The organism is Acinetobacter sp. HZNU-JH01, assembly GCF_037996845.1.
Taxonomy (GTDB): Bacteria; Pseudomonadota; Gammaproteobacteria; order Pseudomonadales; family Moraxellaceae; genus Acinetobacter; species Acinetobacter haemolyticus.
The window spans coordinates 288358-403700 of record NZ_JBBMZX010000001.1; the positions used below are offsets into that span (position 1 = coordinate 288358).

General features: G+C 38.5%; 112 protein-coding genes and 1 pseudogene (2 of these 113 only partly in view). 31 read left to right on the forward strand and 82 right to left on the reverse strand.

The genetic code is table 11. The features are described from left to right. The 8 genes from AAC851_RS01395 to AAC851_RS01430 form a co-directional block, all read right to left on the reverse strand. Positions 1-942, reverse strand: the 5' portion of a protein-coding gene (locus AAC851_RS01395; RefSeq protein WP_340600383.1) for a zonular occludens toxin domain-containing protein. It extends 462 nt beyond the left edge of the window; only the first 942 of its 1404 coding nucleotides appear in the window; it begins with the start codon at positions 940-942; its stop codon lies beyond the left edge, outside the window. 86 nt (positions 943-1028) lie between these two features. Continuing rightward, positions 1029-1319, reverse strand: a complete 291-nt coding sequence (locus AAC851_RS01400; RefSeq protein ID WP_340600384.1) for a DUF2523 family protein — start codon at positions 1317-1319, stop codon at positions 1029-1031. 3 nt (positions 1320-1322) lie between these two features. Beyond that, the gene (locus tag AAC851_RS01405; RefSeq protein ID WP_340600385.1) at positions 1323-2924 is read right to left on the reverse strand and encodes a virulence factor TspB C-terminal domain-related protein; all 1602 of its coding nucleotides are present in this window, start codon (positions 2922-2924) and stop codon (positions 1323-1325) included. 113 nt (positions 2925-3037) lie between these two features. Then, positions 3038-3253 carry a hypothetical protein gene (locus AAC851_RS01410; RefSeq protein WP_340600386.1) on the reverse strand — a complete coding sequence of 72 codons (216 nt, stop codon included), beginning with the start codon at positions 3251-3253 and terminating at the stop codon, positions 3038-3040. Positions 3254-3795: 542 nt separating this feature from the next. Continuing rightward, positions 3796-4089: a hypothetical protein gene (locus AAC851_RS01415; RefSeq protein WP_340600387.1), complete on the reverse strand. Its 294-nt coding sequence runs from the start codon at positions 4087-4089 to the stop codon at positions 3796-3798. Then, on the reverse strand, positions 4079-5593 hold the full coding sequence (locus AAC851_RS01420) for a replication initiation factor domain-containing protein (RefSeq protein ID WP_340600388.1): 1515 nt from the start codon (positions 5591-5593) through the stop codon (positions 4079-4081). Before AAC851_RS01420 ends, AAC851_RS01415 begins: the two co-directional genes overlap by 11 nt. Further along, the gene (locus AAC851_RS01425; RefSeq protein WP_340600377.1) at positions 5593-5748 is read right to left on the reverse strand and encodes a hypothetical protein; all 156 of its coding nucleotides are present in this window, start codon (positions 5746-5748) and stop codon (positions 5593-5595) included. Before AAC851_RS01425 ends, AAC851_RS01420 begins: the two co-directional genes overlap by 1 nt. Beyond that, on the reverse strand, positions 5748-5999 hold the full coding sequence (locus AAC851_RS01430) for a hypothetical protein (RefSeq protein WP_340600378.1): 252 nt from the start codon (positions 5997-5999) through the stop codon (positions 5748-5750). The genes AAC851_RS01425 and AAC851_RS01430 overlap by 1 nt, the downstream gene beginning before the upstream one ends. Before the next feature lie 109 nt (positions 6000-6108). Here AAC851_RS01430 and AAC851_RS01435 point away from each other — a divergent pair, with 109 nt between their 5' ends. Both AAC851_RS01435 and AAC851_RS01440 read left to right on the forward strand, forming a co-directional pair. Continuing rightward, positions 6109-6315, forward strand: coding sequence for a hypothetical protein (locus AAC851_RS01435; RefSeq protein ID WP_340600379.1), 207 nt, complete (start codon positions 6109-6111; stop codon positions 6313-6315). 16 nt (positions 6316-6331) lie between these two features. After that, entirely contained in the window at positions 6332-6637 is a 306-nt protein-coding gene (locus AAC851_RS01440) for a hypothetical protein (protein ID WP_340600380.1), read from the forward strand. Positions 6638-6866: 229 nt separating this feature from the next. On the opposite strand, the gene AAC851_RS01445 is transcribed toward AAC851_RS01440, so the two are convergent. From AAC851_RS01445 to AAC851_RS01455, 3 genes are read right to left on the reverse strand one after another with little or no spacing between them, the layout of a single operon-like run. Continuing rightward, the gene (locus AAC851_RS01445; protein WP_340600376.1) at positions 6867-7184 is read right to left on the reverse strand and encodes a hypothetical protein; all 318 of its coding nucleotides are present in this window, start codon (positions 7182-7184) and stop codon (positions 6867-6869) included. Then, the gene (locus tag AAC851_RS01450; protein ID WP_340600377.1) at positions 7184-7339 is read right to left on the reverse strand and encodes a hypothetical protein; all 156 of its coding nucleotides are present in this window, start codon (positions 7337-7339) and stop codon (positions 7184-7186) included. The genes AAC851_RS01445 and AAC851_RS01450 overlap by 1 nt, the downstream gene beginning before the upstream one ends. Then, complete coding sequence (locus tag AAC851_RS01455) at positions 7339-7593, reverse strand: hypothetical protein (RefSeq protein WP_340600389.1); 255 nt, start codon at positions 7591-7593, stop codon at positions 7339-7341. The genes AAC851_RS01450 and AAC851_RS01455 overlap by 1 nt, the downstream gene beginning before the upstream one ends. A gap of 106 nt (positions 7594-7699) precedes the next feature. Here AAC851_RS01455 and AAC851_RS01460 point away from each other — a divergent pair, with 106 nt between their 5' ends. Further along, positions 7700-7894: a hypothetical protein gene (locus AAC851_RS01460; protein ID WP_340600390.1), complete on the forward strand. Its 195-nt coding sequence runs from the start codon at positions 7700-7702 to the stop codon at positions 7892-7894. Then, entirely contained in the window at positions 7894-8070 is a 177-nt protein-coding gene (locus tag AAC851_RS01465) for a hypothetical protein (RefSeq protein ID WP_340600391.1), read from the forward strand. Before AAC851_RS01460 ends, AAC851_RS01465 begins: the two co-directional genes overlap by 1 nt. Before the next feature lie 235 nt (positions 8071-8305). Here AAC851_RS01465 and AAC851_RS01470 read toward each other — a convergent pair whose 3' ends face one another. Genes AAC851_RS01470 through AAC851_RS01480 form a run of 3 tightly spaced genes read right to left on the reverse strand, consistent with a single transcriptional unit; the run spans position 8306 to position 9032 of the window. After that, positions 8306-8623, reverse strand: a complete 318-nt coding sequence (locus AAC851_RS01470; protein ID WP_340600376.1) for a hypothetical protein — start codon at positions 8621-8623, stop codon at positions 8306-8308. Then, positions 8623-8778, reverse strand: coding sequence for a hypothetical protein (locus AAC851_RS01475; protein ID WP_340600377.1), 156 nt, complete (start codon positions 8776-8778; stop codon positions 8623-8625). The genes AAC851_RS01470 and AAC851_RS01475 overlap by 1 nt, the downstream gene beginning before the upstream one ends. Beyond that, a complete protein-coding gene (locus tag AAC851_RS01480) occupies positions 8778-9032 on the reverse strand; it encodes a hypothetical protein (RefSeq protein WP_340600389.1) in 255 nt (84 codons plus the stop codon). Before AAC851_RS01480 ends, AAC851_RS01475 begins: the two co-directional genes overlap by 1 nt. Positions 9033-9138: 106 nt before the next feature. Between AAC851_RS01480 and AAC851_RS01485 the strand changes: the two genes are divergently transcribed. Continuing rightward, the gene (locus AAC851_RS01485) at positions 9139-9333 is read left to right on the forward strand and encodes a hypothetical protein (RefSeq protein ID WP_340600390.1); all 195 of its coding nucleotides are present in this window, start codon (positions 9139-9141) and stop codon (positions 9331-9333) included. Continuing rightward, a complete protein-coding gene (locus AAC851_RS01490; RefSeq protein ID WP_340600391.1) occupies positions 9333-9509 on the forward strand; it encodes a hypothetical protein in 177 nt (58 codons plus the stop codon). The genes AAC851_RS01485 and AAC851_RS01490 overlap by 1 nt, the downstream gene beginning before the upstream one ends. 226 nt (positions 9510-9735) lie before the next feature. On the opposite strand, the gene AAC851_RS01495 is transcribed toward AAC851_RS01490, so the two are convergent. The 4 genes from AAC851_RS01495 to AAC851_RS01510 all read right to left on the reverse strand — a co-directional run bounded on the left by AAC851_RS01495 (position 9736) and on the right by AAC851_RS01510 (position 13271). Beyond that, on the reverse strand, positions 9736-10857 hold the full coding sequence (locus tag AAC851_RS01495; protein WP_160127077.1) for a hypothetical protein: 1122 nt from the start codon (positions 10855-10857) through the stop codon (positions 9736-9738). A gap of 34 nt (positions 10858-10891) precedes the next feature. Beyond that, entirely contained in the window at positions 10892-11533 is a 642-nt protein-coding gene (locus AAC851_RS01500) for a hypothetical protein (protein WP_160127079.1), read from the reverse strand. Between the two features lie 101 nt (positions 11534-11634). Next, on the reverse strand, positions 11635-11943 hold the full coding sequence (locus tag AAC851_RS01505; RefSeq protein WP_109441361.1) for a helix-turn-helix domain-containing protein: 309 nt from the start codon (positions 11941-11943) through the stop codon (positions 11635-11637). Next, a complete protein-coding gene (locus tag AAC851_RS01510) occupies positions 11940-13271 on the reverse strand; it encodes a type II toxin-antitoxin system HipA family toxin (protein WP_340600392.1) in 1332 nt (443 codons plus the stop codon). The genes AAC851_RS01505 and AAC851_RS01510 overlap by 4 nt, the downstream gene beginning before the upstream one ends. A 237-nt stretch (positions 13272-13508) precedes the next feature. Between AAC851_RS01510 and AAC851_RS01515 the strand changes: the two genes are divergently transcribed. Further along, a complete protein-coding gene (locus AAC851_RS01515) occupies positions 13509-14207 on the forward strand; it encodes a DUF1826 domain-containing protein (protein WP_075315585.1) in 699 nt (232 codons plus the stop codon). Positions 14208-14262: 55 nt separating this feature from the next. Here AAC851_RS01515 and AAC851_RS01520 read toward each other — a convergent pair whose 3' ends face one another. Then, positions 14263-16455, reverse strand: a complete 2193-nt coding sequence (locus tag AAC851_RS01520; RefSeq protein ID WP_340600393.1) for a TonB-dependent siderophore receptor — start codon at positions 16453-16455, stop codon at positions 14263-14265. A 216-nt stretch (positions 16456-16671) separates the two neighbouring features. On the opposite strand from AAC851_RS01520, the gene AAC851_RS01525 reads away from it, so the two are divergent. The 5 genes from AAC851_RS01525 to AAC851_RS01545 all read left to right on the forward strand — a co-directional run bounded on the left by AAC851_RS01525 (position 16672) and on the right by AAC851_RS01545 (position 20994). Further along, positions 16672-17103, forward strand: a complete 432-nt coding sequence (locus tag AAC851_RS01525) for an SRPBCC family protein (protein WP_005090537.1) — start codon at positions 16672-16674, stop codon at positions 17101-17103. A 176-nt stretch (positions 17104-17279) separates the two neighbouring features. Beyond that, positions 17280-18161: a LysR family transcriptional regulator gene (locus tag AAC851_RS01530; RefSeq protein WP_113997301.1), complete on the forward strand. Its 882-nt coding sequence runs from the start codon at positions 17280-17282 to the stop codon at positions 18159-18161. Between the two features lie 230 nt (positions 18162-18391). Then, positions 18392-19096: a CoA transferase subunit A gene (locus tag AAC851_RS01535; protein WP_340600394.1), complete on the forward strand. Its 705-nt coding sequence runs from the start codon at positions 18392-18394 to the stop codon at positions 19094-19096. Between the two features lies 1 nt (position 19097). Continuing rightward, positions 19098-19745: a CoA transferase subunit B gene (locus AAC851_RS01540; RefSeq protein WP_113997299.1), complete on the forward strand. Its 648-nt coding sequence runs from the start codon at positions 19098-19100 to the stop codon at positions 19743-19745. A gap of 76 nt (positions 19746-19821) precedes the next feature. Beyond that, positions 19822-20994: a thiolase family protein gene (locus AAC851_RS01545; protein WP_340600395.1), complete on the forward strand. Its 1173-nt coding sequence runs from the start codon at positions 19822-19824 to the stop codon at positions 20992-20994. A 240-nt stretch (positions 20995-21234) separates the two neighbouring features. Here AAC851_RS01545 and AAC851_RS01550 read toward each other — a convergent pair whose 3' ends face one another. The 5 genes from AAC851_RS01550 to AAC851_RS01570 form a co-directional block, all read right to left on the reverse strand. Then, on the reverse strand, positions 21235-22599 hold the full coding sequence (locus AAC851_RS01550) for an MFS transporter (RefSeq protein WP_125501528.1): 1365 nt from the start codon (positions 22597-22599) through the stop codon (positions 21235-21237). Positions 22600-22694: 95 nt separating this feature from the next. Further along, positions 22695-23972 carry a DcaP family trimeric outer membrane transporter gene (locus tag AAC851_RS01555; RefSeq protein ID WP_340600396.1) on the reverse strand — a complete coding sequence of 426 codons (1278 nt, stop codon included), beginning with the start codon at positions 23970-23972 and terminating at the stop codon, positions 22695-22697. A gap of 292 nt (positions 23973-24264) precedes the next feature. Then, entirely contained in the window at positions 24265-24969 is a 705-nt protein-coding gene (locus AAC851_RS01560; RefSeq protein WP_340600397.1) for a class I SAM-dependent methyltransferase, read from the reverse strand. 65 nt (positions 24970-25034) lie between these two features. Next, a complete protein-coding gene (locus AAC851_RS01565; protein ID WP_340600398.1) occupies positions 25035-26729 on the reverse strand; it encodes an AMP-binding protein in 1695 nt (564 codons plus the stop codon). A gap of 110 nt (positions 26730-26839) precedes the next feature. Next, positions 26840-27457, reverse strand: coding sequence for a TetR/AcrR family transcriptional regulator (locus AAC851_RS01570; protein ID WP_005080687.1), 618 nt, complete (start codon positions 27455-27457; stop codon positions 26840-26842). A gap of 145 nt (positions 27458-27602) precedes the next feature. On the opposite strand from AAC851_RS01570, the gene AAC851_RS01575 reads away from it, so the two are divergent. From AAC851_RS01575 to AAC851_RS01595, 5 genes are read left to right on the forward strand one after another with little or no spacing between them, the layout of a single operon-like run. Continuing rightward, on the forward strand, positions 27603-28775 hold the full coding sequence (locus AAC851_RS01575) for an isovaleryl-CoA dehydrogenase (RefSeq protein WP_340600399.1): 1173 nt from the start codon (positions 27603-27605) through the stop codon (positions 28773-28775). 24 nt (positions 28776-28799) lie between these two features. Beyond that, positions 28800-30401 (forward strand): carboxyl transferase domain-containing protein, encoded by a 1602-nt coding sequence (locus AAC851_RS01580; RefSeq protein WP_112986508.1) that lies wholly within the window; start codon positions 28800-28802, stop codon positions 30399-30401. A gap of 9 nt (positions 30402-30410) precedes the next feature. Continuing rightward, positions 30411-31214, forward strand: coding sequence for an enoyl-CoA hydratase/isomerase family protein (locus tag AAC851_RS01585; protein ID WP_115736422.1), 804 nt, complete (start codon positions 30411-30413; stop codon positions 31212-31214). Positions 31215-31225: 11 nt separating this feature from the next. Beyond that, positions 31226-33217, forward strand: a complete 1992-nt coding sequence (locus tag AAC851_RS01590) for an acetyl/propionyl/methylcrotonyl-CoA carboxylase subunit alpha (protein WP_115736421.1) — start codon at positions 31226-31228, stop codon at positions 33215-33217. After that, positions 33214-34116: a hydroxymethylglutaryl-CoA lyase gene (locus tag AAC851_RS01595; RefSeq protein WP_005090529.1), complete on the forward strand. Its 903-nt coding sequence runs from the start codon at positions 33214-33216 to the stop codon at positions 34114-34116. The genes AAC851_RS01590 and AAC851_RS01595 overlap by 4 nt, the downstream gene beginning before the upstream one ends. A gap of 102 nt (positions 34117-34218) precedes the next feature. On the opposite strand, the gene AAC851_RS01600 is transcribed toward AAC851_RS01595, so the two are convergent. Next, positions 34219-35175, reverse strand: a complete 957-nt coding sequence (locus tag AAC851_RS01600) for a LysR family transcriptional regulator (protein WP_035375238.1) — start codon at positions 35173-35175, stop codon at positions 34219-34221. Between the two features lie 203 nt (positions 35176-35378). On the opposite strand from AAC851_RS01600, the gene AAC851_RS01605 reads away from it, so the two are divergent. After that, positions 35379-38849, forward strand: coding sequence for an indolepyruvate ferredoxin oxidoreductase family protein (locus AAC851_RS01605; RefSeq protein WP_340600400.1), 3471 nt, complete (start codon positions 35379-35381; stop codon positions 38847-38849). Between the two features lie 102 nt (positions 38850-38951). Here AAC851_RS01605 and AAC851_RS01610 read toward each other — a convergent pair whose 3' ends face one another. The 20 genes from AAC851_RS01610 to AAC851_RS01705 all read right to left on the reverse strand — a co-directional run bounded on the left by AAC851_RS01610 (position 38952) and on the right by AAC851_RS01705 (position 63677). Continuing rightward, a complete protein-coding gene (locus tag AAC851_RS01610) occupies positions 38952-39287 on the reverse strand; it encodes a DUF3325 domain-containing protein (RefSeq protein WP_075315596.1) in 336 nt (111 codons plus the stop codon). Next, positions 39284-40978, reverse strand: a complete 1695-nt coding sequence (locus AAC851_RS01615) for a PepSY-associated TM helix domain-containing protein (RefSeq protein WP_075315597.1) — start codon at positions 40976-40978, stop codon at positions 39284-39286. The genes AAC851_RS01610 and AAC851_RS01615 overlap by 4 nt, the downstream gene beginning before the upstream one ends. Before the next feature lie 4 nt (positions 40979-40982). Further along, the gene (locus AAC851_RS01620; protein ID WP_005090518.1) at positions 40983-41330 is read right to left on the reverse strand and encodes a hypothetical protein; all 348 of its coding nucleotides are present in this window, start codon (positions 41328-41330) and stop codon (positions 40983-40985) included. 168 nt (positions 41331-41498) lie between these two features. After that, positions 41499-41924, reverse strand: coding sequence for a YbaN family protein (locus AAC851_RS01625; RefSeq protein WP_125501503.1), 426 nt, complete (start codon positions 41922-41924; stop codon positions 41499-41501). A gap of 111 nt (positions 41925-42035) precedes the next feature. After that, positions 42036-42632 (reverse strand): biliverdin-producing heme oxygenase, encoded by a 597-nt coding sequence (locus tag AAC851_RS01630; RefSeq protein ID WP_340600401.1) that lies wholly within the window; start codon positions 42630-42632, stop codon positions 42036-42038. Positions 42633-42666: 34 nt separating this feature from the next. Continuing rightward, complete coding sequence (locus AAC851_RS01635) at positions 42667-43581, reverse strand: energy transducer TonB (RefSeq protein WP_340600402.1); 915 nt, start codon at positions 43579-43581, stop codon at positions 42667-42669. Between the two features lie 9 nt (positions 43582-43590). Then, the gene (locus AAC851_RS01640; RefSeq protein ID WP_340600403.1) at positions 43591-45078 is read right to left on the reverse strand and encodes a surface lipoprotein assembly modifier; all 1488 of its coding nucleotides are present in this window, start codon (positions 45076-45078) and stop codon (positions 43591-43593) included. A gap of 81 nt (positions 45079-45159) precedes the next feature. Further along, the gene (locus AAC851_RS01645; protein ID WP_017395130.1) at positions 45160-45951 is read right to left on the reverse strand and encodes a Slam-dependent surface lipoprotein; all 792 of its coding nucleotides are present in this window, start codon (positions 45949-45951) and stop codon (positions 45160-45162) included. 188 nt (positions 45952-46139) lie between these two features. Further along, positions 46140-49313 carry a TonB-dependent receptor gene (locus AAC851_RS01650; protein WP_340600404.1) on the reverse strand — a complete coding sequence of 1058 codons (3174 nt, stop codon included), beginning with the start codon at positions 49311-49313 and terminating at the stop codon, positions 46140-46142. A 128-nt stretch (positions 49314-49441) separates the two neighbouring features. Further along, complete coding sequence (locus AAC851_RS01655; RefSeq protein ID WP_125501493.1) at positions 49442-50449, reverse strand: FecR family protein; 1008 nt, start codon at positions 50447-50449, stop codon at positions 49442-49444. Beyond that, entirely contained in the window at positions 50450-50971 is a 522-nt protein-coding gene (locus AAC851_RS01660; RefSeq protein ID WP_171456297.1) for a sigma-70 family RNA polymerase sigma factor, read from the reverse strand. Positions 50972-51226: 255 nt separating this feature from the next. Next, complete coding sequence (locus tag AAC851_RS01665) at positions 51227-52057, reverse strand: SDR family NAD(P)-dependent oxidoreductase (protein ID WP_340600405.1); 831 nt, start codon at positions 52055-52057, stop codon at positions 51227-51229. A gap of 15 nt (positions 52058-52072) precedes the next feature. Beyond that, positions 52073-53146, reverse strand: a complete 1074-nt coding sequence (locus AAC851_RS01670) for an amidohydrolase family protein (protein ID WP_340600406.1) — start codon at positions 53144-53146, stop codon at positions 52073-52075. A gap of 339 nt (positions 53147-53485) precedes the next feature. Beyond that, entirely contained in the window at positions 53486-55690 is a 2205-nt protein-coding gene (locus AAC851_RS01675) for an OsmC domain/YcaO domain-containing protein (protein ID WP_340600407.1), read from the reverse strand. A gap of 304 nt (positions 55691-55994) precedes the next feature. Further along, a complete protein-coding gene (locus AAC851_RS01680; RefSeq protein WP_134252239.1) occupies positions 55995-57164 on the reverse strand; it encodes a hypothetical protein in 1170 nt (389 codons plus the stop codon). An 11-nt stretch (positions 57165-57175) separates the two neighbouring features. Continuing rightward, positions 57176-58504, reverse strand: coding sequence for a TolC family protein (locus AAC851_RS01685; RefSeq protein ID WP_213075546.1), 1329 nt, complete (start codon positions 58502-58504; stop codon positions 57176-57178). Next, complete coding sequence (locus tag AAC851_RS01690; RefSeq protein WP_340600408.1) at positions 58501-60087, reverse strand: GH3 family domain-containing protein; 1587 nt, start codon at positions 60085-60087, stop codon at positions 58501-58503. The genes AAC851_RS01685 and AAC851_RS01690 overlap by 4 nt, the downstream gene beginning before the upstream one ends. After that, entirely contained in the window at positions 60084-60905 is an 822-nt protein-coding gene (locus AAC851_RS01695) for a hypothetical protein (RefSeq protein WP_340600409.1), read from the reverse strand. Before AAC851_RS01695 ends, AAC851_RS01690 begins: the two co-directional genes overlap by 4 nt. 119 nt (positions 60906-61024) lie before the next feature. Further along, complete coding sequence (locus AAC851_RS01700; RefSeq protein ID WP_340600410.1) at positions 61025-62581, reverse strand: DHA2 family efflux MFS transporter permease subunit; 1557 nt, start codon at positions 62579-62581, stop codon at positions 61025-61027. 25 nt (positions 62582-62606) lie between these two features. Next, on the reverse strand, positions 62607-63677 hold the full coding sequence (locus AAC851_RS01705; protein WP_340600411.1) for an HlyD family secretion protein: 1071 nt from the start codon (positions 63675-63677) through the stop codon (positions 62607-62609). Positions 63678-64355: 678 nt separating this feature from the next. On the opposite strand from AAC851_RS01705, the gene AAC851_RS01710 reads away from it, so the two are divergent. After that, complete coding sequence (locus AAC851_RS01710) at positions 64356-65231, forward strand: bile acid:sodium symporter family protein (RefSeq protein ID WP_340600412.1); 876 nt, start codon at positions 64356-64358, stop codon at positions 65229-65231. A 66-nt stretch (positions 65232-65297) separates the two neighbouring features. Here AAC851_RS01710 and hchA read toward each other — a convergent pair whose 3' ends face one another. The 9 genes from hchA to AAC851_RS01755 all read right to left on the reverse strand — a co-directional run bounded on the left by hchA (position 65298) and on the right by AAC851_RS01755 (position 76483). Next, the gene (gene hchA / locus AAC851_RS01715) at positions 65298-66170 is read right to left on the reverse strand and encodes a glyoxalase III HchA (protein WP_445290547.1); all 873 of its coding nucleotides are present in this window, start codon (positions 66168-66170) and stop codon (positions 65298-65300) included. Positions 66171-66276: 106 nt separating this feature from the next. After that, a complete protein-coding gene (locus AAC851_RS01720) occupies positions 66277-67281 on the reverse strand; it encodes an NAD(P)H-quinone oxidoreductase (RefSeq protein ID WP_340600413.1) in 1005 nt (334 codons plus the stop codon). Between the two features lie 7 nt (positions 67282-67288). Further along, the gene (locus AAC851_RS01725; RefSeq protein WP_340600414.1) at positions 67289-68164 is read right to left on the reverse strand and encodes an AraC family transcriptional regulator; all 876 of its coding nucleotides are present in this window, start codon (positions 68162-68164) and stop codon (positions 67289-67291) included. 158 nt (positions 68165-68322) lie between these two features. Then, complete coding sequence (locus AAC851_RS01730; protein ID WP_075696518.1) at positions 68323-68631, reverse strand: hypothetical protein; 309 nt, start codon at positions 68629-68631, stop codon at positions 68323-68325. A gap of 31 nt (positions 68632-68662) precedes the next feature. Beyond that, positions 68663-69358: a GntR family transcriptional regulator gene (locus AAC851_RS01735; RefSeq protein ID WP_113997257.1), complete on the reverse strand. Its 696-nt coding sequence runs from the start codon at positions 69356-69358 to the stop codon at positions 68663-68665. Between the two features lie 11 nt (positions 69359-69369). Further along, the gene (gene uca / locus AAC851_RS01740) at positions 69370-72975 is read right to left on the reverse strand and encodes an urea carboxylase (RefSeq protein WP_340601028.1); all 3606 of its coding nucleotides are present in this window, start codon (positions 72973-72975) and stop codon (positions 69370-69372) included. Positions 72976-72991: 16 nt separating this feature from the next. Next, complete coding sequence (gene atzF / locus AAC851_RS01745; protein ID WP_340600415.1) at positions 72992-74818, reverse strand: allophanate hydrolase; 1827 nt, start codon at positions 74816-74818, stop codon at positions 72992-72994. 259 nt (positions 74819-75077) lie between these two features. After that, positions 75078-76187 carry an S-(hydroxymethyl)glutathione dehydrogenase/class III alcohol dehydrogenase gene (locus AAC851_RS01750; protein WP_340601029.1) on the reverse strand — a complete coding sequence of 370 codons (1110 nt, stop codon included), beginning with the start codon at positions 76185-76187 and terminating at the stop codon, positions 75078-75080. Positions 76188-76207: 20 nt separating this feature from the next. Continuing rightward, positions 76208-76483 (reverse strand): metal/formaldehyde-sensitive transcriptional repressor, encoded by a 276-nt coding sequence (locus tag AAC851_RS01755; RefSeq protein WP_075315621.1) that lies wholly within the window; start codon positions 76481-76483, stop codon positions 76208-76210. Positions 76484-76669: 186 nt separating this feature from the next. Between AAC851_RS01755 and AAC851_RS01760 the strand changes: the two genes are divergently transcribed. Further along, positions 76670-78226 (forward strand): phospholipase D family protein, encoded by a 1557-nt coding sequence (locus AAC851_RS01760; protein WP_340600416.1) that lies wholly within the window; start codon positions 76670-76672, stop codon positions 78224-78226. Between the two features lie 14 nt (positions 78227-78240). On the opposite strand, the gene AAC851_RS01765 is transcribed toward AAC851_RS01760, so the two are convergent. From AAC851_RS01765 to AAC851_RS01790, 6 genes are all read right to left on the reverse strand, one after another. Then, positions 78241-78825 carry a uracil-DNA glycosylase family protein gene (locus AAC851_RS01765; protein WP_075315622.1) on the reverse strand — a complete coding sequence of 195 codons (585 nt, stop codon included), beginning with the start codon at positions 78823-78825 and terminating at the stop codon, positions 78241-78243. A 126-nt stretch (positions 78826-78951) separates the two neighbouring features. Beyond that, a complete protein-coding gene (locus AAC851_RS01770) occupies positions 78952-79212 on the reverse strand; it encodes a hypothetical protein (RefSeq protein ID WP_005080592.1) in 261 nt (86 codons plus the stop codon). Between the two features lie 141 nt (positions 79213-79353). Next, positions 79354-80052: a histidine phosphatase family protein gene (locus tag AAC851_RS01775; RefSeq protein WP_075315623.1), complete on the reverse strand. Its 699-nt coding sequence runs from the start codon at positions 80050-80052 to the stop codon at positions 79354-79356. 167 nt (positions 80053-80219) lie between these two features. Then, on the reverse strand, positions 80220-81092 hold the full coding sequence (locus AAC851_RS01780) for an MBL fold metallo-hydrolase (protein ID WP_075315624.1): 873 nt from the start codon (positions 81090-81092) through the stop codon (positions 80220-80222). Positions 81093-81106: 14 nt separating this feature from the next. After that, complete coding sequence (locus AAC851_RS01785; RefSeq protein ID WP_005090445.1) at positions 81107-81520, reverse strand: DUF6691 family protein; 414 nt, start codon at positions 81518-81520, stop codon at positions 81107-81109. 1 nt (position 81521) lies between these two features. Then, positions 81522-81935, reverse strand: a complete 414-nt coding sequence (locus tag AAC851_RS01790; protein WP_075315625.1) for a YeeE/YedE family protein — start codon at positions 81933-81935, stop codon at positions 81522-81524. 215 nt (positions 81936-82150) lie between these two features. Between AAC851_RS01790 and AAC851_RS01795 the strand changes: the two genes are divergently transcribed. Together AAC851_RS01795 and AAC851_RS01800 are read left to right on the forward strand one after the other, a co-directional pair. Beyond that, positions 82151-82522 carry an MbcA/ParS/Xre antitoxin family protein gene (locus AAC851_RS01795; protein WP_004639219.1) on the forward strand — a complete coding sequence of 124 codons (372 nt, stop codon included), beginning with the start codon at positions 82151-82153 and terminating at the stop codon, positions 82520-82522. After that, the gene (locus tag AAC851_RS01800; protein ID WP_160127108.1) at positions 82519-83283 is read left to right on the forward strand and encodes an RES family NAD+ phosphorylase; all 765 of its coding nucleotides are present in this window, start codon (positions 82519-82521) and stop codon (positions 83281-83283) included. The genes AAC851_RS01795 and AAC851_RS01800 overlap by 4 nt, the downstream gene beginning before the upstream one ends. Positions 83284-83341: 58 nt before the next feature. On the opposite strand, the gene AAC851_RS01805 is transcribed toward AAC851_RS01800, so the two are convergent. The 6 genes from AAC851_RS01805 to AAC851_RS01830 all read right to left on the reverse strand — a co-directional run bounded on the left by AAC851_RS01805 (position 83342) and on the right by AAC851_RS01830 (position 89043). Further along, positions 83342-83818, reverse strand: a complete 477-nt coding sequence (locus AAC851_RS01805) for a DUF6438 domain-containing protein (RefSeq protein ID WP_005090442.1) — start codon at positions 83816-83818, stop codon at positions 83342-83344. Positions 83819-83944: 126 nt separating this feature from the next. After that, positions 83945-84652 (reverse strand): 2-C-methyl-D-erythritol 4-phosphate cytidylyltransferase, encoded by a 708-nt coding sequence (gene ispD / locus AAC851_RS01810; protein ID WP_017396078.1) that lies wholly within the window; start codon positions 84650-84652, stop codon positions 83945-83947. Continuing rightward, a complete protein-coding gene (gene ftsB / locus AAC851_RS01815) occupies positions 84642-85007 on the reverse strand; it encodes a cell division protein FtsB (RefSeq protein ID WP_004639223.1) in 366 nt (121 codons plus the stop codon). The genes ispD and ftsB overlap by 11 nt, the downstream gene beginning before the upstream one ends. A 129-nt stretch (positions 85008-85136) precedes the next feature. Then, positions 85137-86426, reverse strand: coding sequence for a phosphopyruvate hydratase (gene eno / locus AAC851_RS01820; RefSeq protein WP_004639224.1), 1290 nt, complete (start codon positions 86424-86426; stop codon positions 85137-85139). 91 nt (positions 86427-86517) lie between these two features. Further along, complete coding sequence (gene kdsA, locus AAC851_RS01825) at positions 86518-87375, reverse strand: 3-deoxy-8-phosphooctulonate synthase (RefSeq protein ID WP_004639225.1); 858 nt, start codon at positions 87373-87375, stop codon at positions 86518-86520. 30 nt (positions 87376-87405) lie between these two features. Continuing rightward, positions 87406-89043 (reverse strand): CTP synthase, encoded by a 1638-nt coding sequence (locus tag AAC851_RS01830; protein WP_004639226.1) that lies wholly within the window; start codon positions 89041-89043, stop codon positions 87406-87408. 368 nt (positions 89044-89411) lie between these two features. Between AAC851_RS01830 and AAC851_RS01835 the strand changes: the two genes are divergently transcribed. Further along, positions 89412-89879, forward strand: a complete 468-nt coding sequence (locus AAC851_RS01835) for a hypothetical protein (protein ID WP_005090440.1) — start codon at positions 89412-89414, stop codon at positions 89877-89879. 71 nt (positions 89880-89950) lie between these two features. Here AAC851_RS01835 and AAC851_RS01840 read toward each other — a convergent pair whose 3' ends face one another. The 4 genes from AAC851_RS01840 to AAC851_RS01855 form a co-directional block, all read right to left on the reverse strand. Beyond that, entirely contained in the window at positions 89951-91039 is a 1089-nt protein-coding gene (locus AAC851_RS01840; RefSeq protein WP_005090439.1) for a YheT family hydrolase, read from the reverse strand. 21 nt (positions 91040-91060) lie between these two features. Next, positions 91061-91777 (reverse strand): SGNH/GDSL hydrolase family protein, encoded by a 717-nt coding sequence (locus AAC851_RS01845; protein ID WP_005080569.1) that lies wholly within the window; start codon positions 91775-91777, stop codon positions 91061-91063. Between the two features lie 30 nt (positions 91778-91807). Further along, positions 91808-92224: a nuclear transport factor 2 family protein gene (locus tag AAC851_RS01850; RefSeq protein WP_005080566.1), complete on the reverse strand. Its 417-nt coding sequence runs from the start codon at positions 92222-92224 to the stop codon at positions 91808-91810. 72 nt (positions 92225-92296) lie between these two features. Further along, on the reverse strand, positions 92297-94321 hold the full coding sequence (locus AAC851_RS01855) for an NADPH-dependent 2,4-dienoyl-CoA reductase (RefSeq protein WP_005090438.1): 2025 nt from the start codon (positions 94319-94321) through the stop codon (positions 92297-92299). Between the two features lie 123 nt (positions 94322-94444). On the opposite strand from AAC851_RS01855, the gene AAC851_RS01860 reads away from it, so the two are divergent. Continuing rightward, positions 94445-95005, forward strand: coding sequence for a PadR family transcriptional regulator (locus AAC851_RS01860; RefSeq protein ID WP_004639232.1), 561 nt, complete (start codon positions 94445-94447; stop codon positions 95003-95005). Then, positions 95005-95925 (forward strand): alpha/beta fold hydrolase, encoded by a 921-nt coding sequence (locus tag AAC851_RS01865; RefSeq protein WP_075315631.1) that lies wholly within the window; start codon positions 95005-95007, stop codon positions 95923-95925. The genes AAC851_RS01860 and AAC851_RS01865 overlap by 1 nt, the downstream gene beginning before the upstream one ends. Before the next feature lie 58 nt (positions 95926-95983). On the opposite strand, the gene AAC851_RS01870 is transcribed toward AAC851_RS01865, so the two are convergent. From AAC851_RS01870 to argC, 7 genes and pseudogenes are all read right to left on the reverse strand, one after another. Beyond that, positions 95984-97027 carry a 3-deoxy-7-phosphoheptulonate synthase gene (locus AAC851_RS01870; RefSeq protein WP_005080559.1) on the reverse strand — a complete coding sequence of 348 codons (1044 nt, stop codon included), beginning with the start codon at positions 97025-97027 and terminating at the stop codon, positions 95984-95986. A gap of 391 nt (positions 97028-97418) precedes the next feature. After that, positions 97419-97781 (reverse strand): YnfA family protein, encoded by a 363-nt coding sequence (locus AAC851_RS01875; RefSeq protein ID WP_115736405.1) that lies wholly within the window; start codon positions 97779-97781, stop codon positions 97419-97421. Continuing rightward, positions 97781-100066 carry an ATP-dependent Clp protease ATP-binding subunit ClpA gene (gene clpA, locus AAC851_RS01880; RefSeq protein WP_115736404.1) on the reverse strand — a complete coding sequence of 762 codons (2286 nt, stop codon included), beginning with the start codon at positions 100064-100066 and terminating at the stop codon, positions 97781-97783. The genes AAC851_RS01875 and clpA overlap by 1 nt, the downstream gene beginning before the upstream one ends. A 99-nt stretch (positions 100067-100165) precedes the next feature. Continuing rightward, positions 100166-100270, reverse strand: a pseudogene (locus AAC851_RS01885) (ATP-dependent Clp protease adapter ClpS); the annotation flags it as partial. 421 nt (positions 100271-100691) lie between these two features. Further along, the gene (gene clpS / locus AAC851_RS01890; RefSeq protein WP_005080553.1) at positions 100692-101105 is read right to left on the reverse strand and encodes an ATP-dependent Clp protease adapter ClpS; all 414 of its coding nucleotides are present in this window, start codon (positions 101103-101105) and stop codon (positions 100692-100694) included. Positions 101106-101127: 22 nt separating this feature from the next. After that, entirely contained in the window at positions 101128-101877 is a 750-nt protein-coding gene (locus tag AAC851_RS01895) for a DUF6776 family protein (RefSeq protein WP_005080551.1), read from the reverse strand. A gap of 81 nt (positions 101878-101958) precedes the next feature. Then, positions 101959-103008, reverse strand: a complete 1050-nt coding sequence (gene argC, locus AAC851_RS01900) for an N-acetyl-gamma-glutamyl-phosphate reductase (protein WP_004639240.1) — start codon at positions 103006-103008, stop codon at positions 101959-101961. 294 nt (positions 103009-103302) lie between these two features. Here argC and AAC851_RS01905 point away from each other — a divergent pair, with 294 nt between their 5' ends. From AAC851_RS01905 to AAC851_RS01915, 3 genes are all read left to right on the forward strand, one after another. After that, the gene (locus AAC851_RS01905) at positions 103303-104832 is read left to right on the forward strand and encodes a hypothetical protein (RefSeq protein ID WP_075315636.1); all 1530 of its coding nucleotides are present in this window, start codon (positions 103303-103305) and stop codon (positions 104830-104832) included. Between the two features lie 181 nt (positions 104833-105013). Then, entirely contained in the window at positions 105014-106504 is a 1491-nt protein-coding gene (phoA, locus tag AAC851_RS01910) for an alkaline phosphatase (RefSeq protein WP_075315637.1), read from the forward strand. 86 nt (positions 106505-106590) lie between these two features. Beyond that, the gene (locus AAC851_RS01915; RefSeq protein ID WP_081377736.1) at positions 106591-107244 is read left to right on the forward strand and encodes a CDP-alcohol phosphatidyltransferase family protein; all 654 of its coding nucleotides are present in this window, start codon (positions 106591-106593) and stop codon (positions 107242-107244) included. A 19-nt stretch (positions 107245-107263) separates the two neighbouring features. Here AAC851_RS01915 and AAC851_RS01920 read toward each other — a convergent pair whose 3' ends face one another. Then, positions 107264-107956, reverse strand: coding sequence for a M48 family metallopeptidase (locus tag AAC851_RS01920; RefSeq protein WP_075315638.1), 693 nt, complete (start codon positions 107954-107956; stop codon positions 107264-107266). Next, positions 107956-108627 carry a ribose-5-phosphate isomerase RpiA gene (gene rpiA / locus AAC851_RS01925; protein ID WP_004639245.1) on the reverse strand — a complete coding sequence of 224 codons (672 nt, stop codon included), beginning with the start codon at positions 108625-108627 and terminating at the stop codon, positions 107956-107958. The genes AAC851_RS01920 and rpiA overlap by 1 nt, the downstream gene beginning before the upstream one ends. 98 nt (positions 108628-108725) lie before the next feature. Between rpiA and ilvA the strand changes: the two genes are divergently transcribed. From ilvA to AAC851_RS01940, 3 genes are all read left to right on the forward strand, one after another. Further along, a complete protein-coding gene (ilvA, locus tag AAC851_RS01930; RefSeq protein WP_340600417.1) occupies positions 108726-110270 on the forward strand; it encodes a threonine ammonia-lyase, biosynthetic in 1545 nt (514 codons plus the stop codon). A 151-nt stretch (positions 110271-110421) separates the two neighbouring features. After that, complete coding sequence (locus AAC851_RS01935) at positions 110422-111072, forward strand: potassium channel family protein (RefSeq protein ID WP_004639247.1); 651 nt, start codon at positions 110422-110424, stop codon at positions 111070-111072. A gap of 1 nt (position 111073) precedes the next feature. Continuing rightward, positions 111074-112411 carry a TrkH family potassium uptake protein gene (locus AAC851_RS01940; protein ID WP_004639248.1) on the forward strand — a complete coding sequence of 446 codons (1338 nt, stop codon included), beginning with the start codon at positions 111074-111076 and terminating at the stop codon, positions 112409-112411. A gap of 13 nt (positions 112412-112424) precedes the next feature. Here AAC851_RS01940 and AAC851_RS01945 read toward each other — a convergent pair whose 3' ends face one another. The 3 genes in view from AAC851_RS01945 to AAC851_RS01955 are tightly spaced (at most 20 nt apart) and all read right to left on the reverse strand, a layout consistent with a single transcriptional unit that may run on beyond the window. Further along, on the reverse strand, positions 112425-112934 hold the full coding sequence (locus AAC851_RS01945) for a cysteine peptidase family C39 domain-containing protein (protein ID WP_008942528.1): 510 nt from the start codon (positions 112932-112934) through the stop codon (positions 112425-112427). Then, the gene (locus tag AAC851_RS01950) at positions 112935-114104 is read right to left on the reverse strand and encodes a phospholipase A (RefSeq protein ID WP_340600418.1); all 1170 of its coding nucleotides are present in this window, start codon (positions 114102-114104) and stop codon (positions 112935-112937) included. It lies immediately after the preceding gene. Between the two features lie 20 nt (positions 114105-114124). Next, a protein-coding gene (locus AAC851_RS01955; RefSeq protein WP_340600419.1) for an insulinase family protein crosses the window boundary here: on the reverse strand, positions 114125-115343 show its end. It continues 1721 nt past the right edge of the window; 1219 of the gene's 2940 nt are visible here — the last part of the coding sequence; its start codon lies beyond the right edge, outside the window; the stop codon is at positions 114125-114127.

Consider the following 115343-nt stretch of genomic DNA (forward strand, 5'->3'; position numbering starts at 1 on the left):
TTCAGGTAAATGTAGATTCTCATAAACATTACAATCCAATTTTCCAGTGGAAATAGCATTATTATCAGGATTGGAATCATCAGAGGCGACAGGATTAACTGCTTTATCGTTGTTATTTGTCGAGACTTGTTCACTTTTAGATGCCCATGGAAAGAATTGCTGAAACAATGGCGAATTTAAAGAATCCTTTAATGCCCAGCCAAAAAATAAAATTGGCAGTAAGCACCATAGAATCAAAGAATATGGGATTTTAGCGTTTTGATCGTGTACTTCAGCAGAAATATAAAACTTATATAAATACTCAGGATACTTCCAAAAACGCCAGCTTAGCGCGTTTCTACGCGTTGCAAATCCGAATTGTTCTTGTAGTTCAGCAAATGTATAGATAGTTGCCCATTTAAGCTTAAACAAGCGCCTAAGGATCAAATGTTCATTAACTGATGCTTTTACTGAATCATTCAATTTATATGGCTTTTGGGTAACAAAAATAATTTCAATACCAAAGTGGCCATGAAGTGTAAGTGAGCGACCAATATCCAAAATATCTTCTTTGGCTTTGATCAACTTCATTTCTTGTCTTTTACGTTCCTGACGTACTAATTCCTCTTTTTCTTTAACTTTGAGATCGTCGCGTGCATTGATCGCAGCAATGTTTTTAATACATTGAGAATCATCAATTTCAAATGTCTTGAGCAAATCATCTTTTGAGAATGCTGGATGCTCATGTGCTTCATCATAGATGAGCAACGATCCATTAGGCAGGTCACGCCAATCGAACGGCTTATGCGTCGTTGACTGAATCAAAATCACACCTGGATAAGTACACCCTACAATATTGGTATATATGAGCTTATTAGGATGCTCTTTTGTGGTTTTGTCGATTATCTGCATGCAATACAGGGTTTTTCCTGTACGGATTGGCGCAGAAATAACAATACTCATTTAATCCCCCTCAGTCTTAATCAACAGATCATCAGAGGCGCGCGGGTGGCAGCAATCGCAGGCTCATACCACCAACCCCCGCGCCTCTAGCTGCTCCGCCCGACAAAGACCTTCGCTGTCTTGATATATGCAGCAATTGTCAGCGCCGAGAGTATGACGGAAATTGCTTGATCTACTTTGTATAATTGAACAAATGAAAGCACGTCCGCAGGTAAACCATAGAACGCATTTTGAATAGAATCCCTTGCCTGTGAAACAAGATCATTAATGAATATGAATGAAACGACTGAAAGACCAGCACCAACAAATAAGCGAAGAATAATACTTGCTACAAGTGTGCTGGCAAACCACATCAGTATTGGTGCTAAAGCTGGCATATATCATGACCTCACAACAATGTGAGCTGCATATAAATATGCCAGCGCAAGGACGATATAACCAAACCAAGCCGATTGTTCACATACATCTTGGAAAGACACTGATCTATTGATCGTACCGAATGGTGTCTGCCAATTGATTTGTTTGTCCTGTGGACAATAAGCAGCATTGACTAAAATCAAATTTGTTAAGAATGAACGCTCATCGAGTTGACGTGTTGGTAACTCAGAGTTACCTATACCTGTTAAATCATTGAGCTGATCGACGGTACAATTGACATACTTTTGTGAATTTTTATCATTCGGATTGTAATCTTTGTTTTCACACTTAGTCTGTGAATCCAGTGAGTCTTTTACAGAATCCAGTTTTTTATTTGTTTCGCCAATAGCTTCAGATGCAGCACGTGAATAATCACTAATATTCTTTAAATGATCATTAGCAGAATCTAACTTGGTATTTGTATCTGTTAGATTTTGATTGACCTTATCGAGCTTCTCATTGCTCTTGATTGACTCTTTTTTAATGTCATCAAGATGCTCATTAGTCTGTTTTTGACCATTAATCAGTGTTGTAAGCTTACCCGACACACCGCCAATTGCACCAAGCAATGAGTCTCTTAATGCTTTGATTGCATTGATAATTCCTGAGTCATCAAAACCCTCTCCCGGTTGACTTGGATTGTTGGGATCAGGTGGATTATTTGGATCGTTAGGATCATTATTATTCGGGTCGTTCGGATTAGGCTGATTTGGATCAGGTGAGTTTTTTACACAGATTTTTGAACCATTAAATGTGGTTTCATAATAACCATTAGGACATGATTGATCATCAGGTGGTGCTTCACAGTATGAACCACCGTTTTTGCAGTTATCAGGATCAGTAGGATCATCTGGCTTTGGCGGATTAGACGGTCCCGATTTTACACATAGAAGCTCACCATTGAACGATCCTGAAACGTATCCTTCGCCACAACCTTCAGGTGGACGTTTGCAGTATGTAGCATCATTACAAGTATTGTCAGGTTGAGGCGGTGGTGTGTCATCAGGACAAATAATTGAGCCATCTTTTTGTCGTGTACAGCCGTCATCGGGTGGTTGAAAACATGCACCGTATGGATCGGTTTTATCACACTGATTATCATCAAGATTTGTACATGATTGCAAAGGTGTTTCTGATACGTTAAACATTAAAACAGATTGACGATTATTCTCATGATTAAGAATCATCGGATTATCTTTAGTTGTCCGCTTACAAAACGTACCATCAGAATTTTGAGAACATCGTTGCTTAGGTATTGGATCACCAGCATTAATAAAGAGATATGAAGGGTAATCAGCTGGAGGGCATTTTGTTTGTTCTATAAAAACAGTAAATGAATTATTCCAAGTGTCATAACAATAACCAGCGGATGTCGTAGAAACAACAGGATTAAATTTCAGCGGTAAACGATCTTGACGAGAATAAACAGGTTCAACTAACTTACAAATAGCTTCAGGTGAAGATGCCACATATTTTTTTTGATTATAAATTGCTGAATAATTAGCGAATATATCAACAGAAACAAACGATAAAAATATAAAAACCAAATATTTAAAAAATCTCATTTTAAAACCCCTTAAATATTTGATCTATTTGAATAAACGTGAAAAAGCAACAGCTAGCACTATGAAGATTATCCATTGGAGAAGCGAGTCATCAGTCATAGTGCTAAACCTAATTACTTGCCAAACATGCCAATGATCTTACGACCAGCAAACAATGTAATAGCAATGCCTAGAACCCATTTCCAACCAGCAGAAATGGAATCATCCGCCCCTGAAGAACCCGTTGCAGCAGTTACATCAGCAGCTTCAATTGCAAATGCCCCAGTAGAAGCAGCGACCATTGCAATAGCAAGGATTGCCATTGCAACTACATTTTTTTTAATTCCCATATTTACCTCCTATCTGAAAATGGAAATTACTTTCTTTGCAACAAAAACAGCAGCAAAGACTTTCACTACAAAAATCAAAAGCTCGTCGCGTGCTTCAGGAGTAAGATTAAAAGCCCCACCCTGTATACAATTCACACCATATTGAACAGCATCAATGATCTGTATTGATTCGCAAACGTAAGCCAATTTGAATCACCTGCAGTAAAAACTTGATTAAGAAATACAAATGAATAGCAACACTTGTTAAAAAGAAGTACCAAACTATGTATTCCATAAAATTCCTATTTGGGTTTTGAAAAAATATCAGGATGTGCAATATTGCTTGCGCCATCTTCATCTAGAACATCGATATTCATTATCTATAACCCATATTAATTGTTTTATATTGTTGATCTTGTCATGTTGATCAGTACTAAGAGATTGTAAATACTGCATATATTCCTCTAGGTACTGATTCAAACTTTCAAGTCGTTTTTTATCCAAAGCCCCAACATTGCGGTTATAAGCTACCGTTCCATAACCATATGCTGACCTACGCCATGTCATTTAGCAGGTTGAGGAACTGGAGTAAGTTCTTTTAAGATCGTGACAGTTGTTTTACCGTTTGAAACCTGCTCAAGAACACAATCCGCCATAAACGGAAATTTTTGATTTTTGATCTTTTCAAAATTGGCAGACGTACCCCACTTAAAATCAGCCCCCACCTGGCCCGCAAAATTTTCACCATCCTGTAATTCAGCTTGATAAAAAACAGTCGTCGAATCAAAAGGACGACCGTTATATTCACCCTTACTAGACTTAGCACCAAGAACAACGAGTTGTGTTTTAAATTGCATGGATAAATTCCTTATATGAAGATTGATTAACAAGAGGAACGCCCACAAATAAAGGCAATTCATCTAAATGTGTTTCAATTGGTTGTTTTGAACGTATCGACTGAACAACAGCGACATGTGAGAATTTCAGACGTTTAGGGACTTCGTCCTTATCTGAAGAAAGAACTTGTATAAGCTCATCAGGTTCATAGAACTTTGCAAATTGGCGGATATATTTACCAAACTGGACTTTGGTAATCTCTAATGCTTTATTCCAACTAATTTCTGATTGTTTTTTAATAACTTCTGTCTTTTCAGGTGTAATGAAATCATTACCTAACTGGACATAAAGCCATTCAAAACAAGGATAAGCACCGAGGAAATAACGAGAAGGACGAAGTAGAACGTCAAACGGGATATAACGATCATTAGATTTGAACTCAACTTCTGCCCTAGTCCAAAGTGAGAGAGGATTGCCCTCCTTTTTGCCTTTTTCATAAATTCGACAATATTTCCCACTGGTACGATTGCCAATTGATAAGGTTCTACCCTTACCATTGATTCTTTTCCAAGAGCCAAAATGTTGAACTTCAGGTTCACGGCCACCGCACCAAAAACCGTATATGTTGTCCCATTGGTTAGCGACATCAACATTTAAAAATCGACCTTCGAAATCATCATGAGCAAGGTCAACACGAGTAATTTTAGGGCGACGGGCAGAATTGTTTAGCCACTCATGTAAACGCTTTTCCCAACCCTTACGAGCATTAGCGCAGCCTGTACCATTGATTTGTATGGTAATTCTCTTTGAAATAGTGCCGTACAAAACAAGACCAAAGTCATTTTGAAGTACGTAACCATATTTATGACGGTGCATCCCCTTTTCACGTTTAAGACCTAAACCAAAGCCAAAAATTTCATATAAATGTTGGTCTAAAAAAGTCTCAATCGCATATGTAAGAATACTTTCAGCCTCATCAGGGTTAATTGAAAAATACTCATCACCAAGTGTTTCTTGACCAAAACCAATGGACACCCAGTCAATAGAGGCAAAGCCTTCACGGTCACAAGGTACAGAATGAAGAATTGGAACGTTACCACGTTCAGTAGCAATGATTTTTGTATTATCCAGCTTACGCGGAAATGTATATTGATCTGTCTGAAGACGAATATCGGCAACTGTGCTTGTGTCAGTGGTCTCATCCACTACCGTAACCCCCATATTATAAATGGGGGTTGCTCGAGCTAAATTTGTGAGGCTTTCCTTTGTGTTTTCTTTGTTTTTGATTGTTTTTTGAACAGGTTTTTCCTCATAGCGAACTTGAGCAGCATCTACTCTGTCTGACCATGATTTTTGTTGTTCTTGGGTAATTAGATTTAATTCAAAGTATGACTTGATGAAGATACGCATCTTGTTCAAATCAGATTGAAGTGCTTTCTGAGAAATTGGCTTTTTACTCTCAAATTTAGAGATACGTTGTTCAAGTGAATCAACTAATTTCTGAGTGTGGGCATTAGCAATCATTACTCATCCTCATCTGGACGATTAAATTCATGTTCACAGCAGTCAGAACATAAATGCATGTGAATAGCAGTCTCTCGACGACCTTTACTGTAATAATGAAGCGTTTCATCTGTTGTTAAGACACCACAGATTTCACAATGAATTGGCTTTTCCATTAGCACTCACCCTCTAAATATTCTGAAATTTCAGCGTTAAATTTTTTATAAGTATCTAAATACGCATCAATCTTGGTGTAGTCATACGACCAGTCAGAAGCAACTACAGCCAACTGCTCTAAACAACGTTCTGTAGGAATAGCTGGAACACATGCTTCTACACATGCATTGCCATGTTCTGACACGATGCGAGCCACCTCATCAAAGGCTGCCTGAATAAAGGATTGTCGATCACTAAAAATTATATTCATTGTAATCACATTACATGTAATTTTATTGGAGAAACTTTACAGCATTACACGTTACAAATCAATTCGTGACAAAATAACAGAATCCTAAGTAATGCTGTAATGGTGTTTTATGAAAAAAACTGACTTATCAAAAGCTTATCGTGTTCGCGGAGAATTCATTGAGGACATTAAAAAGAAATCAATTGATTTCATAGTTGAAACAAAAGAAAGAATCGAAGAAGCCGATATAATTAATGCGTTAGTTTACAAGCACTTAGGTGAATTGAAGGCTAAAGATGTAACAAAATATATTGAAGAAATAAAAAAACCTGACTAATGCGGAGAAAGAAATAATGGATAAAATTGAGCAACTTGGATATGCGGTGGAATTCCTATTCAATGGAGAACCCAATGGATATGTGCAAAACTTTGAATTTAAGTTTAATGCTAAAAAAAGAGATTCTCAAAAAATTGGCTATACAAGATTGCAAAGTCCAACAATAAAAACAAACAAAGATTCATATATTTATGATGATATTCCTGATGCTGAAATGGTATTAAAAATATTAGAAGCAAATCGAAGCTCAGGAAGAATTTGCAAAGTTATAAAAACGACCAAAGCAGGCAAGGAAAAAATAGAAATATCCCCTGTTGAATAAATACCGTCACTGAAGTCGCATAATATCCCATTATGTTAAATAGAAGATTCAAAGAACGGCACGCTATTCACTACTAATTGTGCGTGCCGCGTTTGACTAAATTTAATTAAGATAGCTGGTACTACTTAATCAAACCCAGTCAAACGTCCTCTATGTAACATAACAAATATTATGCAAAATCAGGACACCATCATTAGAGCCTATATTCTCCAGTAACAGTGTTACCCACCTACTTTAACCGCATATTATAAATGGGGGTTGCTCGAGCTAAATTTGTGAGGCTTTCCTTTGTGTTTTCTTTGTTTTTGATTGTTTTTTGAACAGGTTTTTCCTCATAGCGAACTTGAGCAGCATCTACTCTGTCTGACCATGATTTTTGTTGTTCTTGGGTAATTAGATTTAATTCAAAGTATGACTTGATGAAGATACGCATCTTGTTCAAATCAGATTGAAGTGCTTTCTGAGAAATTGGCTTTTTACTCTCAAATTTAGAGATACGTTGTTCAAGTGAATCAACTAATTTCTGAGTGTGGGCATTAGCAATCATTACTCATCCTCATCTGGACGATTAAATTCATGTTCACAGCAGTCAGAACATAAATGCATGTGAATAGCAGTCTCTCGACGACCTTTACTGTAATAATGAAGCGTTTCATCTGTTGTTAAGACACCACAGATTTCACAATGAATTGGCTTTTCCATTAGCACTCACCCTCTAAATATTCTGAAATTTCAGTGTTAAATTTTTTATAAGTATCTAAATACGCATCAATCTTGGTGTAGTCATACGACCAGTCGGAAGCAACTACAGCCAACTGCTCTAAACAACGTTCAGTAGGAATGGCTGGAACACATGCTTCTACACATGCATTGCCATGTTCTGACACGATGCGAGCAATCTCATCGAAGGCTGCTTGTATGAATTCCTGTCGGTCTTTAAAAGTTACATTTATCATAAAAGTTACTTTTTAACTTTGTTTAAAACATTAAACAAAATTTAAAATAAACTTGTCAACCATTTAACATTGTTAAAATGAAATAAATTAACTTGGTAACTTAGTTATGAGCAAAGTATATAAATTAAGAACAGAAGAAGTTGAGGACGTTAAAGAAACCTTGATGAAATTTGTGGTGGAAAAAAAATCATTAATGAAAGAGACAGACGTAATACATGCTTTAATTAAATACCACCTAAAAAATCTCAAAGCAGACGAAGTAATGAGATACCGATCAGAAGTATTAGGGAAAGACGACTAATGGATTTACAAAATTTCAACGACGTTCAATGCAAAATTAGCTCAATGATTTTCTGGGGAGGTTTCTTTAAAGGAGCCCTCTCCGTTATCATATTCTGGGGAATGATGTATATTTATAAGTATTTTAAAAACAAAGATATAAGTGTAAAAATAGATGTAAAAAATCAAAAAGAATAACGTTTTCAATAGTCACTGAAGTCGCATAATATCCCATTATGTTAAATAGAAGATTCAAAGAACGGCACGCTATTCACTGCTGATTGTGCGTGCCGCGTTTGACTAAATTTAATTAAGATAGCTGATACTACTTAATCAAACCTAGTCAAACGTCCTCTATGTAACATAACAAATATTATGCAAAATCAGGACACCATCATTAGAGCCTATGTTCTTCAGTAACAGTGTTACCTACCTACTTTAACCGCATATTATAAATGGGGGTTGCTCGAGCTAAATTTGTGAGGCTTTCCTTTGTGTTTTCTTTGTTTTTGATTGTTTTTTGAACAGGTTTTTCCTCATAGCGAACTTGAGCAGCATCTACTCTGTCTGACCATGATTTTTGTTGTTCTTGGGTAATTAGATTTAATTCAAAGTATGACTTGATGAAGATACGCATCTTGTTCAAATCAGATTGAAGTGCTTTCTGAGAAATTGGCTTTTTACTCTCAAATTTAGAGATACGTTGTTCAAGTGAATCAACTAATTTCTGAGTGTGGGCATTAGCAATCATTACTCATCCTCATCTGGACGATTAAATTCATGTTCACAGCAGTCAGAACATAAATGCATGTGAATAGCAGTCTCTCGACGACCTTTACTGTAATAATGAAGCGTTTCATCTGTTGTTAAGACACCACAGATTTCACAATGAATTGGCTTTTCCATTAGCACTCACCCTCTAAATATTCTGAAATTTCAGTGTTAAATTTTTTATAAGTATCTAAATACGCATCAATCTTGGTGTAGTCATACGACCAGTCGGAAGCAACTACAGCCAACTGCTCTAAACAACGTTCAGTAGGAATGGCTGGAACACATGCTTCTACACATGCATTGCCATGTTCTGACACGATGCGAGCAATCTCATCGAAGGCTGCTTGTATGAATTCCTGTCGGTCTTTAAAAGTTACATTTATCATAAAAGTTACTTTTTAACTTTGTTTAAAACATTAAACAAAATTTAAAATAAACTTGTCAACCATTTAACATTGTTAAAATGAAATAAATTAACTTGGTAACTTAGTTATGAGCAAAGTATATAAATTAAGAACAGAAGAAGTTGAGGACGTTAAAGAAACCTTGATGAAATTTGTGGTGGAAAAAAAATCATTAATGAAAGAGACAGACGTAATACATGCTTTAATTAAATACCACCTAAAAAATCTCAAAGCAGACGAAGTAATGAGATACCGATCAGAAGTATTAGGGAAAGACGACTAATGGATTTACAAAATTTCAACGACGTTCAATGCAAAATTAGCTCAATGATTTTCTGGGGAGGTTTCTTTAAAGGAGCCCTCTCCGTTATCATATTCTGGGGAATGATGTATATTTATAAGTATTTTAAAAACAAAGATATAAGTGTAAAAATAGATGTAAAAAATCAAAAAGAATAACGTTTTCAATAGTCACTGAAGTCGCATAATATCCCATTATGTTAAATAGAATATCCGAGACTGTAGCCTAACAACACTGTTTGTAGCTACAGCTCAGCAACGTGAATCTCTACGATCATAATTCACGTTGCTGAGTATCCTAAGTAACATAATATAAGTTATGCAGAAATCAGACCGCTACTCGACTTACGTATCATTCGATCTTACGCAAGTCGGTGTGGCTTGTTTAAGAATTACTTGAGGTAAACTTGAATTCACCTATTATATTATGTCGACCAAATATCATCTTCTGTCCATCTACTGGTGACAATGGGATGGTTTCGTATAATAGTTTTGCAAAATTCTCCATTACTTCGACAGAATACTCCAGTAGATCTATAGACTCTTCTTCGTCATTAGATCGATCAAAATACTGATCTATAAGAGTTGTAAAATCTGAAAAATATTCAAATCTATTTCTCTCAATTGAAATTAAATCAGGATTCTTAGGTATTGGAGCTATAATTCTTGGTAACTGATTACTATCAGATAAACTAATAGAACCTAATCGTATAAAAGCTCTTTTGTTTGGCATGCTTAGTGGGCAAGCATGCATTACTAAATCTCTATATGCTCCTAATTTTTGAAGCCATCCTGTTGGAGAACATATTTCTTTAAAATATTTATCAAAATCGGTTTCTACACTCCTGTCTTTATAATATTTCTTATAAATTCTTGATGTTGTTGTCATATGTTTTTCTAATTTTAGTTCATCAGGAACTATATAATGAAAGACAAACTCGGAAATATAATCTCTTAATATACAGGCATTAAATAAGAAAATTTGGAATTTATCATATATTAACTGAGAGAAAGCATCTTCAAACTTTTGACCAATTTTCAATTCTTTTTTTATCACTCTAGCATTTAGTTGATTTCTATAAGACATTGATAATTCAAAAAAAGAATTATTTAAACTATTTATCAGATACTGTATTCTTTTTGATAAGTCGAATAAATGACCGTGTTGAATTTTGTATGATGAAAAAGAAATTTCACCCCAAGCTTGTCTTGCGTAATCATGTAACCAGTTAGTATCTTTGTAAGAAGAATTAAATCTAAACTCAGGTAAAGCAGACCCATCAAAGTGAATTGTATGATATAAAAATTCAGTACCTATCGCTTTTAAACCAAATTTTTCTAACCCAATATAAAGTTGCCCAAAAGACTTTAAAGTAATTAAAGGTGTTTTATTTGCAAAAGAATTAGGAAAAATAAATACCTGATCCTTATTTTCTGGAGAGTTAACCGCAAAAACACCTCCTAACAAGTGTACTTCTCTACGGACGTGTGGCCAATCACTATTCATCTAAAATCATCCAATATATATTGAGTTATTTAAGTTAATTAGAACTACTTTCATTAGTACGAATTATTTTCCAATAAAATTTTTTTCCTTCTTCACAAGGACTGAATTGATGATATGGCAATGAAACACCACCAACTGGAGCCATATCAATTATATTCATTTCTAACAATCCTAAACTAAACAGAAAGTGATCAACTGAGTTGATTCTTGTTGAATTACTTTCACCATAAATAGCATGAAGTCCAGTTAAAGCATGACTGTCTAACCTTTTAATTATATGGATATTATGATCAAAAATATATTTAACAGATTCCGATGAATTTCCACCTTCTATCAAATTGATATGATTTTTAGTTGCTCTAGCAACCATATGTACTTGCTCTTCTTTCTCTAAATTTTCTATTACACTTAAAATTTCTTCACCTAGATCTTCATTACTCTTTTTAGCTATCATTTTTTTAAATTTTTCGAATTCTTCAGAATTAAAATTATTTAGAAATGTAGTAACTCTTTTTGCAAATCTTTTATTCCTAAAACTATTGCAGGCTTCTGCTAAAGAAAAGATAGTTCCAACAACTGGAAGATCTTTAGCTAAGCCATCTGGAGTGACAAAAGTGTCTATTACTACTTCCAATAACTCAGCACTTGCTTTTATAGAGTCTTTATCAGTATTCATAACTTTTTACTAATCCAAATAAAATATAAGGTATATATAATTAAAGTTCAATTTATACATCTACGTGGCTTATTTAAGTGAAAACACATACTGATTTCATATCACTCTGATGATTTAATAATCTTCCTCACAATATGCTCATGTGTCGGTACAAGACCTGCTTGTAATCCGAGTGGCTTAAATACTTTATCCAGGACAGATTGAGTGAGTTTTCCTTTGTCTTGTTCTATGTCCGTTAATGTTCTGCGACTGACACCGACCAAATTTGCGTATTGTTCCTGAGACATGCCAAGTATATTTTTTCGCAAATACGCCAATAATTGCCCCAAGGTAATTTCATTCAATAAGTACTGCATATATAGATCAATAAGAACTTGCTGGCGATCTTGAGGCTGATTTTTTATATTCATAATAGTTCCCATCTTTCTAATTTAGCTTCAACATAATCGAATGAAAGTGCTGGCATCTCCATAATCTGTTTTGGGACACCTTTATCAATTAACCGTTGTTTTAGCCCAACAAGATTGTTTGCTAATGATTTTAATGTATTCATAGACAAATTTGGATCGCATAAATGTGCAAGTTTCTGGGTAATTTGCTCCCAACGATACTCTCCTCCTTCTTCATAAGGACTTCCCCATGTCGTTGATCTTGTCACGACTTCTGGATCAGCTTTCATTGGTGCAAAATCATAAATTGGAGCAAGTGAAATTTTTCCAGATTTTTTTAGAAATGAGGTATTTCGCCCATGATTATCAGAATTACCAAAAATAATATTGAGCAAATCTCTTTGTAACCATTCACAAATGAATTGTGTGGAATCAAAATTTGAATCAATCACAGTCAGCAAATCACATAGGTTGTCTATTACTTCAAAATGATTAAGATGACTTCCTGAAGCCTTATTTAATACTGAATAAACAGATTCTAGACCATGACGTTGCCAACATTGATTGCGCCATTCCACATCAAATCTTGGCAACCACAATGATGGATATTTTTCACCTTCGATCAGCTTCATTTCTGTTGTTTCAATGGTATTGAAACCTAATTCTTTTAGTTCTTGATAGTAATAGTATTCCGCTCTGAGAATATTGCAGTCGATCTCACTACGATTATTTCGAGGAAATTTAACTAAATAGTGTTGATCAGGTTGATCAAAGTTTTGTTGATAGGTGTCAATCCAAATATTTTGATCTTTTGTCGCGCGAATCAGTAACTTGGGAGCTTCACCACCCGCTCCTGTTGCACCACCACTAATCGCGCCCATTTGCTGTGCATACTCAAGAAAATCAACATTTCGATCAGCAACATCATTTTGACTAAAATAACGTAAATGCAAAGTAGAGTCAGGATTTATAGGCGGAAGAGCTTCTTTAATTCGCAAGTTTCCTACGGGCGCAATTCCACCCTTTTCCAATAAAATACTATCTTGCTCAGCATAAGTGAGTCGTTGTAAGCCTAAAAAATTGACCCAATAACGGCGTGCTGCGCCTGAAGGAACAATATCATCCAAAAAACCAAACCATGAGCTAGATTCATGGTTTATAAGTATTTGTACAGGAAGTGAGAGACTACAGGCATGTTCATCTCGCTTGTCCAGATTTTGGATTGCGTATTCCAACTCGTAGACCAATTCACTGGCGCTTGCTGAGCCCAGCTTAGGTTCTAATAGTTTAAGTTCAGCGATATCTAACCAATTCTGGTCGAGTAAAGCCTGTATTGTTAATTTTTGCATTGATATAAATGAGCAACTATTTTCTCAAAAATACTATAAAATTTGTTTTTTGTGAATATATTTGCTCAAAAATGTTTGTTACATGATTTTATGAGCATAATTTTTCTCATTTTCTATTTATTCAATACGCATTTAATTTATTCAAAATTACTTTATTCGCCCTTATCTAAGAGCACTCAAGCAACTAAAGAAGAGTGTATGATTAGGCACCTATTTACTTATGAATTTAGTGCTTAAATGAAGAATAGTTTTTCTGATTACAAGCAAATTAGCGTGGTTTCTACTTTTTCTGAGCTTATTGATTCCAATTTTCAAGGAGAAAGTAATGCAATTTGTTGGTATAGAAACTTAGTTGGTGATTTTCAAGAGATTGTAGGAAAAATTGAGATAAAAGAGAATATTACAGAGGTTTCTGTTGACGAGCTTTTAGCATTACAACTTTCAGAAAATGGTAATTTAGCAAGAGAAATTATTATTGCGGATATTCAGCAATTAACAGCTCTCGGTGCATCACCAGTGCTTAACTTGATCCAAAACTACGATCGAGATGATGAGTTTGATTTTATTTCGACAGATGTTTATTCATTTCATGTCGATCGCTCGCCTATTCCCACTGATACTTTTTTATGTACTTACCATGGTGCAGCAAGTGAGATGTTGTCAAACGATCAGGTCGAGCAAAAGATTTTGATTCCTGAAATTAGAGAAAAACTTAAGCAACTACATCATGGTCTGGAAAATGAGTTTGATAATTTTCTAGAAGAAAATTTCTTTGATTTGCATTATCAACCTAAACCAAATACAAAACCTGTGAGTTTAGGTTTAGGCCATCTATGGCGATTGGCCGTTGACCATCCATCACAACACGTTTTACCTTGTGTGCATCGTGCGCCTATCGAAAAAGAAAATGAATATAGACTGCTGTTGATCTGTTAAATCATGAACAAATCGATGAGTGTATATTATATTCACTTTCAAGATGGCCGATCAATCAGAAATTTATGCTCCAAGACAACTGTGCGGTACGTGGAGCGCCTAGGAACAAATAATCATCCCCAAAGAAGCTTCCTGCATCTCTCCAATATTTTTTATTGAATAGATTATCAACATTGAATCTCAACGTATTTTCATAACCATATGCATTGAAATTGTAGGCAGTACCAGCATTAAAAACTGTGTAGCTTGGAACTTTTACGCTGCCTATTTTATTAGCATATTTACTTGAACTGTATTGCATACCAGCCAGTAGTCTTAAGCCTTCCACTTGTGGCAATTGATACGATAAATAACTTGCAAAACGTACTTTCGGAACATTTTGGGTTTGATGACCTTGATATTCAGAGACACTGATCTCTTTTAAGCGTGAACGCGTCAGTGCCAAAGTTGAGGTTATATCGAAATTTTCAGTTATCTTACCTTGCAGGCCTAGTTCTAAGCCTATGTTATGTTGTTTGCCATCAGTTAAGTAATAATTATTAGCATTGGTATATTGATGGTCTTGCTCTAGATTAAATATTGCTGCTGTAAGCAACATAGATGGTAATTGATGTTTGATACCCACTTCATATTGGGTGGATTTGATTGGGGCAAGTGTTTCAAATGCATTCCCGACAATTCCTTTTTCTTCATTACCGAATGCATACCACGGCGCTTGTCCACCATCACTTAGACCTTTGCTAAATGATGTATAAACTTGCGTATTTTCCCAAGGTTGATACATCACTGCAAATTGTGGCAAGAATCGATTTAAATCTGTATCACGAATCTTATTCGCCGCTGCATCATAAGCCTTTTCATCTAAAGAAAGGATTTTTCCTCCCATGAGTACAGACCATGAGTCATTAAAACGGATTTGGTCTAGTAGATTTAATGCGGTTTGCTGACTATCAAGGGATTTATATCGATTGCCTAAGGCTACATCTGTAGGTGCATAGTTCACTGTATTGTTGTAGATATTACCCGTACCAACGAGTTCATTGATTGCATCATATTGTGCACGTCGTTTATAGGTATGAGATAACTCGATATTTAAGTTATGTTGCCATGTACCTGTTTGGAATTTTCCATTTAAGCCTGTTTTAAACTGATTTGTTAAATAACTATCATCTGGACTACGGAAATCATAAATATCGTAGTTACCGTTTTGATCAAAGGTATTGCCTAAACCTGTAAATTCACAAATCTCACTATAACAACCCCATGGGAATGCTGAATAGTCATCAACGACCACACGGCTTTGCGAAGCAGATAAGTTTGCTGTCCAATCATCATTGAGACGATGCGTATATTTTAAACTCGTATTCAGACTTTCATTAGTAACGGGTTTACTCCAACTTTGATAACCCAGTAGACGATCCCATTCCACATTATTCGGTACAGTTTGCCCATCTAATAATTGATAGCCTGGTACCGAGCGCTGACGTTGGCGCTGTGATTCAATATCAAACTCAAGTTTTGAATCATCAGAAATCTGCCAGTCCAAAGCAACTGAACCAAAAAGACGCTTCCCATTGGTATGCTCTACATATGGATGAATCTCTTCGTGAGCTAAATTGATTCGATAGCCAAATTGTTGATTTTCACCCAGCATATCACCGATATCCGTTGCGACACGATAACCACCCTGACTATCTGTTTCTAGCGTAACTGAACGAATGTCTTTTGGTCGTTTAGTCACATAGTTAACAACTCCGCCGGGTGTAGACATACCACTTTGAATCGCGCTAATACCTTTTAAGATTTCTACTTGTTCTTTATTTTCTAGCGCTACGTTTTGTTCGCCTCTCAACACGTTACCATTGAGTAGATAACTTGATCCTAGATTGAGCGCAAAACCACGCATCACAAAGTTTGAATAATAGCCGATAGGTGCGTAGCCCTCGCCGACCGCCGCATCATTTTTTACAATATCTTTTAGCGTTTTTGCGTGTTGATCTGCAATAAGGTCGGCATTAATAAGATTGATTGATGCAGGGATTTTGGCAATGGTTTGTTCAGCAAAACCAGATAAATTTACGCTGTTCTGGTGGTTGGCATTTTGCTCAGCTGTAACTGTAATTGTTGGGAGACGTTGTATCTCATTTTCTTGTTCCGCATATGCTATTGTTGAACTAAATCCGAGGTAAGAAAATGAACCTACGGCTAATAATGCGCTTTGTAAACGAGAAAATGGAAAAGTTTTCACAGTATTGCTTAACCCCAAAAAAATAATTTTATAGCTTCAACTTTGTGGCATGAGTATTCACAATTTTATTGGATTGAACAAGTATATTCGCTTACATATATCTGAATTTTTAGCTACTCGGATAATCCGACAAACAAAATGACCAGTTCAGCCAAACCGTGTTAGTATTTAAAAATGACAATTCATCATGTCAAATTAAAAAAGAAAGGAATTGCTATGCTAAAAATGCAACAAGTCAATATCACTCAAGAGTTCAATGCACCTGTCGAGAAGGTATTTGCGATTCTCAGTGAACATGAAAATTTAAATAAACTTTTCGCTCCAGCAAAAGTGACTCGTTTGAGCGATGGTCAAGATGCACGTAATGGGGTTGGCTCAGCACGTAAGCTATCTATTCCACTGACGCCTTCATTTGTCGAAACAAATTTGGTGTATAAAGAAAATGAACTCATTGAATACGCAATTACCAGTGGTATCGCACCGATCAAAGCGCATCGAGGTGTGATGAAGTTTACTGATCTGGGAAATAATCGTAGTCGTTTGGACTATACGATTAGCTTTAAGGGTCGTGTGCCATTTATTGGTCCGATCGTTAAATTCGCATTACAAAATGGTGTAAGCCGTGGACTTAAAAAACTAAAAGTATAAGTTTTAGAGAAACTCCGTATTCTCTAATTTTAATCTTAACTCCCATAATTTCTGATTGTGGGAGTTTTTGTTTGCTGTATAGATCAACTTTTCTTTGAAAATTAATGTCTAAAATAACATTTAGCTGATTTTTACGATAAATTAGAGCTATTCAACAACTTCACTCAGGGAAAGAGATGACACTTAAGCAGTTAAAGGCATTTTTGGCACTTGCGCGTACTTTAAATTATGCCAATGCTTCGCTAGAGCTTCATTTGAGCCAATCTGCTTTAAGTCTAAGTATCAAAAGTTTAGAGGAAGAACTCGGCGGTAAACTTTTTAATCGCAACACGCGCCGTGTTGAATTGACTCAAGAAGGTAAATCCCTCATTCCCTACGCAAAAAAACTACTGGCGAATTGGGATGAAATGGAAAATGACGTTAAACAACGTTTTAAATTAAATCGCGGTACGCTGAGTATCGCCTCGATGCCTTTCTTTACACATGCGATCTTGCCCGATGTGATTCATTCTTTTTTATCTGAGCATCCAAACCTCAATTTCTCGATCCACGATATTCCAAATGAAACCATTATTGAAAAAGTTCAAGATGGTATCTTTGAGTTAGGTATTTGTTTTGAACCAGAACTGACCGAAGGCTTAGAGTTTGTTCCTTTGTTTGATGAAGATTTTCTGGCCTTACTTCCTAAAAATCATCCCTTAGCAGACAAAGCACGTATTACGTGGCAACAATTGTTTGCCAATCCTTTTATTACCCTACAAAAGCCATCAATTGTTCGTCACCTAGTTGAGCAAAATTGTTTACGCAACAATATGACTTTGGATTTAAAAATCGAATGCCATCAGATTTCTTCATTATCCAGTTTTGTTGCGCATGGTATTGGGGTAAGCGCGATTCCTCGTCATTTTGCCAAGCATATTGATTTAACAGAAAATGTATTACTTGAACTTGAAGATGGAACCATCCACAAAACGGTTGGTATTGTCTATAAAAAGAATTTTGAAATATCACATATTTCGGCACAATTTATTGAGTCATTGATAAGGTATAAATTTTAAATAACTCATTATTGAAATTGGTTTTATATTTCCCACTCTCAAATAAATATTTTTATTGCAAATATTTTCAAATGTTTAGCTTTATTAATTATTCTTTGTTTGCGAATAAAATTTATCCAAAAAAATCAATTTATTAATTTAACTCATTAATCCTTGAGAAAAATCAACTTCTATACGCTTAGTCCTAATGCTAAAACTAAATCACTAAGGGACAATAGGACAATAATAGAATGAATAAGGTATATGCCAGCGCTGAAGCTGCAATCAAAGATGTGGTTACTGATCACCAAACCTTTGCCGTGGGCGGTTTTGGGTTATGTGGAATTCCTGAACAGCTCATTGTGGCGGTTAAAGAAAGCGGTGTAACGGGTCTGACTTGTATTTCGAATAATGCAGGTGTGGATGATTTTGGCCTAGGTATTTTATTGCATACCAAACAGATCAAAAAAATGATCTCATCTTATGTTGGTGAAAATAAAGAATTCGAACGTCAATATCTAAATGGCGAGCTTGAAGTTGAATTAACTCCACAAGGAACATTAGCGGAAAAGTTACGCGCTGGTGGTGCTGGTATTCCAGCTTTTTATACGAAAACTGGTGTGGGAACTCTGATTGCTGAAGGCAAAGAAGAACGCAGTTTCCATGGTAAAAAATACATTTTAGAAGAATCACTTACTGCTGATGTTTCTCTTATTAAAGCTTACAAGGCAGATAAAGCAGGAAATTTAATATTCCGTAAGACGGCGCAGAACTTTAATCCTGAATGTGCAATGGCTGGAAAAATTACCATCGCTGAGGTGGAGCAAATCGTTGAGATTGGTGAATTAGATCCAGATGAAATCCATTTACCAGGGATTTATGTGAATCGCATTATTTTAAATGCATCACCTGAAAAACGTATCGAACAAAAAACTTTAAGCACGGAGGCAGTTTAAAATGGCTTGGTCACGTAATGAAATGGCACAACGTGCTGCACAAGAACTCGAAGATGGCTTCTATGTCAACTTAGGTATTGGTTTACCTACCCTCGTTGCCAACTATATTCCAGAAAATATGAATGTATGGTTGCAATCTGAAAATGGATTGCTTGGTATCGGTGCATTTCCTACTGAAGAAACCTTAGATGCAGATTTGATCAATGCTGGAAAGCAAACGATTACTGCACGTGCGGGTGCGGCATTTTTCTCAAGTTCAGAATCTTTCGCAATGATCCGTGGCGGTCATGTCAATATTGCGATATTAGGCGCGATGGAAGTTTCTGAGCAAGGCGACTTAGCCAATTGGATGATTCCAGGTAAGAAAGTCAAAGGTATGGGCGGTGCAATGGACTTGGTTGCAGGTGTTCAAAAAGTTGTGGTTCTGATGGAACACTGTGCGAAAGACGGTACGCCAAAGATTGTGAAAAACTGTAGCTTACCCCTTACTGGTCAAGCCGTTGTCCATCGTGTGATTACAGATTTAGGTGTCATGGATATTACGTCTGAAGGTGTTGAACTGATTGAACTCGCAAAAGATGTGACACTCGAGCAAATTCGTGCGGTAACAGGTGTGCCATTAATTTTTGATAAATCTTTAGTGGCATAAATGAGATGAGATATTCTGCTCTAGTCTGTTGAGCTGGTGCAGTTTTATGACAACATACATTTAAAGAGATATAAAAATGAGTTCTATTGTTATTGTGTCAGGTAGTCGTACCGCGATGGGCGGTTTTCAAGGTAGTCTTTCTAGTTTAACCGCCCCAGAATTAGGTGCTGCTGTAATCCGTGAATCTATCCAACGTGCGGGTATTGCTCCAGAGCAAGTCAATGAAGTGATTTTTGGCTGTGTGTTAAGTGCAGGCATTGGTCAAGGCCCTGCTCGTCAAGCAATGCGTAAAGCGGGTATTCCAGATCATGTTGGCGCTGTGACCATCAATAAACTTTGTGGTTCTGCGATGAAAGCAGTTCTGATGGCATCAGATGCATTGAAAGCTGGTAGTGCAAATATTGTGGTTACGGGTGGTATGGAATCTATGACCAATGCACCATATATCTTACCTAAAGCACGTGGTGGCTACCGTATGGGACATGGTGAAATCAAAGACCATATGTTCTTGGATGGTTTAGAAGATGCTGAAACGGGTCGTTTAATGGGTTCGTTTGCGCAGGATATGGCAAATACCAAAGGCTTCACCCGTGAGCAAATGGATAACTTTGCGATTTCTTCACTAAAAAAAGCTCAAACAGCAATTACAGAAGGATATTTCAAAGATGAAATCGTCCCTGTTGAAGTTAAAACACGTAAAGGTGTTGAAGTAATTGATCAAGATGAGCAACCACTCAACGCAAATCTCGATAAAATCCCGACACTACGCCCTGCTTTTAGCAAAGAAGGTACGATTACGGCAGCCAATTCAAGTTCGATTTCGGATGGTGCCGCCGCTTTGGTACTTTCTACAGAAGATTATGCACAAACAAATGATTTAAACGTGTTGGCTAAGATTGTAGCCACTTCGAGCCATTCTCAGCATCCAAGTGAGTTTACGATTGCGCCGATCAGTGCGATTCAAAAAGTACTTGATCGTGCCGGCTGGTCAGTTGAGGATGTTGATGCATGGGAAATCAATGAAGCTTTCGCGATGGTGGCTATGGCACCGATTCATGAGTTAGGTATCGATGAAGCCAAAGTCAATATTCACGGTGGCGCATGTGCTTTAGGTCATCCGATTGGTGCGACAGGCTCTCGTATTATTCTTTCATTGATCTATGCATTAAAACGTCTAGGCAAGAAGAAAGGCGTTGCTGCATTGTGTATTGGTGGTGGTGAAGCAACTGCTGTTGCAATCGAAATTTAAGTTTCAAAAAATCAAAAATGCATCTCAGATAAGAGGTGCATTTTTTTATCTGTTTAAAATTGAAATCTTTTAAAATATTTATCTTTAAAACTTATAAGATTTTTGATCGTCTCTGTGACAAATCAATTACTCAAGAATGAATTATGATTTAGTGGGAAATAATGTGTACTTAAAGAAAAAAGCACATCCAATTAATAGATGTGCCTTTAATGATTGAAAGGTAATCAACAAGAAACTAAATTAAGCATTGCCTGATTCAGTTAAATTGGTTTTAACTTCTTCTACCTGTTGTTCTTCATCAAATTTATGACGTTTCAAACTTAATATTGCACAGATTGCGATCATAGCTGGAATAGAAATCATCACAAAATTCATGGTATGCGGTAAGTTCAAGGTCAATAACAACCCTGTCAAAATCGGCCCAACGATTGCACCAATTCGACCTACACCAGAAGCACAGCCGATTCCAGTCGAGCGAACACTCAATGGATAGTATTGCGCAACATAGCTATAAAGAAGGATTGAAGTACCAATGGTCGCCGCGCCTGCAACAGTTACTAAACCATATAACACATAAGCTGGAGAGTTAAATCCTAAGCCGATCAGTGCCACTACACCAGCCATGAGCATTCCCATGATGACTGGTTTTAAATGGAATTTATCCGAGAGAATACCACCACCGATTGAACCGATCATTGCACCAACATTCAAAGCGAACAAGAATAAGATACTCTTGCCGAGTGAATATCCTGCTGCAAGCATAAGTTTTGGTAACCAACTACTTAATGCGTATACCATCAGTAGGCACATAAAGAACAATACCCAGAACATTAGTGTGTTGAATGCGCGACCTTGTTGGAATAACCCTTTAACCGAGCTACCAGTTGGAATATTTTCCTCATTTAGCGTTAAACGCGTATTGCTGCTGATGGCTTGTTGAGGTGAGATTTTTTGTACAATGCTTTGTGCTTGCTCAGTTTTACCTGTTTTAACTAAAAAGGTTAAAGATTCAGGCAAAAATTTCCACATGACTGGTAATAAAAGTAATGGTATGCCAGCAATCAAGAACATGATTTGCCAACCTTGACTTTCAACCAAATAGCTTCCTATCAGTGCTGACAAGATTCCACCGATTGCGTAACCACTAAACATCGTGCCGACTAAGGTACTGCGAATACGTTTAGGGGCATATTCTGAGGTAAGTGCGACGAGGTTCGGCATTACCCCACCAATGCCTAGACCCGCCAAGAATCGTAAAATACCGAATTCAAAAGGATTAGATGCAAACGCACCTAAAAAAGTAAACCCACTAAAAAAAGTCACACAAATTAAAATTACATTTTTACGTCCAATTTTGTCTGCCAATGCGCCAAACAGCATGGCACCGAACATCATGCCGCATAAGGCGGTACTGGCGAGCATACCCGCTTGAACAGAAGTAAGTGACCACTCCTGCATCAGTAAGGGTAAAACCACACCATAAATGACCAGATCGTAACCATCAAAAATAATAATCAATAAACACCAAAGTAAAATACTCCAGTGAAAAGGCGTAAACTTTGCTTCGTCAATTACTGCATTTACATTAACTGTAGATGTTGTCATTCTGCATCTCCTCAATGAGATAAATTCCTAATCATTATTTAAAACGACATAATGCACCTTAAAGAAAAATATTATTATTCAAGGCTTTATTGGTATTAAAAGTCATAACTCGCCATCATGTTGATGCGGTTATCCGTCCCTGTGCGACCATCAAAGGTTTCACGTTCACCGTAGACATATTCCATACCCAGCGTGATAGGCTTGTACGGGTTGTACATGCCATTAATCCAGCCTTGCCATAATTCTTTATTTTGATTTGAGCTGTCTCTATTTAGGCGAGCGAAGCTATTGTCACTTTTGGCTTTCATATAGCCGTAGCCTAAGGTTGAACGGAACTGCGAGGTGAATTGATGTGTGATCCCTGTAGAGATGGAATCAAACTCATTGCTATGTATATTGTTTTGATCATCAATGGCATAACTGCTATTGCTCCACATCAGGAAGCGTCCATCGCCTTTGATATGGTTATAATCTGCTTTTAGAAAGGTTGTTGGCGTTAACTGATATTTTCCACCGATACCCACACCCCATGCCCAAGTATCATCATTGCTGGTTTTTTTCTCTGCCACAAAACTACGCCCAGACAGCATCGAACCATTTTCGAATTTATGATTTACACGTCCAACAAAGGCAGGTAAACGCATTTTATTTTCAGGATCAGAGCTTGCTGTGTATTTAGGATCTTCAACGGATAATGCAAAGCTGGTATTGGCCGTAATATTGTCACTATAACGAACCAAGGGTGAGCGTTGTAATGCTCCACCCACATAGGTCGCCGCATCAATCGTTTCTGGATAATATTCAGGTGCAATGAAAGTAGACCATGTTTGACCCAGTAGCCATTTGTCAAAGGTTAAATAGGCATGACGGATACGGAATTGATCGCGTGAAGCGCCACCAAAGAAATCCATTTCTAGTTTCCCACCTACATCGCCTGCTGCTGTTGGTGTGGTGAAATTGAGTCCTATGCGTGAGACATTGGCAGTTGAATGTAAACGATCTTTTTGTTGTGCTGCTTCCGCTGTATCCTTGAGTGGTACACCACTGATATTGTTGTACATCGTGGATGCGCCTTTCGCTTGATAAGACGCATCGGCACGGATATAACCATATAAACTGACTTCTGCACCAGATTTTAGTTTAGGTGTCAGTGTTTGCGTGGTTACTGGAGTGGCTGCTGTGTTTAGATTGTTTGCTGGCTGTGCCGATGCAGGTTGCTGTACATAATGTTGCAACATTGCCCTTAACTCTTGTACTTCTTGGCGAAGCTGTGCAATTTCGGCACTCTCCGAAGCTGCATGAGCAGATGACATGACTGCCACAATGGACAGCGTTAGCACGCTTTTTTGCACCGTTAGTATGAACTTTTTCATTAAAATAAGTTTCCTTCTTTTTTGATCTTAAATACCGTTTTAAGATCGCTATTTGTTTGCGTTATATCCTTTGCAGTTAATTGCACTGCATCGCATTTTTTGTTTTAAAGCATTAACACATTGATTTATTTGGTTTTCACCTCCTTTAAAATACTGATATTGATAAACTCACTCTTTTTTTTAGGACAAAAAGATCTAGCAGCGGCTATAAAAGCCACTGTTAACCATTTGGTAAAAAATAAGTTTAAATGAGTCCTTTAATATTTATTTCATCATAGATGCAAGACCTTGTTTAGGACGCTTGTGCAGAAAACGTTTGACGCCTCTTTTTCTGCGCGATCAATCCTTGATACATTAAAATTTGGCTATAGGAATGCACTTCCATAAAACCTGTGCTGTGAAGTAATTGCCGATAATCATCAAATGAAACAGTGAAAAAATCGCATTCCATTCGTTCTAACATTTTCTGACATTGCACTTCAGTCAAACCTTGTGCCAAGCAGACATAACGTAAAGCTTGAAATTGCTGAGGGTCTGTACAGGTCATCAAATCATAGGTCAGTAAGATTCCATTTTCTTTTAAATGATCATGGATCTCTGTAAAAAAAGTAGGCTTGTTTTCATCAGCAATAAAATGCGCCACCAAAATTGTTAGAGCTGCATCAAAATAAATTTGATCTGGTAAATTTGAAGTGTCACCATGAACAAATTTAACCTGTGTGGAATTACTCAATTGTTTAACTCTCGCCTGTGCTTTCTCAAGCATGGCTAAGGAAGGATCAAGCGCTGTAAATTTCCAGTGCGGATGCCTGTTTAAAAGATATTCCAGCTCATAACCCGTCCCACATCCCACAATCAGGATATGAGCATCCACTTTCAATCTAGACTGTAATATCGCATCTACTTGTTGATGAATGATTTCATATCCTGGTATTAATTTACGGATATGTTGATCATATTCTTCAACGACTCTTGGACTGCTGAAATCTTTTGCCATGCGCCCCGATCCTTTACCTGCGCAACTTTAAAATGCTGCTTTTTCTATTTGATGTAAAACATCATTTAGTCGAATACGTTTCCAGTTAAGTTCAGTTCAGCGCGCATGATTTCCTGTAACTTAAACTTCTGCGCTTTGCCAGAGGCTGTCATCGGAAATTCATTAAAGAATTTGACATAACGTGGCACTTTATTATGTGAAATGTGCTCTTTACAGAAACTACGAATGCTGTCCTCATTGGTCTGTTGATGTTCATGCAAAATAATGCAGGCGCATAGCTCCTCACCATAACGTGTATCAGGTAGACCAATTACTTGCACATCACAAATGGCTGGATGAGTGTATAAGAAGTCTTCTATTTCTTTTGGAAACAGATTTTCACCACCGCGAATCACCACATCTTTGATACGACCTTTGATTTTGACAAAGCCCTCTGCATCCATCTCAGCAATATCACCAGTATGCATCCAGCCAGCGTTATCAATCACTTCACGAGTTTTTTCTTCCTCGCCCCAATATCCAGCCATCACGGAGTAACCTCGAACACATAGTTCACCTAATGTGCCTTGAGGAACAATTTGCCCTTCGAGATCAACAATTTTAATTTCTACATGAGGATGAACATGTCCAACCGTACTGACGCGTTTATCAATGGTATCGCTCACTGAGCTTTGTACACTTACAGGTGATGTTTCAGTCATGCCATAACAAATCGTGATTTCTGACATATGCATGCGATCAATCACACGCTGCATAATTTCACGTGGGCATGGGCTCCCCGCCATAATCCCTGTACGTAAACTAGATAGGTCAAATTCATTAAATTGTTCATGCTCTAAAGTGGCGATGAACATGGTTGGTACGCCGTATGCTGCCGTACAACGCTCGTTGTGAATTGTCTTTAGTGTTTCTAATGGATTAAAAACAGCTGATGGATACACCATGGTAGAACCATGCGTGATACAGGCTAGATTTCCCATGACCATACCGAAACAGTGGAATAAAGGTACTGATATACACACTTTATCTTGTGGCGTTAAACGAATACCCTCACCGACAAAATAACCATTATTTAAAATATTATGATGGGTGAGCATCGTGCCTTTAGGATTACCGGTCGTACCTGATGTAAATTGGATATTAATGGTTTCATCAAACTGCAACTGTTGCGTTGCTAACTGTAATTGATCGAGTTGTTGTTGTGTTGGGGGGACGACCAGATCACTGAAACGATGAATACCTGTATGCTGTTTTTCATCAATTTTGATCACAAACTTTAAGAAAGGCAGACGTTCTGAATGGATTTGTTTATTGGTACAGAAATCAATTTCAGGAGCTATGCGTGTCAGAAGCTCTTGATAATCTGTGGTTTTAAACTGCGATGCGATAATCAATCCTTTGCAAGAAACTTTATTTAACACATATTCGAGTTCATGGCTTTTATAGGCGGGATTTAGATTGACTAAAATAATCCCTGCTTTAAATGCTGCAAACTGAGTGACTGTCCATTCGACACAGTTCGGTGACCAAATACCGAGTCGATCGCCTTTTTTCAAACCAAGCTGAAGCAAGCTACAAGCAAAAGAATTTACTTCATCTTGCAACTCTTTGTAGCTTAATCGTCTATTCTGATGTGAACTTACGATTGCTTCTCGCTCAGCGTATTGCTGGCATGCTTGGTCGAATTTTTCTCCAATCGTCATCCCAATTAAAGGCTGCGAACTTGGTCCAGAGGCGTAGCTTAACCGTACGTGTTGCATTGAATCATTCTCCTTGATTCTTTCTAATTCTCATCTTAACTGGTCTAATTGTTGTTACTGCAACTACTCTTCAAACCGCCTATTCCATGATGTTAATCGCCGTACACGTGCTATTTTTTCCGTACTGCATCCACACAAAAATCAGCTATCTGTTTTGAAAAATAGTCTTTGTGTTGCTGGTCGAACTTCGTATTTTGAGCAGGGTCTAAAGGCTCAACTACAACGTAAGTCATTGCACCAACTACACAGAGTGCTGTGGTATTTAGATCTTCCAGATCGAACTCACCACTTGCCTTTCCATCTGCGAGTATTTTAATCACACTCTGTTTAATCAATTGCTTCACACGAAAACGCTCATGTTCTACCAATGAATCAACTGGCTCAAACATGAGTGAATATGCAAGCTGAGGACTGTTTAACGCCCGTTTTACAAATGTTGCTACTGCTTTGTGCAACTTATGTTCTGCTGGCAAATCACTGTCTGTAATCGCATCAATCACCAAAAGCTCGGTATTGATTGCTTCTGATAAGACTTCGATCAGCACCTGACTCTTATTGTCAAAGTAGCGATAAACCAACCCACTCGAAACGCCAGCTTGCTCTGCAATCGTTTGAATTTGTGCGTCTTTAAACCCTCCTTCCGAGATTAACTTTCTGGCAGAACTTAAAATCGATTTACGATTTTGTTCCATCCGTTCTTGCATTAAAGATGATCGTTTGTAGCTCATAAATTTTATTCTCTAACAAATAAAGTGAATTGTAAATCATTTTATGAATCTCTATTCACTTTTTTAAAAAATCATTGTATGGTAATTCACAAGCACCTACAACAATGCTTATGGAACAACAAATATAACCAATGGGATGTATACAATGAACCTACGTAGCTTGAATTTTGGTCTGGATGAAACGCTCGTTGCACTTCAAGACTCAGTTGCCGCATTTTGTGCAAAGGAAATTGCACCAATTGCTCAGCAAGTTGATCAAGACAATAAATTCCCTGCTCATCTTTGGAAAAAGTTTGGCGATATGGGCTTACTAGGCTTAACAGTCTCAGAAGAATACGGTGGCACTAATCTCGGCTATCTTGCTCATATCATCGCGATGCAAGAAATTTCGCGTGCTTCAGCGGCGATCGCTCTTTCTTACGGCGCACATTCTAACTTATGTATCAACCAAATTAACCGCAACGGGAATGAGCAACAAAAGCAGAAATATCTGCCTAAATTAATCTCTGGTGAATACGTCGGTGCCCTTGCGATGTCTGAACCGAATGCGGGTTCTGATGTGGTCAGTATGAAACTGCGTGCTGAGCAGAAAGGCGATCATTTTGTTTTAAATGGTTCAAAAATGTGGATTACCAATGGTGGTGATGCGGATGTCTTAGTGGTATACGCAAAAACTGATCCACAAGCAGGTGCAAAAGGCATGACTGCTTTTTTAATTGAAAAAGACATGAAAGGTTTTAGTCATGGTCATCACCTAGACAAACTTGGTATGCGCGGCTCAAATACTTATCCATTGTTTTTTGACAATGTGGAAGTACCTGTTGAAAACGTGTTGGGTGGTGTCGGTAATGGCGCTAAAGTCCTGATGAGTGGTTTGGACTATGAGCGTGCAGTTTTAAGCGCAGGTCCACTTGGCATTATGGATGCCTGTATGGATGTCGTGATTCCGTATTTACATCAACGTGAACAATTCGGACAAGCTTTAGGTGAGTTCCAATTAATGCAAGGCAAACTTGCTGATATGTATTCAACTTGGCTGGCGTGTAAGGCGCTTGTATATGCCGTTGGTACAGCGTGTGATAAAGCAGATCACGACCGTAGCTTGCGTAAAGATGCTGCCAGTGCCATTTTATATGCAGCTGAAAAAGCGACATGGATGGCAGGTGAAGCGATTCAAACTTTAGGTGGCAATGGTTATATCAATGAGTTCCCTGCAGGTCGTTTATGGCGTGATGCAAAACTTTATGAAATTGGTGCAGGCACATCTGAAATTCGTCGTATGTTGATCGGACGTGAATTGTTTAATGAAACCAAATAATAACGATAAACCAGGATGCATCATATGAATCAATTACAAAGCAAAATTAATGTGCGAAGTGAAGACTTCAAAACAAACCAACAAGCTATGCAGACTTTGGTCAATGATTTAACACAAGTTGCCCAAAATATTGCATTAGGTGGCGGAGAAAACGCACGTCAAAAGCATTTAGCGCGTGGAAAATTGCTTCCACGTGAACGTATAGATCAACTGATTGACGTTGGCACAGCTTTTTTAGAAATCGGACAACTTGCTGCGTATAAAGTTTATGAAGATGATATTCCTGCTGCGGGTGTGATTGCGGGTATTGGACAGGTTAATGGTGTGACATGCATGATCGTTGCCAATGATGCAACGGTTAAAGGTGGTACTTATTATCCACTTACGGTTAAAAAGCATTTACGTGCTCAAGAAATTGCTGAACAAAACCACTTACCTTGTATTTATCTTGTAGATTCAGGTGGTGCATATTTACCTATGCAGGATCAGGTCTTCCCTGATCGTGATCACTTCGGGCGTATCTTCTACAATCAAGCACGTATGTCGAGCCAAGGTATTGCCCAAATTGCGGTCGTCATGGGTAGCTGTACCGCTGGTGGTGCTTATGTCCCTGCGATGTCAGATGAAACCATCATCGTGCGTAATCAAGGCACGATTTTCTTGGGTGGCCCCCCTCTGGTTAAAGCAGCAACAGGTGAAGTTGTAAGTAGCGAAGATTTGGGTGGTGGTGATGTACATACGCGTCTCTCAGGTGTTGCTGATCACCTCGCTGAAAATGATGAACATGCGATTGCGATTGCACGCAATATTGTTGCCAATTTGAATAAAAAACCAAACGAACTCAACAAACAGATTGATGAACCATTGTTTGATGCGAAAGAGTTGTATGGTGTAGTCCCTACCGATGCGCGCAAGCCATTTGATGTACGAGAAGTGATTGCACGTATCGTCGATGGTTCTCGTTTTGATGAGTTTAAAGCTCGTTTTGGTTCAACCTTGATCACAGGGTTTGCATCACTTTATGGGATGCCTGTCGGAATTATTGCCAATAATGGCATTCTATTTTCAGAGTCAGCTCAAAAAGGTGCACACTTTATTGAGTTATGTACCCAACGCAATATTCCGTTGTTATTTATTCAAAATATCACGGGCTTTATGGTCGGTCGCCAATACGAAAATGAAGGTATTGCCAAGCACGGTGCCAAACTGGTGATGGCGGTTGCAACTGCAAATGTACCAAAACTTACACTCATCATTGGCGGTTCTTTTGGTGCAGGTAACTACGGTATGTGTGGACGTGCTTATTCTCCACGTTTCTTATGGACTTGGCCAAACTCACGTATTTCAGTCATGGGTGGTGAGCAAGCAGCCAGCGTACTTTCGACGTTGAAGCGTGATCAGATCGAGCAAAAAGGCGCAGAATGGTCAGCACAAGAAGAAGATGAATTTAAACAACCGATTCGTGATCAGTATGAACGTCAAGGACATCCTTACTACGCTTCTGCTCGTTTGTGGGATGATGGTGTGATTGATCCAGCACAAACGCGTCAAGTACTAGGATTAAGTCTTGCTGCTGCAATGAATGCACCGATTCAACCGACTAAATTTGGCGTGTTCCGCATGTAAGAGGTGTTTATGAGCTATCAATTTTTACAACTGGAACAACATGATCAGGTGGCATATGTGTGGCTGAATCGCCCTGAGCTACACAATGCTTTCAATACAACGCTGATTGAAGAATTACATACTTGCTTTAAGCAACTTGCTACCCGTGATGATATTCGAGTTGTGGTTTTAGCTGGTCGTGGTAAAAGCTTTTCAGCAGGTGCAGATCTAAATTGGATGAAACAAGCGGGTCAAGCTTCTACAGAAGAAAATGAAGCCGATGCTTTAAAACTCGCACAGATGCTTGAAGCATTGGCAACCTTAAATCAGCCAACGATTGCACGTGTTCATGGCATTGCTTTTGGTGGTGGTATGGGTTTGGCATCTGCATGTGATATTTGCATTGCCAGTACCGATGCCAAATTTGCAACCTCTGAAGTTCGACTAGGTCTTGCCCCTTCTACGATTAGTCCATATGTGATTCGTGCGATTGGCGCTAGACAAGCTTCACGCTATTTTTTAACTGCTGAACGTATCTCAGCGCATGAAGCAAAACAAATCGGCTTGGCACATGAAATTGCGGATGCAGAAGATTTAGATAAAAAAGTTCAAGAGATTATTGATGCTTTACTGCTGGGTGGACCACATGCCCAAGCAGCATCTAAGCAACTGATTCAAATGGTCAGCAATCAAAGTATGAATAATGAATTACTTCGACAAACTGCTCAACACATCGCACAAGTCCGTCAAGGCAGTGAGGCAAAAGAAGGCTTAACTGCTTTCTTAAGTAAGCAAGCCCCTGCGTGGACTTCAAATTCCAATAACAACAATTAAGGATGATCAACATGTTTGAAAAGATTTTAATTGCGAACCGTGGTGAGATTGCTTGCCGTGTGATTCGTACTGCTAAAAAATTAGGTATTGCAACGGTTGCGGTTTATTCAGATGCAGACGCTCATGCCCAACACGTTAAACTTGCTGATGAAGCGATTTATATTGGTCAATCTCCTGCAACACAAAGTTATTTACAAGCTGATCGTATTATTCAAGCGGCGATTGATACGGGAAGCCAAGCGATTCATCCTGGTTATGGTTTTCTTTCGGAAAACGATCAATTTGCCTTAGCTTGCCAACAGCATAATATTTGCTTCATTGGTCCTCCAGTCGATGCCATTTTAGCGATGGGCTTGAAAGCTACCTCTAAAGCTTTGATGGAAAAAGCAGGTGTACCTCTAACACCGGGCTATCACGGTACCAATCAAGATGCTGAATTTTTAAAACAACAAGCAGATCGTATTGGCTATCCTGTATTGATCAAAGCCAGTGCTGGCGGTGGTGGTAAAGGCATGAGTCTAGTGGAACGTAGCGAAGATTTTCTACATTCTCTTGCATCGTGTAAACGTGAAGCCAAATCGAGTTTTGGTAATGATGATGTACTGATTGAACGTTATGTGATTCAACCACGTCATATCGAAGTACAGGTATTTGGCGACACACATGGCAACTATGTACATTTATTTGAACGGGATTGTTCTGTTCAACGTCGTCATCAAAAAGTACTTGAGGAAGCCCCTGCTCCGCAAATGCCAAGCGAAAAGCTCGATGCGATGCGTCAAGCTGCAATCGATGCTGCGCGTGCGGTAAATTATGTCGGTGCAGGTACGGTTGAGTTTATTGTTGAACAAGACGGTACGGCGTATTTCATGGAAATGAACACACGCTTACAAGTCGAACATCCTGTGACTGAAATGATTACTGGAGAGGACTTAGTAGAATGGCAATTACGAGTTGCCTATGGTGAGCCATTACCAAAACTGCAACATGAATTAAAAATTCATGGGCACGCCCTCGAAGCACGTATTTATGCCGAAGAACCAGAAAAAGGCTTTTTACCTGCGATTGGTAAAATTGACTATCTACGCTACCCAACACAAAACCAATATGTGCGTGTAGACAGTGGCATTGTTGAAGGTGATGAAATTACCACTTTCTATGACCCAATGATTGCCAAATTGATCGTATGGGGTAAAAACCGTGAAGCTGCTTTGATTCAAATGCAACACGCGCTTAGTCAATTCCATGTCGATGGTTTAGGCAATAACATTGCCTTTTTGGAAAAGATTGTACGTTGTGATTCGTTCAAACAAGCAAAGTTGGACACGAATCTAATCCAACGTGAAGAACAATTTTTGTTTAGTCCAGCGAATATAAAACCTGAGTTTGTTGTTGCGACTGCATTTATTGAATTTCTAAGCCAAATGCAAAATAACCAATCAACACAAAAACAACTGTGGCTAGCACAACCCTTATGGCGTAGTAATGTCACATATCAACACAGCATTAAATTGAATTATTTAAACCAAAATATTCAAATTAAGTTTTCTGCTGCTGAACAAGGATTTAATGCAGAATTTAACGGTCAAAACTATCACATTACAGGTCAATTGGCTGATCAGCACAGTGCAAATATTCAAATTGGTGGAATTCAGCAAAAACTTGCCTTTAACCGAGGTGTGCAAGGCATTACCCTGTTCAACGCTGGACAAAGTTATAAGTTTAGCTACTTACATCAGGATTATAATCAAACTGATGGTCAATCTGAGCAAGGACATCTCAAAGCACCGATGCCAGGTGTGGTGACACAATTACTTGTAGGCGCAAATCACACCGTGAAGAAAGATGATGTGCTTTTGACGCTTGAAGCGATGAAAATGGAATATACCATTCGTGCTCCAAAAGATGGTGTCATTTTAGATGCCTATTTCCAAGTGGGTGATCAAGTCAAAGCTGGCGATGAACTTGTGGACTTCCAAGCTGCTGAGGAGGAAGTTGCATGAGTGACTATGTAAAGATTGTAGAAGTTGGACCTCGTGATGGTTTGCAAAACGAGAAACAAGCTTTAAGCATTGAGCAGCGATTGAGTTTTATCAATGATTTAATTGATGCAGGTTTAAAGTCTATTGAAGTGGGTTCATGTGTATCAGCCAAATGGGTACCACAAATGGCGCAGAGCGATGAGTTATTTAAATTGTTGCCACAACGCAATGATTTAAATTTGAGCTTGCTCACGCCTAATCTTAAAGGCTTCGAAGCCGCTCTAGCAGTTGGATGTAAAGAGGTTGCGGTCTTTACCGCAGCTTCTGAGAGTTTTACTCGAAAGAATATCAACTGCTCGATCGATGAAAGCTTAGAACGATTCTCTGAAATTTTCAAAGCGGCGCAAGCAAACAATGTTCGTGTACGTGGTTATGTCTCTTGTATGGTGGACTGTCCTTACGAAGGTGCAATCGATCCCAAACAAGTCGTGAATGTCGTCAAACGGCTGCATGACATGGGATGTTATGAGATTTCATTGGGTGAAACCATTGGGACAGCAACACCAGATCGAGTGCAGAAAGTTTGGCAAGCATGCTTAGCAGAACTGGATAGCAAGATTTTGGCAGGACACTTTCATAATACTTATGGCATGGCAATCGCCAATATCTATCAATCTTTACAGCAAGGTATTCGAGTCTTTGATTCTTCGCTTGCTGGACTGGGTGGTTGTCCTTATGCCAAAGGCTCATCAGGGAATGTTGCAACTGAGGACTTGTATTATTTACTGTCTCACATTGGATATGAAACAGGCATTCATCTCGAAAAATTGATGTTGGCTAGCCAAAATATCAATCAGACATTGAACCGAAAAAACTTATCAAATTATGCAAATACTTATCTTCAGCAGTCATGTGCATAAATAAATTCACTGATCCCAAATGCTCCGCAAATTTAGTTTGAAGGAGCATTTAAAATTATTATTGTGGATGATTTATTACAGTTATTTTGTTTTTTAAAAGTCCTATTCACGATGGGTTAATTGATAAAAATAAGAAGTATCCTGTTCTATTTTTGGTGCGATATATTGCTCTACCCAATTTAACCATGCACGTGTTTTCGCATCGATAAAGTGCCGTGAAGGCAATAAGGTATAAACACCAATATCCGGAGAGCGCCAAGCTGGCAAAATGTGACATAAGTGTCCAGCCCGAACCGCATCAATCACAGCAAACATAGGCAATAGTGCAATTCCCATATCTTGTTGCACCATATCTAACAAGAGTTCAGGTGTATCTGCGATTAACTGTCCTGAAATATCAATTTGATAGGAACAGCTATTTTCACCGACGAGGTGCCATTGTGGTGTGATGGATGGATTCACCAAACGCAAACACGCGTGATCATGTAACTCATCTGGTGACTGAGGAATGCCATGTTTTTGTAAATAAGCGGGTGAAGCACATAAAACAGAAAAAATGCTACCGATTCGACGAGCAACAAATCTTGAATCAGTCAAAGACTCTGTTAAATACAAACTAACATCAATCCCTTTGGCTAAAAGATCTGGCGCATTTTGCGATGTGCGATATTCAACCGTGAGATCTGGATAAGTTTGGCAGAATTCAGCCATTACAGGTGCAACATAATAATGTCCAAAACTGGCCATACTCTGGATACGTAATCGACCTTTGGGTTTTGCAGCAGTCCCTGTTGCCTCTGCTTCGGCCTCTTCTATGATTGAAAGTACTTGACGACAGCGTTCCGCATAGGTTGCACCAATATCGGTCAATGCATGCTGTCGAGTTGAACGTTGCAACAACTTTACACCCAAACGCGTTTCTAATTCGCTAATCAGACGTGACACCTGTGCTGTGGTCAAATCCATCTGTTCTGCTGCTGCCGTAAAACTTCCACTGTCAATCACTTTCAGGAAAGCATGCATGGCATGTAACAGTCCACCCTCGTGATTTTTGCGCATAACGTAAATATCTTTTCCTAAATTACGCATTGTTGCACCAGTTTAGATCATCCACAATGGTAAATATGTACATACATTGAGCCAGCCCTCTGTTTTAGACGCTAAGCCCATTTTAATTTTTTGTATGTCAATTGCTCCAAACTTCAACTCGGATGTTGAGAAAAGAAAGTCGCACGAACGACCACAATACTAAGGAGACATAAATGAATATAGCGACAAAATTTACTCCAAGAATGATCGCTACAAAGGATGTATCACTTGACGATAAATATATAAGTGATGACGGTACTGCATATATGACGGGAATACAGGCATTGGTTCGTTTACCACTCGCCCAAACACGTCGGGATACTTTACAAGGTTATCAAACTGCAGGTTTTATTTCAGGTTATCGCGGTTCACCTGTAGGTAATTACGATAGTTTCCTTTGGCAAATCGATGGATTGCTTAAAGACCATCATGTAGTCTTTCAACCCGGAGTAAATGAAGACCTAGCTGCAACCGCCATTTGGGGTACACAACAGGCTAACCTTGCTGGACAAGGTAAATATGATGGTGTGACCTCTTGGTGGTATGGCAAAGGTCCTGGTGTCGATCGTTCTGGTGATGTACTTCGCCATGCCAATCTCGCAGGTACAGCCGAGCATGGCGGTGTTGTTGCCTTATTTGGTGATGATCATTCCTGTAAATCTTCGACAGTTCCACATCAATCAGAACATGTCATGATTGGCTGCGGGATTCCAATTTTCTATCCAACATCGGTGCAACATATTTTAGATCTTGGCGTACATGCCGTTGCCATGTCTCGTTTTGCAGGTGTTTGGACCTCAATGAAATTGGTCAGTGAAATTGTTGAAACATCGGCGTCAGTCAAGGTCAGCCTAGACCGTGTAACCCCCATTATTCCAGAAGATGTCGAATTTCCTGAGGGTGGTGTCAATATCCGTTGGCCAGATCATGGTATCCAACAAGAAGAACGACTGTATAAATATCGCCTACCTGCTGTTTTGGCCTATGCACGCGCCAATAAATTGAACCGTGTGACTTTGCCATGTGAAAATGCTCGGATTGGTATCGCTGCTAGTGGCAAAGCCTATTTAGATACCATTGAGGCATTACGTATTTTAGGAATTGAAGGTGAAACAGCAGAACAACTCGGATTACGTGTTTATCAAGTTGAATTGATTTGGCCGTTAGAACCTCAAGGTATCCGTGAATTTGCACAAGGCTTACAAGAGCTGATCGTGGTCGAAGAAAAACGACCGATCCTTGAAGCACAGATCAAAGATGAGCTCTATTCCCTCCCAGATGATCAACGTCCTCGAGTCATTGGTAAAGCCTGTGATGGAAAAGGTGAATGGAGTACCTCAGTTGAAGAAGCACCACTCATTGGACATTATGAATTCCAGCCTGAACCGATTGCTAAAATGCTTGCAACTCGATTCTTAGGCCTTGATTTACCAGAAGCGTTAAGAACACAAATTCAAAATAAAGCAGACTTATTACTTAAAGCAGAACAAGCGTCTCACAGTGTAACTGATCTCGCAGAGCGCAAACCTTATTTCTGTAGCGGTTGCCCACACAACACCTCAACCGTCCTTCCTGAAGGAAGTCGTGCGCTTGGTGGTATTGGTTGTCACTATATTGCGGTTTCACTTGATCGCGGCACAGAAACCTTCTCTCAGATGGGCGGTGAAGGTGTGAGTTGGGTTGGTGCATCTCCTTTCACCAATGAAAAACATATATTTGCAAATCTTGGTGATGGGACCTATTTCCATTCAGGTTATCTTGCCATTCGCCAAGCGATCGCCGCTAAAGTGAATATTACTTACAAAATCCTTTATAACGATGCGGTTGCCATGACAGGTGGACAACATGTCGATGGTCACTTGAGTGTCGCTCAATTAACCCGCCAGTTAGCAGCGGAAGGGATAAAAAAACAAGTCATTGTGACGGATGAACCTGAACTGATTCATGCAGAAGAAGGAATTGCAGCAAATGTAGAAATTCATCATCGAAATGAATTGGATGCGATTCAACGTCAATTGCGCGAAACGTCAGGGGTTACTGCTTTAATTTACGTACAAACTTGTGCCAGCGAAAAACGTCGTCGCCGTAAACGTGATGCCTATCCTGATCCAGCAGAACGTATCTATATCAATACCGATATATGTGAAAGCTGTGGTGATTGTTCTAAAAAATCGAATTGTTTATCCATTGAAACTGTAGAAACTGCATTAGGACCAAAACGCCAGATTAATCAAAGCACGTGTAACAAAGATTTTTCTTGTGTTGACGGTTTCTGTCCAAGTTTTGTCACGGTACATACCCGCGACATGAAACGTCCTGAAAAATTTGAAGGTATTGCTGCAGGTTGGCCTGAAACACCAATCATTCCAGTACTTGATGATGTACCAAATCGTATTATGGTAGGTGGTGTTGGTGGTACAGGTGTGGTGACGATTGGTGCCCTACTCGGTATGGCAGCACATCTTGAAGGTAAAGCAACACGTGTGATGGATATGGCCGGACTGGCTCAAAAAGGCGGTACGGTTTATTCCTATATCCAAGTCGCAAATTCAGATGAGCATATTTCTTCAACCAAGATTCCAGCGGGTCAATGTGATCTTTTAATCGGTGCAGATGCCGTGGTGGCCGGTAGTAGTGCTGCACTTTCTCGCTTAAAAGAAAATGCGGTGGTGATTGTGAATGAAGATGCTTCACCGACATCAGACTTTATAGACTCTCGTGACTGGTATGCGCCTATCAGTGACTTAGTTGATCGTCTACGTGGTCGTACCCGCAAAGGCACACTAGTATCACTATCTGCGACACGTATCGCAACTTTAGTACTGGGTGATGCAATCTTTACCAATCAACTATTACTTGGTATGGCATGGCAATCAGGTCGTATACCGCTATTACGTCAAAGCATTGAAAAAGCGATTCAACTCAATGGCACTGCCGTAGAAAAGAATCTCGAAGCTTTCCGAATTGGGTGCCATCTTGCGAGTGATCCAAGTTTAGCGCCACGATTGCTTGCAGCCATTCAAAAAACTAAAAAGCCTGAAACATTGGCTGAATTAATCGAGGATCGTTCAGCACGTTTGGTTGACTATTGGAATGAAGCCTATGCGATGAAGTATCGTCGTTTAGTTGAACAAGCATCGAAAACATTACCAGAGGAATTGACCGTGACGATTGCGACACAACTGTATCGTGTGATGGCTTATAAAGATGAATATGAAGTCGCTCGTCTTTTAACCGGTAAAAAATTCAAAGAGTCGATTGAAACCCATTTTGGTAAAGGCTTACGCTTAACTTACCATCTTGCTCCACCGACTTTAGGTGCTGATCAAAATATTAGTAAGCGTGCTTTCGGATATTGGATTCGTTTTCCAATGATGTTGCTGGCTCGTTTGCAGTTGCTTCGGGAAACCTTCCTCGATCCATTTGCACGTCATGAAGAACGCAGACGTGAACAAGCTTGGCGTGATCGTTATATCACATTTGTTGAAGCATTAATTGCATCACCTGAACAGTATGACTTAACTGTCGCTGAGGAAATTGCTCAGTTACCAGTAGAAGTACGTGGCTTTGGTCATATCAAAGCACAAGCCATGCAAACAGCGATGCAACGTTGGGATGAGTTATCTTTAGCACTAAAAAAATAAGGAAATAGCAATAAAGTTGATATGACGACTTTATAAAAGAAAATTCAAAGCGTTAAGAGTTTAGCTCTTAACGCTTTGTTTATGAAAATGCAGAATTACATACTATATCAAGTGTATAACCAATAAAATCAGAAATAGCACTGCAACTACAGCATTCACTTTTAATATCTTTTTAGGCGAATAGGTCAATAACAATCCGACCGCCAAAGCTGCAAAGCTAATGCACCCTAACCATTCTGAAAGTCCAATTGAAATGCCTTTAAAGTATGCAGTGAATCCCGCAGATACAATCAGCAAGCCCCAACCTACAATTTGAAATAAACGACAATTTCGTTGACTGACTGGGCTTGAGAAAATCTCACGTTGGTGCTTCGCCATCGTACAAGCCAGACTCGACAATCCAACCACACAAACACACCATAGTAGCAAAGCAGTCATTCTATAGACTCCTGTGCATTCTTGTTTTTAGGCTGCGCTTTTTTCTTGATCGGTAAGCCTTGATAACGTTTTAGCTTGTAGTAAGCGTAAATAAAGATCAGTCCTAAAGTGATCGATACCAGATCAAAACTTGCAATCATCCATTGACCAAGATAGATACTTTTCCAGAGTGGCATACCTCCAGTTAAGACATTGAGTATTGGAATCAATAAAAACATGACCGCAGCCAAAGCGAGTTGATCCAACCATGCAGGACGATGTTGACGAATTGCGGCATGGACTAAACACAACAACCAAGTGATAAAAAATACCTTAATTTCAATGGGTGAACGTTCAATAATTTGAGCTGGAATCAGTCGATTGGCAAAGAAATATGAAGCACAAGCAATTGGTAATCCTGTAATCGCTGCAATATTTAATACTTCAACTACACGATGCCCGACAGGTTTGTAGCCCAACTTTTGAACATCTGGTGCGCGTTTAACCACCCATAGAATAAGTCCAGATGCGATCATCATCGTACCTAACACACCTGATAAAAATAACAACCAACGTAAAACTGAATCTACGCCATGTGCCATATGAAGCCATGTCACTAAGGTATAAATCGCTTTTGGAGTTGAATTGACAGGCTTCGCCTCATCTATTTCTCGACCAGTTACCGCATTGAATTTTAATGACGGGATACTTTCTCGATCCATTAACGTTGTGGTACGTGTAGCGTTATATTGTATTTCGGCTTCTACCGTATTGGGTTTATTGACCCTGATCGAAGAGATGGGATTGTTTAACCAACTGTGTTGAACAGATTGTGTCAGCGCAGTTAAATTAACCATTTCCGCAGCCTCAACAGGCTTATTTTCTTGCACTGATTCAACACGACCACCGCCACGATTTCCTCGTCCTGTCAGCAACCCTTTTTGTTTTTGTTCTTCCAGTAAACGGGCTTGTTCAGGTGTTTGAGCAACAGGTTGATTGAGAATCTGATAGAAACTGCGCACATCGCCATAATGTGTATTCATCGCCCAAGGCATAAACAAATGCATCAGCAGCAATAAACCACTAAAAGTAATCATGATGTGAAAAGGTAAAGCAAAAACCGCCGTCGCATTATGCGCATCCAGCCAAGAACGTTGCCCTTTGGCAGGTCGGAAAGTAAAGAAATCTTTGAAAATCTTTTTATGCGTGATAATCCCGCTAATGATAGCGACAAACATCAGTAGTGTTGCGATACCGACAATCCAGCGTCCCCAAATACGCGGCATGCCATATAGCTCAAAATGGAAACGATAGAGAAAAGCTCCACCTCTAGTTTCTCTCGCCTTAATCTCTTGGCCTGTTTGAGTATCTAAGTAAATCTCTCCACCACGTCGTCGTTCTTCACCGGCTTGGCGGATATTCAGCATAATGGCGGGTTGTCTTTCATTGGCAAAACGAATATTCCAACTCTCGGCATTTTGACCTTTCTGATTCAAATATGCCAAGGCATGGCTAAGTTGTTGTTGCTGTGAAACTGTATTCACAGATTGGTGTAGCTCTGGTTTCATCCAAACAGTAATTTCATTTTGGAAGAAGCTCAACGTTCCTGTTAAAAATACTGCATATAACAACCAACCTAACAGTAAACTCGCCCAAGTATGCAGCCAAGACATCGATTGGCGTGGTCCCTCATTTTTACCATCAACACGCATGATGTCATCCTTGTAACGATAAATAGATCAGTGTCATCAATACACTCGGCAGTACTACAGAGAGCCAGACTTTAAGCGTTGAATTGACCATAAAGACCCAAATGAACAAAGCACAATGAATGATAAAAGCCAGCATGGTGACGCTTAAGACCGCATTTGCTTTTAAAGGTTCAGTCGGAAATAAAAATACAATCAGCATTGCTGTGATCGCTGAAAAGTAATAACCACCAAAAATTGCTAAGACAAAGCGAGATAAGACCATCAAACGATATTTAATTAACGCTGATCGTTGAATAGTCTTTTTGGAGATGGTCTTAGTGGCGACGAAGGGAATTGATGCTTCAATAGTCATAACGATACCAATAGTGGTGACGACTATTCAGGATCATCCCCACCTTAATCTATGATTAAAAAATTGCTTGGAGCATACACAAAACTAATAAAAATAACAATAATGATAATTATTATCACAAGTAAATGATTCAATTTTATGCATTCAGTATGTACAGATCGACATAAACTATTTGCTCCACATCCAGATCAAGACTACAGCCATACATGCAATGAGAGGATATACCACCCAAGGATGCGGAATGGTCCAGATCATAAGACCTGCAGCGACACTCATACTCACCGTTGACATATATTTTGCTTTTTTAGGTATGCGACGATTTTCCCTCCATTCTTTTATAATAGGACCGACAAAGCGATGATTTAATAACCATTGATGAAGCTTTTCTGATCCCCTCGCCGCAAAGAAGACCGCCAATAAAATAAAATCGACGGTTGGTAAACCGGGAATAAAAATCCCGAGCACTCCCAAAGCAATGCATAACCAAGCGAGACATATAAATAACATGCGCCACCAAATCGAACGTGCGACTTTATTTTCTGGTGATGGTGCGGAGGTTAGTTCCATATTTAACTTATTCTCTGTGTGATCCATATGTTTCATACTCAGTTAGGCATAGTTTGATGAGTTAAGTGCTTTAAGAATTTTCTAATCTTTGCTGTGTATTTCCCCAATCTGGATAAATAAAAATTGCTTCTCAAAGATTTAGTGCATTTCATCCAATCGATTGAGTGCATCACCAAAATAACCAAAAGCATCTAAAGCGCCTTGGATCACACGGTCTTGTTGAGATTGATCAAAGCCTGCTTCATCTAAAGCCTGTACAAAGCGTTTCCATACTTTGGCACGTCCTTCGGGATAGGCAGCAAGATTTCGAGCAGCAAAAGTTTCAGAAAAACCTAAATGCTTTTGTGCTTCTTTAAATAAAAAGGCTGCACCTAAAGTTGAACCCTCCGAAACGTAGATCCAACCTAATGCTTCAGGTATTTCGACATTTTTACTTTGTAAAGGTTCACCTTTTGGTACTAGTCCCAAGTCTTGCAAATCTGCCAGTGCTTGTTGCGAACGTCCACGAATCCCTAAATCCGGAATGAGTTCCGCCACGCCTTGCTTTTCGAAAAGATGTTCAATCTCTTTCTGAAAGTAGTATTGTGACAAGGTGAATTGTGTATATCGCTCTTTACTCGAAAATACCGCTGCTTCAGCCATCAATTTGTGCATACGTTCATGTTCAGTTGCGGTTTCATGTTTTAAACGTTGGGACAATTGATTAGCAATCATCTGTTCTGTTGCTGCATTCATTTTCTTTCTCCTAAAAATAGATAGCATGGATGGTTCAACGATTCCGACTGAGTTTAAGTTGGACTGGGAAGTCCACGACCACGGCCACTGCTCGACCGTTCACTTGATAAGGTTTAAATTTTGATTTAAGTGCAGCTTGTATGACACGTTGATCCAAGCTGCTGATGCCTGAGCTTTGTTGTAGTTGAATATCTGTCGCCTGACCGTTTTCATTAATACGTATACGAAGTTCAACAGTACGATCTTGTTGTTTTAGTTCACGATCCTCATAGCTTAGTTTTGCAAAACTTAATACATCTACACGACTCACTTGTAATGGTTCATTTGGGGCGACTTGGCTATCTGGAGCACGTGCAAGTTCCTGTTGTGTCGCGGGTGTCATCACTCCACCAGCGTTGGAATGGCTCTCTCCTTGTGGTTTTGATACATTTGGGTTTTGCTCCAATGTGAGCTGTTGTTCGATCTGTTTTGTTTTTATCGTTAGATCTTTATTCAGGGATGGCCCTGAATCTTCAGATATTTGAGTTGGGGTAGCTTGCTCATTTTTATGATTATGTTTTGGCTGGCTATCTGATATCACACGATCAGCATGTGTGCTGCTCAGTGTGCGAGTATTTGCGGCGGGTTTGGATGATACAGTTGCATTTGAACTCTCTGATACGCTTCGTTTTTGCTTCTCTGACTTGATTGCAACAGCACTTTGTCCAGACGATCGTGGTGATGATTGTTCGGCACTGGACAATGAAACGAAATGCACTTTTAATGCATTCACTTTAGGTGCGCTATCCAATGTATACGGTTCTATCAGATGGCTGAGCAACCACAATGCTGCAATATGCAAAAGCATGACCGTACCTACAACGCCCCATTTCCCGAAATGATGAGGATGCAATTCAGAGAAACGAGGAGATTGTTGTTTATAACTCGGAGATAGATTTTTTAATTTCATCAGCCTCTCCTAGAAACGGTGTTCGAGTTTCAGGCTGACATTGTGCTTGTCATAAGTGTACAACCAATCCACATTGCTATCATTGTGGTTATAACGATACGTTAAATTCGGTGTTACGCCATAAAATTTGAAGCGTGGCATTTGCACAACAAACGTATAATTTTGTTCAAAATCATGTCGTCTTGCTTCATAAACCTTTGCGTATTTATCAAATTGTCGCCAACGATAAGTACTTAATAATGTTGTATGAATTCCAATACTCCATGGTTTACTTATACCTAGACGAATTCCTTGTTGCTGGTAAGCCGCGATATATTGTTCTTGTGTCGAACGATCAAGGACATCCAGTCCACCAAAGAATGTCCATTGTTCTAGTAAAATTTTCCAAAAAGTCGCCAGTACCGAACGCTCTTGCCCATTGAGTGTTTTATAGGTGTGATAATCAAAATCTTTAATTTCTGCTTCAAGTTTGAGTGCTTTATCGCCTGAAATAAATCGCATCCATTCAATCCGCCCGCCCCAAGCATCGTATAAACTCTCGTTGCCATAACGTTTGTGTTCAAATAGTGGACTGAAATTAATTTGGTTTTTTAAATCGTAATAGCTATAACCTGCATTTACGTTGAGGGTGGATTCGTTATAATTGCTTTGGTTATCGTAGGACTGTCCATAAGCTAGAGCACGTAGTGCAACACCATGATTTTCTTTGATGGAAAAACGTTTGATCAGGCTTGCGTCATAATCTATACCATTTGCTGAAACTGCTTTTGGACTTCCTCGTGTAATTTGAGCTGGGATAATGTTGCCATCTTTATCCATGCCATACAGCGTCCAAGTTTTGCTTTGTTCTGATGAACTGTTTAGATTGCTCGCATAAGTCGGACCTATAGCAATAGAACCTTGCCATGCATCTCGTTGAGCAAACGCTTTGACGAAAAGCTGAACCGTTTTTTGTACTTCTGGTGGAATGACACTGTGATCACTTTGTTCTAATTTATTTTGAATCGTTATAAAAAGGTGTGCTGCCTCTTTGTTCTTCTGTTGTTCAAACAGCACACGCGCTAACTCGAGTTCACAAATCAGATTGTTCGGTTGTTTGTTTAAACTGCTTTGGAATTTTTGTTCAGCCAGTTTTAGTTGTCCCTGAGCACGTGCCAATGCACCTTCAGCGAAATTAGTTAAAGCCTGATCATACTCAGGATAGCTTTGATAATGCACTAAATAAATTTGAACATTTACCCAGTGTTTTTGCATAACCGCTAGATATAGCGCTTTGGCTAGATCATCTTGGTTCTTCTCTACGACATAGACTTTTCCATTGATTTGGAGTTCAGGTAACTTTTCAGTGCTCCGAATCGTACCTTGTGCTTGAAGTGAACGCTGTTGTTGTAATAACTGCTGATCTAGGCTCTGATTTAGGCGAAGTTGAGTCTCATCATCCGCATAGAGTGATGTATTTCCCCATAAAGCCAAGCAACACAGCAATGTTCGTTTCATATCAACCGCAAACCAAAATGTAAAATCATCAATGCATAAAAAACAAAAGGAACCTACAGATGTAGATTCCTCTCGCCACGATTAGTTTTTCGCACCGCCAAATGCAGTGTTATAAGATGCGTTATTAAACTCGGCGATACCTGCCAAAGCCGCAGCATTTGCACCAAAGAAATGTCCTTGGACAATACCTGTATTATTTAACCCAGCTGTACCATTGGCGCTTGCTGCACCAGCAAACTCAGCAGTACCTGGATTAAATGTCACACCATTCAATGTTAAGTTTGAAACCGCTGTACCTGTTCCATTTAAAGAACCTTCAAGCGTCCCTGTACCAAAATTCGCAGTGAAATTACCAGTTAACAGATTCGTCGCAGATCCATTAATCCCTGCAACGGTATAAGTTGCAGTACCTGCTGTTGGTACGGTGGTATTGCTATTGTCACCCGCATAATAAACCGTATGGCTCGCACTCGCTGCTGTATCGCCAGCCTTCCACCACTCACCAAAATATACTTCCTGCGTACCCACCTGACCAAAATTAAAGTTACCTAAAGCACTATGTGAAGGTGGCATAGCCGATACAGGAATGTGCGAAATATTGAAGCTCTTGCTACCCACCGTGACATTGGTATTACTGGTACCTTGTGCAGCAAATGCTTGTGCCAAGCCTTTTAATGAACTAAAACCTGTAAATGCATTGTATGGTGCGCCTGCCGCTTCTATAGATATGGCTGCTACACCGTCTGGATGGCTAGCATTTGCAGCCGCGCTGATTCTGATGTTTGCTTCATTGCTAGAAGCACCATCAATAGCTGCATGAGAAAATACAGCAGAACATGCGACTAGACCGATGAACAGTTGAGAGATTTTCATTTATTGTTACTCCATTTATTTGAAGATAAGTTATTGTTTCAATAAGGATAACGTTATCGCTATCATGTCGTTGTATGAGCAGTTGAATCTATAAAACTGCTTTTTAGTTATGTAAATAATAATCATTCAAATCTATTATTTACGCCTATCTAATCCCAACTCACCAAAAGCAGGAATTAAATTCTGAGTTAAAACTTAGTGGTCCAACTGATTTTAAGGGTACGACCAGGTGCGGCCATCGCACTCCGAGTAAGCGGATCGATATAAAATTGGTTTGAAAGATTATTTCCTACAAACTCTACGGTGTTATAGGTATCTACTTGATAACGTGCATAAGCATCAAAAATCCATGTATCGTCCCACGCCAAAGGAACATTGAGGTAATAGCCTTTATTGACGCTATCATCATTGTTTTTACGCAGCGGGCTTTCATAAGCTTTATAGAAAGTTGCACGTGCCCCAAGTTCAAGCGCTTCATCAAAGAAACGTGCGCCGAACAATGCATGTGCGCTGAGTTCTGGTGTAGACATTGTCACCAGATAACCATTTGGAAAGCCGTCATCGACGCAGCGTTGGTAAGCATCACGGAATTGAATGCCATGATCTGTTTGTACAGTGCCACTATTGATCATCCTGTCAATTGCACTATTGCTATCACAGACTTCATTTTTGAGGTTATAAGCCAAACTTAAGTCCATGAAGAAAGCACCATTGTCAAAACGGCTTTGCAGTTCTAAACCTGCAAGTTTTTGCTCATCCATGTTGGTAAAAATCAGATTTTGATTTCGCTCAATCACGTTTTTGGTCTTGTTGTAGTAATACGCCAGCTTAAAGTCAGCATTGCGTGCTGAACTGAACCAGTCACGCATATCATAGACATAACCCACTTCATAGTTAAAAGCATGTTCAGGTTTAACAGCTTGATAAGGCATCATTGCTGAAAAACCGACAGTGCTTTCAAATAAACTCGGCAAACGATATTCTTCAGCATATCGTGCATAGAGTCGGTTATTTTCGGTCAGTTGAATCGCTGCACTTAACTGAGGCGCCCAACCGCTATCTTTAACTTTGTTTACAGATTCAATTGGAACTTGTTCAATTACAGCGGGCTTAAAGCCATTTCCGATTACTACATATTTCTGATCTAAAGCGTTCAGTTGATCCAAAATGTTGTCAGCCAAAGCCAAATGACCATTTGGATCTGCTTTCCATGTCAACGTATTGATTTGTGACCAAATTCGGCTATATAAATTTGTCTCTGATGCAGGTACAGTCTCTAAGCGACCATCCCAATCAGGATTGCTCGTTGCATAGCGTTGCGATAGTAGGTTGATCATGCGCTGCTGCTGAGCATCATAACTTTCAGGCATAGTTCGATATTCAAAACTATATTCTTTGAGTCTATTTTTCTTGGTAAATAATGGATTTAGCGTAGGATCAACCCCATCGCGTATCGATTTATTTAAGAAGTCATCAAAAGCCCAATAAGAGCGGTAACGCATACCCGCATCGAAGCTTAACCAAGACAAGGGACGATAATTAAAATTAAAATCAAAAGTTTTCTCTTCACGTCGTCCAGCACGCGGTAAAGCTTGGTATAAGGAATAGCTTGAACCATGATCACCATAGACATCATCAGATGTCAGCTTTTCTTTTAAGAAACTTCCACCCAGCGTCAAATCGAGTTGATCAGTTAAATGTGCTTTATTGCTCACTGTAATGCCCTTACGGGTATTATCTGAATGACTGACTGCGGTATTAATAATTTTGTTATCACGAAAGTCTATCGTGGTTGGCCAGCCACCACGAGTATAAGTCTGACTTTCAGTATCGGTTTGCCAAACATTGGCATAAAAATCGACCCACTGATTGCTTTCAGGTTTAAATTTGTATTCCAAACTGTAAGCTTTTGAACGGATATCACTAAGCGGCCATTGAGGTACACCCAAATCAGGCGTTATTCCCCATTGAATACGAGATGGCATGATTTCGCCAAATTTATTTTTAGTATCTCGATAAGTGAGTTTTAAGGTTTGGAAATCTGTAGGTCGATAGGTTCCTTTGAAAAGCCAAGATTCCATCTGGCTAGATGTATTTGGGACTTCATCACCCGGTTTGTAAGCATGTGCAAAATATGGAATAAAATCGAAATTGTCATTATTGGGTTCAGCACGCTTGTAATAACCCGCACCGTGTGTTCCTGAAAAATAATTGCCACGTTCACGAACAGCATAAACAGCCAATAAATCGAATTGATCTTGTTTCATTGCCAGTGCGAGTCGACCAGCCAAATCATCGCCAGAGAAATTAGAGTTATCTTTTCGGGTTCTATTTTTCTTGTAAATATCAGGATCATATCGGGCGCGATCTATTTCAATCCATGGTGTTGTCTCACTATAATCACGACCTACTTTACTCATGTCGGGTAGCGATGGATCTATTGAATTGGTTGAGCCTTCTACTTTTAATTCAGCACCAAAGGTTTTTCCTGCGCGAACAATATCATCAGCTTCAAGTGTTTTAACTAACACCCCACCACCCACAGATGTTGTGGCATTACGTTCTAGTGAAGGTCCTTTGATGACCTCGATCCCAGCAATCAAGTTCGGATCAATATAGTTCCGATTGTTAACACCGTTATACCCTCGCCAAACAGCGACCGATTGCTCTGTTCCATCAATCGTTAATGGTACTCTACCAACACCTTGCACACCGCGAACACTTGGATCAAGTGCTCCGCTATTCCTAGCATCACCACTATACACCCCGACCATACCTTGTAATACATCAGCAGGATTTGTACCTTTAAAACGCTCTACATATTCTTTACCTGCATACACGGAAGAATGATTTGCGTCATAAACCTTGTTATAACCTTGTGTATCACGATCTTCTTGACCGTAGACAACGATGGGAGCTAAACGAGCTGAGGCTTCGTTCATTGAATCGCGCTGATCACTCATAGGAGAAACTGAAGCAGCTTGATTGGCTGTTAATGGTGGTGCTTTTTTTGTAAGTGTATAGCCTTGCCCAACTTTCACAGCATAAAATTCTGTGTTCATGAGAATATGTTGAAAGCCTTGCTCTATGGAGTAACTTCCTTTTAAGCCAGTACTATTTTTGCCTTTTAATAGATGTGCATCGATTGCAATCGAAGTGCCCGATTGTTCTGCAAATTGATTTAACACATTTGCCAATGTTCCTGCTGAAATATTATAAGATTTGGCATTTGTCGTTGCTGCATATGCAGAATGTAACGGTAGGGCTATACTCCCGATTCCCACGGTATAGATTGCAAGCGCAAGCTTTGATAGTTGAAACAGACTGTTTCTCTGTTGCTGGCCATTTCCCAAGTTTTCCATTACACACCCCAGTAAATAGAAATAAGAATCATTCAATATAAACAATTAAAATGATCCAAATTTATTGCTTCTATTTACTATGACGAACAAGTAAGGAAAAAGTGGAACCAAATAATTCAAAAAATTTGCTAAGTCGTCACAAAAATCACATAAGGCGTAATTTGATATATTTTTAATTGAGGAAAAACTGCGCCGATCAGTTTAAGTGCGTCTTGTGTTTGGTCTAGTGGTAATACAGCATTGACTTGTATCTTGCTCAGTGCTGAATCATTAAAAATAATTTTTCCTTTGTAGTTCTGATCCAAGGCTTTCAGCACCTGATTCAGTGGTAGATCTTCAACCATCAGTTGATGTTTATTCCACTTTTGCTGCTCATTATAGCGATTTAGTATTGAAATTGGCGTTAAACCATTTTGATCTATTCCAATCGCTTGTCCTGCTTCCACTATTGCTTGATTGACTTTATTTACAGGTGTTTTCTTAGATGGTTTGGCTCGCACTTGAACTTTTGAATGTAGCATTTTTAATGCTGTTATCTCTGGTTGATACGCAACACTAAAAGCTGTTCCAAGTGCCTGTATTTGTCCATGAGATGTTTTGACAATAAAAGGTCGATGCTGATCTTTAGCAACATCAACAAAAATTTCTCCTTGCACCAGCTCAACCACTCTTTGGTTCGTCTTAAAATCAATATTGACCGCACTTTTACCGCGAAGAATGATTTGTGAACCATCTTGTAATGTTTGAGTCGTCCACTGACTAGAATTACTGCGAATATCCGCAGCAATATAACCTAGCGATGTATCTGATAAATATAATGTACCAATACCTAAAGTACATAGAAAGATCGCAAATGTTGTACCCGTTCGAATGTTTTTATAAACCTTTCCTGATCCCAGCCCTGCTTTGAGTGCTGATTTTGCAATTTTTTTATGGTGATTATGAGATAACTTGTGAATCGAACCGAGACAGCGTTCAATATCATTTGCGATTTTTTGATGTTGCTGACTATTTTCTTTCCATTGTTTGAATTGCACTTCTGCATTACGACGAGTCACCTCATCATCCGCACTTAATTGCACAATCCACTGTGCAGCCTCTTCAACCAATTGTTGGTTATTATGATTGTTTGTCATTTACACCAATGCATCCCTATCCATTCGATTTTGATAGCACTGTACTAAACAATTGGCTAAATATTTCTGGATCATCTTGGTTGAAACACCAATTCGTTCAGCCGCTTCCTTATGCGTATAACCCTCTAAATAATGCAAGATAAAAGCCTGCTGTGCTTTTTCAGAAACCGCTTCTAACGCTTTACATAATTGATGGATCGCCTGAATGATTTGCACCTGTTCTTCTGGAGATACAACTGCATCAAGCATGTATTCCATTTCACTCAAACCATCTAGATATGCTTGTTCAATTCTTTTCCTTCGTACTTGATCGATCAATAAATTTTTGGCAATCGAAGTCAAATAAGCTTTTGGTTCTTTGACGCCCAGTAGCTCATCACGTGTCTGCAAGATTTTAATAAATGTATCATGGACTAGATCAGCAGCTTGCTCAGAACTTCCAATTTTCTTTCGCAGCCAATGATGAAGCCACCCGCTATGGTTTCTGTATAATTCATCAACGAGTATCGGGTTTTTGTTCACAATCATTGACTCAAAAACAAAGTATTTACAAATGATAATAATTATCATTTGTAAAATCAAGAAAGAATAAGAATAAAGTTTTTAGCAATCTAGGCTTTTTTATTTTTGAGCTTTAACTGGAAAACATAAGGATAGATTTTTTTAGAGGACAAACAAACTCAAAATTTATTTAATGATAATAGTTTTACTGATAACTGTAGTTCAAAAAAGCCCTAAATTCACATTTAGGGTTTCGTTAAATAAATTAAAAAATCACTATTTTCTCTTTTTAGTGAACAAATTCAATGCTTGCGCATAATGTGATGGTGCTACACGCTGAATTAGATCTAGGATTTTGGCATCATTGCCAATTAAAACTCGGCGCTGATCTTTTTTGACCGCATTTAAAATCACTTTTGCTGCTTCTTCTGGTGGGGTTTTTAGTACCTTGTTAAAAGCTTTACTTGCTTTTGCGGGATTCAATCCTAAGGCCCGAATACTGTCACTCATACGTGCACTATTTGCGATATTGGTCCGAATACCACCCGGATGGACGCAAGTTGCACTTACGCCGTTGGCTTGTAAGTCAAGCTCTTGACGAAGCGATTCGGTAAATCCACGTACAGCAAACTTAGTCGCATTGTATGCACTTTGCGTAGGTTGGGCAGTCAAACCAAATAGACTAGAGATATTGATGATATGCCCTTCACCACTTTGCTTTAAATAGGGTAAAAATGCTTTGGTACCATGTACAACACCCCAAAAATTAATATCAAATACCCATTCCATTTCCTCATAACTCATTCCTTCAACCGTGCTTGCCAATGCTACGCCTGCATTATTAAAAATGAGGTTAATTTTTCCATGTTCTTGGGCGGTATTCGTAGCCCATTCCTCTACAGCAGTGCGATCAACCACATTTAAGGTACTAAGCGTGACTTTAACTGGATAGGATTTAACAAGTTCCAATGTTTCAGCTAAGCCTTGCTCGTTGACATCACTCAGGGCTAAATGTGCACCTTGTTGTGCCAATAAGATAGCGAGTTGTTGACCGATTCCAGAACCTGCACCTGTAATCGCGGCAACTTTTTGATTAAAATTTTTCATAGCGTGGCTCTTTGTTTAGTTGATGTCTAATTGATAAAAATGGATTGCGTTTTGTCTAAAAATCGCTTGCAAAGCTTCAGAACCATAAGGCTCAATCATTTTGATATAAGCCTGTATTAAGTCGGTTAACCGCGCATTAGGTTTATCCATTGGATAGTTTGAAGCAAACATGATGCGTCCTGTACCAAAGACATGGATCGCATGCTGTATCAATGGGGTCAATAATTGAACCATTTCAGCAACAGTTGCCGTCCGATTTTCTTTATAAAATGTATGTCCCAATACTGGCATCATAAGCCCTGATATTTTTGCATGCACATTCGGCTGCTTCGCTAAAGCACTTAGGTCGTTTTGCCATTGCTGAAATATTGCATCACGTTGCGCAGCAGTTTTCCCTGTCTTCTTCCCTACTGCACCAAATAAACCAACAGGTGTTGCAAGATGATCTACCACGATCCTTGTTTCTGGAAACTGCTTGGCCAAGGCAGTGATCTCATTTAATTGAGTTGAATAGCCCCAAGCATCAAAAGACAGATTCATTTTGGCGAGTTGCTCAAATCCCTTTAAGAATTTTTTAGACTGATATAAATGAGGTGTTTCAGACCAGCGATAGATGCCGTCATCTTCATACCAAGAAGACATTTTTCGAATTCCTCTAAACAAAGGACTTGCATCTCGATGTGCTTTTAAAATATCGACGAATTTGCGGTGACTTGGATCTGCCGTGGCAACAATTGCAGCAAGCTTTAAATCATATTTTGCAAAATCTAACTGGCTTAGCCATCTCGTTTCTTCAACAACGCCAAACCCTTTATGATGATGCCAATTGGCTTCGACATGAACAACGCTTTCAACCTGTATCCCATCTAAATCTTGATGATAATGCATCGGTAAATAAGGGCTTAATACATGTTGCGTATGCCCTAGAGTGTCCAATAACGCTTTTGGTTTTACTAAGCGAAGAATCTTATCCATAAGGAATGGATATTTCCCCAATGCCTTAACCAATACCGCTGCTGAATGCGGAGTATGGTAAGGATCCCACTGATGTATATGTGGGTCAATAATAGAAAAATCGAGTTGGTTCATTGTTCCACTCTATAAAGTTGTAATATCGTTCCTTTAGGATTAATCTTTTTCAATGATCAGTTCAAAAGCCATGTTGAGATCTTATAAAACCGATAAGCTATTTATATGTTTCATTGGTTACTCGATACCAAAACATGTTTTATTGTGTTTTCTAGCTTACAAATAATCTAAATATGCATGAAATGATTTTTTATAATCATAAATTATGAATACTATTCATAATAAAATATAACTTTAATTTATTTAACTGATTTTAATGAAAAAATACACTTGACCTCCACGATATGAGCGCTTCAAATCAAGTGTATTCAGCATGAATTTAAAAATTCATGCTATTAATTATTTATGTAAACCGACTGCTTTTGCACGAGCAGCATGCAACTTCTTGTAGCTCTCAATCAAACGCAAATGACGATCCAAACCTTCGAGTTTCATACTGGTCAGCGTTAAACCATAGAAACGAACAGTGCCTTCGACAGAACCCACGACAGCATCCATGCGCTCATCACCAAACATACGACGGAAGTTCTTTTCGTAATCTTCCAACTCCATCTCGTCATCAAGAACAACTTCCAACACGACGTTCATACATTGATAGAACAAACCACGTTCTACCGTGTTGGTGTTGTATTGAAGGAATTGCTCAACTAAATTTTTTGCTTCTTCAAATTGCTTCAGAGCAATATAAATAAGAAGTTTTAATTCAAGCAGCGTCAATTGTCCCCAAACCGTATTGTCATCAAATTCAATGCCAATTAAGGTCGTGATTTCTGTGTAATCATCCAGTTCGCATTCTTCTAAACGCTCAACCAGTGCTTCAAGACGCTCGTCATCTAAACAATGAATATTTAGAATATCTTCACGGAATGCCAATGCTTTATTGGTATTGTCCCAAATCAAATCTTCAACTAAATAAATTTCAGAATAATCGGGTACGAGGATACGACAAGCTGTCGCACCTAAATGTTCATAGACAGCCATGTAGACTTCTTTGCCCATTTCTTCAAGAATGCCAAACAGTTCTGCGGCTTCATCTGCATTTGAGTTTTCACCGTCATTGGTGAAATCCCATTCTACAAAATCATAATCAGATTTTGCGCTGAAGAAACGCCAAGAGACTAAGCCACTTGAATCAATAAAGTGTTCCACAAAATTATTCGGTTCTGTCACTGCTTCACTTTGGAAGGTTGGTTGTGGTAAGTCATTGAGACCTTCAAAACTACGACCTTGCAATAACTCTGTTAAACTACGCTCTAAAGCCACTTCAAAACTTGGATGCGCACCAAATGAAGCAAACACACCGCCTGTGCGTGGGTTCATCAAAGTGACACACATCACTGGGAATTGACCGCCCAAAGAAGCATCTTTAACCAATACTGGAAAACCTTGCTCTTCTAAGCCTTGGATACCTGCAACAATACTTGGATACTTAGCCAAAACTTCTTCAGGAACATCAGGTAGTGCAATTTCACCTTCGATAATTTCACGTTTTACAGCACGTTCGAAAATTTCAGATAAGCACTGAACTTGGGCTTCTTCTAATGTATTCCCTGCACTCATACCATTACTGAGATACAAGTTTTCGATCAAGTTTGATGGGAAGTAAACTGTTTCACCATCAGACTGACGAACAAAAGGAAGTGAACAAATCCCACGTTCAATATTCCCAGAGTTAGTATCGTATAAATGCGTACCTAGTAACTCTTTTTCAGGGTCGTAAATCTCAAGACAATATTCATCCAAGATTTCTTTTGGTAATTCGCCATTTGGCCCTGGTTTAAACCATTTCTCGTCTGGGTAATGCACAAATTCTGCGTTGGCAATTTCTTCACCCCAAAATTGATCGTTATAGAAGAAATTACAATTAAGACGTTCAATAAACTCGCCTAATGCAGATGCTAGTGCGCTTTCTTTGGTTGAGCCTTTACCATTGGTAAAACACATCGGTGACTGAGCATCACGGATATGCAGTGACCAAACATTTGGCACAATATTACGCCATGATGCAATTTCAATTTTCATGCCTAGACCAGCCAAGATTGCTGACATATTGGCAATGGTTTCTTCTAAAGGTAAATCTTTACCTTGAATATAAGTAGTACTTTCAGATGTAAGATTTGGCATCAATAAAGCTTGAGCATCTGCATCTATACTTTCCACTTCTTCGATGACAAATTCAGGACCCGTTTGAATGACTTTCTTTACGGTACAACGGTCAATAGAACGTAAAATCCCCTGACGATCTTTTTCAGAAATATCAGCTGGAAGTTCAACCTGAATTTTAAAAATCTGTTTATAGCGGTTTTCTGGATCAACAATATTGTTTTGGGATAATCGAATATTATCGGTTGGAATATCACGTGCCGCGCAATACACTTTGACAAAATAAGCTGCACATAGTGCCGACGATGCCAAGAAGTAGTCAAATGGCCCCGGTGCAGATCCATCCCCTTTATAACGAATCGGTTGATCTGCGATTACCGTAAAGTCATCGAATTTGGCTTCTTGTCGAAGGTTGTCGAGGTAATTTACCTTGATTTCCATGCTGGCACCTAAGTTAGTCTGATGTGTTTATTTGACACAAAAGATTGAAAATATTGATAAATAAGCCGAATTGTAGCGTTAAATTGACTTAATAATGCGTAGTTGCGAGAGATTGTCGAGATGACATGCACTCTGCAACTCGTAATGATGGGCGTTATTATAGAAGTATTTTATGAAATTGATAACTTTTGTCTGTATTTTGAAGTGATTTAACTTGAATCTGCCCAGAAATACAGCAGCTTCAAACATTCATTTCTGAAAAGACTGCTCAATACTCAATATTTTGCAGTCCGTTCAATTCATGCTAGATCCGTCCCACCTCAAGATATGGGATTAAGTTGTTATCAAAATTGGGACGAGGATCACCTTGGAAGCTAATAAAGCCATGCATTCCAGTTAAACGCTCTCCTTTATAAAATTGATTGAGCTGATAACGGGGATCTTGATGTGACAAGGTAAAACTTACAGCACCGATTCCGAGTTGCTTGGAACGCTGATAAGCATCGGTGAGCATACGATGATGCAAAGACAAAGCGTTTGGATGACACAATAAACTATGTAATACATGGTATTTCACTGAGTCACCACGTTTTGGCAAAATTAAACTTTTGCTAAAAGCCGTACATAAATTATAAATCGGACGAAACAATCCAATCATGCGACTGTAATTCAATATTTTGGTTTGTTTAAGACCATGTTGATCCCAAAGCCCAAACATTCCTACGATTTTATCATTATGAAAATAAAGCAAAAAATCCGAAAGATTTAAACCAGAAAAATAACAATTCCCTTCAGCCAATTCTTCAAAATTATATGCAGGAATAAAATTATAATAATCTGACATTTCCGTCACAAAAGCATTCATTGCAGCAATATGTTCAATCCCAGCAGTACATGACCAAATCTCATCAGCAGTTTCATTATTTAACGTTTGAGCCTTTATATATTTTTTTAGTTTACTCAATCTGCCTAAACTCGTTAATGTTAAAGTCTCAATCAGTCCTTCATCATAATAATCAGGCATGCCTGTTTTAGGTGTTTGAATAGCCGCACGCGCAGCATGATTATCATCAAAAATAATCATTTGACTAAAATTAGGATCATGCATATTTTTTTCGACATGAGCGCCTAGCATTTTCACTAGAGATTTTCCGCGATATTGATGATCCACCCGCAAATCACTCGCATATCGAAAATTTTGTATCTCACGATTAACATAACATGGTCGATAACCATTGCTATAACAAGCCACTTTTTTCTGATTTTCTTTATCCTCAATCAGTACATGCAATTTGTGCTTATACAAAATATCTGAGGCTTTGAAATAGCTTGGTTCGCGTTGAAAACTAATCTGGATACCGCGTGTTGTCATCGGTACAGCGATCAAGGCTCTTAAGGCCTGATCATCTTCCTGTGTTGCTTCCCTTGTAACAAGTTGACTTTCAAAATGCTGGCTGGCTGGGCTTGTATTCATTGTTATTTCCCTTATTTCGGATGTTGCGTTGTGATCAATTGATTTAACTCACCCATTTGATCTAATAACTGATAAACAAAAACGATCTCATCTTGTTCATTTACTGTTTTTTGTGTTTTCACATCCAGTAATTTTTGTTCAGTATTGAGTAAATCAAAAGTCGTTTTTGTGCCCAATTCAAATTCCTTCCGGGTATATAACAATGCGATTTCTGCTGCATCGATAGCATTTTGAAGCGCATTTTTATTTTGCCGAACACTTAAAAGTTGGGCATAAGTCGTTTGTACACGTTGATTTAAGTCCAGCTCTAAACTTCTAATCTTCTGATGACTCAAATCTACATCCGTCTGGGCTTTGCGTACATTCGCACGATTTAATCCATCATCAAATAAAGGGACATTTAACTGTACCCCAACCATATAGTTATTACTTTCAGAGCCGATATAACTGGCCTCTTCTTGCTTACCTGCACGACTGGTTAACATCACAGTCGGCCATAACTCCCTTTTGCTAAGCGCAAATTGTTGTTCAGCTGCTTGCTTCTCATATTTAGCTTGGATCAGTGCAGGGTGATTTTTTGTTTTAGCTAAGATCTCATCTAAACTCAACGTAATCATGGGTAGCTGATCAACTTTAGACAAATGTTCTGGGTAAATACCCGTAATCTGATAAAATTGCGCCTCACTGATACTGAGATTTGATTGTGCCTGAGTCACATCGGCTTGTCCTTGCGCAACTTGTGCCAAGACTTGAGCTAAATCTGCACGTGTGATCATACCAACATCAAACCGACGTTGTGATTCGAATAGCGAACGCTGCAAGTTTGTGAGTGTTTTCTTTCTCAAGTCTAAAATGGCTTTTTTCTTCAATACATCGGTATAAACCATCACTGTATTTAAGATCGTTTCTGATCGACGGTCTGAAAAAGCCTGATGCTGAGCAGCGACTTGACTTTTAGCAACATCGACACCTAAACGATGCCGACCTGAAGTATAAATCGGGTAATCTAATTGAAGTTGTAGGCTACGCCCTCGCCGATTACCTTCAGTGGGAAATAACACTGTTTCAGGTGTTTCGATTCTTTCATAGTCCAACTGACCAACTAAATTGATTTTTAGACCATCTCGTTGCTTCGCTTGCTCTAACATAGCAGTGGAACGATTTACATCTAAGCGACTCAGTTCTAGACGACTTTCATGCTTTAAACTGGCACTCAATGCTTGATCTAAGGTCATGGCATTGAGTGAACTCGTTATAGTCAAAATACTAGAAAGCATTAAATATTGATATCGAGCAATTCGATGCCCCAATTGCATCATCCTATTCATCCCTTGTTTCATAGCTGCGCTAAACTATTCAAGCTAATCTTTTTCAAAGGTTCAGGCTTAATATTGCCTTCAATAATACCGTCATACATCACAAGTTTTTTGTAAGCATCCCAACCATTTTCTGCTTTTCGAATTTGCGGTTGATCCAGTTGCCCTAGATTACGAGCAAGTTCATAATGGAAATTCTGACGTAAGATCTGGTCAATATATTCATGATCAATCTGATGATGAATATCCCCCTCAAACAAAACACAATAAAAAGGTTTTGTTTGTTGTTGTGTATCAATCGCCAGTAAAGAGATTGCTTTCGATTGCGTTTGATTAAGATGAGATAAAAGTTGTTGGGCGGTTTCAGGTGCTAGTTTTTCACCCACGAGATCAACACCAAAACGACGACCCAAAAACTCAAAACATGGGACTTGTTCTAAAAAGCCTGTAACACGAATGCAATCATCGAGACAATATCTTAATAAGCCATTACCAGAACTTATGATTGGGCTCACAATATCACCTTGTTTGAGCTTCCATGAAGGTACAATTTGACCACGTTGCTCCCCCTCTAAATATTCGAACTCATAAAAATGACTTTGATAAGCAAGTGGGTATTGATCTTGATAAGGTATCGTTACAACACCTTCAGTTGCCCATAAACCTTTACCTTCAAATTGTACAAAAGGTAATCTTGCTTTTAATACGTCCGCCCATGCTTTTGAACCTGCTGTATCCCAGCTAGAAACTAAACTTAAGCGTGGCCATAGTTTTTGAAAATCAATCTGCCCATCAACGATGCTCATGCTCAAACACTCAGCACTATATGGACAGTGTGGAGCTTGAACTTGTTGTAAGGAGGATGCTCGATTCCCCCATGTCCCTGTCGCTAAAACATCTTTCACTTCTTGTTGCATATTTTGCAAACGATCAAGTAGCTGTAAAGCGAAGGTTGGGCTCCACACCGAGATCATTGCCAGATTGCGATTTGCAACGAGATAACAAATTGTAGCAAACAAAGCATCATCCGCATTTGAAGCAAACGCAACATTGCTTGGAACCGCTTGCGTAAATTTAGATAAAATCCGTTTCCCAAATCCTAGCAATGCACTGTCATCATTTAAGTTTTTATCTTTTAAAATCTCTCTTTGGCTTTCAGGTAACCACGAAACGGACCAATAATGTGTTCCTGATTGGAGTTGTGGACATTTTCGATATAAGCTCGCCAACCACGTTGCAATCGCTTGATCCAACTCATCCAAAAATTGTTGAGTGTATGGAATAAATTTTATCTGTTCACTAGAGCCACTCGTCGGTTGAAAACGAATTAATTTACTATTTGAAAGTGCACGTTTTTCTTCTCGATATAGGTGGATATCTTCTCGCCATGCGCTATAACGAGTTGGCATAAAGGCATTTACGAACTGCTCATAATTCACAACTCGATTTTCAATCGCTAAAGTTGAAGATTGTAAAATAGCGCTGAGAATTTTACGTTGGGTAACCTCAAGTTGATTGGCGTTTTTTTTAAACTTTCTATCGGTCGCATTACACCACTGCTTCAAAATAAAATGTGATCCTGAGCTAAGCCATTGTTCGTATCTCATTTTGAAACTCCAGTTTGAATTTTTTGCTTTGTGATGATTGCTTCACATCTTCCTTTACTCATTGGTTTTGAAATTAATTTTACAGGAAACCGAGCAATATCTTTCCATGCTAAACGCCCGATACAAGGTAATTCAGTCCCTGCTGTCCATGTAGGATTAAGCTGCTCAAAAAACTCAATTTTTGGATTTTTTGTTCTCATTTCATCAGTAATCGGTGCAACTTCACCTTTTAAAGGTTGATAATCCTCACCAAAATTTAATAATCCTACTTTTTTGTCATAATATTCACTAAAGAAGTTCTCACAATAATGTTCAACCACTGCTGCTAAATGTTGATTATCGTCTTTTATATTCGGGTAATATACGTAATAATTATTCGCTAATAATAAATAGGTTTTATATCCTTTGGAGATCAATAACCAATATAGTTCATTAAATGGATATTTAACTCTAAGTTTCATCATGAATTTTAACATCGCACTTTGTAAAGTACGTGTTCCCCAATATTCCCTCAGGATAACCGTATCTCCACTGAATAAAACGGTATAATCTTTCCCTTCAAAATAAAAGTGTTGAACAGCAACTGTTGAAAAACCAACTATTTGATCAGTTTTTGAATTAAAAATTAATATTGCACCACTTTTCTTTTTAAAGTCTTCAACAAAGATTGAAAATTTAGTATTCTCATAATATTGCTCGTAAATTGAATACATGGTTTTTAGCTGAGCAAGATCAATTTTCTCTTTTTCAACGTATTGCCCATAAGTTGCTTCTTTGTTGTTTAACTTAGAAATAAGCTTATATGTTGTCTTAATCATAAGATATAACCTTTAAACCTATATAAGTATTCTCGTCCCCAAGACAACTCGATACTTATATAAATATTATTTTTATGTGAAATATATTTTACCTTTTATAGGAAAAATCACCCTCAAATCTAACTTTTTAAACTTTCATTTTCTTCCCCCCTATCCATGAAAAATGTAAGAAAGGCAGCAATAAACATAATGATCGCAAGCATACGCAATAAATCATTAAAACTTGATGTCAATGCTTGATAATGAATGTCACGATAAATAATACTGAGTGCAATTTGTTGAGCATTTGCCCCCACTTCTTGATATTGCGCGGTGAGTTGTTCTAAACGCTCTACAAAAACCCAATTCTGTGGCGTCATATATTGATTTAATTCCGTGACGTGTAATGCTGTTAGCCAATCTAGGGATGAGTTGATTAATGCAAGCCCCACGGCCCCACCAATATTCCGCATCAGGTTATAAATCCCACTGGCATCAGCAATTTTATTCAATGGCAATGTACTCATCGCGAGATGTGAAACCACAATCAAACAAATCATCAGGCCGATACCACGATATATTTGCGGCCAAAACATAAAGTCATAATCACTGTGAATACTTAAATGTGAGTTTAGCCATACACCAAATCCCGCCATAATCATCCCAACGAAAACAGTTTTTCTGGTATCGAAATTTGGAATCAACCATGCTAAAAATGGAGCAAAACAGAACATCACCACACCTGTGACCATCATGATATGTCCAATTTGGCTGCTATTCATTTCTCGTACTTGACCAAGAAAAACGGGGATCATGTATCCCAAACCGTATAACGCCATACCGATCACAAAAGTGATAATGGCACTTAGGGTAAAATTCTTATTTTTAAAAACACTCAAGTCCAACAATGGCTTAGGTTGTGTGAAGCTTCGATAGAAAAATATCACCCCCCCTGCAATACAAATCAAAAATGCAGTGCGGACACCTGTATCAACTAACCATTCGTGTCTGGCGCCTTCATCGAGGAAATATTCCAAACCGCCCAAAAACATTGCCATAGCAATAAGGCTGATCCAGTCCATTTTTTTCAGTAAGCTATGATCTGCGCGATCAATGTCTGGTCCTGAAAAAATGATCGTTGCAATGATGATTCCAGGAATGATATTGATCAGAAACATCCAGTGCCATGAAAAACTATTTGTTAACCAACCACCAACGGTTGGGCCAATCGCAGGTCCTAAAGTGCTGATCATGCCAAACAAAACCAAAGGCAATGCACGTCTAGCTTCAGGAAATAGTAAATAAAGCGCTGTCATTGAGGTTGGGATCATACCGCCCCCCATAAACCCTTGTATGGCACGAAATACAAGTAAACTTTCAAGATTCCATGCCATTGCACAAAGTAAGGAACTAATCGTGAATCCAACTGCACAAATCGTGTAATAAATCCTTGTCGATAAAACTCTCGAGATAATGCTAGACATCGGAATCGCAATAATTTCAGCAATCAAATACACCGTTTGAACCCAAGTGACTTCATAACGGCTTGCGCTCATTCCTGCTTGAACTTCATTCAAAGAACTCGCAACAATTTGAATGTCTAAAATCGCCATAAAATTGCCAAAAATCATGGCTATAAAAATGACCCACGCGACTTTAGTTGGGAATTTCCATTCCTCATTTAGACGCTTATCCATGTTTAAGTCCCTAAAATCGCAATGCTTAAGTTTTTAAATTAACCGTGGCTTTAACAGACATACCTGGCTTGATAAGCTCAATATGGGGACTTGGATCAATTGCAATTCGAACAGGAATTCGTTGAACAACTTTATTAAAGTTCCCTGTTGCATTGTCGGGGGGCATAAGCGAAAAGGTTGCTCCTGATGCAGGAGAAAAGCTTTCAATTTTTCCTGTATAAGTTAGGCTTGGATAAGCATCTAACTTTAAGGAAACCGTTTGCCCGATATGCATTTTTTGGATTTGTGTTTCTTTAAAGTTTGCTTGCACATATAAACTATTATCAGGAATAATCGCCATTAAGCGAGTTTGTGGACTTACACGAGAGCCCTTTTGTATTGCCAAACTGCCCACTTTGCCAGTGACAGGGCTTATAATCTTTGCTGATGCTAAATCTATTTGATAAAGGTCTAAACTCGCCTTCGCATTTTGAATATCTGCAAGCAATTGCGCTCGACTGGCTTTTAAACTACCAAATTGTGCTTCTGCAGCATTTACCCCTGCCAATGCACGGCTAAGCTGAGCTTGTGCTGATAAATATTGGGATTGAATACTTTCAAAATTCTGTCGCGTAATCACACCATCTTTTAACAAGTCTTGATAACGTAAAAAATCTTTTTTTAGACGTGATAAATCTGCTTGAGCAGCAAGTACCCCACTATTTGCTTCATGAATAGAAGATTGTGCTGATTTTTCATTTTGCTCTTGGACGACAAGTGCCGCTTCTTTTAAGGTGACCAAGGATTTTGCTTGGTTAAATCTTGCTTGATAATCACGCTGATCGAGTATCGCTAAAGTGTCACCTTTTTTGACATATTGATTATCATCAATTGCCAGTTCCACAACTTCACCCGTAACTTTTGGCATCACCCAAGTGAGATCAGCCTGAACATAGGCATTGTCTGTAGATTGATAAAATCGAAATACAAAAAAGTAATACATCACCCCAATTAATAAGAATAGCGAAAGTAAAGAAAAAACGATCCAAGTGACTTTTTGCTTTTTTTGCACTTTGGTCTCTATTTCCTCAGCCTCCACACGTGCTACGACGTCCATATTTCATTCCAAAATTTGTAATATAAATTCTTTTATTTCGTCTTAAAGATTTCTGTAACTTTCACTTATTTAAGACAAATGAATGGTTACGCATATCAAATTGGCGAGAATTATCAATCTCGATGTAATTTGCTGTCATTGACCATAATTTCAGCACACTTGTGCATTTAGGTCAATTAATTTACCAGTGTTTAAATGAAAACAATAATTATTAACTATATCAATTAAAATCTCTATTCTATTGAAAATTTCACTTTATCTATATGATAAAAATAAATATTATTATTCATACTGACCTCTAATCTGAGGGTCAAATACCGCCTTATTCACATTTTTTATTTCTTTTGTCAGACAGAACTGTCAACATCACGAATGGTTGTAAAAATGTAACCAAACCTTATATATGAATGTTAAGTTTAAAATTATTGCATTAAATTTTTATAAATTTGTCGTAAAGTAGACAAAATCCGATAGAAAAATGCGTAGTATTAATAAGTGAAATGATTTAGGAAAAATAACTAAATTCACATGCATATAATATTGGTTCTTTAAATATGTTGTTTCTTCGTGTCTGCTTTCCCAAGAGCAGTAAGAAATCAAAGGATTCGATTTCTTATTGGGCACGATGAAACAACATCTATTCATGCAAATAATATTTATTAAAAGGAAGAAACAAATATGGATTCAGGGTTGATCACACTTTTTTTACCCATTGCTTTAGCAATAGTTATGGCTGGACTGGGTTTAGAATTAACATTAAAAGATTTCACTCGGATTAGTAAACAACCAAAAGTCATTTTTATCGCTTTATTTTGTCAGTTGGTTCTATTGGTAGGGATTGCCTTTTTAATCTGTAAAATCTTAGCTTTACCACCATTATTGGCTGTTGGCTTAATGCTACTTGCGGCTTCCCCTGGCGGAACAACTGCAAACTTATTCAGTTATTTATACAAAGGTGATATTGCACTCAATATTAGTCTAACTGCAATTAATGCCGTACTTGCAGCTGTCTTTCTTCCCTTTATTGTTAACTTTTCTATTCTTCACTTTATGAATGAAGGACAGCAAGTTGGTTTACAGTTTTCAAAAGTGATGCAGGTATTTTTAATTATTTTGGTGCCTGTGGGTATCGGGATGTTAATTCGTCATTACGCACCTCATTTTGCTGAAAAGCTTAACCGTCCAGTCCGTATCTTTGCTGTGATCTTTCTCGTGATCATTATTCTAGGTGCAATTATTACTGAGCGCGAAAATCTGATGAATTACATTGGACAAATTGGCTTGGCAACTGCACTTTTCTGTGCAATTAGTTTAATGGTAGGTTATTTCGTTCCACGTATGCTTGGTATCAGTTCATATCAAGCACGTGCATGTGCATTTGAAATCGGGATTCATAATAGTACATTGGCGATGACCATTGCACTCACAGTTATGGCAAGTACCACCATCGCAATGCCTGCTGCTGTGTATTCAATCTTTATGTATATCTTTGCGACGATTTTTGGAATTTGGGTAACGAAATTCGGACCGAAAGAAACAATAAGCCAAGCTTAAAAGCAAAGACCTTCAAATCACTATAGTTGCGATTTGAAGGTCTTTCATTATTAAAATAAATAATGCTTAAAGGCTTGAGTCTGCCAATAAATTTTCAGCTGCTAGTTTTCCTAAATTATTAGAGGCCAATGGACTATCACCTGTTAGAAGTTTTCTATCCTTATGCACTTGCCCTGTGATCCCTTTATTTAAAATTTCTACACCAAGCTTTTCCAGATTTTCACCAACCAACCACGGCAACTGCCCCGGCATGTATCCAATATCAATATTGGCACCTTTATCTAAAGAATCAGGGAATACACAAACTTGATAACCTTTAAAAATGTAGTCATTTGGATTTTCATCTACAGCAGCTGCCAATAAAGAAGCTGGGCCATGACATAAAGTAATCACATATTTGTCATTATCCACTGCCCATTTTAATAAAGCCTTAATTTCTTTACTCTCAGGAATTTTAGCCAAAACCCCATGCCCACCTGGAATGAAAATACCAGCATATGGTGAATCAGCACTTAAAGCTTGATCTAAAATGTCAGCTAATTTAAGTGGAGATTTCAGTTGTTTCTCGTACTTATGATAAGTATCCAAAACCACTTGCTCTTCTTTTGGCATTGCCCACATTTCAAGTTTTACTGGATTACCTGAAAGCGTTGCAACATCAAAGGCAAAACCAGCATTATCCAAATGGAACATCGGTAACAACATTTCTACTGGATGATTCCCTGTAGAAAAGAATTTCTCATTTTGCATCAGAATATAGCGTTCATCCGTTGCAATCATGAGGATCTTTTTATCGCCTTGATATGGATTTGGGTATGTAGTTCCGTCATAGTCAGTTTTAGGAGCAGTATACTGACTTAGAGAATAAGGTGATGGAAAAAAAGCATTATCTTCAGCTAAATCTGGAGTTGGGTTACGATCATCTGTATTTGTTGTCATGTTCAAATTCCTCGTAGGATATGTTTGATTTACATATTGCTTTTCCAAGTGATCATTCTCAAGCTTGATGTATAAATAGGCATAGATTGAATACGATTAGGCAAAATTACGATTTAATTTCGAGTACCACTTTTCCAATATGTTCACTGCTTTCCAGACATTGGTGTGCTGCAGCAACCTCTTCAAAAGCAAAAGTCTTATAAATAATCGGTTTACATTGACCTGTTTCGATTAGTGGCCAAACCAACTGCTCCAATTCTTGGGTAATTTTTGCTTTTTCATCATTGGTTCGTGCGCGCATCGTTGAGCCAGTCACCACAGCGCGTTTTAGCATGAGTTCTTGAATATCAAAACCATCTACTTTTCGACCGCCCATAAATCCGATAATTACCAGTCGCCCATCTCTTTTTAGCAATCTCAGATTCTGATTAAAGTAAGCAGCACCAATAATATCCAAGATCACATCAACACCATGCTGATCTGTGCGTGACAAAATTTCTTGTTCAAAATCTTGCTTTTTATAATTAATAACCGTCGAAATTGAGCTTAATTTTTCTGCTTTTTCGTCGCTTCCCACTGTGGAAAAAGTTTGAATACCCATCGCATGACACAAGCTCAACGCTGTAGAACCAATTCCACTAGCTCCTCCATGAATTAACACGGTTTCATTCTTTTTTAACTGTCCGATCTGAAATAGATTTGCCCATACTGTGAAATAAGTTTCTGGAATAGCCGCAGCTTCAATAAAACTCAGATTTTTTGGGATTGCTAAGGTTTGATTTGCCGGGACAGCACAGTATTCTGCATACCCTCCGCCGTTGGTTAGCGCACAAACTTTATCACCGACTTTAAATTTTTCTACTTTTGAACCGATTTGCGAAATGATGCCAGCAACTTCCAATCCTGGAATTTGCGTTACACCTTTCGGCATCGGATACAACCCTTGTCTTTGCAAAATATCAGGGCGATTGATGCCTGTGGCATAGACTTCAATTAGTATTTCATCTTCTTTAATCTCAGGTTTCTTACCTTGTACAACTTTTAGAACTTCAGGACCACCAGCTTGAGTAATTTCGATATATTTCATTTGTTCGCTACTATTTTGATTCATGACTTACTCATTCCTTATCTATATTTACTTCAGTCTGATTAGGAGAAAAACCAAACTGCTTTTTAAACTCTCGACTAAATTGAGATGAGCTTTGATAACCAACAGCATAAGCTGCTTGAGCAACGCTTTGGTTTTCGTTTTGCAACATTTGTTTTGCCTTATGCAACCGCGTGACTTTGAGATACTGCAAAGGTGAATGTAATGTGACTTGTTTGAATGCTTTATGAAAGGCAGAAATGCTCATATTGGCTTGCTCAGCAAGCATTTCCACTGTTAATTTCTCTGTAAAATGATGTTGAATATATTCACAAATCTTATAAATCTGTCGTAAATTGCCTTGAACTACTAATCCTGTTAAAGCATCTGCACCCGAATGTTGAATAACTCGATACAATAACTCTCGTTTAATTTGTTCACCTAAAATCAAGCTATCTTGTTCAGAACTTAAAGTTTTTAATAATCGTATCAATACATTCAAAATGGTTTCATCATATTGAATTACACTCATACCTGTAGTGAGTGGTTTAAATTTATCATTTTCAAAATATGTTTTTGCCAACAACTCATTTACCGTATCCGCCTCTAGTTTCATGCTCACCGCAATCATAGGCAATTCAGGACTTGCAACCGTATCACAATCAAATGGCATAGACACAGAGACAATAAGGCATTCGCCTTGCTGAAATGCATAGGTTTCAGTTCCGATATAACCACGTTTACTGCCTTGTAAAACAAAAACTAAGGTCGGTTCTTGCAATACGGCTAATGGTGGTGTGTTGCGATCTACACGCATCAAAGTGATGCCATCTATCGCGGTCGCAAAGAAGCCTTCTTTTGCAACAAGTTTTAAAAACAGTGAGCTAAGTATTTGATCATTCATCATGTGTCATCTGATGATTTGAAATATGATTTTATTATTAAATAGAAAATTCAGGAAAGATGTTAGTTTTATGCAGGATTAGGCATAGGAAAAAGAGTTTTGTGAAGTTCATTTAAACATGTGATATAGATTTATAAAAATGAGCTAGCAAAAACTAAATATTATTTATTATCAGAAAAAACAATAGCTAAGAAAAATAATAGTGTTATAAAAGCACCCACGCCTAAACTAACCATAATTATTTCTAGATTCATAAACTCCATCAATATACCATGTTTTCCCCATGCACCATCAAAGCCATGATTTTCAGATTTCCTACCTAATCCTCCAATGATACAAAACCCTATACTAGAAATAAAAAAAATACTTAAGGAAGCCTTCCATAGTTTAAAAAGTTTGAGAAATGAAATTAAACTCATTCCAAGTATAGTCACAATTGAAGCTACAACGGCATAATGCCAGTTATCCATAAAAATCCTTATTGCTCACCATACTCTAATCTTAATAAAACTGACTTGAATCCAACATCTGTAAAGTAATTTTTTTCACTTCATCACGACTTTGCATAATATGTGCTTCAATCGCCTGAATGGCTTCATCTACTTTACGATTAAAAATATAACCCAGTATTTTTTGATGCTCCTGATAAGTCGCTTCAACGCGATAATCTTTTGAGAAGTCTAAACGACGGATAATACGAATTCGTTCACTCAAATCACGATGAATTCGCGCCATTTCATTATTTCCAGAGGCACGAACCAATGCGCAATGGAAATCTTCATCTTGTTGTGACAGTTGTTTAATGTCTTTTAGATATTGTTGTGGTTCAATCAACCATAAATCTTTTAAAACGGATAATTCAACCGAGTTTTGATGATCTAACTGACAAAGTTTACGAATGGAATCTTTTTCTAATACGATCCTCACATCATAAAGTTCTTCATAATAACGAAAATTGAGCGGTCGGATTTGCCAACCGCTACGAAAACTCACATCAACATAACCTTCTTGTTGCAAACGATATAGTGCTTGTCGGATTGGGGTGCGACTTACATCATAAGCTTTTGCAACTTCAGATTCAGTGAAACGTTCACCTGGCATCAGTTTGAAATCAAAGATATCATTCTTGATGCGTTGGTAAACTAGCTCAGACAAATTGTCTGAGCTTTTTGTTGTTTTTATTTTGGTTTCTTTCATGCAACCTTGCCTTATTCCATATAAACCAGTGGTTCACCACTATGTACGGTTTGCCCTGCTCTACAAATAATAGCTTTTATAATGCCATCTTCTTCTGCATAAACAGGAAGTTCCATTTTCATTGCTTCAATAATAGCAACAGTTTCGCCTTTTTTAACCTCTTGACCATGTTCAACAAAAATTTTCCAGATATTACCTGTCATCGATGCATTCAATGATGCTAAATGACTGTAATCAGCATGGTTATTTTCTTGAATCTGTTCTTCAGGTTGAGCTGCAAACTCCTCTTTCCAGCGATCCACTTCAGTTGTGAATGCTTGTTGTTGCTTAACTTTAAACTCGGCAATACTTTCAGCTTCATTCTCCAAGAATTTTACATAATCCGCATAATCGAATTCAGTTTCCTCAATCTGGATTTCTGCACGTCCATTTTCAAAGTCAGCACGCCATTGATTGAGTTCTTCTTCTGTCACTTCAAAATATTTGATTTGATCAAAGAATTGTAAGAACCATTGCTTATCACCAAATTGTTTGTTTTTCTTAAACTTATTCCAAATTGGTAAAGTACGCCCAATCAATTGATAACCGCCCGGTGAATCCATGCCGTAGATACACATGTACATTCCACCAATCCCAACAGTTCCCTCTGCGGTAAAGGTACGAGCTGGATTATATTTAGAACTCAGTAAACGATGACGTGGATCAATCGGTACGGCACAAGGTGCAGTTAAATACACATCACCCAAGCCAAGAATTAAGTAGTTTGCATCAAAAATAATATCTTTCACTTCATTTCGATCTGCCAAACCATTAATACGTTGGATAAAATCAACGTTGTTTGGCAACCACGGTGCTTTAGAGCAAACACTTTCTTGATAGCGTTCTACAGCTCCTAAAGTCGCACTGTCTTCAAATGCCATCGGCAAATGTACGATACGAGATGGGATTTTTAATTGGCTCAAATCGCCCATCTCTTCTTCGAGTTGAAGTAATTGAGCAATCAATTGTGATTGTGGAATTACTAAGCCATCGTATTTAATCTGTAGTGAACGAACACCCGGTGACAGTTCCAATACGCCTGCAATTTTTGCATTACGGATCATTTGAATCAGTTGATGCACACGTAACCGTAAAGCCAAATCTAGAACATTTTCGCCATACTCTAAGAGAATATAACTATCACCTGCTTGGCGATACACTGTTTTTGGCGACAATTCAGTTGGTTCACGTTGTGCCAAAATCGTACTGACTACCTCTTGAATTGGCTCAATCGTTTCTACAACTTTGCTTGCTTCCGCAAAGTTTTGGATATTTTCAATTTGCTGACGTTCAAGCTCATTGGCTTGTTCAACCGTAATTGGATAAAAACGAATTTTATCATCGGCTTTGAGCTGACCCACTTTCCAAAGTTCAGCTTTTGCAATGGTCACAGGACAAACAAAACCACCTAAACTTGGACCATCTTTCGCCAAAATCACAGGGAAATCGCCTGTGAAGTTAATTGCACCGATTGCATATTCACAGTCATGGACATTGGATGGATGTAGACCGGCTTCACCACCATTTTCTCTTGCCCAGCTTGGCGTTGGTCCTGACAAACGCACACCTAAACGATTCGAGTTAAAGTGTACTGTCCACTCTGATGCAAAAAATTCTTCTACATATTCAGGTTTAAAGAAATCTGGTGCGCCATGCGGGCCATATAACACCGCAATTTCCCATTCATTACTATATTCAGGAATCAATTCAGCCGATAACGCTTGAGGTTCATCATGTGCAAGTGGCAATTCTGCACTCGCAAATGCTGGATCAACCATTTTAATCATGTCACCAACACGTAAGGTACGACCTGCATGACCACCAAAATTACCAAGCGCAAAAGTAGAACGACTGCCTAAATATACAGGGACATCCAAACCATTTCGAACCGCTAAATATGTGCGGCAACCTGATTCTACTTGACCGATTTTTAGAATTTGTCCTGCTTTAACTTCTACAGGCTTCCAAAAATCAATTTCCTGATCATCTAACAACGCAGTACAGCTTGCTCCCGCCAAAGCAATAATCGTATTTGTGTGAAACTTTAATGTTGGTCCAACTAAGGTAAACTCGAAACCTGCGGCTTTAGCATCATTCCCAACAATACGATTGGCGAGCTGAAATGCATAGTCATCCATTGGGCCAGATGGCGGTACACCAATATCCCAATAGCCTGTACGACCCGGATAATCTTGAATTGAACTCAACGTCCCTGCTTGAACCACTTCAATGACATTTGGTGTGTAGTTGAAATCATCCAACATTCTTGTCCAAATTTGCATAGATTCAAAACGCTGATCTGAAACGATGGCACGTGCATAATCCAAGTTTGTACTGATACCGTTCAAGCGTGTTTCAGCCAATACATTCTTTAATTTTTCAATAGCACAGGCACGATCGTCAGCATGCACAATAATTTTGGCAATCATCGGGTCGAAGTATTGAGAAATCTCTGTGCCAGTTTTCACCCAAGTATCAACCCGAATCCCCTCTGGAAATGCAACTTCTGTCAGTACACCGGGACTAGGCTGGAAATTTTTAACGGGATCTTCAGCATAAACACGAACCTCAATCGCTGCGCCTTTAGGCTGAATATTGCTGAGATATTTCCAATCAAGTTCATCACCAGCAGCCACTTTGAGCATACATTCAATTAAGTCTAAACCTGTAACCATCTCAGTGACTGGATGCTCAACCTGTAAGCGTGTATTCACTTCTAAAAAATAAAACTCATCTCGATTGGCATCGTAAATAAACTCTACTGTTCCTGCACTACGATAATTAACGGATTTACCCAGTTCTACCGCTGCTTGATGTAGTTTTTTTCGTGTCGCTTCAGGTAAATTTGCCGCAGGCGTTTCCTCTATCACTTTCTGGTTACGACGTTGCAAAGAGCAATCACGCTCACCAAAGGCAACGACTTGCCCTTTTCCATCACCAAAAATTTGTACTTCAACATGACGCGCTTTATCAATAAAGCATTCAATAAATACGCCTGCATCCTTGAAAAACTGTTCGCCCAAACGTTTTACACTTTCGTAAGCGTCGGTCAAGGCTTGTGGCGAATCACAACGAGTCAAACCAATACCACCACCGCCAGCAGTACTTTTCAACATAATTGGATAGCCAATACGATCTGCGGCAATCAGTGCTTCTTCTAAGCTATCCAACAATCCAGTTCCCGGTGTCATTGGTACATTGGCAGCAGCAGCTAATTCACGAGCACGATGCTTTAGACCAAATTCTAGAATTTGCTCAGCCGTTGGTCCCATGAAAGCAATATTATTTTCTTCGCAAGCACGAGCAAAATCTGCACTTTCAGAAAGAAAGCCATAACCTGGAAAGATTGCCTCCGCGCCAGTTTGTTTAGCTGCCTGAATTAATTTTTCAATACTCAAATAAGTATCGGCTGGTTTTAAACCATCTAATGCAATTGCTATATCAGCATCTTCAACATGTTGCGCATAACGATCACTATCCGAATACACAGCAACACTGGTTACACCTAATCTTTTAAGTGTGCGAATCGCTCGAACAGCAATTTCACCACGGTTTGCAATAAGTACAGTTTTAAACATGATGATTTCCCCCCAATTAATTCGCTGTGTTTGCTGCTTGGCTGTTACGATGCTGGATATAGGCTCTCCATCCACCAAAATGACTAATATTCTCTGCATCATCTATGCCATAAGGCTCACAGATAAAACCTTTCACCCAGCGCCCATCTTCTAGTTCGACATTACCCATGCCTAAAGGTGTCGGAATTTCAGCCACAAATTCACCAAATCGAGCAGTTGGGACATCCCACAATTCAACAATGATGCTTTGACCATCTTGCTGACGTGCTAAGCCGGGTTTCGGTGGAACGGTGCCATTCAAAGCATAAAGCGCATAGTTTTTAGAGGTCGTTGTGGTTTCGATATGTACGGCATCACGTGTGGTGAGCTGAAAATTTAATGGCATACCTGTTAGATGAGCACCAACGACTGCAACACGAATATGATGTTGCGAAATAGGTGTAGCAGAACTTAAAGGCAGAGCTTTATCCAATGCTCCTAATTTCAGTGAAAGATAGTTTTGCCAAGCTTTGCCAAAATGAACCAATGCCGCATCATGCCAAGCAGGTGCAATTAGAGTGATCCCAAATGGTAAATGGTCAGCCCTAAATCCTGCTGGTAAAGCTAAAGCACTCAAATCTGCCAAGTTGGTAAAGTTAGTGTAGGTTCCTAAATGAGCGTTATATTCAATCGGATTTTGTTCAAGCTGCTCAATGGTATAAATTGTAGGTGCGGTTGGAACAATTAAGGCATCAAAGTCAGCCAGTCTTTGTTGGATTTTTCGAGCTAAATCTTGTTTTAAATATTCTGCATTGTAGGCATCCACCGCTGAATATTTTTCGCCGTTTTTAATAATTTCTAATACCGTTGGATCAAATGCATCAGGATTGGTTTTCAGTAAATATTCAACGGCTGCGGTACGTTCTGCCACCCATGAACCTTGATATAGTTGCACCGCCAGTTGCTCAAAGTCTGAAAAATCAATTTTAGTGATTTCAGCATTTAATGACTCAAGTAATTGGATTGTTTGCTGAAACGCTTTTTCAGCCTGTTCATCTCCAAAGAAATTTAGTTTTTCTGGAATGGAAAATTTTAATTTGCTAGAGAAATGCGCTGGCACATTCTTTGGATGCTTACGTGAATAACTATCTAATAGATCATAGGCTTCTAAAATATTTGCAACCAAGTCTGCATCTACAACAGTTAAAGCAAAGATCGAAATACAATCTAGACTTTTACATGCTGGCAATAACCCTCGATTTGAAAACCGTCCTTTGGTTGGTTTTAGCCCAACAATATTGTTAAATGCCGCTGGTACACGTCCAGAACCTGCGGTATCTGTGCCTAATGCAAATGGGACAAATCCACGAGCAACCACACTTGCTGAACCAGAACTTGAGCCGCCACTGACATATTTAGAATTAAATGCATTTGCGACAGCACCATATGGAGAGCGAGTTCCTACTAAACCTGTTGCAAACTGATCAAGGTTGGTTTTACCAACTACGATTGCTCCCGCTTGTTTTAACAAACGTACTGTTTCAGCATCTTCTGCTGCAACAGTCGTTAAAGCTTTACAAGCTGCGGTAGTTACAAACCCAGCAACATCAATATTATCTTTAACTGCAAATGGAACACCGTAGAGTGGAAATTGTTTTGCTAAACTCTCAGCTTCTTTAGTTAATTCATTGAGAAATTGAATTTGCTGTTCAATCTGTTCTACCGTCGCAATTGAAATCCACGCATTGTCTTGAGGATCAATTGATGCAACTAAATCTTTTAAAGTATCAAGTTGGATCTCATTTTTCGAATAAGCTATTTGCCACTCTGAAATTGTCCAACCTAAAGTTTTTATCTCATGCATTTTATGAATCCCATCTTGTATACAAGTTTGGATAAATAAATGCAGAAAGTGTGCCAATTAATTTTTTATATAAAATTCAGTATATTGTCTTAAATATGAGTATTATTAAAATTTAGAGATAAGCTAATGGTGCTAAAAAAGCTTTGTTTTAATGCAGATGCTCCATAATTCAGCACAGTCTGATAGTAATGATATAAATCAATTCACATTGAATGATTTGATGATGTAGCTTATACACCATCAAATCTAAACTTAAAAATTAAAAATGAATCACCGTACGGATCGATTTGCCTTCATGCATGAGATCAAACGCATCATTGATATCTTCAAGTGGCATAGTATGGGTTACAAATGGTTCAAGCTGAATCTCACCGTTCATCGCATCTTCTACCATTTTTGGTAATTGTGAACGACCTTTTACACCACCAAAAGCAGTACCCATCCATTTACGCCCTGTCACTAGCTGGAATGGACGCGTTGAGATCTCTTGACCGGCACTGGCAACGCCAATAATCACTGATTGCCCCCAACCACGATGTGCACATTCCAAGGCTGAACGCATAACATTGACATTACCAATACATTCAAAAGAATGGTCAACGCCCCAACCTGTCATTTCAACAATCACTTGTTGAATCGGCTGATCATAATCTTTTGGATTTAAGAAGTCAGTTGCACCAAACTGCTTTGCCAGTTCAAACTTATCAGGATTGGTATCAATCACAATAATACGTCCAGCTTTGGCTTGACGCGCACCTTGTACCGCAGCAAGACCAATTCCACCAAGTCCAAAAATAGCAACGCTATCGCCCTCTTGTACCTTCGCGGTATTATGTACTGCACCAATACCTGTGGTCACCCCACAACCTAATAAACAGACTTGTTCATGATTTGCTTCTGGATTGATTTTTGCCAACGACACTTCAGCCACAACCGTATATTCACTGAAAGTTGAACATCCCATATAGTGATAAATCGGTTGACCATTATAGGAGAAGCGAGTGGTTCCATCAGGCATCACACCTTTACCTTGGGTTGCACGGACGGCAACACAGAGATTGGTTTTACCTGATTTACAGAACAAACATTCTTTACACTCTGCTGTATATAAAGGGATGACGTGATCACCCACTTCAACACTTGTAACACCTTCACCAACTTGAACTACTACGCCTGCACCTTCATGTCCCAATACTGCTGGAAAAACCCCCTCAGGATCATCACCTGATAAAGTAAAGGCATCGGTATGACATACACCAGTATGGGTAATTTTAATAAGCACTTCACCTGCTTTTGGCGGTTCAACATCTAACTCTACAATTTGTAATGGTTGACCAGCGGCAAAAGCCACAGCTGCACGAGATTTAATCACAATATTGCTCCTTAATTTTACTTTAAATAAGATTTAAGAATTTTACTGACTTGAATAAGCTCTTGACTGCGTTGCAACTCAGAAGAGTCACCAACAACCAATGTATCTTTTAAATGGATTTCGAGGAGTTCAGTCATCAAACCGTTTAATGCACCACGGACTGCACAGATTTGTTGCAAAATATCAGCACACTCTGTGTCATTTTTCAAAGCACGTTCCACACTCTGAACTTGACCTTGAATTCGTTTTACACGTGTGAGAATCTTTTTTTTATCCTCTAATTGTTTAGGCATAATGTCGACCACATTAAATCTAAAAAAATATACTATACACCAGTATAGTACATAGGTTCAATATTGATACTTTTATATAGAATAATTTTAAATCGTTACATTAAGACCTTAGAAATAAAAAGGTTTTAGAGATATATAAAATCAACAACATATAAATTACAGATGGATTCAATCTTGACAAATAAAATGATAGAAAATTCATACCATTTCAAAGTCATAACACTTGCCATTGTCTTAGGGCTGAGCGGTTGCACTTTACCAACCAATCAAAATAATGAGTGGAGTAATTATCCCTTGCAGACTAAAACAAAATGGGTAAACGACCCACAATCTGAGCTCAACATTGAACAAGGCCTAACGGCTGTTTTAGCTTTAGATGACGCATTTCTAAGCATTGCCTCTCGTATGCACTTAATTCGAAATGCAAAACATCAACTGGACCTCCAATATTATATTTGGAATGACGATATTATCGGCAACTTGATGTTGTATGAGTTACTCAAAGCAGCAGACCGAGGGGTGAAAATCCGCTTATTAATCGACGATCAAAATGGAACAAAACTTGATAAAACACTTGAAGCACTTTCTCAACATCCGAATTTAGAAATTCGTATTTTTAATCCATATAAATTCAGACATCTTCGTTTTATTGACTATATCTTTAGGCTCAATCAGATCAACCATCGTATGCACAATAAACTTACTATTACGGATTCATCGATTGCTGTTACTGGCGGTCGAAACATTAGTAGTGAGTATTTTGAAGCAAGTGATCAATTTCAGTTTAGTGATATGGATATCTTATTCTATGGATCTTCTGTAGATCATGCCGTGGAAATATTTAATGAATTTTGGAATAGTGATTTGAGTTATTCGACCGAACAACTCATTGGTAAAGGAACAAACCAACAACTCGAACAAATCAAACAGCACTATCAGGCATTAGATGAAAAAAATACATTAACAGAGAGTAAATTAGAGTCTGCTCAAGATTATTTGAAAATTCGACTTCAAAATTATCCTATTCAATGGGCCAAAGCACATTTCGTTGCGGATCACCCAAATAAAGCATCAGGAAAAGCAAAGGAACAAGATCTTTTGTATTCTCAAGTCTTAAAAATTATGGGGAAACCAGAACAACATATGGAGTTAGTCTCTGCGTATTTTGTACCTACCAAACGTGGGACAGAATACTTAAATCAACTCTCAAATAACGGCATCAAGGTTCGTGTATTAACCAATAGTTTAGTTGCTAATGATGTCGCCGTGGTTCATTCCTTTTATAGTCAATATCGAAAATCACTGTTGCAAAATGGTGTGCAACTTTATGAGTTCAAACCAAATATTGAACGTAAGAAAAGGACTTGGTATGAAGTCGCTACAGGTAGTGTCATTCCAGTCAAAGGTAAAAACCGATCAAGCTTACATGCAAAATTTTTTGATGTAGATGGTAAAGTTTTTATTGGCTCCTTTAACTTTGATCCACGATCGGCTCACTTAAATACTGAAGTAGGATTAGTTGTTGAATCTGATCATTTACAAAATCAAATCACCACACTTCTTGATGAACATATGCTACAAGTTGCCTATCAGCTCAAACTTGATACGGATGGCAATATTATCTGGTATGAACATAAAGAAAATGGCGAGATAATAAAGCATCACCATGATCCTGAAAGCACTAAGTTTCAGCGTTTTACTATGAACTTTGTGTCATATTTTCCAGTGGAATGGATGATGTAAATCAATATTGATAACTAGACTAATCCTATTTCCGTGAAGAACTGACGATAAGCATTTGCTTTTTTCTCTAGTGCTAGCGGATATGCCCGTGATGATGAAGGCAAACGATATAAACTTAATTCCCGATCCATATAATTGACTTGTACAGATTGCCCAATCATCGGTTTAGTGACTTGTTCAGGGAAATGCTGCATTAGCGTGTCAGTTGCCTTATCACCTGTCGTCATGATGGTGTGACACAGTGGAATTTGCTCTAGCAATTTTGATAAATCTGTGAGCGTGACGATTTCTAAAAATTTATCTGATGCATTACCTTGCAAGCGCTTCACTTGATAAGCAGTGTCAAATATTCCGACCCCAATTTGAGTTAAAAAGTCTCGAATGATTTGTTCTTTAAAGTTTTTATTGGGCAAATCTAAAAAGTAATCTTTATCCTCAAAGAAAATCAAACCAAATATCCGCCACATATCATTCTGATAATTCGGATAGTAAAAATCCATCTTCCATCGGCTTTGTGGCGGTGGAAAACTTCCAAGCATCAAAAGCTTTGCCTTTGATGGCAAAAATGGAACTAAAGGATGTGTCTCGATATCAATCATTTATACAAAACCAAAATTTAAGATATGTTACGTTGTCTTCGCTGATGGCTTTGATTTGATCTAATTATTAGCGTTCAGCTAAAAAAGAAAGCCCACTTATAGGGCTTTCTCATCTGTTATTTGAGCTTAAGTATTGAACTCTTGCATCGTCATTTCACCCAAATAACCAATTGATATAGCAAATAAGTTTTCCGGCTCAGAAGAAGGATCATTTTTCTTTAACCATTCAAGACCAATAACACCCAACTCATTCAATTTTGACTTAGAAACTGGTGGCAGAAGCTTCTCTAAAGGTAATTGGATACTAAAATTCCGTGTGTTGCTACCACTGCTTTTATCATTAAATGTATAGCCAATTAAATACCAATGATATTTTTGTTCAGACATTTCTTATTCTCAAGTTTAAATAGTTGAGATATTTTTATACCATAAAAAAAACAAATTCCTAGCCGAAAAACTTCTCATCTGTATATTTTTTGTCATATAAATGAAGGACACACAATTTTTTGCCCTTCATATAAAACATCCCTATAACCATGTTAACAAAGCTGGGTTCTTGGATTTGATAAATTGGTGCTCATTTACACTTAATAGTAGAAGTTCACCATTTACGAGTTTTAATGTAGTCACACTTGTATTTGCAATAGACCAACTCAAAGCGAAAGTTCGCTGTACACTTAACTCAAGTAATTTACCAATAATGACAGAAATAACCCCTCCAGAAGTGAATACAACAGCCTCTTGAGCTGGATTATTTGTGAGTTCTATACACAGATTTTTAAGTGCTGCTTCCACTCGAGTTTTAAATGTTGGCCAAGATTCATCATATTCATGATGAAATGCTTCATTTGTCCATCGAGCAATTGCCTCATCAAAGATCTGTGCTAAGTACGCCCTTGGATCTACTTCTTTAAAAGCGTCTTGCTTTAACAATTCTGGTTTTGCAAATCTTGGTTCATATAAAGAAAATACTTGTTGATGATTGAACTCGTTCCACAAGCCATCAACTTCATAACTGGCCTGAGGAAAACATTCTTTTAAAGAAATTTGTGTTGTTTGTTGATGACGCTTCATACTGCCCGAAATAATATAGGGTTGTTCAGTAAAAATATTTTTGAAATATTGACCTAAAAGTTGGGCCTGAGCTTCTCCATTCTTTGAAAGCTCATCGTAATTACTTTTACCAAATGAAGCTTGACCATGTCTGACTAAATAGATGGTGGTCATCAAACTACCCTAGTTTCTATACAGATTAAAAGAAATGTATTTTTATCATAGTCATTGAATTAATTTCAAAATTAAATCTTTTTAAATTGGTAAAACCTAAGTAAATTTTATAATTTACTTAGGCTATTTCAAATCAAAAAATAACTAAATCGACTGAAGCATCGAAATTAATGACTAAAATAATTAAATGGTAATTTTAAGTAACGGACACCATTTGCTTCTGGTGCAGGAAATCGACCAGCATCCATATTGATTTGTATAGAAGGTAATATAAGTTTTGGCATAGACAAAGTTGCATCACGCGCCTGCCTCATTTGGACAAAATCCTGCTTCGCTGTGAGTTTGTTTATATGAATATTTGTCTCTCTCTGCGTATGAATACTTGTTTCACAAATATAGTCATTTCTTCCTTTAGGTTTATAATCGTGACACAGAAAAACTCTCGTTTTATCTGGCAATTCATATAGCTTTTGGACCGAATCAAACAAAATATCTGCACTACCTTTCGGAAAATCACAACGAGCCGATCCATAATCTGGCATGAACAATGTATCACCAACAAAGACAGAATCACCAATCACGTAACTCAAACAAGCTGGGGTATGTCCTGGCGTAGGGATATTGTAAGCATCCAATTTGCCAATCATAAAATGTTCATGATCTTTAAAAAGATAATCAAAAGTTTGGTGTGAATTAAATGTCTTTACATCAAGATTGTATATAGAGATAAAGGTCTCTTGCACAATACTAATTTTTTCACTCATCGCAATCTTGCCACCTAAACGCTCTTTGAGATACTGAGATGCGGTCAAATGATCTGCATGGACATGTGTTTCTAGTATCCACTCTACTCGGAAATGATTTTTTTGAATATACTCAATAATTTCATCAGCATGTGTCGTTTTTGTTGAGGCAGAAGCTGGATCATAATCCAATACACTATCAATCACAGCACACACATTGGTCTCTGCATCACTAACTACATAGCTAAACGTATTTGTGTTTTCATCAAAAAAAGCTTTAACTTGAGGATGTTGCATTTAATCACTCCTATTTATTGTCGTTTAGCCCAAACATAATGCAAATATATGCCCAACAACATTGCTCCGATAAAATACCAAGCTTCTGAATAACCTAAACCTATTAATGTAATTGCTGGCGCTGGACATACTCCTGCAATGCCCCACCCCATACCAAACAACAATGCACCAATAATTAAATTTTTATCAATCTGGGAGTTTGTTGGTAGATTAATTTTTTCACCAAATAATGTTCTAGGATTTCGAATCGCCTTTTGAAATGGAATGATTGCAACCAGAATAGCACCAACCATTACAAACATTAAGCTAATATCCCAGTCACCAAAAATATCAAGAAATCCCAATACTTTTTCAGGATTAGACATTCCAGAAATCATTAAGCCAATAGCAAATAAGCTGCCAAATATAAAAGCAAACAAATTTTTCATATTACAGCCCCATTAAATGACGAATGATATATACGGTTGCTATACCTGCGGACATGAATGTAACTGTTGCAACAATTGACCTTATTGATAATCGACTGATCCCACAAATACCATGACCACTCGTACAACCAGAACCTAAACGTGTACCAAAACCAACCAAAAGCCCTGCTACAATTAACCCCAATGGTGATGATTTGATGATAATTTCAGGCTGAAGAAATAGTTGATAAACAAATGGAGTGAGCAATAATCCCAATAGAAACCATAATGCTGGACTATAAAAAAAAGCTTTAGGGTGCAGTAGCTGTGCCAGTAATCCGCTGATTCCAGCAATCCGCCCATTGACATACAAATAGCCAATAACAGAAATTCCAAGTATTCCGCCACCGATCAAAGCCATCAAGATGCTATGCATATTCCACCTCAAACAATATATGTTTTTATAATATATTATTACCAATAATAATATAAGGTGTTTTTCTATATTTCATGTAATTCTTATTTTAGATTACATCAATTTCATTTAAAAATTGATTTGGAAGCATCAAAAAGGAATTACTTCAAGTAGCACGTTGTGCATTTTGCACAATTGTATTAAAATAAGTGCATATACAACATGAGGGTTTGATCATGAGTGCATTATTAAAACAACCCGCAGATAAAAAAGTAGTTCTTGCAAAAGCAGTACTCAGTGCCGCTGAGCAACTTGATTTAAAGCAAGTACAACTTGCCGCCATTTTAGGTGTACATCGCACAGCGATTAGTCGATTGAAAAATAATCCTGAATTAGATCCCGCATCTAAACAAGGTGAGTTAGCATTGCTTCTTATTCGTTTATCACGCGCATTGTATGCACTAACTGGCGGAGACACGGATTGGATGCGTCATTTTTTGAACACACCAAATCGTGTTACAGGTGGTATTCCTGTTGAACAAATTGAAAGTATAAGTGGACTGGTTTCAGTTCTTCAATTTGTCGATGCGATTCGAGGTAAAGTATGACTGCCATTGAGCAAAATTTATGGCAAAGTTGTGAAGGAAACAAACAAGTCTCACCTTTATCAGGTACTTTATATCGTCTAGTTGAAAGCCAAGAACAAATTGCAACTAGGCAGTTGGTTGATACTTTAGAAGAACAAGCATTGCTCGAGGATATGTTAGAGTTAGTTAAACCACCATATCCTCCAAAGTCAGAGCATTTACATTACCTACTCAAAACACCATTTCGTTATCCACCGTTAAAATGGGGATCACGTTTCGGCCGTACTTTTGAACCCAGTATTTTTTATGGTGGGTGTAGTGTCAATGTGACATTGGCTGAATCAGCTTATTATCGCTTTGTATTCTGGCACTCAATGGATGGTGCACCAAAGAAAAAAACGATACGCACTGAGCATACTCTATTTTCAGTAGGCTATCACTGCCATAAGGGTATTCGTTTACAATCCCCTCCTTTTGACCAATATCTGGATCTAATTGCTCATCCTACAAATTATAGTTATGCACAACTATTAGGTACAGCAATGCGGAATGAAGGAATTGAGATCTTTGAGTATCCGTCAGCTCGAGCAAGTGATCATGCTACCTGTGTCGGATTATTCACCGCAGAGCATTTCAACCAGAATAGCCCTTTAGATCGAGAACAATGGTTCTGTGACATAGGTGCTGAAGAAGTTATATTTAAAGCAGTAGAAGGATCTGATATCGTTCGCTTTGAATTATCGCAGTTTTTACAACAAGGTATTTTTCCAATGCCTGCATAAAAGCACATAATAGAAAAAGGCCCCGAAATATCGGGGCACATATAAAGCTTAGCGTTGATTAACTTACTAAATCTTCAATTCCGATCAATTTAGGTAATTTCTCAATCAGTTTATTTAACTCAGCATTTGCTGGTGAAATGCACCCCATATAGTGACTTAAGTTCGTCACTGTACCATCTGGACTTTTCCAAGAAAAATATGCATTCGGCTGGTCTGTTGCAGTTTCTTCACATCCCGTAGTTTTAACATTCGCACCTGTTTCAGGACGGTAAGTTTTTAACTCTTGTTGTAATTTTTTATAAACAGAAGGATCAACTGTAAGATCTTGAGTTCCTGTTACTTTGGTATATTGCTTACCATCAAAGTGGACTGAACCATTAGGAGAAACTTCAACAGAATAAATAGGACAAGTACCGAAACATGGACTAGATGAATAGCGAATAGTTTCTTGTGCTGTTGTCTGTGGCTGTTGAGGAGTAGATGCACAACCAACCAGTGAGAAAGTAAAAAGTCCAGCAATTAATAATTTTTTCATTTATTGACCCATTATCAAGAATGTTGTTCAAATTTAACAAATTGTGAATTAATTGTCATTTATCTGTGTAGATAAATAATAAAATTCACATATTCTACTTAGGCTATTTCCAGTTCAAGAAAGCACCTAAATATTTGAGTTCTCTGCTTGAGATTTTAGAATAAGACGCGCAAGCTCTAAATCATCTTTATAAGTAATCTTAATGTTATCTGATCGACCTTGTACAACATGTACAGGCTGATTGATATATTCTAAAGCACTTGCCTCATCGGTAATAATCACTTGATTTGCCAAAGCTACTTCAATTGCATATTGTAAATCTTTGAGTTTTGCCATTTGTGGTGTTTGTGCTTGCCATAAGAACTCACGATTTACTGTTTTTTCTATTTGATTCTTAGTTTGAACTTGCTTTAAGGTGTCTCGAACAGGAATGGCTAAAATCGAGTTTGTATCAGTTTCAATTGCTGAACGTACAAGCTCTTGTAAACATATAGATGTGACGCATGGTCGCGCAGCATCATGTACAAGCACCCAATCATCTTCATCAGCAATATCGGATAAATATATGAGAGCATTCAATACTGAATGAACACGCTCTGAACCGCCCAAGCAAAAATGCATTTTGTCTTGACGTTGAAAGGATAATGTCTTGGCAAAAGTATCTTGCTCACCGATAGCGAGAACACAACCTGCTAAATCTAATGTATGAAGCCGGTTTACCGTGTGTTGAAGCACCGTTTGATTTTCGATAAATTGATATTGTTTTAATTCAGTTTTTGAAAAACGACTGCCAGAACCTGCTGCTGGTACAACCGCCCATAGCTTAGTTCTCATTGGTTGCTGTGTCTACTTTCGCATTTGGATCGATATATATTGGTTTATACTGGGTACTAATCGTACTCATTTGCACAAATGTTTCGTTAGGTTTAATCAAACCCAAATCTAAACGTGCATGTTCTTCAATCGCTTCACTTCCATTTTTTAAATCAAAAACTTCAGCCGCTAGAATACGATTGCGCTCTTTTAACTCAGTATTAATCTCTGCTTGTTGTTGGATCTGTTGAGTTAATGCTTGATGAGGGACATAGCCTCCCTCACCTAGCCAAAATCGATACTGTAAACTTGCGATCAAAACAACCGCCAGTAATAAAATCAACTTACTTGAAGTAGATTGAAAAACATCTAACATTGAAAACTCCCTACATCCTTCTTTTTAAAGGAAGATCTGTCACGAATTTTATCGGATTATTAATTCGTGAAGTTTCTCTCTTTTGTAAAGAAAGTTCATCAGGAGAATTCAACATAGATACACGTTACCTTAGTTTAGACCTTTAAATTCAGCCTTACCACGGTAAGCCGCTTTGGTTAATTCTTCAATACGAAGCAATTGGTTATATTTTGCTACACGGTCAGAACGACAAAGTGAACCCGTCTTGATTTGACCAGCTGCAGTACCCACTGCCAAGTCAGCAATTGTTGAATCTTCAGTTTCACCAGAACGGTGAGAAATTACTGTCGAGTAACCATTTGCTTTTGCAAGATAGATTGCATCTAAAGTTTCAGTCAACGTACCGATTTGGTTGTATTTGATCAAAATAGAGTTACCTACTTTCTCATCAATACCACGTTGTAAAATCTTAGGGTTTGTAACGAACAAATCATCACCAACCAATTGGATCTTATCACCAAGGATTGATGTTAAGTAACTCCAACCTTCCCAGTCAGATTCATCTAAACCATCTTCAATTGAGATAATTGGATACTGGTTTACAAGACCTGCAAGATAATCCGCAAACTGGTTGCTTGTAAATGCACGATTGCCTTCGCCTTCTAAAACGTATTGACCGTTTTTGTAGAATTCTGAAGATGCACAGTCCAATGCAAGCATCATGTCTGAACCAGCTTTGTAACCTGTTTGTTCAATTGCTTGAAGGATTACAGTAATCGCTTCTTCATTAGAACGTAAGTTAGGCGCAAAACCACCTTCATCACCAACTGCTGTATTTAAACCTTGTTTCTTTAAAACTGATTTTAAAGAATGGAATACTTCAGCACCAGCACGTAACGCTTCAGAGAATGAAGTGAAGCCAACAGGCTCAATCATAAACTCTTGAATATCAACAGTGTTGTCCGCATGTTCGCCACCGTTGAGGATGTTCATCATCGGTACAGGCATGGTTAAAATTGTTTGACCACGAAGATCCGCGATGTATTGGAAAAGAGGAAGTTTCTTTTCTTCAGCAGCAGCACGTGCAGCGGCCAATGAAACAGCCAAAGTTGCGTTAGCACCTAATTTTTCTTTGTTTTCAGTACCATCAAGCGCGATCATTGTGTTATCAATGTCTTTTTGCTCAAAAACTGACTTACCCAACAAAGCATCACGAATCAATGTGTTAACGTTGTTAACTGCTGTACGTACACCTTTACCTAAGTAACGTGATTTATCACCGTCACGAAGTTCTAAAGCTTCACGAGAACCAGTTGAAGCACCAGATGGTGCACATGCACGACCAACAACCCCAGATTCTAAAATTACGTCTGCTTCGATGGTTGGGTTACCACGAGAGTCCAAAATTTCGCGTGCACGAATATCAACGATTTGGCTCATGAACAATTCCTCTGTTGAATGAATATTAAATTAAACCTTGATTTACATTGAGAACCCCCTTGTTAGAGGAACTCAAAGGGGAAAAACCGGCTTAATGTGTATCTAACTTTTTGAATCCTTTAACCAAAGTATCCAATTCTTTTAATTGCGCCAAGAATGGCTCAAGTTGTGATAAACGCAAAGCACATGGTCCATCACATTTCGCTTTTTCAGGATCAGGATGTGCTTCTAAAAACAAACCAGCTAAACCTGTTGCCATACCTGCACGTGCTAAAGTCGTAATTTGAGCACGGCGACCACCTGCAGAATCAGCTCGACCACCAGGTGTCTGCAATGCATGTGTTACATCGAAGAATACTGGAACATTCATTTCTTTCATGATGTCAAAGCCAAGCATATCTACAACTAAGTTGTTATAACCAAATGCCGAACCACGTTCACAAAGAATGAGTTTGTCATTTCCAGCTTCTAAGCACTTATGCAAAATATGACGCATTTCATGAGGTGCAAGGAACTGTGCTTTCTTGATATTGATAATGGCTTGAGTTTTTGCCATTGCTTCAACAAGATCAGTCTGACGACTTAAAAATGCGGGTAGCTGAATAATATCTGCAACTTCAGCGACAGGTGCTGCCTGATATGGCTCGTGAACATCTGTGATAATCGGAACATTAAATTGTTTTTTAATGTCAGCAAGCCACTCAATGCCTTTTTCTAAACCAGGTCCACGAAAAGAGTTCAAGCTCGAACGATTTGCTTTATCAAAACTCGCTTTGAACACATATGGAATATCTAGGCGTTTGCAAATATCAATATAAGTTTCAGCAATTTCAAATGCTAAATCTTTGGACTCTAGTACGTTCATTCCGCCAAATAATACAAATGGCAAATGATTTGCCATTTGTATATCGCCTAAACGTACAACCTCTTGTGCTTTTAATTGTGACATTTAAACTTTCCCAGTTTATTTAAGCCTACATTACTTACTATTTTGATGCTGTTTTTTCGCAGCATCGATAAAGCTAGCAAATAATGGATGTCCATCACGTGGTGAACTTGTAAATTCTGGATGGAATTGTACAGCAATAAACCAAGGATGTTCAGGAATTTCTACAGTTTCAACTAAATGTTGCGCTGAAGAGTAACCAGAAATCTTCATCCCTGCTTCTTCAATCGCATCAATAAAACGGTTATTCATCTCATAGCGATGGCGATGGCGCTCAGTAATTTCTGCTTTACCATATACTTCACGAGTCTTAGTGCCTTCAACCAATTCAGATTTTTGTGCACCTAGACGCATGGTGCCGCCTAAATCAGATTCAAGACTACGTTGCTGTAATTCGCCACGCTCATCTAACCATTCAGTAATTAAACCGATGAGAGGATACTTAGTTGAACGATTAAACTCTGTTGAACTTGCCTCTGGCATAGCAGCAACATGACGAGCGAACTCGATAACTGCCAACTGCATTCCTAAACAAATACCCAAGAAAGGAATATTGTTCTCACGTGCATATTGAATTGCTTTCATTTTGCCTTCAGTACCACGCTCACCAAAGCCGCCTGGAACCAGAATCGCATCAGCAGCATTTAAAACACTGATGTCTTGCTGCTCAAGATCTTCAGCATTGACATAATCAATCTGAACTTTAACGCGATTTTGAATACCTGCATGTAAAAGCGCTTCGTTTACAGATTTATATGCATCTGGTAACTCAACATACTTACCGACCATTGCAACACGGACTGTGTATTCAGGATTGAGTAATGCTTCTACTACATTGTCCCAATCTTCTAGATTTGCTTCAGGAAGATCATTAAAGCCGAAACGTTCGCAGATCAAATCATCCACGTTTTGCTCATAGAAAGTACGTGGAATTTGGTAAATTGTTTTTGCATCTTTACATACAACAACTGCACGTGCCTCTACATTCGTAAACAATGCAATTTTACGCTTTGTATCAACATCAACATCGTATTCAGTACGACAGATCAAGATATCTGGTTGAATACCGATTGAAAGAAGTTCTTTAACTGAGTGCTGAGTAGGCTTAGTTTTAAGCTCAGCAGCAGATTTAATATATGGCAATAAGGTCAAGTGCATAAGCATGGTACGCTTATGACCAAGCTCAACCATTAACTGACGTACTGATTCCATAAATGGAAGTGATTCGATATCACCTACAGTACCGCCAATTTCTACAATGGCAACATCATAGCCTTCGCCAGCACGCAATACGCGTTCTTTGATGTTGTCTGTGATATGTGGAATAACTTGAACCGTACCACCTAAATAATCACCACGACGCTCTTTATTCAAAACATCCTGATAAACACGACCACTTGTAAAGTTATTCAACTTGGTCATTTTTGCACGACGTAGGAAACGTTCGTAATATCCCAAATCTAAGTCAGTTTCAGCACCATCCTCTGTGACAAAAACTTCACCATGCTGAAATGGGCTCATGGTGCCTGGATCGACATTGATATATGGATCCATTTTTACCATAGTGACTTTCAAGCCACGAGCTTCCAAAAGTGCAGCAACAGAAGCAGCAGAAATACCTTTACCTAGTGATGAAACCACACCACCAGTGACAAAAATAAAATGGGTCATTGAGTTTCTCGTACAATCGAGCCGAAATCGGCCTACAATGTTGGGCAATTTTACTGTACTCTGCCCCTATAAAGCAAAGTCAAACCGCATCAATTCAAAGAACTATAAACAACTGACTATTCTATCAGCATTTTCGATAAAAATTTACGGGATTTGTGGAGATTTAATACATAAATTGCTTTGGTTATTCCTAAATTTGGTTTCTGTCTTCAAAAATTATGCATATACGTGGTTCGAACCCACCAACTAATAAGCTTATCAGTGCAAGCATTTATAAAATATCAACAAACTCAGCTAGTATCAGTGATATTTTCAGATAATTTTGCTGTTATAATCGCAACGTCTTTATTTAATATGTTGTTTTAGCAATGGCAAATAAAAAACTTTTAATTTGTGCAGCAATCGCCACAGGTCTTTTATTGACAGCTTGTGTGAAAAAAGAAGAACCTAAAAATGAAGAGCAACAGTCTGAGCAATCGACTGAAACACAAATCACTGAACAGCAACCTGAGTCAGTAGAAACCAATCAACAGTTTGAAACACTAGAAAGTGTGGACACTGAAGAAGCTCCTGCACCTTCAGTTGAGACGATGCGAGAGGAAACAGAGAATACAACGACCGAAATTCGTCGTGAAACTCGTCCTGCTCAACCTCAAAACAATAGCACACCGACTGAAACCTCACGTACTGAATCATCAGCTAGACCTGCTCAAACTGAACCAAGTGCCCCTAGAACTGAGCAGCCTAAAGCGCCAAAACCTAGCGGTCCTAGCCAGTCTGAAGAAGATGCTGTTGCTGCTGCAATTGCTGCTGCGACCCCAGCTCTTAACAACTAATATGTTGTATAGCGTTAAAACCAAATGTTATGCGCCGCTTTAATTGCGGCGCATATTTTTTGTGCAGCTGATTATGAATAGTTTTTGAAAAAATCAGCCATTAAACGTGAAGCCCAAGATTTAACACTTAGACTTTCATAAAAGCCACAGTGACTTCCCTTCTTCGTCGTAATAACAACAATATTTTCCATTTGTTTAATTGTATCTTTATAAGGTTCCAAATTTTTAATGGAACATACAGGATCATCTTCAGCATTCAAAATCATCAATGGAATTTTGATATTCTGAAATACATAAATCGGATTAATGGCCTTGCAATAACTCTGATAATCCTGATACCCAGCCATTTCAAAATATGCTTTCTCAAACTCTTCTAGACTTGTTGTCGCCAACACTTTCTCTAGTGATGGAACTCGACTCCAAATATTCTTATATGGCTCAATAAAGTGTTTGAATAATTTTTTTGTCATTACCTTACTATAAAAAGGATGGACATTTTTAAATCCTATTTCAGTGTCATAGCCTGGGCACATCGCAAAAGCAGCTTTAAAAGGCGTATTTTCTGCTTGCTCGCCAAGATGACGTACTAACAAGCCAGTACCAGCAGAGGAACCAACCGCATACAAATCTGACTTTGGAAATAGTTTTTGGATATGATCCAACTGCTCTTTAAGATCACTGGTTGAACCAAACAAAGAAATCTGTGGAACTGGCATTGGTAAACCTGCATGACCTCGACGCAGACACAACGCGATTCGCCAACCCGTATATTCGTGTAAATCCTTAACCAATTCACGCATACTCTCAGGTGTACCTGTAATCGTATGCATCATAACAACTGTTGGCGTGTCTTTAGGAAGATTAAAACCATACCATGCAATTGCAGTAATACCACCATCATGCATAGTGAGTTGATCAATTCGATCATATTCAAGCTTGACTGTTTTCTTTCTAATCACGTCAAAATATAAAAGGTGAACATGTGTATTGCTCAACCAAGGTGTTGGGCGATATTTTCGTTTTAATTGAGGTAATTTTTCTAAAACATCTTTAATTTTCCCTTGCGGGTGATAGTACATTTTTGGAAGTTCTGCACCTAATGCAAAATCAAATAATTCCGAACCTAGAACTTTAAGTTTATTTAGAGTGGATATGCCCATAATTTCATTCCTCCCTCTATGTTAGGGGTTAAACGATTGCCGCACTATATCTGCGACTTGTTTCCCCCAAATTGCATAAATTTCACGACTTGGATGAAAACCATCTGCTGCCATTGATATGTTTAATGCCTGAAAAACCTCGATGTCATATGAAATAAATCTAAATTGTTGTTGTGAAGCTAACCATTGTTGTAAGGTGTTATTCATCTGTTCTGCGTATCTTCCAAACAACCATGCTAAAGGTTGAGGTAATGCTGGAAAATGCTGCATCGGTGGTACTCCTGATACAATAACCAATTTTGGCCGAAAACGGTTTTGTATTTGAGTAAATAATTGTTTTTGTTGTTTTATCCATGTACCTAGAGATGTCAATTTAGTGATATCATTAACACCTATTGACGTTACAATTACATCATAATCACGCTCATCTATCTCAACTATTGCTTCACACACTTGTTGGGTTGTAAGCCCCGTTCTAGCATGCAATCTCCATTTCAATGTATAGTCATTTTTGAGCTCAGAAATAATCGCACCTGATAATGCTTCTTCCTGCCTCTCTACGCCAACACCTGCTGCCGCTGAATCACCCAATATAAGTAAAGACAGTGGTTTTCCCTCGCCCACAAGCCCATCTCTATCACCCTGTGGTTCAGGTAATAATGGCGTTCGTTTACGTACGATCATGCCTTGAGTAATCAAAACAGGTAATAAAACAATAGTTGATAAGTTTAGCCACATTTTAATAGTCTCAATATTACTTAGGCTATTTTATTTTGATGAATTTGATTGATACTGAGCAAATCTTGCACCCATCTGTTCAGCCAATACAGCTAAACCACTCATTGGTCGAATCATTACTTCAAAGTCAATGATTTTACCTTGTGCGTTAAACCGAATCATATCAATACCTTTAAGCGATTTCCCACTTACATCGGCACTAAATTCCAACACTACATTTGCACCATCTTCCGTATAAAATTCACGGTGATAAGTAAAGTTTTCAAAAACCTGTATCACATTGGTCAAAATAAAGAAAACCACTTGTTTCCCCTCATAAGGCTTATAAGCAACAGGAGAACGAAACACGACATCTTCAGCCAATAAATCATTTAAATTTGCGAGGTCACCAGTGTTAATCATCTGATGCCATTTTTCTAAAGCTCGCTTGGTTGTATCAATTGTCATTGTTTTTTCCTTATCATTAGACTCATAAAATTAGAGACATTCCTAACAAAAGAGAATGTCTCATTGTTTTATTTATAGCACTGCCGCGAGTTCAGCACCTTGGCGAATTGCACGTTTGGCATCCAACTCACCTGCTTCTTTTGCCCCACCAATCAAATGCACATTTTTACCATCAGCTTTGAGTTGATCGTACATCGCTGTATACGATTCCTGACCAGCACAAATCACGACATTATCGACTTCAAGTACGATTTGATGATCATTCACAGTTATATGCAAACCTTGATCATCCACTTTGTCATAGCTTGCCCCTGCTACCATTTTGACGTCACGATGTTTTAGACCTGTTCTATGAATCCAACCTGTGGTTTTACCCAATCCTGAACCAACAGCAGCTGTTTTACGCTGCAATAGATAAATCTCACGTTCAGATTTCTCTAATTCAGGTTGCTTTAAACCACCAACATTTTCATATGAGGTATCAATTCCCCACTCTGCATAGAATTTTTCTGGATTTAAGCTTCCACTTTCACCTTCATGACTTAAATATTCAGCCGTATCAAATCCAATACCGCCTGCGCCAATGATTGCTACACGCTTACCCACAGGTACACGCTCTTTCAATACTTGCAAATAACTTAAGACTTTTGGATGGTTGATCCCTTCAAACTGTAGTTGACGAGGCGTGACACCCGTAGCCACGACGATCTCATCATAATCAGCTTGACTCAATTCCTCATAGGTCACGGTGTGATTGAGGACTAGTTCGATATTTGGCTGCAACTCGATTTGGCGTTTAAAATAACGCAAGGTTTCATAAAACTCTTCTTTCCCAGGAATGGTTTTGGCAATATTAAATTGTCCACCAATTTGATCACCTGAATCAAAAACCTTTACTTTATGACCACGACTCGCAGCATAAACTGCAAAACTCAATCCAGCTGGTCCAGCACCAATTACTGCGATATTTTTTTCAACATTCGCTTCTTTAAATATAAGCTCTGTTTCATAACATGCGCGTGGATTAACCAGACAAGTAGCCACTGTCATAGAAAAAATATGATCTAAACACGCTTGGTTACACCCAATACAAGTATTAATCTCATCACTACGACCCTGACTCGCTTTAAGAACAAACTCTGCATCTGCCAACATCGGACGTGCCATAGAAATCATATCTGCATGACCAGAAGCCAATACGTATTCTGCCATTTCAGGCGTATTAATCCGATTCGATGTAATTAATGGAATAGAAACAGAACCTTTTAATTTTTCTGTGACCCATGTAAATGCTGCGCGTGGCACTTTAGTTGCGATCGTTGGAATACGAGCTTCATGCCAGCCTATGCCTGTATTAATAATTGTTGCACCAGCTTGTTCTATTGCTTTCGCAAGCTGTATCACTTCTTCTAGACTTGAACCGCCCTCAACTAAATCCAACATTGAAAGACGATAAATGATAATAAAATTTTCCCCGACCAAATCTCGCGTACGCTTCACAATCTCAATTGGAAAACGAATACGATTTTCGTAGCTACCACCCCATTCATCATCACGATGATTGGTACGTGCTGCAATGAACTCATTGATCAAGTAACCTTCTGAGCCCATAATTTCAACACCATCGTACCCAGCATATTGGGCCAGTTTTGCACAATTAGCAAAATCATCAATAGTCTGCTGGACTTCAGCAGAACTTAACGCTTTTGGCTTAACTGGATTGATAGGCGCTTGAATTGCTGATGGTGCAACATTATTTGCTTGATACGAATAACGACCCGTATGAAGAATCTGCATTGCAATCTTACCACCAGCATCATGCACTGCTTGAGTAACAACTTTATGCTTTTCTGCCTCTTCGATACTATCCAATTTAGTGCCATGTGCAAAAACAACACCATCATCATTAGGAGAAACACCTCCAGTAACGATTAAACCAACGTCACCTCTAGCACGCTCTGCATAAAAAGCCGCCATGCGCTCGTAACCTTGCGGTGCTTCTTCTAAACCAATGTGCATAGACCCCATAAGCACACGGTTTTTTAAAGTGGTAAAACCTAAATCTAATGGCTCTAATAAATGTGGATAAGCCGACATGTGTTCTCCTCTGGCGAGCAATCTGCTAGCTAATGCAACTTGTTGCATAGATTTATAAACAAGATTTGATTTTTATGCAACATATTGCATAATTCTGATGAGTCATTTTTATATTGGATCAACATGTCACTCGCCCACGTTTTATTGACGAGCCTACTAGAAAAACCAAGTACAGGTTTCGAGTTAGCTCGTCGTTTTGATCGCTCAATGGGCTTCTTTTGGAATGCGACGCATCAGCAAATCTATAGAGAACTCAATGGTATGCTGAAAAAAGGATGGATATCGACAATAGAAGAACAAGCGGCAAATAGCCGAAAAAAAACCTATCAAATCGAACAGTCTGGACGGATACAACTTGCCTCGTGGATAGAAGAGCAAAGTGAACCAGCCCAGCTTCGAGATGACCTTATGGTCAGATTAAGAGCCGAAGCTCAACTCGGTGGTAATAAAATTTTGCCAGAATTGGAACGACATTTAATATTACATAAGGAAAAATTAAGCCTTTATCAAGCAATTCATGATAAAGATTTTAAAAACAATGAACCTACTAATCGTGTTCTGTTTATTCATAAAATGATCCTAGAACTCGGTATCATTAAAGAAAATGAATGGATAAAATGGTTAGAACAAATGATTCCTCAACTGAAAAAGTTTGAAGAACAAAACGAAATTGGAGAAAAATAATGCCGTTTTATACCATGCCTGATCAAGAAAAATTATTTGTTCGACGTGTAGGTGAAGGTGAACCCGTACTCGTCTTATCGGGACTCGGTATGCAAAGTTGGCAGTGGCTTCCTTTTTTATTTGCTAGTCGTAAACAATATGAATTTATTATCCCTGATTGGCGTGGTTTTGGCGGCTCTAAGGATTGTGCAATTCCTCACTTAGATGCCATTTCAAGTCATTGGAATGATATTGATACGCTGATTAAACTATTAAAATTGGATCAATTCATTTTGATGGGCTATTCAATGGGTGCAACAACTGCAATGCACGGAATGAAACATGGCCAATTATCGCAAAAACTTAAAGCCTATCTTCATATTGATCAAACACCTAAAATTTCTGTAGATGAATCTTGGCAATACGGTTTATTTGGAGAAAAACAACCTCAATTTAAAAAGCTTCTCAAGCAAATTCAGACGCTATTATTAGACTATAGACACGCCTTAAAACTCGAAGATTTGCCTAATGATATTCGATTTAAACTAGTGAGTTTATGGGGGGCATTTATTGAGCTCCAAAGTAACAACAAATACAGCCCAAAGGTGTTTAAGCTCGCACTACACCGTCCTTTTTTACAAAAGTATTTACTACCTATACAGCGTCTAGACTATTTACTTTGGTATGTTGAAAACTATTTAAATCATAACGAAGATTACAGAGATGCGATTAGCCAAATAGACTGCCCAACTACTTTTTTTATAGGTCGCGAATCGACACTCTATCCTGAAACTGGACAAACTTTAATTGCTGAAAGTCTAATGAATGCAAATACTGTATATTTTGAACGTTCAGGACATACACCTTTGATTACAGAACCAAGAAAATTCACTCAAGAGATAAGTCTATTTCTTTCAGCACATTCAAGTCATGCGGCATAATGAATGATAAATAAAATTACTAGCCAATCTCTTTGAATTGGCTAGTAATATTTCAACATCACTTTTTTGATCTCATTTGTTCTGCAACATCTAATAAAGCTTGTTCAGTTTTATCCCAACCTAAACAACCATCAGTCACCGATTGTCCATATGTCATATCGCAAGAAATCTTTTGATTCCCATCAACCAAGTGACTTTCAATCATCACACCACGAACTTTGGACTCAGCACGTTCTGCAATGATTTGCTTTAATACATTCGGTTGTTGTAATGGATCCTTACCACTATTTCCATGACTACAATCAATCACCAATGCTGGTAAATGCTTATGCTTAAAATGCATTGCTTGAATTGATGCTAAGTCATAATTTGTGCCTTGGTTAGAACCGCGTAAAATTAAATGCGGTAATGGATTACCATTACTATGAAGAATTGCAGGTAATCCCTGTTGTGTCATTCCTAAAAACTGATGACCATTTAAAGCAGATTGAATTGCATCTAAAGCAATCTGAATCGAACCATCCGTACCATTTTTGAAGCCAATGCTATATGGCATATGACTCGCAATTTCACGGTGGATTTGTGATTCGCTAGTACGTGCGCCAATTGCGCCCCAGGCCAATAAATCATCGAAGTAACCTGTAGCCATAGGGCTTAATATTTCGCTTGCAATAGGTAATCCTTTTTCAATGAGCTGTAAATAAAGCTCACGAGATTTTTCTAAACCTAATTGTAAATCTGATGATCCATCTAAATTTGGGTCATATAAGAAACCTTTCCAACCTACTGTTGTGCGAGGCTTCTCAATATATGCTCGCATCACGAGAAATATCTGATCTTTCACTTGTTCTTGTAGTTGTTGTAAGCGATCAGCGTACTCTAATACAGCAATAGGATCATGAATCGAACAAGGCCCTGTAATTACCATTAAACGAGGATCATGACCTGATAAAATATTTTGAATCGTTTGACGATGTTTTGAAATCTGCTGCGCCAAAGTAGCGGACAAGGGATACTGCGCTTTGAGCTGTGTAGGTAAGCTGAGCATTGATTCTTTTGTATGCGTTTGTGGTTGTGTCAAAGCAGTATTTAAAGCATTCATTTTCATTTCCTTTGGACTGCTAAACAGTCCGAATATTTATTTGAGCAAGTGTGATCTAAGCGACGTTGATTTCTTCGCAAAGTAAAACCAAGAAGTCTTGCTAAAATATGAAACGTTAAATGTATACATGATGATTCTCCTAAGGTAATGATTGTTAAAGCATAAAAAAACCTGATCGGTGTTGCCGATCAGGTATTAACTGGTTGGGCAACCCTTTTTGCTGCCCGAAACGCATCAGGCAACTATCAATAGTGCCAAAAGTAAAAGTATGCGTTTGTGTTCAAAGTATGCTTTAACATATTTATTTCAAATATCAAAAAATATCTCTTAAATCTAAATTACGCACTATTTCACCATTTGACAAGTGTTTTTAGCAAATATTTTGTAGTTTCTAGCGTACAAGACCATCTGGTTGCAAGATAATAAGTGATGCTCCACATAAAACCACAACTACCCCCAAGAGATCCCAACGGGTCAGCACGACTTGATCGACATAGCGCAACCATATTAACGCTGTAAATATATAAATACCGCCATAGGCTGCATAAATACGACCAGATGCTACTGGATGCAGTGTCAGTAGCCAGACAAAAAGAGCTAGACTCAATGCTGTAGGTATCCACAACCAATGAGATTTGCCCTGATTCAAAATTAAATAAGGGAAATAACAACCTAAAATTTCAGCAATTGCTGTAATGAAAAATAACCCAAATACCTTAAGTACTTGGGTTATTGAGTAAGTGAATTCAAACATTAAGCAGGTTCAGCACTCGGGTTGATATGATCTTCAAATACTTCCAACTTCAAGCCAACCTCTTTGCCATCTTCCATTTTCACAGAAACCGCAACGTTGCCCCCATGCTCGGCTAGCTCACCAAACAGAATCATTTCAGCAAGCGGTTTTTTCAAGTGTTCCTGAATCAAACGTTGCATAGGACGAGCACCCATGAGACGGTCATAACCATTGGTTGACAACCAGTCACGTGCAGTTTGATCTACCTCTAATACGACTTGTTTTTCATCTAACTGGGCTTGCAACTCAGTTAAGAATTTATCTACAACTGATTCGATAACAGTGGTTGGAAGAGATTTAAACTGAATCACACCATCCAAACGATTACGGAATTCAGGCGAGAATGCACGTTTCATTGCATCCTGATTGTCAGCACTATGATCTTGCTCAGTAAAGCCAATACTTGCACGAGAAATACTTTCTGCACCGATATTGGTTGTAAGCACAATAATCACATTTCTAAAATCAGATTTACGACCATTATTGTCCGTCAATGCACCATGATCCATCACTTGTAATAACAAGTTGAAGACATCAGGATGTGCTTTTTCAATCTCATCAAGTAACAATACACAATGTGGATTCTTATGGATCGCGTCAGTGAGCAAGCCACCTTGATCATAACCAACATAACCTGGAGGCGCACCAATCAAACGAGAAACTGCATGACGCTCCATGTATTCAGACATATCAAAACGCACAAACTCGACACCTAACAATTTAGCTAACTGTTTGGTCACTTCAGTCTTACCGACACCTGTAGGACCTGCGAACACAAAACTGCCTACCGGTTTGTCTGGCGCTTTTAAACCTGCACGGGATAGCTTAATCGCTGATGCTAGTGCTGTAATTGCTTCATCTTGACCAAATACAACACGCTTTAAATCACGCTCTAAGTTTTCAAGTACAGTCTTATCATCTTTAGATACAGTTTTCGGTGGAATACGTGCAATTTTTGACACAATATCTTCAATGTTTTCAACAGAAATCATTGAACCATCCACTTCTGCTTTTAAGCGACGTTGAGCACCCGCTTCATCAATCACATCAATTGCCTTATCTGGCAAAAAGCGATCATTAATGAATTTAGCAGAAAGCTCTACCGCTGCAACAAGCGCCTTATCTTCATACTCAACATGATGGAAGTCTTCAAATTTTCCTTTTAGACCACGCAAAATTTCAATCGTTTCATTAATGCTTGGTTCATTTACATCAACCTTTTGAAAACGACGTGATAAAGCATGATCTTTTTCGAATACCTGACGATACTCTTGGAATGTGGTTGATCCAATACAACGTAAACTACCATTCGCCAAAGCTGGTTTAATTAAATTCGATGCATCCATGGTACTGCCCATACTAGAGCCTGCACCAATAATCATATGAATTTCATCAATGAACAAAATGGCATTTGGATTTTTTTTCAAGGCATTCAACAGTTGTTTTAAACGCTTTTCAAAATCACCACGATATTTAGTACCAGCAACTAACGCACCAATATCCAAACTATACACTTCAGCATTTGCAAGTGGTTTCGGCGCCTTACCATTGACAATTAACCAAGCTAGACCTTCGGCTATCGATGTTTTACCAACACCAGGATCACCGACTAAAAGCGGATTATTCTTACGGCGGCGACATAGGATTTGTGCCGCACGCTCAATCTCTTTCTCGCGTCCAATTAAAGGATCTGTTTTACCTTTTTGCGCTTCGACATTTAAGTTAAGCGTATATTGCTCCAATGGCCCAGCACTCGCTGAAGCACCATTTTCACCTTCAATGTCTTCTACTTCTTCTTCGACCTGAATCTCATCTTTACGTGTACCATGAGACAAGTATTGAGTTAGCGTCAAACGGTTAATTTGATGACGTTTAAGCAAATAAACAGCAAAAGAATCTCTTTCTGAATACATTGCTACGAGAACATCTGCACCTTCAACTGTTCGATCTCCACCACTCGATTGAACATGGAAGATCGCACGCTGCAAAATTCGATCAAAACTCTCTGTTGGATGAGGCGCTTGTTCACTATTGTCACCAAGCTTTGGGGTATGTTGCTCTACATATTCCTCTAGTTCTTTACGTAGCGTAACGATATCAGCACCACATGCTTTTAGAGCATTCACGGCTGAATCGTTATCAAGTAATGCAAGCAACAAATGTTCTACTGTCAGAAACTCATGTCTCTTTTGACGAGCCATGCTAACAGCCAAACGTAGCGATACTTCTAATTGACGACTGAGCATGTAACCCCCTTATATTTTGGGCCTATCAAAAAAAGACGAATCTTAAACTGAAAAGCCGATTATGGACTGATCCACTTGAGTATCAATAACCGTTATCTAATACACGTTTATGAATCTCTTCGCTTCATAATCTACTGTTAGCATTAGTTGAGCATATTGGTCAAGATTCAAAACAAAGTATTGTTGTAAAATTTCAATTACAAAGAGAATATAAACCATCTAATTGTTCAAAAATAAGACAAATCAATCAAAATATAGATTCTATCAAATTGTCTTGTTAACTCGGCACTTGGACACTCCGCCATCCTTATCAGTTAGCAAGCTCCACAAAAACTGTGCTTCTTTTAAGTCTATCATTCATAACTTATGAGCCACATATCATGGTGCAAAGTCCTGCGCATGAGGCAAAAGCGTTGTTCTTAACCCTTTCACTCACAACACAGTTGCTCGCCTTGCGCATGAGGAATATATTCCGCAAGAGCGTTGCTTTTCTTAACCCTTTCACTCGCAACACAGTTGCTCGCCTTGCGCATGAGGAATATATTCCGCAAGAGCGTTGCTTTTCTTAACCCTTTCACTCGCAACACAGTTGCTCGCCTTGCGCAGCTAAAAAGCGTTGCTTTTCTTAACGCTGCTCAGGTTCGATTTGGCACAGTAATGGATGACCTTGTGATCGTGCATAATTATTCACCTGATTTGCCTTGGTTTCGGCAATATCACGAGGATAGATCCCTGCCGTACCCTTACCTTCATAGTGAACCGTCAGCATCACCTGACTTGCCTGATCAAAGTCCATGCCGAAATAACTTTGCAGGACTTCTATCACAAAGTCCATTGGTGTATAGTCATCATTCATTAGAACAACCGCATATAACGGCGGTCGTTTTAATTCTGGTGGTGCAGTTTGTACAACCACCTCACCCTCATGCTCCTCGTGCGAATCACTTAAACGAGGATTTAAGTGCCAATCAACATAACCCGATTGTTGAAACGAGTTTTTTACTTCACTTAAATTCATTTGACGTTTATATCTTCGCATATTGAACACTTAATCTTTAAATTTACTGAGCATTTGCTTCAGCTTGAGGAATTTCTGATACAAAAGCAGAATTTAATTCTACAGGTTGACCACGTTGCCAGCTAAACCGTTTAATTACTGGTGTTCCAGATCCACTTAAACGAACTTCAATAAATTGAGGTGTAAATCCTTTTGGCATCGTCCAGCGTCCAGTCAAACGTTCAAAGTCTTCAAAGTTAAAACTTTTATCTTCTAAAGGTACATCTAGAATTTCAGTATTTCGGATCAAACGTAATTCAACAGTACCACTAGCACGGCGTTTATTCGGGCTCACTTGCACCAAATCAATTTGATATTCAAAAGCATTTTCAGGTAACGATTTAATGGCAAGATTCTGTATCGTTAAGCTGACACCACCTCGTTGTTTCAATATTTCACGATAAATCGCATTCATCCCTTGAAACTGGGTTTTCTCCGCATTGGCTTGATTGATCGCTTTAAACAAGTCATCCGCATTACTTACAGCCATATCTCGCTCTTGAATAGCTGTATTCAAACTTCTATTCATCGAGTCCAAGGCCGTCTTTTGCTTTTGGACAACTTCAACGAGCTGCTCAGCATCTGCATCATAACCAACAACGGTTAATCCTTGACGATGGCCAACAGTATAGCCAACCATGAAACTACCACCAATTAAAATTGCAGCAGCAATTAACAAAGGTAAATTTGATTTTAAGAATTTGTTTTTCTCAACGGAACTGTCTGGTGAATTCGTCGGTTCAACGTTTTCCATCTTCATCTCTATCGTTATGATCTACATCAAAGCACACATTTAAATCCAAATTTAAATGTGTGTGAAGTAAAAAAGCGTTTTTTATGGTAATAAACCAATGCCTTCTAAACCAGTTGCTTCATCAAAGCCAAACATTAAGTTCATATTTTGAACAGCTTGACCAGCAGCACCTTTCACTAGATTATCTTGTGCAACCAAGATAATGAGTTTACTTGGTTGAGGACGGTATAATGCAATTCTAAGCTCATTTGCACCACGGACGCTACGAGTCTCTGGAGAACTATTTGCTGGCATAACATCAACAAATCTTTCGTCCTTATAGAAATCTTCATACAACACTTGTAGATCTTTTTGCTGGCCTTGCTCAGTTAAATCAACATAAATCGTGCTTAACATACCACGAATCATAGGTACTAAATGAGGCACAAACACCAGTTGATCAAACTGACTTTTTTGTCCCGATATATTTTCCAATGCCTCAACAATTTCTGGATGATGACGATGTCCTGCAACACCATAAGCTTTGAAATTATCAGCATTTTCAGTATAAATCATACCAAGACTAGCTTTACGTCCTGCACCTGACACACCCGATTTAGCATCGACAATAATACTTTGTGTGTTAATCAAACCCGACTGATCTTTTATCAGTGGTGCGAGTCCAAGTTGTACAGTTGTTGGATAACACCCAGGATTACCGATCACTTCAGCTTGTTTAATTTTCTCACGATTGAGTTCAGTTAAACCATACGCTGAAGACTGAAGAACCTCTGGACAAGTATGTTGCATACCATACCATTTCTCGAACTGCTCAAGATTTTGCAAACGAAAATCAGCCGCGAGATCAATTACTTTAGTACCTGCTGCAATTAGCTCTTCAGCATGTTGCATAGCGACACCATGCGGTGTAGCAAAGAAAATTACATCACATTTTTTTAACTGATCTAAGTCAAGATCTGAAAACTCTAAATCAGTATGTCCACGTAAACTTGGGAACATATCTGCAACACGCTTTCCGGCTTCTGTACGTGAAGTAAGAATACTGACTTGAACTTGTGAATGTCTTAATAATAGACGTAATAGCTCAACCCCTGTGTATCCAGTCCCACCAACAATACCAACAGAAATCACGTGTCACACCTTTAGCTTTAATTGAGGTAAGCAAATAGTATGGCAGTTTGCCTTGTTTTACACAATCTACAAGCCACTAACTTATAAGAAATTAATGATCAATTATAGAATTAACAGCAATCTATTCGCATATCACCCCGAAATCATATATAAGAATTAAAAGCTTTTTTATTTTATTCGAATAGATTTTACCATTGGTCAAGAAATACTATTGAATCAAGGACAGATTCGCATAGAATAAAACCGCGTAGAAATAATAATTTTCATGGATGCAAATTTTTTTGGAGAGCTGGAATGCCTTCTTTGATGTTAGAACAAAGATTACATCATCATATTTGTTTAGGCTTGAGTGTCATTCTACTCGGCACCACTTTAGTTGGTTGTGGTAGCGGTGAAAGTAAAGCGAATAAAGAATCTCAACCAGAAGAGGTTATTGTTCCTAAGCCAAAAGATTTCAACATTAAAGTGCCGATTGAGATGCGTAATGTCGTGCTAAAGGTGTTTGATAATTCTGATAACAAATTAGTGCTTGAGCAAAATGTCATTACCACTACAAATTTAAAAGTGACTCTACCTTATATTCTAGACAGAAACCGCTTATATCGTGTTGAGATCTCTACAACTCCTAGTTCTATTGTATATAACTTCCTCACGAGTAAATACGAAAGCATGAACTTTACTTGGCGAGCTTTGGTAAAGGTTGATGTAAGCAATCTAACTCAAGCAATTTTTATCAATCCAAGTTCTGAAGCGATATATCAAAGAGCATTGGTACGTTCAGGACAATTGCCTACTGATGAAAACCAATATCCTATGCTCATCACAGCAAATCAACTTGATCTTGCGACAGGTGATGTAGATGCCGCACTATTAAGTGCCTTTAAAAATCTTGATATCCCAAATGTAGAAGCAACTACTCTTTTTCACGTATTTTCACCTCAAGATGCTCATTTAAAAACTGCTTTATACGCAAACACCTATCTGAGTTTTGGTTATTTACGTCAGTGGGCCAACACATACCCGGACAATAGCTTTGTCGAATTTGCTCATAATCTGGCTATTGATTTAAGAGATGGTTACCTGGATGGAAAAACGCTTCGTGGTGATCCAGCAGCTTTAACTTCACTGGTCGCAACCACACCTGACAACATTGATCCCGTCAAAAACACAATTATTGGTATTGGAACCACTCAAAAAAATGCGCGTGAGCAATATGCAGCTTCATTAAAACAGGCAGTGCTTGAGCTTGCTGACTCTTTTAACCAAAGCAGCACTAATCCCAAAAACTACAGCAACTTACAACAACGCACTTATGCTGGTGTCATGCCAATTGCTGATCCATCCACCCCCTCAAGTGTTCGCTTGAATGGTGCTGGTGATTATCGTCGTGCTGTCGGTTTTGCAGATACCAGTGCAACATGTAATGGCTCAATCTACCCTTGTAAACAAGGTTTAATCGGTATCAATCTGATTAATCACTCTTTACCAACGATTGAATATCTCATTGGTCATTACCAAGACAGTACCCAAAATTGTCAGCTTAATGTTCGAGCCGATGGCTGGATTGAACTTATAAAAGATAATCAAAAGTTTCGATCCAAGTTAGATGGTGACAGCACAGATAATTTATTACGAGTGAATAAAGCTGATCACGAGTATCTACTAAATAGCAGCTCCCCTGAGCCTAAGCAAGGCGAACTTCAATATGAATTTGTGCAATTACACCTTAAAGAAAATCAAGTATTAAGTGCCAGTGCAGGTTTGGATAGTCGAAAAGCACCAGACCAATTACAAAGTACACAGTTACAATGTAATTTCAGCTAATCATACTTAAATCAGGCAATTGAAACATCATTTTTGATTGCCTGATTTAGATTAAGAAATCAAATCTTCATTCATTGTTAGAAATATTAATTTTTATTGTCATTAAACCGTCATCAAATGTTAACCAAAATTTCATATCTATTAATTAGTTTACTTATCAACTAATTTTTAGAGAAAAACATTGAAACTAAAACCATTACTTTTACCTATATTAATCACCTCCCTATCATTTACCGCATGTGGCGGAGATGACAATAATTACTCATCATCAAATCAACCTTTAGAAAAACCAAAGCCACCCGTAACAACACCTCAATTTGATGGTGAACTTCTTGAAGCTGGTGCAAATGGTAATGTTAGTGAATTTGGCGGAGCAACTCGCTTAAAAAAAGAACGTACTCAAGCAATGCGAGAGTCTCTGAGTGACAAAACCGTCAAGCATGTAATTCTATTTATTGGTGATGGTACGAGCGATTCTGAAATCACCGCAGCACGAAACTATGCAGAAGGCGCGGCTGGTTATTTTAAAGGCTTAGACGTCTTACCTTTCACTGGAAGCTATACGACTTATTCATTAAATAAAGATGGCGAAGTTGATTACGTGACCGACTCCGCAGCATCCGCAACTGCATGGGCTTCTGGAATTAAAACTTATAACAATGCCTTAGGCCTAGATATTCGCGGAAACCATCATGCAACACTATTAGAGCTAGCAAAAAAAGCTGGATTTGCAACAGGTAATGTAACCACCACAGAACTTCAAGATGCAACCCCTGCGGCTTTAGTCTCGCATATCAGCGCACGTAAGTGTTATGGACCAAATGAAACCACTAAACGCTGTCCTGAAAGTGCATTGGAAAATGGTGGATTAGGTTCGATCACAGAACAGCTTTTAACAACACGTGCTGACGTTACTTTAGGTGGCGGCAAGAAAACATTCTATGAAGTTGCAAAAGCAGGTCCTTTCAAAGATAAGACCTTACTTGAACGCGCAAAATTAGAAAATTATCGTATTGTTGAAGACCTAAACTCGTTAAAAGCAGTTGATAGTGCCAATCAAAACCAGCCTTTACTCGGCTTATTCGCCGATGGTAACCTTCCCGTGATCTGGAGTGGTCCAGTAACACAATTAAATGGACATAAAAAAGGTGCTGAAAGCTGCCGAGATAATAGTGCCTTTTCTGTTCAAACACCACGCTTGGCACAAATGACAGAAAAAGCGATCGAGCTATTAAGCAACAATGAAAAGGGCTTCTTTTTACAGGTTGAAAGCGGCTCTATTGATAAACGAAATCATGCAGCCGATCCGTGTGGACAAATTGGTGAAACTGTACAGCTTGATGAAGCCATTCAAGTTGCTCTTAAATTTGCAAAAGAACACGGCGAGACATTGATTGTTGTAACAGGTGATCATGCACATACAAGCCAAATTATACCAATAAATGGAGATAGTCCTGGACAAACTGCAGCATTGAAAACCAAAGATGGGGTTGCAATGGCAATCAATTACGGCACCGCTCCAGAGGGTTCAAGTCAACACCATACCGGTGCACAAGTTCGTATTGCGGCTTATGGGCCACGTGCTGCGAACGTATCTGGTTTACTAGATCAAACCGATTTATTCTTTATTATCCGTGATGCGTTAGGCATTCAACAAAACGTCTCAAGATAAACAGTACCAATTAAGGCGACCACAATATTTGTGGTCGTTTTTATCTATGGAAATTGAGTCATGCACATAAATAACCACTAATGTGAATGCTATACTCTTTCCAACATAATGATTCAAGCTTAAATTTGATGCCAATCGCAAAGAAAATTCCTAAACTTCTTATTTATTTAAGACTCATCCTTGGCATACTCATTGTTATTATTACCCTAACGCAAATCAAATTTTATCCCATCTACACTGTAATCTTCCTGACATTAGGACTTCTCAGTGACATTTTTGATGGCATCATCGCTCGACATTTGGGCATCTCGGATCAGAATCTACGTAGATTAGACTCAAATATTGACCAAATTTTCTTTATCTGTGCGATCAGTGCAATTTATTTACAGCAACCAGAATTCTTTAAACAACATATTTTTCCAATCATTATTTTAATTATCTTTGAAGCATTCACTTATATCATCAGCTACTTTAAATTTAAGAAAGAAATTGCAACTCATACGATAGGGGCAAAAATATGGACATTATTTTTATTTGCCTTGCTGGTCCAAATCACACTTACAGGACAATCGCAACTTTTATTTAACGCAGTTATTTGGCTAGGAATTCTGACACGCATTGAAATTATCGCAATCATTCTCACACTCAAGCAGTGGCAGAATGATGTACCTAGTCTCAAACAAGCTCTTCGTTTAAGACAAGGATTAGAAATTCAACGCAATCGTTTTTTTAATGGTTAAATAAACCAATCAGACGCTATTATTTTTGATAGTACCAACTCGGTAATTGAACCTGCTTCAACTGTTTACGATGTTCGATGTAATTTCTATCATGTTTCGCAACTTCAGCCCAAAAAGCTTCACTATGATCAAAATGTTTCGTATGTGCCAATTCATGCACACAAACAGAGCGAACAATCGGCTCAGGCATCAAAACCAAAGCTGCATTTAACATGATGTCATGTTTAGAGGTACAACTTCCCCACCTTGTCTTTGGTTTTCGGACTGTACACACTTGGTAAGGCAAGCCGATTTCTCGGCTGATTTGATTTAAATATTCAGGTAAAAATTGTTTTGCATAAGCCAATACCGCTGCTTGTAGTGCTTTTTCAGACTCAATCTCTCGGATAAATAACGTCTGTAATTCCCAATTAAATATAAAGATGTGGCGTTGTTTTTGTTTCACAATGGACAATGGTTGAGTATGGGCGAATAGTACCAATTGCTCAGGAATAGTGGATGTTTGAAGCAGTTGCTGTTGTTGCTTCGCCCATGTAGCCAAAAGCCAGGGTTCGGATTGATTTAAAAATTGTTGAATCTGACGTTTAGTACAAAACAGCGGTACCGTCAAACGAATGCCAGTTGGCTCGACACGCAAACGCAAATTTCTCGCCCTTGCATGTCGAACTACTTTGACTTCTGGTAATGGTGTTTCTACAGAAACAGATACCATTACTGCGCTACACGCTCTTCAATTCCATTATTGGTTGCAACAATTGCGATCGTTGCTGCATTGAGTGCGAAAATACCATTGGTTACAACACCTGGAATGTTATTTAACGTTTTCTCTAACTCAATTGGATTGAGGATATTTAAATTATAAACATCCAAAATCACATTCCCATTATCAGTCACAACACCTTCACGATATACAGGATCACCGCCTAAAGCGACAATTTTACGTGCGACAGCTGAACGTGCCATCGGGATCACTTCAACAGGTAACGGAAAATCACGTCCTAATTGCTCAACCCATTTCGAATCATCAACTATACAAACAAATTTTTTGGCAATAGAGGCAACAATTTTCTCACGTGTCAACGCAGCACCACCACCTTTGATCATATGCATATGACGATCTATCTCATCAGCTCCATCTACATAAGCATCTAGGCCGCCTACAGAGTTCATATCAACAACTTCGATGCCCAATTCTTTAAGGCGTTCTGCTGTTGCATTTGAACTCGCAACTGCTGCTTCTAATTGCAATTCAGGTAACAAATCAATTAAAAAGTTAACCGTACTTCCAGTTCCTACGCCCAAAATGCCGCCTTTAGGCAAATGTTTTAAAGCTGCTTTAGCCGCAGCTTGTTTTTTTTCATCTTGGGTTGCATATAGACTCATGACTTCACTCAACTATTTTGACATTTGCTGTAAGAAAACAGCGCAAATGCACAGGGGTTTGCTACAATGATCCCCTATTTTAAACTGTTATAGGGAAGATGAACATGCTGTCTCGTGTGGTACGACAAATTTTACAAGCAACGGTTTATGATGTTGCGATTGAAACACCGCTAGAAGCAGCTCCACGAATTAGTCAAAAAATTAATAATAATATTCGATTTAAACGTGAAGATTTACAGCCTGTTTTCTCCTTCAAACTTCGCGGTGCTTATAACCGTATTAGCCAGCTTCCAAAAGACCAACTTGAGCGTGGAGTAATCTGTGCTTCAGCAGGAAATCATGCTCAAGGTGTTGCTTTATCTGGAAAAAAATTAGGTATCCATGCCATCATTGTCATGCCAAGCACAACACCCGACATTAAGGTACAAGCTGTTAAAAATTTAGGCGGTCAAGTTGTACTATATGGTGACAGCTTTGATGTTGCTAATAAATATGCTAAACAACGTGCAGAAGCCGAAGGCCTAGTTTTTATTCCACCTTATGATGATGAACTCGTCATTGCAGGTCAAGGCACCATTGCCAATGAAATCTTACGTCAATGGCGTGATGTCGAATATGTTTTTGTTGCTGTCGGCGGTGGCGGTTTAATTGCAGGTGTAGCTGCCTATCTAGGTGAAGTTGCACCACACGTCAAAGTGATCGGTGTTGAGTATGAAGAGTCAGCTTGTTTAAAAGCTGCACTCGCGGCCAATGAACGTGTGATTTTACCGCATGTTGGATTATTTGCAGATGGCACAGCAGTTGCACAAATTGGTGAGCTTCCTTTTGAAATGGTACAACTGCGTAAATCAGACAATTCAGGTCCGATTGTTGATCCAACAATTGTTACGGTAAATACCGATGAAATCTGTGCTGCAATCAAAGATACCTATGATGAAAATCGTAGTATCGTTGAACCTTCTGGTGCAATGGCTTTGGCAGGTATAAAAAAATACGTTGCCGAACATCAAATCAGCGATAAAAACATGGTCTCAATTGTTTGTGGTGCAAACATGAACTTTGATCGCCTCCGTTATATTGCTGAACGTACTGAATTAGGTGAACGTAAAGAAGCAATCTATGCTGTCACCATCCCTGAACAAAAAGGTGCATTCCTTAATTTCTGCCGTTCATTACAGGGTCGCAATATTACTGAATTTAATTATCGTGCAAGTGATAGTAATCAAGCACAGGTGTTTGTTGGTATTAGCCTAAAAGGCGGTGAAACTGAGCGTCACGAAATTCATGAGATGTTAAAGCAGCAATATGAAGTAGATGATCTTTCAGATGATGAAGTTGCTAAACTACATATTCGATACCTAATTGGGGGTCATGCCAATATTGAAAACGAACGTTTATTCCGTGTGGAATTTCCTGAACGACCAGGTGCACTATTAACCTTCCTTGAGCGATTAGGCCCAACGCATAACATTACGTTATTCCACTATCGTAATCACGGCGCCGCCGAAGGCCGAGTGCTTGTTGGTTTACAAGCCACTGATGCGAAGCAAAATCCGGATGGACTTATTGAGACGCTTGAACAAATCACTTATCCATATGCTGAAATTAGCGACAACATTGGATATAAGCGTTTCTTAAAGTAAAAATCACAGTCAAGAAAACCGACAGTTGTCGGTTTTCTTTTTATGTGTACTAGACAAATGTTTTCGAGCAACACAAAATCATTACAAAGAGAATTTTTATCCATTTTAAAATAGATAAAAAGACATTCTAATCATTTAGTTAAGGACCGTTATGGCACAATTTGCAGTCATTGGTTTAGGCAGTTTTGGTGCAACTGTTGCACTTGAACTTACTAAGCTAAATCATGATGTTATCGGCATAGACACCCAAAAACGTAATGTCGAAAACCTTGCAGACAAAATTACTCATGCGGTTATCGCAGATGCTACTGATGAACATGTACTAGATGAGTTGAATGTACAAAACTGTGATGCTGTTGTTGTTGCAATCGGTGAAGACATTGAAGCCAGCATTTTATGCGTGCTCAGTTTAAAAAATCTAGGAATAGATAAAATTTGGGTCAAAGCAAAAACCAAAGCACACCATACTATTTTATCTCATCTCAATATTAATAAAATTATTCATCCTGAAGAAGATATGGGTGTTCGTGTTGCTCAGGCACTGAACTATCCAATGGTAAGTCGATATATGGCATTGGATGATGACCACTTTATTATTAAAGTTCCAATCAAAGAAAAATTACATGGTATTAATTTATCCGGCTTGATGCAGCTAGCACCTCACGTCAAACTTCTATTGGTTAAACGCAATAAAGATATCTTCTATGAAACAGACACCACCTTTACATTAAATAAAGGAGATGTACTTATCTTAGAAGGATTACTTGTAAATCTTAAAAAACTCTCTGAGTGTTTCCAATAAAATGACAACGAAAACACAGACACAAAAGATTTTTAATCTAAGTCCTCCGTCTCTTCTTGCCATCGGATTTCTTAGCTTTATCGTAATTGGAACTTTGTTACTTAAGCTTCCTATTTCGCATACTGGACAAATTTCTTGGATGGATGCCATTTTCACTGCGACCTCTGCCGTGACGATTACAGGCTTGTCTGTGGTTAATATTGGAGAGTCTTATACACATTTTGGACAATTTATTATTCTGCTGATGATCCAGTCGGGTGGATTGGGTTTTATGACCTTTGCGATATTAGCAGCACTCAGTTTGTCTCCAAAAGTGGGCTTAAAGCAACAGATGATGGCACAAGAAAGCTTGGGACAAACAAGCTTATCGAAAGTCACTTTTATTGCTAAAGGTGTTGTGGCTTATACCATTTTCTTTGAGTTGATTGGCGCTATCATATTATCAACCAGCTTTATTCCTCTTTATGGGATACCCAAAGGACTCTACTATTCTGTTTTTTATAGTATCTCCGCTTTTAACAATGCTGGATTTTCTCTATTTGACAATGGACTGAGCAATTTTTATGGCAATTACTTTATTTGTCTCACCATTAGTCTTTTGTACATCTTAGGTGGAATCGGTTTTTTAGTTTTAATGGATATTAAACAGAATAAAAAATGGAGAAAACTTAGTCCAAACACCAAACTTGTTGTAAGTACCATCGTTATTATCAATATATTTGCCTTCATCATGATTTGGCTCTTAGAATCGCGTAATCCGATGACATTAGGGTCAATGAGTCTTGGTGAACAAGCCGTCAATTCATGGTTTCAAGCCACGGTACCTCGTTCCTCGGGTTTCAATACAATTGACACAGGTTCAATGAATAACAGTACAACACTTCTCACCATGTTACTCATGTTTATTGGTGGTGGCTCACTGAGTACTGCAGGCGGAATCAAAGTTGGAACCTTTGTCATTTTGGTGCTGTGTGTGGTTGCATTTCTGCGACGTAATGACGAAATCCGCATTTTTAATCACGCCATTTCGCAAGAAACGACCTATAAAGCCCTCGCTGTTGCGGCCATAACTGGAATGCTCATATTTCTTGGTGGCTTTATTATATTGATATTAGAACCTGAACTTGATGTACTGGACTTGATGTTCGAAGTGTTATCAGCCGCCTGTACCGTAGGACTGTCGAGAGGTGCGACTGGAGAATTACATGATGGCAGCCTACTTGTCCTGTGCCTGTTGATGTTTACGGGTCGGCTAGGACCACTCACACTAGCTTATTTAATCGCCACTCCAAAAAAGAGTCGTTTAAAACACCCTACTGCAAATATTCAGATTGGGTGATGAGGATTGTCATTTAAGCGTGTTCAACAACAACGACTTGCCTACAAATACCATCAGCTTGGCGTTGTTGTTCAAATTCGTTTTTGGTCATTACATCAAAATGATCACAGAAACTAATTTGTTGTTCATCAATAGAATAAATTAAGGACTGATTACCAACGCCTTGAAAAGTATCATAGAATACGATGACAAATTTCCCATGATCAAAGGCTTGCTGAATATCGAAATAAGACAAAGCAGCTTGAACTGGAATGTTTAAACGCTCAGCATCAAAGTAACTTTGTCTTTCATTATCATCAATATTTGGATCAGGGTCGGTATAAAATGAGACCTTAAAACCTATTTTTTTTAATGCTACAGCTAAAGCAATAGTAAATGTACCTTCTTGCTGATCATGGCGACACAAACGAATTAGATCAGCAATATCAATATGGGTATCATATTGTTTTACAATCAACCAAACTGCAAATACACCACAATTTGCCTCTAGCTCCAGCAAAGGTTTAGGAATATTTAAGCCCATTTAATACCAATTCATCAGAGACACACCCAAACCGACATAAGTTGCTTTGTGATTATAGTCAATCAAACTTTCACCATAACCATCAAACAATTGGAAGTGTCCACGCAACTTGCCTGTAATAGGAAATGCCCAATCAAACTGAACTGCGCCATTCGAGCGATCTCCGCCTTTTAATGAATGTCGTAACATTAAAGAAAATTCATTATCACCCTTACGGTAAAATGCGGTTAAATCGCCACGACCAATATAATCCTTAATATCAGGGTTATTATCATCTTTGGCATCTTCTTCTACCCGATACCAAGGACGCAGCATAAGTGCGAAATTATCTTTTTCAAAACCAAGATTAAAAATCACTCGGTTCCAACTACGAGATAATGGATCTGAACGACCATTTGATTGGTGGTTCAACGTGACACCAAGCAAACGCGCATTCAAACCTAAAATTTCATAATTGGTTCTAAACATCAAACTTGCTTCAGGTTCATAATTGGTCTCACGAAATGGTCGTGATTCTTCTGAATTATAAACTTGCCAGCGTGAAGATTGCGTATAGCCCAACCATAGATCACCATTATTCCCAAAGATATTTTCCCAAGCTTTGGTCTTTAATGAAAGCTGAAACTTGGCTTCGGATGACGTTAGATTTTGCTTCTCATCTACCGTATTTACAGGATTTGGACTGCTTGGAAATTCATTTTTATTACTGGTCCAAAATACAGGTAACAAATAGACTGGTTGATAGGCACGGATATTCCAAGCACCTAATTTACTTTCTTCTGAAAGCTCCCAGCGGCGGTCTAATAACGACACGTTTGGATCAAACTTTGGCGCTGGTCCTAATATGTGAAAATCACTGAATTTCTGTACAACTTTGTCTTTTAGTGACTCTGCTTGCGGACTTTCTTTACGCTCTACCACAGGCGCAGATGCAGCCAAAACAGGTTCTGGTGCTGGTTGCTCCACTGACTCGATAATGGTGGGTGCTTTAAAAAGACGGTCATAACATGCTAAACGGTCTGCGTTGGATGCTAAAGCGACACAGGCTTCAGCAGTGGCTGGGCTTGCAGGTGCTGTCGCTTGTGCATTTGCCAATGACGTAGTGAGTGAACTGAGTATCGCAATAACACTCAGCCCAAGATGACTACGTTCAAATGATTTGAACGTCATAGATGTCTCCAACTTTTCTTTTAATTAACCTGTTGAATATTAAAACCAAGTTGTTGTAAAGCCTCACGCTTTGCAAATGGAGCAACAACAGCTTTAACTGGTTTCTGTTCGAGTAAATATTGTTTCGCAACACGTTGCAAATCAGCCAAGGTTACATTTAACAAGCGTTCACGTAGTAATTTTCGGAATTTTGGTGTGCGTGCATGCAAATAAGCATAACAAGCAGTAATCGCCTCACCAGCTGGCGAACCTGGCTTATCCATGCTTGCAACAAGACCTAAAATCGCTTCCTCTAGTTGATACGGATACTGTTCGCTGTTTAGTAACCATTGAATACTCGCTTCAAAATCTTTAAAAGTTTCTTCTAAGCGAGGATCTCTATAGCTGTAAAAACGGAATGAACACGCATTTCCATCATAGCTTGCTCCACCACCATATGCGCCACCTTTTTCACGAATCGCACTATGTAAGAAACCGTTACGTAGATAAGCTGCTAGCACCATTAATGGTGCAGCATCAGGATGTGAAACATCCACAGCTTGATAGGCAGATGCACAAAACTGTACATTTGCTTGGATTAACCATGCCTCATCAACATTGCTATCTACTCGTTCGATCTGAGTCAGTGTTGCAGGTGTAGGATCAAGCTCTAACTTATCCCAGACGTTTTGGATTTCTTCAACTAACCGATCAGACTGATGTTCTTCACAAACCAATAAGAATTGTTTCGGTGCTTGCAATAACATACGGTGTATTGCCTGTAACTCAACAATGAGTGCCTGATAAGCCTCATCATCTTTGTCAATCTTGCTCACAAGCTCACTGAGCCAATTTAAAGCACCTAGACCAGTATTATGATAATCACGGCGAGCCAATGCACTCATTTGACGTGAAGCTGTTTGCATCGCATAGCTATGTCCAGAACCCGATAAACGCGACTGCCAACGAGTTTTACGTTGCTGTAATAACTCGATAATCCGATCTTTCTCATCAAAGCGAAGCTTTTCAAAAGCCAATTTCAATAACTGAATTGCATCAAGTTTTTGTGTAAGTGATTTAGTTGTAAGCGTCAACCAAGCACTAATACGATCCTTATCATCAACCTTGCTTCGTAAAGATGCACCCATGCCCAAGCCACCGCTTACAGCTGTTTGGATCTGTTGTAACTCAAGATAATTGTATTCACCTGCACCAACCTCACCCATCAAGATAGACAGTAAATTGAAGTATGGAGATTGA

Excerpts from the sequence above, each read along its gene's own strand:
- AAC851_RS01590 (WP_115736421.1), top strand. The coding sequence starts at position 31,226 with ATGTTTGAAAAGATTTTAATTGCGAACCGTGGTGAGATTGCTTGCCGT.
- AAC851_RS01425 (WP_340600377.1), bottom strand. The coding sequence starts at position 5,748 with ATGGAAAAGCCAATTCATTGTGAAATCTGTGGTGTCTTAACAACAGAT.
- AAC851_RS01525 (WP_005090537.1), top strand. The coding sequence starts at position 16,672 with ATGCTAAAAATGCAACAAGTCAATATCACTCAAGAGTTCAATGCACCT.
- AAC851_RS01795 (WP_004639219.1), top strand. The coding sequence starts at position 82,151 with ATGAGTGCATTATTAAAACAACCCGCAGATAAAAAAGTAGTTCTTGCA.
- AAC851_RS01410 (WP_340600386.1), bottom strand. The coding sequence starts at position 3,253 with ATGGGAATTAAAAAAAATGTAGTTGCAATGGCAATCCTTGCTATTGCA.
- AAC851_RS01640 (WP_340600403.1), bottom strand. The coding sequence starts at position 45,078 with ATGAAACGAACATTGCTGTGTTGCTTGGCTTTATGGGGAAATACATCA.
- AAC851_RS01800 (WP_160127108.1), top strand. The coding sequence starts at position 82,519 with ATGACTGCCATTGAGCAAAATTTATGGCAAAGTTGTGAAGGAAACAAA.
- AAC851_RS01510 (WP_340600392.1), bottom strand. The coding sequence starts at position 13,271 with ATGCAAAAATTAACAATACAGGCTTTACTCGACCAGAATTGGTTAGAT.
- clpA (WP_115736404.1), bottom strand. The coding sequence starts at position 100,066 with ATGCTCAGTCGTCAATTAGAAGTATCGCTACGTTTGGCTGTTAGCATG.
- AAC851_RS01765 (WP_075315622.1), bottom strand. The coding sequence starts at position 78,825 with ATGATTGATATCGAGACACATCCTTTAGTTCCATTTTTGCCATCAAAG.
- AAC851_RS01730 (WP_075696518.1), bottom strand. The coding sequence starts at position 68,631 with ATGGATAACTGGCATTATGCCGTTGTAGCTTCAATTGTGACTATACTT.
- AAC851_RS01780 (WP_075315624.1), bottom strand. The coding sequence starts at position 81,092 with ATGCAACATCCTCAAGTTAAAGCTTTTTTTGATGAAAACACAAATACG.
- AAC851_RS01650 (WP_340600404.1), bottom strand. The coding sequence starts at position 49,313 with ATGGAAAACTTGGGAAATGGCCAGCAACAGAGAAACAGTCTGTTTCAA.
- AAC851_RS01630 (WP_340600401.1), bottom strand. The coding sequence starts at position 42,632 with ATGAATGCAGCAACAGAACAGATGATTGCTAATCAATTGTCCCAACGT.
- AAC851_RS01485 (WP_340600390.1), top strand. The coding sequence starts at position 9,139 with ATGAGCAAAGTATATAAATTAAGAACAGAAGAAGTTGAGGACGTTAAA.
- AAC851_RS01845 (WP_005080569.1), bottom strand. The coding sequence starts at position 91,777 with ATGTGGCTAAACTTATCAACTATTGTTTTATTACCTGTTTTGATTACT.
- AAC851_RS01735 (WP_113997257.1), bottom strand. The coding sequence starts at position 69,358 with ATGAAAGAAACCAAAATAAAAACAACAAAAAGCTCAGACAATTTGTCT.
- AAC851_RS01580 (WP_112986508.1), top strand. The coding sequence starts at position 28,800 with ATGAATCAATTACAAAGCAAAATTAATGTGCGAAGTGAAGACTTCAAA.
- AAC851_RS01760 (WP_340600416.1), top strand. The coding sequence starts at position 76,670 with ATGATAGAAAATTCATACCATTTCAAAGTCATAACACTTGCCATTGTC.
- AAC851_RS01505 (WP_109441361.1), bottom strand. The coding sequence starts at position 11,943 with ATGAATATAAAAAATCAGCCTCAAGATCGCCAGCAAGTTCTTATTGAT.
- ispD (WP_017396078.1), bottom strand. The coding sequence starts at position 84,652 with ATGAGAACTAAGCTATGGGCGGTTGTACCAGCAGCAGGTTCTGGCAGT.
- AAC851_RS01605 (WP_340600400.1), top strand. The coding sequence starts at position 35,379 with ATGAATATAGCGACAAAATTTACTCCAAGAATGATCGCTACAAAGGAT.
- clpS (WP_005080553.1), bottom strand. The coding sequence starts at position 101,105 with ATGCGAAGATATAAACGTCAAATGAATTTAAGTGAAGTAAAAAACTCG.
- AAC851_RS01530 (WP_113997301.1), top strand. The coding sequence starts at position 17,280 with ATGACACTTAAGCAGTTAAAGGCATTTTTGGCACTTGCGCGTACTTTA.
- AAC851_RS01405 (WP_340600385.1), bottom strand. The coding sequence starts at position 2,924 with ATGAGATTTTTTAAATATTTGGTTTTTATATTTTTATCGTTTGTTTCT.
- AAC851_RS01950 (WP_340600418.1), bottom strand. The coding sequence starts at position 114,104 with ATGACGTTCAAATCATTTGAACGTAGTCATCTTGGGCTGAGTGTTATT.
- AAC851_RS01535 (WP_340600394.1), top strand. The coding sequence starts at position 18,392 with ATGAATAAGGTATATGCCAGCGCTGAAGCTGCAATCAAAGATGTGGTT.
- AAC851_RS01400 (WP_340600384.1), bottom strand. The coding sequence starts at position 1,319 with ATGCCAGCTTTAGCACCAATACTGATGTGGTTTGCCAGCACACTTGTA.
- AAC851_RS01675 (WP_340600407.1), bottom strand. The coding sequence starts at position 55,690 with ATGGAAATCAAGGTAAATTACCTCGACAACCTTCGACAAGAAGCCAAA.
- AAC851_RS01850 (WP_005080566.1), bottom strand. The coding sequence starts at position 92,224 with ATGACAATTGATACAACCAAGCGAGCTTTAGAAAAATGGCATCAGATG.
- AAC851_RS01430 (WP_340600378.1), bottom strand. The coding sequence starts at position 5,999 with ATGAATATAATTTTTAGTGATCGACAATCCTTTATTCAGGCAGCCTTT.
- AAC851_RS01440 (WP_340600380.1), top strand. The coding sequence starts at position 6,332 with ATGGATAAAATTGAGCAACTTGGATATGCGGTGGAATTCCTATTCAAT.
- AAC851_RS01655 (WP_125501493.1), bottom strand. The coding sequence starts at position 50,449 with ATGACAAACAATCATAATAACCAACAATTGGTTGAAGAGGCTGCACAG.
- AAC851_RS01870 (WP_005080559.1), bottom strand. The coding sequence starts at position 97,027 with ATGAATGCTTTAAATACTGCTTTGACACAACCACAAACGCATACAAAA.
- AAC851_RS01855 (WP_005090438.1), bottom strand. The coding sequence starts at position 94,321 with ATGTCGGCTTATCCACATTTATTAGAGCCATTAGATTTAGGTTTTACC.
- kdsA (WP_004639225.1), bottom strand. The coding sequence starts at position 87,375 with ATGTCACAATTAAAAGCACAAGAGGTTGTACGTTTAGGCGATATACAA.
- AAC851_RS01540 (WP_113997299.1), top strand. The coding sequence starts at position 19,098 with ATGGCTTGGTCACGTAATGAAATGGCACAACGTGCTGCACAAGAACTC.
- AAC851_RS01560 (WP_340600397.1), bottom strand. The coding sequence starts at position 24,969 with ATGGCAAAAGATTTCAGCAGTCCAAGAGTCGTTGAAGAATATGATCAA.
- AAC851_RS01465 (WP_340600391.1), top strand. The coding sequence starts at position 7,894 with ATGGATTTACAAAATTTCAACGACGTTCAATGCAAAATTAGCTCAATG.
- AAC851_RS01710 (WP_340600412.1), top strand. The coding sequence starts at position 64,356 with ATGGATTCAGGGTTGATCACACTTTTTTTACCCATTGCTTTAGCAATA.
- AAC851_RS01595 (WP_005090529.1), top strand. The coding sequence starts at position 33,214 with ATGAGTGACTATGTAAAGATTGTAGAAGTTGGACCTCGTGATGGTTTG.
- AAC851_RS01550 (WP_125501528.1), bottom strand. The coding sequence starts at position 22,599 with ATGACAACATCTACAGTTAATGTAAATGCAGTAATTGACGAAGCAAAG.
- AAC851_RS01645 (WP_017395130.1), bottom strand. The coding sequence starts at position 45,951 with ATGAAAATCTCTCAACTGTTCATCGGTCTAGTCGCATGTTCTGCTGTA.
- AAC851_RS01700 (WP_340600410.1), bottom strand. The coding sequence starts at position 62,581 with ATGGATAAGCGTCTAAATGAGGAATGGAAATTCCCAACTAAAGTCGCG.
- AAC851_RS01725 (WP_340600414.1), bottom strand. The coding sequence starts at position 68,164 with ATGATGAATGATCAAATACTTAGCTCACTGTTTTTAAAACTTGTTGCA.
- AAC851_RS01420 (WP_340600388.1), bottom strand. The coding sequence starts at position 5,593 with ATGATTGCTAATGCCCACACTCAGAAATTAGTTGATTCACTTGAACAA.
- AAC851_RS01545 (WP_340600395.1), top strand. The coding sequence starts at position 19,822 with ATGAGTTCTATTGTTATTGTGTCAGGTAGTCGTACCGCGATGGGCGGT.
- AAC851_RS01940 (WP_004639248.1), top strand. The coding sequence starts at position 111,074 with ATGACAACGAAAACACAGACACAAAAGATTTTTAATCTAAGTCCTCCG.
- AAC851_RS01490 (WP_340600391.1), top strand. The coding sequence starts at position 9,333 with ATGGATTTACAAAATTTCAACGACGTTCAATGCAAAATTAGCTCAATG.
- AAC851_RS01775 (WP_075315623.1), bottom strand. The coding sequence starts at position 80,052 with ATGACCACCATCTATTTAGTCAGACATGGTCAAGCTTCATTTGGTAAA.
- AAC851_RS01665 (WP_340600405.1), bottom strand. The coding sequence starts at position 52,057 with ATGAAAAATTTTAATCAAAAAGTTGCCGCGATTACAGGTGCAGGTTCT.
- AAC851_RS01515 (WP_075315585.1), top strand. The coding sequence starts at position 13,509 with ATGAAGAATAGTTTTTCTGATTACAAGCAAATTAGCGTGGTTTCTACT.
- AAC851_RS01585 (WP_115736422.1), top strand. The coding sequence starts at position 30,411 with ATGAGCTATCAATTTTTACAACTGGAACAACATGATCAGGTGGCATAT.
- AAC851_RS01480 (WP_340600389.1), bottom strand. The coding sequence starts at position 9,032 with ATGATAAATGTAACTTTTAAAGACCGACAGGAATTCATACAAGCAGCC.
- AAC851_RS01705 (WP_340600411.1), bottom strand. The coding sequence starts at position 63,677 with ATGGACGTCGTAGCACGTGTGGAGGCTGAGGAAATAGAGACCAAAGTG.
- AAC851_RS01690 (WP_340600408.1), bottom strand. The coding sequence starts at position 60,087 with ATGAGATACGAACAATGGCTTAGCTCAGGATCACATTTTATTTTGAAG.
- AAC851_RS01435 (WP_340600379.1), top strand. The coding sequence starts at position 6,109 with ATGAAAAAAACTGACTTATCAAAAGCTTATCGTGTTCGCGGAGAATTC.
- AAC851_RS01455 (WP_340600389.1), bottom strand. The coding sequence starts at position 7,593 with ATGATAAATGTAACTTTTAAAGACCGACAGGAATTCATACAAGCAGCC.
- AAC851_RS01670 (WP_340600406.1), bottom strand. The coding sequence starts at position 53,146 with ATGAACCAACTCGATTTTTCTATTATTGACCCACATATACATCAGTGG.
- AAC851_RS01755 (WP_075315621.1), bottom strand. The coding sequence starts at position 76,483 with ATGCCTAAACAATTAGAGGATAAAAAAAAGATTCTCACACGTGTAAAA.
- AAC851_RS01555 (WP_340600396.1), bottom strand. The coding sequence starts at position 23,972 with ATGAAAAAGTTCATACTAACGGTGCAAAAAAGCGTGCTAACGCTGTCC.
- hchA (WP_445290547.1), bottom strand. The coding sequence starts at position 66,170 with ATGACAACAAATACAGATGATCGTAACCCAACTCCAGATTTAGCTGAA.
- AAC851_RS01720 (WP_340600413.1), bottom strand. The coding sequence starts at position 67,281 with ATGAATCAAAATAGTAGCGAACAAATGAAATATATCGAAATTACTCAA.
- AAC851_RS01600 (WP_035375238.1), bottom strand. The coding sequence starts at position 35,175 with ATGCGCAAAAATCACGAGGGTGGACTGTTACATGCCATGCATGCTTTC.
- AAC851_RS01625 (WP_125501503.1), bottom strand. The coding sequence starts at position 41,924 with ATGGATCACACAGAGAATAAGTTAAATATGGAACTAACCTCCGCACCA.
- eno (WP_004639224.1), bottom strand. The coding sequence starts at position 86,426 with ATGAGCCAAATCGTTGATATTCGTGCACGCGAAATTTTGGACTCTCGT.
- AAC851_RS01695 (WP_340600409.1), bottom strand. The coding sequence starts at position 60,905 with ATGATTAAGACAACATATAAGCTTATTTCTAAGTTAAACAACAAAGAA.
- AAC851_RS01685 (WP_213075546.1), bottom strand. The coding sequence starts at position 58,504 with ATGAAACAAGGGATGAATAGGATGATGCAATTGGGGCATCGAATTGCT.
- AAC851_RS01475 (WP_340600377.1), bottom strand. The coding sequence starts at position 8,778 with ATGGAAAAGCCAATTCATTGTGAAATCTGTGGTGTCTTAACAACAGAT.
- AAC851_RS01470 (WP_340600376.1), bottom strand. The coding sequence starts at position 8,623 with ATGATTGCTAATGCCCACACTCAGAAATTAGTTGATTCACTTGAACAA.
- atzF (WP_340600415.1), bottom strand. The coding sequence starts at position 74,818 with ATGCATGAGATAAAAACTTTAGGTTGGACAATTTCAGAGTGGCAAATA.
- AAC851_RS01415 (WP_340600387.1), bottom strand. The coding sequence starts at position 4,089 with ATGCAATTTAAAACACAACTCGTTGTTCTTGGTGCTAAGTCTAGTAAG.
- AAC851_RS01495 (WP_160127077.1), bottom strand. The coding sequence starts at position 10,857 with ATGAATAGTGATTGGCCACACGTCCGTAGAGAAGTACACTTGTTAGGA.
- AAC851_RS01445 (WP_340600376.1), bottom strand. The coding sequence starts at position 7,184 with ATGATTGCTAATGCCCACACTCAGAAATTAGTTGATTCACTTGAACAA.
- AAC851_RS01915 (WP_081377736.1), top strand. The coding sequence starts at position 106,591 with ATGCTATACTCTTTCCAACATAATGATTCAAGCTTAAATTTGATGCCA.
- rpiA (WP_004639245.1), bottom strand. The coding sequence starts at position 108,627 with ATGAGTCTATATGCAACCCAAGATGAAAAAAAACAAGCTGCGGCTAAA.
- ftsB (WP_004639223.1), bottom strand. The coding sequence starts at position 85,007 with ATGTTAGATGTTTTTCAATCTACTTCAAGTAAGTTGATTTTATTACTG.
- AAC851_RS01805 (WP_005090442.1), bottom strand. The coding sequence starts at position 83,818 with ATGAAAAAATTATTAATTGCTGGACTTTTTACTTTCTCACTGGTTGGT.
- AAC851_RS01450 (WP_340600377.1), bottom strand. The coding sequence starts at position 7,339 with ATGGAAAAGCCAATTCATTGTGAAATCTGTGGTGTCTTAACAACAGAT.
- AAC851_RS01790 (WP_075315625.1), bottom strand. The coding sequence starts at position 81,935 with ATGCATAGCATCTTGATGGCTTTGATCGGTGGCGGAATACTTGGAATT.
- AAC851_RS01895 (WP_005080551.1), bottom strand. The coding sequence starts at position 101,877 with ATGGAAAACGTTGAACCGACGAATTCACCAGACAGTTCCGTTGAGAAA.
- AAC851_RS01620 (WP_005090518.1), bottom strand. The coding sequence starts at position 41,330 with ATGACTATTGAAGCATCAATTCCCTTCGTCGCCACTAAGACCATCTCC.
- AAC851_RS01840 (WP_005090439.1), bottom strand. The coding sequence starts at position 91,039 with ATGGGCATATCCACTCTAAATAAACTTAAAGTTCTAGGTTCGGAATTA.
- AAC851_RS01610 (WP_075315596.1), bottom strand. The coding sequence starts at position 39,287 with ATGACTGCTTTGCTACTATGGTGTGTTTGTGTGGTTGGATTGTCGAGT.
- AAC851_RS01830 (WP_004639226.1), bottom strand. The coding sequence starts at position 89,043 with ATGACCCATTTTATTTTTGTCACTGGTGGTGTGGTTTCATCACTAGGT.
- AAC851_RS01615 (WP_075315597.1), bottom strand. The coding sequence starts at position 40,978 with ATGCGTGTTGATGGTAAAAATGAGGGACCACGCCAATCGATGTCTTGG.
- AAC851_RS01945 (WP_008942528.1), bottom strand. The coding sequence starts at position 112,934 with ATGGGCTTAAATATTCCTAAACCTTTGCTGGAGCTAGAGGCAAATTGT.
- AAC851_RS01860 (WP_004639232.1), top strand. The coding sequence starts at position 94,445 with ATGTCACTCGCCCACGTTTTATTGACGAGCCTACTAGAAAAACCAAGT.
- AAC851_RS01905 (WP_075315636.1), top strand. The coding sequence starts at position 103,303 with ATGCCTTCTTTGATGTTAGAACAAAGATTACATCATCATATTTGTTTA.
- AAC851_RS01570 (WP_005080687.1), bottom strand. The coding sequence starts at position 27,457 with ATGAGCTACAAACGATCATCTTTAATGCAAGAACGGATGGAACAAAAT.
- AAC851_RS01460 (WP_340600390.1), top strand. The coding sequence starts at position 7,700 with ATGAGCAAAGTATATAAATTAAGAACAGAAGAAGTTGAGGACGTTAAA.
- AAC851_RS01680 (WP_134252239.1), bottom strand. The coding sequence starts at position 57,164 with ATGAATACAAGCCCAGCCAGCCAGCATTTTGAAAGTCAACTTGTTACA.
- AAC851_RS01635 (WP_340600402.1), bottom strand. The coding sequence starts at position 43,581 with ATGAAATTAAAAAATCTATCTCCGAGTTATAAACAACAATCTCCTCGT.
- AAC851_RS01875 (WP_115736405.1), bottom strand. The coding sequence starts at position 97,781 with ATGTTTGAATTCACTTACTCAATAACCCAAGTACTTAAGGTATTTGGG.
- AAC851_RS01865 (WP_075315631.1), top strand. The coding sequence starts at position 95,005 with ATGCCGTTTTATACCATGCCTGATCAAGAAAAATTATTTGTTCGACGT.
- AAC851_RS01935 (WP_004639247.1), top strand. The coding sequence starts at position 110,422 with ATGGCACAATTTGCAGTCATTGGTTTAGGCAGTTTTGGTGCAACTGTT.
- ilvA (WP_340600417.1), top strand. The coding sequence starts at position 108,726 with ATGAACATGCTGTCTCGTGTGGTACGACAAATTTTACAAGCAACGGTT.
- AAC851_RS01565 (WP_340600398.1), bottom strand. The coding sequence starts at position 26,729 with ATGCAACACGTACGGTTAAGCTACGCCTCTGGACCAAGTTCGCAGCCT.
- AAC851_RS01770 (WP_005080592.1), bottom strand. The coding sequence starts at position 79,212 with ATGTCTGAACAAAAATATCATTGGTATTTAATTGGCTATACATTTAAT.
- AAC851_RS01835 (WP_005090440.1), top strand. The coding sequence starts at position 89,412 with ATGGCAAATAAAAAACTTTTAATTTGTGCAGCAATCGCCACAGGTCTT.
- AAC851_RS01920 (WP_075315638.1), bottom strand. The coding sequence starts at position 107,956 with ATGGTATCTGTTTCTGTAGAAACACCATTACCAGAAGTCAAAGTAGTT.
- AAC851_RS01785 (WP_005090445.1), bottom strand. The coding sequence starts at position 81,520 with ATGAAAAATTTGTTTGCTTTTATATTTGGCAGCTTATTTGCTATTGGC.
- uca (WP_340601028.1), bottom strand. The coding sequence starts at position 72,975 with ATGTTTAAAACTGTACTTATTGCAAACCGTGGTGAAATTGCTGTTCGA.
- AAC851_RS01500 (WP_160127079.1), bottom strand. The coding sequence starts at position 11,533 with ATGAATACTGATAAAGACTCTATAAAAGCAAGTGCTGAGTTATTGGAA.
- AAC851_RS01575 (WP_340600399.1), top strand. The coding sequence starts at position 27,603 with ATGAACCTACGTAGCTTGAATTTTGGTCTGGATGAAACGCTCGTTGCA.